This is a genomic window from Litorilinea aerophila (genome assembly GCF_006569185.2).
Taxonomy (GTDB): Bacteria; Chloroflexota; Anaerolineae; order Caldilineales; family Caldilineaceae; genus Litorilinea; species Litorilinea aerophila.
In genome coordinates this window covers 1-106,291 of sequence record NZ_VIGC02000023.1, presented here as the reverse complement: position 1 = coordinate 106,291, position 106,291 = coordinate 1, and the positions used below count along the sequence as shown (strand labels likewise).

The window sequence follows — 106,291 nt, the reverse complement described above, 5'->3', positions numbered from 1 at the left end:
GGCGGCCGCTCTCGTTGACTCCCATGTATCTCCAACGGGATGATCGAGTCACCGGCCTGATCCGGCTGCTGGCCATCGGCCTGCGCGTGCTGACGCTGCTGGAATTCGTCGTCCGCCGCAACCTGGCTGCGACAGGAGCGGCACTGGCCGGGTTGTATGCCGGCAATCCCACACGAGCCACAGCGCGGCCGAGCGCAGAGCGCCTCCTGGAGGCCTTCCAGGAGATCACCCTGACGGTGATTCAGGAGCCTCATCGAATCCATCGTCATCTGACCCCTCTGTCTGAGGTGCAACAGCGCATCCTCGCCTTGTTGGACTTCTCGACAGAGATCTACGCTAGGCTCTGCGCCGATTCCGTCAAACCATCCTAAAAATGAGCGAACCATAGGTAATAAGCCCTAGAATGGGGGAATGGGCCCTACCTGGGAACGAGCCCAATTTGGCAATTTGGCGGGAGTGGGCTATACTTACAGGTGTTGTCGGGGCGTAGCGCAGGCCGGTAGCGCGCATCGTTCGGGTCGATGAGGTCGGAGGTTCAAATCCTCTCGCCCCGACTTCCCCACCCCAGGCCGATGAAAATTCATCGGCCTTTTTGTTTTCTCCATTCTGTTTTCTCTACGTGAATCACCCAGGGCTTCCTTCTGCCAACGCCTCCTCCGGCAGAAGCGGACCGATCTGCCCATTGGGCGCGAAATTTTAAGGTTTTGGGGCTTGACAAAGATCATGTAAACGTTTACAGTATAGGCCAAACAGACATGTAAACGTTTACAGCTAAACGTTTACAGCATCGGCGCTGCAACGTCTGCATCTCTGTTTGCTCCCTTGGCACGCCAGAAATATCATCGTCCACTGTCCGCCTACCCGAGGGCAACCATGTCGACCATCCGTGACGTAGCCGAGCGGGCGGGGGTCTCCATCGCCACCGTCAGCCGGGCCCTGGCCGGCCACCCCCACGTCAACAGCGAAACCCGCCAGCGGGTGCTGGAGGCGGTGAAGGCGCTCAACTATCGCCCCGACCAGGTGGCCCGCTCCCTACGCCGCCGCCGCTCCAACCTGATCGGCTTTGTGGTTTCCACCATCGAAAATGTCTTCTTCACCGAGGCCGCGCACGCCGCGGAACAGGTCGCCCGACAACGGGGTTACAACCTGATCGTCTGCAACACCGATGAGGATCCACAACGGGAGAAAACGTACCTGGAGGTGCTGGACCGACAGTTGGTAGCAGGCATCGTCCTGGCGCCGGCCCCTGGCGACGCCGGACACATCCAGCCCTTCCTGGCCGACGGCATGCCCATGGTGCTCATCAACCGGCGGGTGGACAGCCTGCCCTGCACCTCCATCACCTCGAACGACGAAGAGGCGGCCTTCCAATGTGTGCAACATCTCATTGCCCAGGGGCGCCGGCGTATTGCCGCCATCACCGGCCTGCCTGACGTCTTCACCACCAGGGCCCGCCGCCAGGGCTACCGCCGGGCCCTGGCCGCTGCCGGACTCCCCCTGGACGGTCTGGAAGTGTGTGGGTGGGCCAACCTGGAGGGCGGCTACCAGGCCACCTACCAGCTGATGCAGCGTCCCGATCCGCCCGACGCCCTCTTTGTCTTCAACAACGTGATGACCCAGGGGGCCATCGTGGCCCTCCAGGAGCTGGGCATCACCTGGCCGGATCCGGTGGATGTGGCCGGCTTTGGGGCGTTCAAGGCGGCCCGGCTCTATCGCCCGCCCCTCACCCTGATCGCCCAGCCGGCCCGGGAGATGGGCCGCCTGGCCGCGGAGCTCCTCATCGGCCAGGTGGAGGAGGAGCTGGACCCCACGCCCCAACAGATTGTGCTGCACAACCGACTGATCTCCCGGCAGGAGTGGCTGACGGAACGCCTGGGTACCTGGGATGCCACCGCCGTGCCGGAGCAGAGCCCTCCTCCCCCCTTGCCAGAGGCTTGAAGCCGGTGCCATCCCCCGATTTGCCCGCAACATGCCTGACCAGACCGGTCCGTCCACTCCCTTTGCAGATTTGATTCGAGCCACGGATGCCCCAGATGAGCACAGATTCAGTTCTTCCCGATAGTTGGCCGTATGCGGAGGGAGCATTCTCAGATGCGGTGTAATCCGTTTAAGCCAGACGCCTGTGTGCCATGATGGCCAGAGTTCCTTCAACCAACCCAATCATCCAGGAGAATGGTCCATGAGTGCAAGCGAAATCGACCCGTTTGAAGTAGCGAAGCTGTACAAGTACCTGCGCGTCGTCGACGTGGCCGACGCCATGGATGGCATCGGCTATTTCGACATCGGCCTGATGGATCCGGAGATCCGCCCCCTCTGGCTGGGCATGAAATTCTGGGGGCCGGCCCTGACCATCCGCTGTGTGCCGGCCAACCGGCCCATGTGGAAGCTGGACACCACCGAGGACATCGTCAATGCCCATGGCATCTGGTTCAAAGAGGTGGGCAACATTGGCATCCGGGACCTGATCCGGCCAGGCCACGTCATCGTCACCGACACCGGCGGGGCCAAGGAGGTGGGCTACTGGGGCTCGGCCAACAGCCTGGGCGTCATTGCCCAGGGCGCGGTGGGCATTGTGACCGACGGCTACTGCCGGGACACGGCCGAAGTGGCCCTGCAGCGCACCCCCATCTGCGCCCGTCGCCGGGGCCGCACCATCATCCCCGGCCGCATCCAGGTGGTGGAAGTCCAGGCCACGGTGGGCTGCGGCGGCGCCCAGGTGCGGCCTGGGGACATCGTGGGCTGCGACGATGATGGCGTGATCGTGGTACCCATCGAGGTCGCCCAGGAGGTGGCCACCCACGCCCGGGCTATCCTGCTGGCCGACATGCACGCCCGGCGCAAGCTCTACGACCAGCTGGGCATGGAACATGACGCCACCGTGGACATCGAAACGGTGGAGGCGTACTACAGCCAGTTCCAGTAGTAATGATATTGATTGTCTTGCAAAGTCGTAGTGAGTTGACTGTCTTCCCATTTCCCCCCATGTTGAGTCAACCAGTGACTATCCTGAGGAGGAACTACCATGCAACAGACCCTGAAGGGACACACTTTGTCCCGACGCCAGTTGTTGAAAGGGGCAGCGTTGCTCAGCCTGGGCACCCTGGCAGCCGCCTGCCAGGCCCCTGGCGCTGCGCCGGCCGCTGCTCCTGGTGAATCCGGCGGCGGCAGTGAACCCGCCTCCGAGACAGTAACCATCGACTTCATCACACCGGCCGCGCTGGGCCGTGAACGGGAAATGTACACCCAGTTCATCGAAGACTTCATGGCAGAGCACCCCAACATCAAGGTCAACGTCTCCTTTGAAGCCTGGGCCGACTACATGACCAAGCTGCCCACCATGCTGGCCGGCGGCGTGGTGCCAGACATGATCCACCAGCACATGAGTATCGTGCAGGACTATGCCTATCGGGGCGCCCTGCGGGACCTGGTGCCCTATATGGAACGGGACGGCGTCAACCCCGAGGACTACATCCCCGCCCTCTTCGATGCCTTCAGCCACAACGGCAAGACCTACGGCATTCCCAAAGACAGCGCGGCCTGGGGCGTCTACTACAACAAAGACAAGTTCGACGAGGCCGGCCTGGAGTACCCCTCGCTGCACTGGACCCTGGACGAGTTCCAGAACCTGGCCCTGGAGCTGACCCGGGATCAGAACGGCAACCCGGCCAGCAGCCCCAACTTTGATCCCGACAACATCGTCCAGTGGGGGTTCTCCTGGCTGGATTCGCCGGCGCCCAACAACAGCGAGAATGCCCGGGGTTTTGTCAAGGCCCGGGGCGGCGACTGGTACGATGAGGCCTACAGCCAGACCCTGATCACCGATCCGCCGGTGTTGGAGCACTTCCGCATGTTCCACACCATGCGCTGCGTGCAGAAGAGCAGCCCGATGGCAGCCCAGACCGAGGGCCAGGGCGATCCCTTCCGGGCCGGGCTGACGGCCATGGCGGTCAGTTTCCATATCATGGATTTCTTCTCCCGGGAGGAGGGGGTGACCTTCCAGTACGATGTGACCTACATCCCCGGTGGCCCGGGTGGCCAATACTCGGTCGTCGGCTGCAGTGGCTGGGCCGTCCCCACCCAGGCCAGCCACCCGGAGGAGGGCTGGGAGCTGGTTAAATATCTGACCAGTCTGCCGGTCCAGCGATTTATCGGCCAGCAGAAGCGGTGGGGGGTCTCCCGAAAGGAAGCGGTGGACGCCATCATCCCGGAGGACGGCTACCCCGAACACTTCGCCGCGGTACACACGGATCCCTTCCAAAAGGAGCTGGAGGGCGTGGAAGTCATCTCCTTCAAATTCCCGCCCAACCAGTCTCGCATCAAGGATATCTATATGGAACACTTCGATCCCATCTGGACCTGCGCCAGCGACGACATCGAAGGAGCCGCTGCGGCCGCCAAGCAACAGATCGACGAGCTCTTAGCCGAGTTGGAGTGGTAAAGGGACGGCGCTGGGGGGAGGGGATCGGCCTCCGGCCAATCCCCTCCCCATCGTCGACCCGCTGCGGTTTTGACCTGTCAAGCGGGGGCAACCATGGCGAAAACACAACTTTCCAATTTACGGCGCCAGGAGATGATCGACGGCTACCTGTTCATTGCCCCCTGGCTAATCGGGTTTGTGCTCTGGGTGGCCGGCCCCATGATCGCCTCCATCATCCTGGCCTTCATGGAGTGGGATCTCTTCAGCCCACCCAAGTGGGTAGGAATTCAGAACTTCGAACAGCTATTCACCACCCGCCTGGTGGGCATTTCCCTTTGGAACACTGCCTACTACACCTTCATCAGTGTTCCCTTGTCCCTGATGGTGGCCCTGGGATCGGCCATGCTGCTGACCATGCAGATCCGGTTCCAATCCCTGTTTCGCACCTTTTTCTATCTGCCGTCGGTGATGCCGGCCGTAGCCAGCGCGGTGCTCTGGTTCTGGGTCTTCAACCCCGAAGTGGGGCTGGCCAACCAGTTGCTCCGCATGCTGGGTCTGCCCGAATCCCAGTGGATCTGGGCACCGGAAACGGCCAAACCATCCTTCATTTTGATGAGTCTATGGGGGGTGGGCAACACCATGGTGATCTTTCTGGCCGGCCTGCAGGGGATTCCCCGTTCCCTCTACGACGCGGCCGAGATCGATGGCGCCAACTGGTGGCACAGCTTTCGAGCCGTCACATTACCCATGCTCTCGCCCGTGATCCTGTTCAACCTGGTGCTGGGCATCATCGGCTCGTTCCAGGTTTTCACCAGCGCCTACCTGTTGACCAACGGCGGCCCCCAACATGCGACCCTCTTTGTCGTGCTCTACCTGTATCGGCTGGGTTTTGAACAGTTCCGTATGGGCTTTGCCTCGGCGCTGGCCTGGCTCCTGTTCCTGATCATCCTGGTCTTCACCCTGCTCCAATTACGGCTCTCCGACGCGTGGGTCTACTACGAGGGAGGGGAGACATAGCCATGGCGATCCCCACGAGTAAATCGGGTTCGAACGTCCTGACCGGTCCAGTAGCCCGCCGCCATGTCCGTGCCCGCAGGCCCCTGCGGCGCTACCTGGTACGTACGGTCCAGTATGTGGTCATGGTGGTGCTGAGCGCCATTTTCATGATTCCCCTGATCTGGATGATCTCCAGCTCTCTGAAAACCCAGGGGCAGGTCTTCGCCTATCCGCCGGTCTGGATCCCCGACCCCATCCAATGGTCCAACTATGCGGAGGCCCTGCGCCGGGCACCGCTGCTGCGCTGGCTGATGAACACCGCCACCATCACCGCCTTCGCCATCACGGGCAACGTCCTGACCAGCTCTATGGTGGCCTTTGGCTTTGCCCGGCTGCGTTTCCCGGGCCGGGGGCCCCTCTTTATCCTGCTGCTCAGTACCATGATGCTGCCCGATGTAGTCACCCTGATCCCCCGCTTTATCCTGTTCCGTTGGTTGGGCTGGCTGGACACCTTCCTGCCCTTGATCGTCCCGCCCTTCTTCGGCGGCGGGCCGTTCAACATCTTCCTGGTGCGGCAGTTTTATCTGACCATTCCCCGGGACTTCGACGAAGCGGCCCGCATCGACGGCGCGTCCAACTGGCAGATCTGGTGGCTGATCCTGGCGCCGTTGACCAAACCGGTGCTCATCGCCATCGGCATCTTCTCCTTCGTCCACCACTGGAACGACTTCCTGTTGCCCCTGATCTATCTTTTCAGCGAGCGCAACAAGACCCTGGCGCTGGGCCTGCGTGCGTTCATCAATCCCAGCGATGCCTCCTGGCACATCAGCATGGCCGCCTCCATGTTCCTGGTTGTACCTATCCTGGTGCTCTTCTTCTTCGGCCAGCGCTACTTCATCCGGGGCGTGGTGATGACCGGAATCCAGGGGCGGTGAGTTGTAGTGTGTCGTCTTGTCATCCAACCATCCATTCACAGCGAGGAGAGATACAGCCATGAAGCTCGCCGTGGGCGGCGATCATGCCGGCTTTCCCCTGAAAGGGCCCGTCATTGAAAAGTTAAAAGCCTGGGGACACGAGGTGACCGACCACGGCACCCACAGCCCCGAGCCGGTGGACTTCCCCGACATCGCCCGCAAGGTCTGCCAGCAGATCCGCAGCGGCCAGGCCGAACGAGGCATCCTGGTCTGCGGAACCGGGGTGGGAGCGGCCATCGCCGGCAACAAATACCCCGGCATCCGGGCCGCGGTCTGCCACGACCACTACTCGGCCCACCAGTGTGTGGAGCACGACGACGTCAACCTGCTCTGCCTGGGTGCCCAAATCGTGGGCGACCGGGTGGCCTTTGAAATCCTCGAAGCTTTCCTACAGGCCCGCTTCAGCACGGCGCCCCAATTTCGGCGCCGGGTACAGAAGCTCCATGACCTGGAGCGCTGGGCAGCCCAGGAGATTCTGAAGGAGGATGCCCGGTGAACAAGGCACGGGTGGCCGTGTTGCCGGAGATCAAAACGCCGGCCGAACGCCCTTTTCAAATCCGCGAGGTGGAGATCCCGCCCCTGGCCGATGGCGCCGTCTTGGGACGCATGGTCATGGCCGGGGTCTGCGGCACGGATGTCCACATCCTCCACGGCAAGGTGCCGGTGCGCACACCGGCCGTCCTGGGCCACGAGAACGTGGCCCGGGTGGAGGCCATCGGCGGCGATACCCCCCTCTACGACGTGACCGGCAAGCAGGTGCAGGTGGGCGACCTCATCACCTGGCTTCCCAAGTCCTGCATGCAGTGCTATAACTGCACCATCTTGGGCGATCCAGCGAAGTGCGAGCGACGAATCGGTTACGGCGGCTGGGTCGTCCCTGCGGACCAGCATCCCTACCTCGTTGGTGGCTTCGCCGAGTATGTCTGGATCCTGCCCGGCAGCGACCTGGTGGTACTGCCGCCAGATCTGGCCCCCGAGGCGGTCGTCCTGGGGGACGCGCTGCGCATCATGGTCCATGGCCTGGAACGCATCGGCGGCCTGGAGTATGGGGACACGGTGGTGATCCAGGGCTGTGGCGCGGTGGGGTTGATGGGCTTGATCCTGGCCAGGGACGCGGGCGCAGGCCGGGTGATTGTCATCGGTGCGCCGGCTACACGGCTGGCGTTGGCCCGGGAATACGGCGCCGACGAGACCATCGACATCACCCAGGTGCCGACACCGGAACGCATCCAGCAGGTGCTGGAGCTCACCGACGGCAGGGGGGCAGATGTGGTCTTCGAGTGCGCCGGTGTCCCGGCGGCCGTCGCTGAAGGCCTGGAGATGGTGCGTATCGACGGCCGCTACCTGATCGCCGGCCATTACGGGGACGCGGGCACGGTGCCCCTGAACCCCCACCTCATCAATCGCAAGCAGATCACCATCACTGGCGTCTGGTCGGCGGCCAACAAACACTTCCTCCGAGGACTCACCCTGTTGCGCAAGGTGCCCCTGGAGAAGCTGGTCACCCACCGCTTCCCCCTGGACGCGGTCAACGAGGCCCTCATCGCGGCCGAGCGCCAGGAGACCCTCAAAGCGGTGATCGTGCCGTAGGGCCCGCGGACGCGGTGCCCACGGATGACCCTCATCCCAGTTTCTATCTGCCACCAACAGCCACAGATGTGGCCAAACAAAATCCTTTTGAAGGACACACACAATGCAACCGTTCATCCAGGAGATTCCCCGAGCATCGGCGGCGCTGATTGCCGGCTTCGCCGAGCAAGAGACGGCTACAGTCTACGAGGCCAATGACAAGCAGGGGGCCATGATCCATACCATCCGGCCCCTCTATCCCGGCATCAAGCTCTGCGGCAGCGCCCTCACGGTGCGCTGCCAGGCGGCCGACAACCTCACCCTCCACGCGGCCATCGCCCTGGCCCAACCGGGCGACGTGATCGTGGCGGATGTGGGCGAGGCCCTGGAGGCCGGCCACTGGGGCGAGATCACCACGATAGCGGCCCAACAACGGGGCATCGCCGGCCTGGTCATCAACGGCGGCGTGCGGGACGTGGCCGCTATCCGGCATCGCGGCTTTCCCATCTTTTCGGCCAGTGTATCCATGAAGGCCACGGTCAAGGCCTCGCCCGGCCAGATCAACCATCCCATCATCTGTGGCGGCGTCCTGGTCCACCCCGGCGATATTGTGTTGGGCGATGACGACGGCGTGGTGGTGGTTCCTCGAGAACGGGCCGAAGCCGTCCTGGCGGACGCACGGGAGCGTACGGCCAGAGAGGCCGCCATCATGGAGCGCCTGCAGGCCGGGGAACTGACGGTGGACGTGCTGGGGTTCCGATCGATCTTACAAGACCACGGAATCCATCTGCCGTAGAGAGGACGACATCCCATCATGCAGGAACCGGCAGAGACACGGGTGCCGCTGCCCCTGTTGCAGCAATTTTGTCAGGAGATCTTGCAGGCAGTCGGCCTGCCGGCAGAGTCGGCGGCCATGGTGGCCGACTCGTTGGCCCAGTCCGACGCCAGCGGGCTCTTCAGCCACGGCGCCGTGCGCCTGCTGCCTGTCTATACCCGGCGCCTGCGGGCGGGCACCATGCGAACCCACCCCAACATCCAGGTCATCCGCCGACGGGGCAGCGTGGCCCTGATGGATGGCGATGCCGGCCCCGGGCAGGTGGTGGGCAGCCGGGCCATGCAGCTGGCCATGGGCATGGCCCGGGAGAACGGCGTGGGCGTGGTGGGGGTGCGCAACAGCTCCCACTTCGGCGCCGGCGCCTACTTCACCAGACAGGCCGTGGCCCAGGGGCTGATTGGCGTAGCCCTGAGCAACGCACCGGCCAACATGCCGCCCTGGGGCGGACGCACCCCCTATCTCGGGACCAACCCCCTGTCGGTCGGCATCCCCTGTGGTCAGGAAACGCCGGTGCTCCTGGACATGTCCACCAGCGTGGTGGCCCGGGGGAAGATCGTGATCGCAGCCAGAACAGGCAGCCCGATTCCTGAGGGCTGGGCCATCGACCGGGACGGCCACCCCACCCGGGATCCGGAAGCGGCGCTGGCCGGCGCGGTGCTGCCCATGGGCGGCTATAAGGGCTCGGGGCTGGCCCTGGTCATCGACGCCCTCTGTGGCGTGTTGACCGGCGCAGCCTTCGGCGTCCATATTGTCAACCTCTACGACGACGGCGACCAGGTCCAAAACCTGGGGCACTTCTTCATGGCCCTGGATGTGGAGGCCTTTATGCCCCTGGCCACCTTTCAGCAACGCATGGACCAATTCCTGCAGGAGATCCGGGCCCAGCCCCGCATGCCCGGCGTGGAGCGCATCTATACGCCGGGGGAAATCGAGGCAGAGCAGGCCCGCCGCCACGCCGAGCAAGGCATCCCCCTACCCGACCTGGCAGAATTGGACCGGCTGGCGGAAGAGCTGGGGGTCCAGAAACTATCTGAACGGCTCGTACAGCTGAAGTAAAGATGAAGGAGACATTTCATGAACTACGTGTTGCTCGGCCGCACCGGCGTCAAGGTGTCGGAACTCTGCTTTGGGACCATGTCCTTCGGTGCCACCGCCGACGAGGCAGAGTCGAAGCGGATGTTCCAGCGCTGTCTGGACGCGGGAATCAATTTTTTTGATTGCGCCAACGTCTACGCCGGCGGCCGCTCGGAGGAGATCCTGGGCGATCTGATCCAGGGGATCCGGGATGAACTGGTGATCACCTCCAAAGTCTTCGGCCGGGTGGGCAAGGATGTAAACGCCGGTGGCCTCTCCCGCCGCCACATCACCCGGGCCGTGGAAGATTCCCTGCGCCGCCTCAAGACCGACCGGCTGGACCTCTACTTCGTCCACCAGTTCGACCGCAACACCCCCATCGAGGAGGTGGTCCGGGCCCTGGATGACCTGGTCCAGGCCGGCAAGATCGTCTACCCGGCGGTGAGCAACTGGGCCGCCTGGCAGATCATGAAGGCCCTGGGCATCTCCTACCGGGAAGGGCTGGCCCGCTTTGAGTGCATCCAGCCCATGTACAACCTGGTGAAGCGGCAGGTGGAGGTGGAGATCCTGCCCCTGGCCCAGGAAGAGCAGCTGGGGGTGATCCCCTACAGCCCCCTGGGCGGCGGCCTGCTCACCGGCAAGTACACTACCAAAGAGCGCCCGGCCCAGGGACGCCTGGTGGAAAACGACATGTACATGAAGCGCTACGGCGTGGATTTCTACTACGAAGTGGCGGAGAAGTTCAGCGAGCACGCGCGGGCTCGGGGCGTTCACCCGGCTACCCTGGCCGTGGCCTGGGTCCTCCACCACCCGGCGGTGACCGCGCCCATCATCGGCGCCCGCAACGTGGAGCAGTTGGAAGCCTCCCTGGCCGCAGTGGAGGTGGAGATGACCGACGAATGGTGGCAGGAGATTTCGAACCTCTCCTACACGCCGCCCCCTGCCACCGACCGGTTGGAGGAACAGCGGCGGTAGCGGGGGCCGGGCAAGCCCCCGCTACCGCTCCAGGCTTCATCCCACCCGCCGGATGCGCCGCAGGGTACTCTCGCCGTTCTTCAGGTTCACAGTAAGCCCAATATTCATCCAGGCCAGGCCGGAGCGGGCCCCTTCAAACCCGTCCACCACGTAATCTGCCGTCGGATCCAGCCCACGCAGGTAAATGGGCGGGATGCGGGCCGGCTCCGGCATGTGGGTGCGGAAGGCAAAGAGGACGCCTTCAGCCCGATCTTTGCTCATGTACTGGGTGGCGGTGAAGGGGTGCCCCTGAGCCGGCAACAGGCGGTATTGGTCGCCCAGTTGCACCACCGGCCGGATCTCCTTGTAGAGGGCGATCATCTCTGCGCCCAGGCGAAGCTCCTCGGGGCTCCAGGCCAGCAGGTTGGCGCTGATGCCCAACGTGCCCATCATGCTGACGTGGAACCGAAAGGGCAGGGGCATGAGGGGATCGCCCATGTGGGTCACCTGGGCCTCCATGGTGATGGCGGGCATGAACTGGGAAAAACCCTCCTGAATTCCCAGACGAGCCGTCGCCTCGGTGTTGTCGCTCACCCAAAATTGATCGGCCACCCGCAGGAGGCCAAAGTCCACCCGGCCACCGCCCCCGGAACAGCTCTGCCAGAGCACGTGGGGATGGCGCTGGGCCAGGGTCTCCCACAGCCGATAGACCCCCTGGACGTAGCGCACCCACAGTTCACGGGGGTCGCCGGGCGCGTCGGCCCAGCCGGGCTCGCTCACGTTCCGGTTCATATCCCACTTGATGAAGGCGATGTTGTGGTTCCGCAGCAGAGCGTCCAGCTTCTCCAGCAAATACTCCTGGACGTCCGGTCGGGCCATGTTGAGGATGAGCTGATTGCGCATCTCCGTCCGCTGGCGGGTGGGGAAATGGATGACCCAATCCGGGTGCGCCCGGTAGAGCTCGCTGTCGGGGTTGACCATCTCGGGCTCAATCCAGAGGCCAAAGTCCATACCCAAATCGTTGACCCGCTGGATCAGGGGCTGAAGGCCCCGGGGAAATTTCTGCTGGTCCGGCCACCAGTCGCCCAGGCCGGCATGGTCCCTGTCCCGGCGATGAAACCAGCCATCGTCCATGACGAACAGCTCCACGCCCATCTGGGCAGCCCGCTCGGCCACGGCCACCTGGCTGGCCTCGTCCACGTCGAAGAAAACCGCCTCCCACGAGTTGTAGAGCACCGGATGAAGCCGCTTGCCGTGGGGCAGGTGGTCCCGCACGTAGTCGTGGAGGCGGCGGGAGGCGGCGCCGAAGCCGCCCGTGGTATAGCCGGCCAGGCTGGGCGGCGTGGTGAAGGTCTCGCCGGGGTTCAGGCGCCAGGCAAAGTCCCAGTCGTTGATGCCGATGCCCAGCCGGGTGGCGCCGGTCTCCGTCACCTCCGCGGCCATCTTCCAGTTGCCGCTCCAGGCCAGGACCCCAAACCAGACTTCTCCCTGGCCTTCGTCGGCGGCACCCCGATCCAGGGCGAACCAGGGGTTGGCGCTGTGGCTGGTGGTCAGCCGCCGGCTTTCTTTGACCTTGACCCCGGGCTGGAGCGGCTCCCGGCAGAGTTGCCACTCCTCAAACCACCGCCCCCACAGGTGCGACAGCCGATAGCCGCCACCCCAGGGCAGATGCCACAGGGCGGACCAGACCCGCTCCAGGGTGACGGGCGACTGGCCGCCGTTGGTCACTTCCGCCCAGCGTTCGATGAGATCGTGGGCCGGGTGAACCCGGTAGTAGAGGGCCACTTGAAGGGGATAGTAGACGTCCTGAAGGACGATGCGCAGGGTGTCCAGCCGGTCTGGCACCACCTGGCCGCCCTGGTACGACAGCACCGTGTCCCGGACGCCGTCGCTGAAGGTGGCCTTCAGGCAGGGCTCGGTGTATTTGACGCCGGCGTAGGCCGGGTACTCTTCCGCAGACAGGTGGGCCGGCCCGCTCCAGGAAGCGTAGGGGGCCACGTCCTGGGGCCGGGGATAGTCGCCCAGGTCCCGCAGCCGAACGCCCCAGTAGCTGTGCACCAGCAGGCCGCCCGGCGTGAGGCCGAAGGCATAGGCCGTCTGTTGGGTCTCCAGAATCCACAGGTTGTTGGCTTGATGAACAGGCATAGGCTGCTCCTCAGCAGGTTTGTTCATGGCGGTTCAAGGTGTAGGCGTGGGTAGAAGGGGGCTGCTACGGCCCGTCCTCCCGGATGAGGGTCAACCGGTGTCCGGGAAGGGGCTGCTCCAGCCAGGTGACAGCGCCATCTGGCCAGTGCACTTCCAGGGAAAGGGGATCGCTGCCCCGGGGCACGCCGAAGTGCACGCTGGCCGGGTCGCCGGACAGGTAGCCGCTGACGGCCCGGACGTCCCGCAGCAGGGGACCCTGCCCGGTGTGGAGGATGGCCTGGGCGCCGATGGCGTAGGGATTTCGGGAGCCGGGCCAGCGCAGCTCCACCACCAGTCCCTTGCCCTGGAGGCAGAGGCGGTTTTCGAAGAGCTGGGCGGGGCTGTTGAGGTTGTTGACCACGATATCCAGATCCCCGTCGTCGTCCAGGTCGGCCATGCTCATGCCCCGGCCGCTACGCCGCGAGTCCAGCCCCCAGCCAGGAGCAGGCAGGAAGCGTCCCCGGCCCTGGTTCTGCAAGGCCTGATTGGATTCCACCAGCTCGCCCTGGGGGAGGTAGGGGAAGAGGTCGGCGGCGATCATGCCGTTGACCACGTACAGATCCAGATGGCCGTCGTGGTCCAGGTCGCCGAATTTGGCGGACCAGCTCCAGCCGGTGGCGTCCACTTTGGATGGGTAGGCCCGATTGACGTATCGGTCCCCTGCTCGCACCAGCAGCACATTTTCTGAAACCTGGGGATCCCAGGGGCGCCGCTCCTGGGTTGCGGCCTCCATCAGGGGAAGCCACGGGGCCAGATCCCGGGGGTGGATGCTGTAGGGCTTCATATCTGTAGCGAAATATTCCGGGATCCCATCTCCGTCAATGTCTCCCCGGTCTATCCCCATGGTGCTGTGGGCGGTCTGCCGAAAGGGGGTGGCTTCGAGCCAGGTGGTGCCATCCCGCTGCAGCCAGATGCGGTCGGGCTCATCGAAGTCGTTGCCCACCCAGATGTCCGGCCGGCCGTCGTCGTCGAGGTCCCAGACGGCAATGGCCAGGGCCTGGGCGGCCTCGGCCAGTTGCTGCCCCTGCCATCTCCCATCCGCTTGCAGGTAGACCCAGACGCCTGCGCTGGCGCCAAAGAGGTAGTTGGCGCCGACTTCCTGCTGGCGGCCGGCATCGTAGGAGCCGGTCACCAGATCCAGGTCGCCGTCCCGATCCAGATCGGCCCAGGCCATGGCGTAGGCCGGCCGCTGGACGCCGGGCATGGGCGTGAGCTGGAAGTGGCGGTTGCCCTGGTTGCGAAAAAAGGCCGGTGCGGCCACCCCATGGGTCACCACCAGGTCCAGCCGGGTGTCGCCATCCACGTCCACCGCGGCCACGCCCCGGGCCCGGCGCAGCAGGGGTAGCTCCTGGCGCTCGAACTGGAGGTGGCCCCGGTTCCACAGGATCGCCAGGGGCCCGGCCAGATCTGCCAGCACAATGTCCAGGCGTCCGTCGCCGTCCAGGTCGTTGATGGCCAGGCCGCTGCCGTTGCTGTCGAAGAGGCGGGGGACAGCTTCACCGGCCCGGCTGGTGTGGGCCAGGTCGTGGGCCACGAAGGTGTCCTGGCAAGGCCCGGTCACCGCCAGGGGCGAGTCCTCGGCACGCACGGCGACTACCGGCCCGCCGACGGCGGGCCGGGCATGTCCGGCCTGGGGGGTGCGCAGGAGCGCGAGCAGGCTGCCCCCGGCCAACAGGGCCAGGAAGACCAGGAGGCCGGTCAGGCAGCGGGATAAACGCCGCGATGGGAAGCAAGGCATGGGTGCACCCGAAGTAACGCCACGAATTTCTGCCAGGGGACTTACGCCAGGCTGGACCAGGGTGAAGGGGCGACGGCATCTGCAGATGCCGTCGCCCCTTCGTTCCATCCCGTTCAGGTTCAGCCATTCACGCCGGGCCATTTTCGTGCCGATGGCTTGATGGCGATGGCAGCCGGCGCGTGCCGGGTTCGAGAGGCTACTGCTGGAACAGGGCGTTGATCTGGGCGTTGGCCTCGGGCAGGGCAGAGGCCGCGTCCACCTGGCCCAACAGGATGCTTTCCATCACCGGCGACATGATGGCCGTGATCTCCGAAGCGTGATCGGTGATGGGGAAGAGGAAGGTGCCACCGGGCTCCAGGGCCTGCTCGGTGAAGGCCGAGACATCCAGGCCCTTAGCCTGGAAGGCGGCGATGGCCTTATCCACCCCAGACTGCTGGGCAGGGAAGACCACACCGAACTCGCCCACCGTGTCCGCGCAATCCTTGGAGGCGGCATATTTCACCCACTGCCAGGCCTCGTTCACATGTTGGGTGCCGGTCCAGATGGAGTCGGCCAGGCCGTTGAACATGCTCTTGCGGCCTTCGGGGCCCTGGGGCAGACGGGCGAAGCCGAAGGGGAAGGTGGCGTTGTTGGCAAACTCGCCGATCATCCAGGAGCCATTGGCATGGAGGGCGCCCAGGCCGCTGTTGAAGGCTGCCGAGCCGCCCAGGCTGGTCACCTGTTGCAGGGGCATGATGTAGCCTTTCTGCATCATGTCGGCCAGCCATTGGATGGTGGCGATGAAGCGCGGGTCATCAAAGTTGTACTTGGTGGCGTACAGTTCGTCGATGTGGCGCCAGCCGGTGCTGGCCGCGAGCCAGCTCCACTCGGTCTGGCCGTAGGCTTCGCCCGCGCCGTTGATGATCAGACCATACTGCTTGACTCGGGAGGGGTCGAAGTCGGGGCTGAGCCCGTTGTTGCCATTTTCGTCCACGGTGAGTCGGGCAATCAGCTCACCGAAGGTGCCGCCGGATTCGGGATCCCAGGTGGCGTTGTTCAGCTCCTCCAGGGTCACGCCGGCCGCGTCCAGGGCTTCCTGGTTGTAGACGATGGCGATGGTGTCCCAGTCCTTGGGCAGGCCATAGCGCTTGCCATCCCGGGCCCACAGCTCGGCCAGGTCGCCGATGTAGACGCTCAGGTCCACGCCGTCAGCTTCCACAAAAGGCTGGATATCCACCAACTGCCCCTTGGCCGCGAACTCGGGGTACTTGGCCAGGTGATTGGTGAAGACGTCGGGCGCGGTGCCGGCCACCATGCCGGTCTGGAGGTTATTCCAGTAGTCGCCCCAGCCACTCTGGACCAGTTCGACCTTGATGTTGGGGTTGGCCTCCATGAAGTCATCGGCACACTGCTGGTAGGCGGGCAACTGGTTGGCGTCCCAGAGCCAGTAGGTGATGGTCACTACCTCGTCGCTGGTGGCTGCGCCGCCGGTGTCGGCGGACGGGGCGCTGGCGGTGCCCGGGGGCGAACCGCCACAGGCGCTCAAGATAAGGCTCAGCGCAAAGGTTAGCGCCATCCACAGGGAAATTCGTCGGTTCATGGTCTTTTCCTCCGAAGTCAAAACGAAACAATTGGACAAATCAATAGGCAATCACAAGTGAGTACGAGAAATGTGGATATCAACCCGGTGAATACGTGGCGAAGACGGACCTCCTTGCCTGGCATTCTGAACGTTGGGGGGCCTGACATGATTTATTTGAAGCCGGTAAACTGGATGGAATCCAGAATCCGCCGACCTAACAACACGAAGATGAGGAAGGTGGGAATGATGGCCAGAGTGGTGCCTGCCATCAGGCCCGTCCAGTCTGGCGCGCCCTGGGGCGTCTGGGAGCGGAAAATGCCCAGGGCCACGGTGAGAACCCGGACGCTCTCGTCGCTGCCGACAATCAGGGGCCAGAGGTAGCTGTTCCAGGTGTTGATCAGGGTCACGATGGCCAGGGTGGTCAGGGCCGGCACGGTGATGGGCACCACCACCCGCCAGAAGACCAGCCAGACGCTGGCGCCGTCGATGTAGGCGGCCTCCTCCACCTCCCGATTCACCCCCAGGAAAAACTGGCGCAGGAAGAAGACGGCAAAGGGGGTCATCAGAAAGGTGGGAGCCACGATACCGGCAAAGGTGTTCAGCCAGCCCAGCTGGCGCACCAGGATGAAATTGGGGATGGTGGTCACAATCGCCGGCACCATCAGGGCTGAAATGTAAAGGGTGAAGAGGCCATTTCGGAAGGGAAAGCGCAGGCGGGCAAAGGCATACGCAGCCATGGCACAGAAGGTGGTCTGGCCGACCACCACTAACCCGGAGACGATGATGGAATTGATCAGGGCCCGGGCGAAGTTGATGGCCTGGCCCGAGCCGCCCATGGCAATGGCCGTCTGTGGGTCGACCAGCCCCAGCACCCGCTGGAAATTGATCAGGGTGGTCTGGACAGGTAGCAGGGAGCCGGTATTCTGGAAGACGGCCCGGGGCGCGGTCAGCGCGGTGCGCAACACCCACCAGAAGGGGAAGAGGGTCACGAACAGCAGCAGCGCCATGGCCATCCAGGCCAGGATTTTTCCCCAGGGAAATTGTTGCTTCGGTCGATAGGCGCCGGTTACATTCGGGGCCATTGGTTCTCCGCCTTTCTTTGCCAAGCCTCTCTTTGCCAAACAGCAAGCCAACGGTTACAGATCGGATTCACCCGCCCGCAGGAGGCGCATCTGAATCAAACTGACCACAATCAGGATCAGGAAGAGCACAATTGAGATAGTAGTGGCATAGCCCATGTTGAAGCGGGAGAAGGCCTGCTCGTAGATGTACCAGTTCAGCACCTTGGTGGCGTTCACCGGCCCCCCTTTGGTAGTGATGGCAATGGTGTCGAAGATCTGGAAGGAGCCGATGACCGAGGTGACCAGCACGAAGACCAGGACAGGCCGCAGCAGGGGCACGGTGACCTTCCAAAACATCTGGCTTTCCGAGGCGCCGTCGATGCTGGCCGCTTCGTAGACCGATGGGGGGATGGATTGCAGGCCGGCAAAGATGAGCAGGGCCGTGTAGCCCACATATTGCCAGATGTTGATCATGGCAATGGAAGGCATGGCCCACTGGGGAAGCCCCAGGAAGGCCACGGCTGGCAGCCCCAGGCTCTTCAGGGCCACATTCAAGATGCCCAGGTTTGGATCCAGGATCCAGAGCCAGATGAGGCCCACCACCACCGGCGGCATGAGCCAGGGCAGGATGAGCAGCCCCTTGATGACCACCGAATCGGTCAGGCGATGCATCATGACCGCGATCACCATGGCCAGGACAGTCTGGAGGGGGATGTTCAACAGCACGTAGTAGATGGTCACGGTCAGGGCATTCCAGAATTCCCCGTCCTGCAAGAGGCGGGCATAATTGCCCAGGCCGATAAACTGGGCCGGCCGCAACAGGTCCCAATTGGTGAAGCTGATCCAGAGGCCGCGGACGGCCGGGACGGCAAAAAAGGTGATAAACCCGATCAGGCTGGGCAACACGAAGAGAAAAGCCGTCAGGCTTTCACGGCCCAACCGACGACGGGGACGTGCCACCCTGACACCTTCGATGCCTACACCGGACGCCAAACCCTGAGTCGACATAATTTCCTCCTTTATTCCCCTTCGGTCCGATCCGCATCTGATCTGCCCCCATGAAAGCCGGCTTCTGCCAGCCAACGGGCCACTTCCGCCGCCAGGCGCTGGGGAGACACCGGCTTGATCAGGTAGGCCGAGACGCCCGCCCGGTAGGCCTGGCTGCGCTCATCGATCGCGCTGCAGATGATGACAGGTGGCAGCCCGCCCGGCCGCTGCGCCCGGAGGGTCCCCAACCGCCGCCAGAGCTCGTCTCCAAAGGTCCCCGGCTCCAAAACGGCCACGTGCACCTCCTGGGTGCTCAGAACTTGCAACGCCTCGGGAAGGCGCTCCACTGGGATGACCCGGTAGGAACGGCCGAGCTCCCGCGTGTAGAGGTGGCGGGTGGGCCTGTCGGGTTCGAGCAATAACAGGGAAATCGCTGCTCCTGCCACGACGCTTCCATTTCGTAAAAATCCGACCGGATCCCCGGATACGGGTACGCCCCAGGTGGGGGACGACTGCCTGACAGACCCACTGATGCACCGCCTGGACGCCGTCGGGCGCGCGCCAGGGTCTGGCGAACTCCCCGGGGAGGGCCGTTTCGGTGGAGCTGGCAGGTCCGGCCAAATTGATCGCGAATCCAGTCGAGTACGCGTCGCCAGATTTTCCAGACGGAATTGACGTCAGACGATGCCAGGCTTGGATGGGTGATGTGGGCTGTTGCGTGTACCGCCAGTATAGACGGGGAGTCTGGAATCGGCGTGCACGATTAGAAACACAATACGGACAATTAGAAACAAAGGGTGGGGTTGGGGAGCCGGCCTCCCGGGCTGGACAGGGATTACCCCAGGACGCCGCTGGTCACCGGCCGGGAGGAGCCAGGGCAGTGCTGGCCCGGGAGGCCCGGTAGGCAGCCGGCGAGAGGCCGGTCTCTTTGCGAAAGACCCGGCTGAAGTAGGAGGAATCGTTGAAACCCACGGTGAAGGCGATCTCCGTTACAGTGAGATCGCTATGTTCCAGGAGTTCCCGCGCCCGGGCCACCCGGTATCCGTTGACGTAGTCCCAGAGCGCCATGCCCGTCTGCTGGCGGAAGACCCGGGAGACATAGGTGGGCGTCACCCCTACCGCCGCGGCGATCTCCTCCCGGGTAAAGGCGGTGGCATAGTTGCGGGCGACGAACTCCTGCACTTTGTCCACCAACTGATGGGAGAGACGTGGCTGTCGTTGGCGTGTGCCGGTCACAGGATCGGCTGTCCTCTCCTCTGGATGGGCCGGCCCGGCGTGGCGGGGCAGGGAGAGGTGACAGGTGGTTCCTCGCCCCGGTTCGCTCTCGATCCGGAACTCGCCCTGGTGCAGGGCCGCCAGATATTGCACCACCGCCAGCCCCAGGCCTGCCCCCTCCGGGCTGCCATCCGCCCGAGGCGGCAGTTCGCCTGCCCCATACAGCTCCCGCTGACGCACCAGGGCCAGGGTCTCTGGCGCCATGCCACAGCCAGTATCCTGGACCCACAGATGAACCCGGGTTTCTGAATAGTCGGCGCCGAGCACGATCTGCCCCCGCTCGGTGAAACGGGCGGCGTTGTCCAACAGGTTCATCAACATGGTCCGCAGGCGGATGGGATCGGCCAACAGGGTGGGCAGGGTAGCCGGCACCTGCAACCGCCAGCGCACCGTGCGGCCATCCCCCATCATCCGCCTGGCCGATTCAAAGACCTCTTTCAAGAAGGGCTGCAGAGCCACCTCTTCTGGATAGAGGCGCAGGGTGCCGGTCTCCGCCTGGGCCAACTCCAGCAGATCGTTCACCAGCCGCTGCAGGGCAGCGCCGCTCACTTCAATGTGGCGGAGGTCCCGCAGGAGTTCATCGGGCAATGGGACGCCATACAGGGTGGGATTGGCCAGAGCCGCCTGGCAATAGCCCAGGATCACGTTCAAAGGGGCGCGGAATTGTTGGCTGACCCGGGCCAACAGGCGGGAGCGGAGCAGGCTGGCCTGGACAGCCTCGGCCCGGGCCTGCAGGGCCTGGGCGTAGAGCTGGGCATTGCGCATCCCGATGCCCATCTCATCCGCCAGGGTCTGGAGCGCGTCCAGCTCCGCCTGGTTGCAGAGGCGGCGGACCTGGCTGTGAAGATCCAGCACGCCCAGGACCTGCCCCCCCACCCGAACGGGCAAGATAACCCGGGTCCGGGTGTGGGGCCAGCGGAGATCCGGTGGGTAGCGGGGGCTGGACCCGGTATCCGGAATGTAGATCAGCCGGTTGTTGAGCAGGGCATGGCCCAGGGGGCCAGAGGTGGCCAGCGGCACGGGGTCCGCCGTCTTCCCGGAGCGGGCCAGCAGGGTGAAGGTGCGGTCGGGGTGGGACCAGAGGTAAAAATCGGCCCGGTCAAACCCATAGCGGGAGCGAAATATCTGGGCCATGGCGGCCAGCAGTTCGTCCGGATCCAAAATGGAACCAAGCCGCTGGTTGATTTCCAGGCTGGTCTGCAACTGGAGCAGGCGCTGCTGTTCCTGCTGCCGGTTGACATCCACCAGCCGGCTGGGTAGGTCAGCAATGAAGACCAACTTCTCCACAGCCACCTGGGAGAGGTTGGCGGCCGTGACCAGCTCGAAGGAGTAGGGGAAATGGTGGGGCAATGGCTCCTGGAGCGCGGCCTGCCGGGCGAAGTCTGCCAGCCGATAGCCCAGGTCCTGGGGGCTGGTGGCGATGGTGGCATCCATGGTGCCGGCCTGGATGGCAGCCAGGGCCAGCGGGTCGCCGTTGATGCCGACGATGACCGTCTGGGTATCCAGGAGCCCCAGCTTCCGGCAGGCATCCCGGCCAGCCAGGGCCAGGGAGTCTGAGAGGCCGAAGATGGCCCGGATGGGGCGCTCCAGCCTGGAAGTCCATGCCGCGGCCTCTTCCAGCAACTGGTCCAGGGTCTCGTCATAGCGCCAACCGTCCCCCACATGGTAGCAGCGCAGGCCCGGGTACGCCCGGATCACCCCCAGGAAGCCCTCGATGCGCAGGGTGGCAGTCAGGGCGGGATCCGTGCGGCCGCCGACCATCAAAATCTGGCCCTCCTCGCCGATCCGGCCCACCAGGTACTCGGCGGCCATGACGGCGGCCCGGCCCAGACCATGGACACTCACCAGCAAGGGGTGCCGCAGGGAGGTGTCCTCTGAGCAAATGAGGGGCAGCCCGCTCTCCAGGATGGCCCGCATGAGGGATTCGGGCAGCACGTGGCTGATCAGGGCCTGGATCTCCTGGGCCTTCAATTCTTCCAAAAAATGGAGGCAGGCCTCACTCGTGGCGCCCCGGGCTGGCACCTGGATGGGAATCAACGAAAGGCCGAGGGCGTCGGCCCGCTGGCCCACCGCCTCCCGGACCTGGACCCAAAAGGGGTCGCCTGGTTCGATGGCGAATCCAATGCGCAGGAAAGTGTGGTTCATGGCGTTAACCATAGCCAATCGGCGGCGTGTCGTCAAGGTGGCTTTTACCAGCCCCAAGGATATGGTTCACAATTATCGGAGTCACGGACAGGGCAAGCCTTGTCCCTACATCCTGCACCGGCGATCTTGAACCATCCCCAGATTCAATTTCCGCTTGATCCGCGCCCGTGCATGGTGTACAATAGGAGGCGAACGTTCGCCTAGCCCGGACGTTCACCCCGTTCAAGTTCGCCTGCTCAACACGCATCGTTCCGATACCGTCTGACATACCCAAATTTGTCCATAGCGCCCCGGTCCCTTCACCAGCCGTGCCGACCGGGGCTCGCCAGGGGATCTTCAGTTGCCATGAAACGCGTGACCCTGAAGGACGTCGCCCGGGAGGCCGGCGTCAGCTATCAAACCGTGTCCAAGGTACTCAACGGCAAAGGCTCGGTGACAGAAGCCACCGCGGCCCGCATCTGGGCCGCGGTCAACCGGCTGGGCTATCGCCCCTACGTGACGGCCCGCAACCTGCGCAAACGGGCCAGCTTTCTCATCGGCTACTCCTGGAAGCCCATGCCGCCGGACCAGGTGAACCCCATCCTGGACAAGTTTCTCACCAGCACCGTGGAGGCCGCCGAGGAGGCCGGCTACCACCTGCTCCTCTTCCCCCTGCGCCGGGAAGATCAGGAGGCCGTGGCCCAGTACCGGGAGCTCATTGTGACCGGCCGGGTGGATGGCTTCATCCTTTCCTCCACCAACTACGACGATCCCCGCATCCGCCTGCTGCTGGATTCCCGCTTCCCCTTCGTGGCCTTCGGCCGCACCAATCCAGACTGGGACTTTCCCTATGTGGATGTGGACGGCCGGGCCGGCACCTGCATGGCCACCCGCCACCTGTTGGAGCAGGGCCACCGCCGCATCGCGCTCCTGGCCTGGCCGGACCATTCCCGGGCCGGCACAGCCCGTTTCAACGGCTATCTGCAGGCCATGGCCGAGGCGGGCATCCCCATCTGCGACGAATGGATCCGCCGGGGAGAGGGGCACTTTAACACCGGCTACCAACACACCCGGGAACTGCTGGCCCTGCCCGCCGACCGGCGTCCCACCGCCGTGGTTGCCGTAGATGACCAGCAGGCCATCGGGGCCATGCGCGCGGCCCAGGAAGCCGGGCTGGCCGTGGGCCCGGACTTTGGGGTGACCGGCTTCGATGATACACCCGGCGTCCAATTGCTCAGCCCTCCGCTCACCTCGGTGCGCCAGCCCATCTGGGAAGTGGGCCAGCGCATCGTCCAACTCCTGGTGGCCATCCTTCGGGGGGAAGAACCGGCCGAGCGGCACATTCTGCTCCAGCCAGAACTGATCGTGCGCCAGTCTAGCCTGCGCCATGGAACATGGTCGTAAATCCCGGCAGAAATTCGCCGATGGTTTCCACCAGAGGGAGCGCTCCCAGAGGGCACCCGGAATTTCTGCCGTGGTATTGACGCCAGACTGTAGTAGGTGAATGACCCTTGTATCACACCCCTTCAACAGAAAGGAGCCTGGACCATGTTGAAATTCGGAAAGCGCTCGGGAGTTTGTAACTTCTGGGCCATGATGAGCCTGCTATTGGCCGTGCTGTTGGTAGCTGCCGCCTGCGTTCCGGCTGGAGGGCCTGCCCCCCAGGGCGGCCAGGCGGGAAGCGCCTCAGAAGCCGGGGCAGCCCAGGGGCCCAGGACCACGGTACGCATCGGCAGCTGGGACAGCGGCGAAGCGCTGGAGCCCTTCAACAATGCCATCGCCGCCTACGAATCCGCCAACCCCAATGTGGACATCCAGCTGGAGGCGGTGCCCCAGGAATATGGCACCAAGCTGCTGGCCCAACTGGCCGCCGGCACCGCGCCCGACATCTTCCAGGTGGGCGACGGGGATGTGGCCAAGTTCGTGGCCCGAGATGTGGTGGAACCCCTGGAACCCTACATCAACGGCAACAACCCCCTGGACATGGACGTCTTCTTCCCCAACGTGGCCCAGTTCGGCATCGTAAACGGCCAGGTCTACTACCTGACCAAGGATTACAGCCCTCTGGTGCTCTACTACAACAAGGACCTGTTCGACGAAGCGGGACTGGACTATCCCACCACGGCGTGGACCTGGGATGATCTGCTGACCGCGGCCCAGGCCCTCACCGTGCGGGACGACAGCGGCCAGGTGACCCGTTGGGGCATTCAGCTCCCGGACACCTGGGGCGACCTTTACTGGCTGCGGGGCATCCTGCCCATCATCTACCAGGGAGGCGGCTCGGTCATCAGCGAGGATGGCACCACCGTCCAGGGGCACATCAACAGTCCGGAAACAGTGGCGGCCCTGGAATGGTATGTGGCCCTGTTCAAGGAGCATGGCGTGGCCCCGGACAACGCCGACCTGGAAGCCCTGGCCGGCGTGGACCTGTTCCAGAACGGCATGGTGGCCATGGTGTGGACGGGTCGCTGGCCCCTCAAAGATTACCTGGCCAACGAGTCCCTGAACTTCGGCGTCTCCGGCCTGCCCACCGGCCCCGCCGGCAAAGCCAATGTCCTCTGCTGGGCCGGCTTCGCCCTGAACAAGGCCAGCGAGAACAAGGAAACCGCCTGGGACTTCCTCAAGTACATCGCCGCGGGTGACGGCGCCAAGGAATTCGCCAACTACGCCTTCACCGCCGTGCGGGCCATCGCCGAAAGCCAACACCTGGACACCGACGAGTACAACGCCCCCATCATCGCCGACCTGGAGAATGTGCGCCCCCTGCCGGAATTCACCAACCCGCGCTTCCAGGAATGTGTGGAGACCCCCTTCAAGGAGCAACTGGAACGGGTCTTCCTGGAGGACATTAGCGTGCAGGAGGCCATGGATGCGGTCGCCGCCTCGGCGGAAGCCTGCCTGGCCGCAGAGTAACGTGTGACAGGATGCAGGGTGAAGCTGTTTTCTGGCTTCACCCTGCATCCTGCGCCCTGTCCAAGTTCAATGGAGGTATAACCCATGGTAACTGCCGCCACAGCCGCGCCAGAGAGGCCGCGCCGTCGCAGCCGTCGGGCGCGGCGGGAGGCCCTCATCTTCTACCTGTGCGTGGCGCCCTGGGTAATTGGCTTTGTGGCCTTCACCCTGGGCCCCATGGTGGCTTCCCTCTACCTCAGCTTCACCCGCTGGGACATGCTCAGCGCGCCAGAGTGGGTGGGCCTGCGAAACTACATCAAGATCTTCACCGATGACCCCAACTTCTATCAGTCCCTCAAGGTGACCACCATCTTCACCCTCTTCAGCATCCCCCTGCGGATGATCACCGCCCTGTTCCTGGCCATCCTGCTCAACGAGGCCACCTGGGGGGTGGATTTCTTCCGCACGGTCTTCTATCTGCCGGCGGTGGTGGCCAGCGTGGCTGCCGCCGTCCTCTGGACCTGGATCTTGAACCCGCGCTTTGGCCCGGTGAACGGTGCCCTGGGGCTACTGGGCATCCAGGGGCCCCGCTGGTTCAGCGACCCCAACTACGCCCTCTGGGGGCTAATCATCATGAGCGTCTGGAACGTGGGCGGCGAGATGCTCATCTTCCTGGCCGGCCTGAAGGGCATTCCTCGCTCCCTCTACGAGGCCGCGGAGATCGACGGCGCCGGGCGCCTGGCCCGCTTCTTCCGCATCACCCTGCCCATGCTCAGCGCCACCACCTTCTTCAACTTTGTGATGTCCGTCATCGGCGCCTTTCAATCCTTCGATGCCGCCTTTGTCATCTCCACAGCCCGGGCCGGCACCCTGGGCGGCCCGGCCAAGTCCACCCTGCTCTACATGCTCAACGTCTACAACGAGGCCTTCAACATCGCCAACATGGGCTATGCCACCGCCCTGGCCTGGATCCTGTTCGCCATCATCTTTGTGCTGACCCTGGCCATCGTGCGCTCGTCCAGCCTCTGGGTCTACTACGAGTCGGAAAGGAGGTAGCCATGGCCACGTCGACCACCACCCTCTCCCGGACCGGGGCCGGCCGCCTGCCCTGGTGGCAGTCTCGTCGTTTTCAGATGTGGATCCACCATGGGGTCGTCTACTTGCTGCTGGCTGTGCTGAGTCTCCTCTTCATCTTTCCCTTCTTTTGGATGGTGACCTCGGCCCTCAAGCCCGAACATCAGATCTTCATCTGGCCGCCCCAGTGGCTGCCGGATCCCATTCGCTGGGAGAACTTTCGGGAGGCCCTGGGCAATCCCCTCCTGCCTTTCGACCGCTTCTTCATCAACACCATGATCCTGGAAGTGGGGATGATCAGCGGACGGCTCCTTTCCTGCGTGCTGGTGGCGTACGGCTTTGCCCGGCTCCAGGCCCCGGGTAAGGACTTTCTCTTCACCGTGTTGCTGGCCTCGTTGATGCTCCCCAGCGCAGTGATCTTGATTCCCCGCTTCATCCTGTTCAGCGAGCTGGGCTGGATCAACACCTACTTGCCCCTGATCGTCCCTGCCTGGTTTGGCGAGGCCTACGCCATCTTCCTCATGCGCCAGTTTTTCATGACCATCCCCCGGGAGCTGGAAGAGGCAGCCCTGATCGACGGCGCCAACACCCTGCAAATCATCGGCCGGATCATCGTGCCCCTGAGCCTGCCGGTGCTGGCGGTGATCACCATTCTGAGTTTCAAGGACATCTGGAACATGTTCATGGATCCCCTGCTCTACCTCAACGAATCCACTAAATACACCATTGCGGTGGGGCTGGCCTACTTCAATGGCCAGTTCAACGTGCAGATGAACCTGCTGATGGCCGCCTCAGTGGTGACGGTGCTGCCGGTGATCCTGGTCTTTTTCGTGGCCCAACGGGCCTTCGTGGAAGGAATTGCCATGACGGGCCTGAAGGGCTGACCCCATGGGCCGTGTCTCCCTTTCCCTTGCCCTGGTTTCGGCAGCCGGGCTGGCCTACGAGATCGCCCTGACCCGGCTCTTTTCCTTTCTCTTTCAGTACCACTATGCCTTCCTGGCCGTCTCCCTGGCCGTGTTGGGCATTGGCTTGGGTGCAGCCGTTGGCTACGGAGTGATGGCCAGGTCCACGCCTGTGTCGCCGACGGGGGTCCTGCTGGGCCTTTCCTTGAGCCTTTTCCTGGTGGCTGGCCTCCTGTTGGCCTGGCCCTGGGCCGGATCGGTATGGCCCCTGGCCCTGGTGGGCCTGGTGCCCTTCACCGGCGCCGGCCTTTTCCTGGCTTTGGTATTCAGCCGCTACTCTGGCCAAAGCGGCCGCCTGTATGGCGCAGACCTGGCCGGCGCGGCCCTGGGGCTGGCCGGGGCCCTGACCCTGCTCCAATGGAGCGGCCCAGAGGGGCTTCTCTTCCTGCTGGGGGCGGTTCTGGCCGTAGCCGCCCTGCTGTTTCCCCGTCCGCCGGGTATGCATCCTGCCCCATGGTCTCTGCCCCTGGCAGCGGCGATATTGGCCGTGGCAGGGGTGGCCGTGGGCTTGGCCCATGTCACCCGGGGTGGGCCAGCCCTGGATCCGGCCCGCCTGGTGGACGCCCCCCGGGACAAGACCCTGGTGACCGTGCTGCAAGATGAGCGCCTGGACGCCCAGGTGGTGTACACCGCCTGGAGCCCCTTCGCCCGGGTCGATGTGGTGGAACAGCGGGATCCGGACATCAAGTTCGTCTTCACCGATGGCGGTGCGGGCAGCGCCATGATCCGTTTTGACGGCCACCTGGAAGCCGTGGCGTTTCTGCAGGAAGAGCCCGCCTTCATCCCCTTTGCCGTGGTCCCCCCGGGCCACACCCTGGTGGTGGGTGCAGGCGCGGGCAAGGACATCCTGATGGCCCTGCTGGCAGGGGCGACCTCCATCACGGCGCTGGAGGTGAACCCGGCCGTGGTCACGGCCACCCGTCACTTCGCTGCGTTCAACGGCCACATCCTGGATCATCCCGATGTTTCGCTGGTGGTGGGGGACGCCCGCACTTTTGTCCAGCGCAGCCGGCAAGCCTTTGACCTGATTTACCTGAATTTGGTCTACACCCAGGCTGCGGACCCGGCCGGCCAGGCCCTGGTGGAAAACTATGTGTTCACCCGGCAGGCCTTTCAGACCTATCTGGAGCGGCTGACGCCAGGCGGTTACCTGGCTGTGGTCTCCCACAACGCGCTGGAAGGCAGCCGCGCGGCCCTCACTGCGCTGGCCGCCCTGGACAGGATGGGCGTGCCCCCTGACCGGGGCCTGGATCACCTGGCCCTGTGGATGGTTCCGGCAGCGGATCCGACCCTGCGCACCAGTGTGCTACTGGTGGGTAAGGAGCCCCTGTCGCCGGCTGCCCTGGCCACCTTGACAGACGAAGCCCGGCAGCGGCAGATGCAGCCCCTCTTTGCACCCGGTATTTATGAAGTGGCCTTCGCCTCCCTTCGCCAGGGCATGGGGCTGGACCAGTTCATCCAGGCGGATGCACCCTATGACCTGGGGTCCACAGTAGACGATCGGCCCTTTTTCTTCAAATTGGAGCCCGGTCTGCCCCCGCCCATCCGCCAGCTTCTGGGGGTCGCCGGGGGATTGGCCTGCACCTTCCTGCTTGCTGGGCTCTGGCTGCTCCAGCGGAGTGGGCGTGGTGTGGCTTCTTTGACCAGTGCCGCGCTGCTCGGTGCCGGCTTCATGCTGGTGGAGATCCCCTTGATCCAGCGCTTTCAGCTGCTGTTGGGTCAGCCGATCCTCTCCCTGGCCGTGGTGTTGGGTACGCTGCTGTTGGCCGGTGGCCTGGGCAGCGGACTCAGCCAGCGTTGGCACGCGGGCCGGCTGCGGGCCGGGATGGTGGCCGCGGCCCTGGGATGTGTGGCCGGCGGGCTGCTGGCCGCAGGGCTGTTGCCCGATCTGGTTCAGGCTGTCTTGCATGGGCCGCTGGCCCTCCGGCTGGGGGTGGTCATCCTCTTCACCGCTCCCCTGGGCCTGGCCATGGGCATCCCCTTTCCCAGCCTGCTGCGACTGGTCGGCCAGGGGGCCAGGAAGGACGCCGCCCACGTGGCCCTGTTGTGGGGGGTCAACGGCGCCTTTTCGGTCGTAGGTTCGGCGGTGGCGGTAGCCCTGGCCATGACGTGGGGATTTGGCAGTGCACTGGCCGCCGGCGCCGGGCTCTATGCAGCCCTGGCCCTGCTAGCCTGGCGGGGCCTGAAATCCCTGACCTGACTCCAGATGCTTTCCCGGGCAAAATCTGGTATCCTGATTTTCGCCATGCGGGGTGTATAGATGACTCTACTGCACAAAGGTCAAATGAGGACGCTGACCCACGCAGATGAACGCTGATTCGGGGTACTCTCCCCCGCGTTTCTTTGCACCTTTGCGTTCAAAAATGCCCTTTTTGCAGGGGAGTCATAGATTGCTTTCATGAATAAGGACATGAGTAAGGAGAAGAGACCGTGGATATGGCAAAGATGCCCCGGACCGGCCGAGAAGTGCACCTTCGTTCCCGGCCCCAGGGGCTGCCTGAGGAGTCCAACTTCGAACTGGTAGAAGTCCCGGTGCCAACGCCCGGCCCTGGGGAAGTGTTGGTGCGGAACATCTACATGTCGGTGGATCCGTACATGCGGGGACGGATGCGGGAAGGCCCCAGCTACGCCGCTCCCTGGCAGGTGGGCGAAGTGATGCAGGGCGGCTGCGTGGGCCAGGTGATCCAGTCCAACAGCCCGGAGCTTCAGGTGGGCGCCTACGTGTTGGGCAACCAGGGATGGCGGGAATATTTCGTCGCGCGCCCGGACCAGCTCACCCCCGTCGAGCCCGGCCTGGCGCCCATCCAGGCTTACCTGGGCGTGATGGGCATGCCGGGGATGACCGCCTACGTGGGCCTGCTGGATATTGGCCGTCCCCGCCCCGGGGAGACGGTCTTTGTGTCTGCAGCGGCGGGCGCCGTGGGTTCCATAGTCTGCCAGATTGCAAAGATCCAGGGCTGCCGGGTGGTGGGCAGCGCCGGCTCGGACGCGAAGGTGGCCTGGCTGCTCAACGAAGCTGGCGTGGACAGCGCCTTCAACTACAAGACCGTGGCGGATCTGTCGTCCGAATTGGCGCGGCGCTGCCCGGATGGGATCGACGTCTACTTCGACAATGTGGGGGGAGATCACCTGGAAGCGGCCCTGGATCACATGAACCAACACGGCCGCATCGTGGCATGTGGCATGATCTCGGTCTACAACGCCACCGAGCCGGTCTGCGCGCCCCGGAACCTCTTCCGGGTGGTGGGCCAGCGGCTGACCATCCAAGGGTTCATCGTCAGCGACCACTGGGACCGGCGGGAAGCGTTCCTGCAGGATATGTCCCGCTGGATTCAGGAGGGGCGTGTCCGCTGGCAGGAGACGGTGGTGGAGGGAATCGAGAACGCCCCCAAGGCCTTCATCGGCCTGTTCCAGGGCGAAAATTTCGGCAAGATGCTGGTCAAGATCGGGCCAGACCCCGCCGTATAGGGGCAAACGGAAGCCGAAGCCATGGCTGGGAGGGCCATGCCCTCCCGCCCGCTTCGGCCGATGTTTGATCCAGGTTATCGTCTGTGGGACAAACCAACGGGGCTGGTATGTGGTGGCGACGGGTGGACTTGAACCACCGACCTAGGGATTATGAAGCCCTCGCTCTAACCGCCTGAGCTACGTCGCCAGATGGAAGCCGCCGGCCAAATTGGCCAGCGGCTTCTCTCCGAGTAGCGGGGGTAGGATTCGAACCTACGACCTCCGGGTTATGAGCCCGACGAGCTACCTCTGCTCTACCCCGCGTCGCTTACGGTCAATACTATAACATACCTCCACCCTCCGGTCAAATTTCAATTCCACCGAATCTATTTCACCTTCGTCGGTCCACATCGGACAGGACGCCAGAAGGCCCGCCCCTACGCCATCAGCCCCCGGGTGTAGAGCAGCCACATGCCCAACCCGTAAAGCACAAAGATCAGCAGGGCGTCCACTTCGATAAAAAGGAGCCGGCGCTCGATGCGGGCCACGTTGCCGAAGAGCCCCAGGGCGGTCAGGGTCACCCCCAAAACCGCGGCCAGGGTCATGGTGGAATCGATATCCGCCAGAAAGGTTCCCTGGGTGTAGAAGAAATCGGTCAGCCCCAGGGCAAAAATGTTGAAGCAGTTGCTGCCGAAGAGGTTGCCGATGGCCAGGTCGAAGGCGCCGATGCGGGCGGCCGCGATGGTAGTCACCAGCTCCGGCAGAGAGGTCACAATGGCCACCAGGGCTGCACCCACGAAACCGGTGCTGATGCCCGTGGCCTCGGCAATGCCCTTGGAGCTGCTCACCAGCCAGGGTGTCACCACCACCAACACGCCTGTGGCCACCAGAAAACCTGCGATGGACCAGGTCAGGCTGGGCAGGCCGGCCTGACCGGCGTCCAGTTCGGCCTCCGCGCTGATACCCGGGTTGTTGCTGTTGAGCAGCCAGACGCCACCCACGTAGACCGCTATCAGGGTGAGGCTATCCAGCCCAATCCAGCCCACGGCCCAGGGTAACTTGGCCAGGATGAAGAAAACCGACAGGCTGCCCAGCAGAACAGCCAACCCACCGCTGATGGCATGGTTGCGCAGTACCACGCGCAGGATACGCCCCCGCCGCACCACCAGATCCAGGACGCCCAACATGAACATGTTAAACATGCAGCTTCCGAAGATGTTGCCCGCGGCCAGGTCGGGCACCGTCTGGTTGATGGCGCTGATGGTCGTCAGCAGTTCCGGCAGGGAGGTGGCCGCAGCCAGGAGCAAAGTGCCGATGAACATGCCCCCCAGGCGGGTGCGGATGGCGATGACATCCCCGTATTGGGCCAGCTTCTGGGCGGCCACCACCACGATGGCCGCGCTGACAAAAAAGGTTACCCAGATCATGCATCGGCCTCCGGCGTGGAGTCAGGATGGACGGTCCCCTTGAAGAGGGAGAGCTCCCACGCCGCCAGGATGCCTGTGTTGGGGGCCTCCAGATCCCCCACGATCTGCTCCACGGCCCGCAGACAGTGACGCACCGTCTCCAGGTCGGGCACCACGGTGAAGAGGGTGTAGTGGCCCTGCTGAATGCGCTCGGCCAGGACGGGAAAGCCGAAGGTGTAGCGGGCGCCCAGCACCTGCACCCGGCGACGATGGAGGCCGCTGCTCTCCACGATGGTCACCCCGCCGACGCCCAGGGCGTGCCAGGCATCCAGGACCGGATCCAGTTGATCCGGGTCATCCAGAACACACATAACCATGTGCACGGCTACCTCCCCGTTGACATTGCTATTACAGTCCGGCGTAAATACCACGGCAGAAATTCCGGGTGTCCTCTGAGCGCGCTATCTCCGGTGGATACGATCGGCGAATTTCTGCCGGAATTTGCTATGCTATCTTTCCATGTAACTGCTCAGCCTTGGGCTTAAATCTGCTGGGCCAGTTCGCTGCGCTGGAACGAGCGGCCGCCAAACCAGATCAACCCCGCGTCGATGGTCCAAAAGGCGATGCCCAGGATGAAAACTGGGATGGGGCTGAAATAGAGGAGGCCGGCGGCCTGTCCCACGATCAGGCCGATGATGGGGATGACGATCACGCCACCCAACTGGTATGCCTCCTGAAAGGTCTCCACCTGCACCGAGATCATGACGGTAAAGCCCAGGCCCATCCCGGCCACGGCCGGCGCCACCCAGAGGGCCAGCACCCACCACATGGCGTTGGGGAAAAAGATCTGCTGCATGGCGGGCCAGGCAGCCCAGTTGACCACCACGCTGTAGAGGGCGAACCCGATCCAGGCGATGGCCACCGCCGGAATCCAGGCGGCCAAGAGCTTGGCCACGAAGAGCTCCCGGTCGGTGGTGGGCGTATAGAGCAAGGCCTCCAGGGTCTTGCGCTCCTTTTCGCCGGCAAAGCTGTCGGCCGCCACCACGCTGGCCACCATCAAGGGTAACACCAGGTACATGGGCGCCAGATAGTAGACCACCAGCAAGACCACCGCCCGCTGGGTTTCATTGTAGGCCAGCAGCGGCACCCGCAAATTGTCAGGCATCTGTTGGATGTAGCGCTCCATGCGCAAGGCCTGCTCATTGCCCGGAATCTGGGCCAGCCAGGGCAGGGAGGCCGCCAGGGCCGGCACCAGCACCATCAGGATCAACGGCACCACGGTCAGGGGGATGATCACCCCTTTGCTCTGGCGGACAATTTTCAGGTCTTTGCGGACAATGGCCCAGATGGCACGCCAGTTCATGGCGACTCCTCCGATGCCCCATGGGCCTCATCGTGGAGGGCGAAGTAGACGTCCTCCAGGGTAGGCTCCTGGTACATGATGCGATAGATGGGCACCTGCTCCCGGGTCAGGCTGGCCACCAGCCCGGGCACCGACTCCCGCTCCACGCCGGCCAGCTGCAACACGTCGCCGTTGTGGTGGATCTCGGCCACGTAGGGCAGCCCCTGCAGGACGGCCAGGGCCGTGGGCAGGGCCTCCGCCTCGGTTTCGATCTCCAGGCGCTGGCCACGCACCACCTGGCGCGCCAGTTCGGTCGGCGTCCCCAGGGCCAGCAGCCGTCCCTGCCGCAGGACTGCCACCCGGTCACAGAGCTTCTGGGCTTCGGCCAGGTTGTGGGTGCAGAGGAAGACGGTGCACCCTTCCGCCCGGCTCAAGTGGAGGACCAACTCGTGGAGCTGGCGGGTGGCCACCGGATCCAGGCCGGCGGCCGGCTCGTCCAGGAAGAGGAGCTCCGGCCGGTGGAGCAGGGCCCGGGCCAGGGCCAGCCGCTGCTTCATACCCTTGCTAAAGCTGCCCACCCGTTCATGCTCCCGGCCGGCCAGGCCAAAGGTGGCCAGCAGCTCTTCCACCCGCGCCCGAACCTGGCGCCGGGGCACGGCATAGAGATCCGCGTAGATGGTCAGGTTGTCCCAGGCGCTCAGGCGTTCGTCCAGGGAGGTGGTCTCGGTGAGGACGCCCGTGTGGCGGCGCAGGGCCGGCCCCTCGGCCACGGGGTCCAGGCCCAACACCTTCACCTGGCCCGCGCTGGGAGGCAGCAGGCCGTTCAACAGGCGCACGGTGGTGGTCTTTCCCGCGCCGTTGTGGCCGAGGAAGCCAAAAATTTCGCCTTGCCGGACGTCCAGAGTCAGGGCATCCACGGCCAGGGTGTGGCCGAAGCGGCGGCTCAACTGTCGGGCGATAATGACGGCGGTCATCCCTGTCTCCAGCAAGTGGGCGATACGGCTCCCTCACTCTGCCATGGAAACGCCCCGACGTCAACATGGAAAATAACCTGGTACGCACCAGACCGCAGGTCCGGTCTCCCGGCCGGACAAGCGTCCCCGCACCCCAGGCGCCCCTGCCACACAGGGATGCGTGACCTGCGCACCACAAGACAACGTCCCGGGGCAGAAAACCCCGGGACGTTGTTACAACTCAATGGCCGGATTCACGCCGGATTCATTCCCCGGCCTGGGATTGACCATTTTTGATGGCGGCCTGGGCAGCGGCCAGCCGGGCGATGGGAACCCGGAAGGGGCTGCAGCTCACGTAGTCCAGGCCGATCAGGTGACAGAACTCGATGCTGTCCGGGTCGCCGCCATGTTCGCCGCAGATGCCCACGTGGAGGTCGGGGCGGGCCTGGCGGCCCATGTTCACGGCCATCTGGATCAGCTTGCCCACGCCCGAGCGATCCAGCTGCTGGAACGGGTTGTGGGGCAGGATGCCCTCCTCCACGTACTGGATCAGGAACTTGGCCTCGGCGTCGTCCCGGCTGATGCCAAAGGTGGTCTGGGTCAGGTCGTTGGTGCCGAAGCTGAAGAACTCGGCCTCGCTGGCCATTTCGTCCGCGGTCAGGGCGGCCCGGGGCACCTCGATCATGGTGCCGAACTTGTAGCTCACCGAGTTGCCCATCTCCCCAAAGACCTCCTTGGCCACCGACTCCACGATCTCCCGCATGCGCTTCAGCTCGTTGACGTGGCCGGCCAGGGGGATCATGATCTCCGGGTGGACATCCACGCCTTCCCGCTTGACCCGGACGGCCGCCTCCAGGATGGCCCGCACCTGCATTTCGGTGATCTCGGGCATGACCACGCCCAGCCGGTCACCCCGCAGGCCCAGCATGGGGTTGGCCTCCCGCAGGGCCTCCACCCGGCTGAGGATGTCCTCCTTCTGGCGTACTTCGGCCAGGGCCTGGTCGATCTCGCTCAGGGTGTGGTAGTGTTGCAGGCGCACCTTCAGGTCGGCCAGATCCTGCACCAGCTGGTCGTAGGAGGGCAGGAACTCGTGCAGGGGCGGATCCAGCAGGCGGATGATCACCGGCTGGCCGTCCATGGCCCGGAAGATGCCCTCGAAATCAGCCCGCTGCATGGGCAGCAGCTTCTCCAGCGCGGCGATGCGCCGGGCCTTGCTGCGGGCCATGATCATCTCCTGGACGATGGGCAGCCGCTCCTCTTCGAAGAACATGTGCTCGGTGCGGCAGAGGCCGATGCCCTCGGCGCCGTAGCGGCGGGCCCGCTCCGCGTCTTTGGGGTAGTCGGCATTGGCCCAGACGCCCAGCTTGCGGATCTCGTCAGCCCAGCCCAGGAGGGTGTTCAGCTCCACCTCCCGCTCGAAGTCCGGCTCCTGGGTCTCCAGCTTGCCCAGGAAGACCTCGCCGGTGCCGCCGTCGATGCTCAGCCAGTCGCCCTCCCGGACCTCCACGGTGGCGGTTTCGGTCTGGACCACGAAGAGGCGCTGCTCCACGTTGATCTGGAGGGATTCGGCGCCGCAGACGGCGGGCTTGCCGAACTGGCGGGCCACCACCGCGGCGTGGCTGGTGGCGCCACCCCGGCTGGTCAGGATCCCCTGGGCCGCGATCATGCCGTGGACATCATCGGGCTTGGTCTCCGGCCGAATCATGATGACCGGCTTGCCTTCCCGGCCCCACTTTTCGGCCGTGTCCGCATCGAAGACGGCCAGGCCCACGGCCGCGCCGGGGCTGGCGTTGACGGCCTTCTCTACCAGCAGGCGCCCCTCTGCAGCCGCCTGCTGCTTCACCTCGGCGCTGAACTGGGGGTGCAGCAGCATGTCCACCTGGTTGGGCTGGACCCGCAGGAGCGCCTCTTCCCGGGTGATCAGCCCCTCGTTGGCCATGTCCACCGCGATCTTGATGGCGGCCCGGGCTGTACGCTTGCCATCCCGGGTCTGGAGCATCCAGAGCTTGCCCCGCTCGATGGTGAACTCCACATCCTGCATGTCCCGGAAGTGGCGTTCCAGCTTTTCCACGATCTCCAGGAACTGCTGGTAGACCTCGGGCATCTCCTGCTGGAGCTGGCTGATGGGCTGGGGGGTACGGATGCCGGCTACCACATCCTCGCCCTGGGCGTTGATCAGGTAGTCGCCGTAAAGCTCCTTGGCGCCGGTGATGGGGTTGCGGGTGAAGGCGACGCCGGTGCCGCTGTTCTCCCCCATGTTGCCGAAGACCACCATCTGGATGTTCACTGCGGTGCCCAGATCGTGGCTGATGCCGGTGGCGTTGCGGTAGTCCACCGCACGCTTGCCGAACCAGCTGTTGAAGACGGCCCGGGTGGCCAGCTCCAACTGCTCGTAGGGGTCCTGGGGGAATTCCCGGCCAGCGAAGGCCACCACCAGCCCCTTGAAGCGCTCGGTGATGCGCTGCCATTCCTCGGCCGTCAGCTCGATGTCCAGGCGGACACCCCGCTCCTTTTTGACTTCCGCGATGACCTCTTCGAAGGGTTCATCGGGCACGCCCAGCACCACCGCGCCGAACATCTGGACCAGGCGGCGGTAGGAGTCGTAGACGAAGCGGGGATCCTGGGTCAGCTCGATCATGCCCTGGGCCGTCTCGTCATTGAGGCCAATGTTCAGCACCGTGTCCATCATGCCCGGCATGGAGAATTTGGCGCCGGACCGACAGGAGACGAAGAGGGGGTTGCTGGGATCGCCGAACCGTTTGCCCGTCACTTCCTCCAGGCGATGCATGGCCTCCACTTCCTGCTCCCACATGCCCGGCGGAAACTTGTGGTCGTGGGCCAGGTAGGCGTTGCAGGCCTCGGTGGTGACGGTGAAGCCCGGCGGCACGGGGATGCCCAGCCGGGTCATCTCGAACAGGTTGGCGCCCTTGCCGCCCAGGAGCGCCTTCACGTCGTCCCAGCTCTTGGGCTGCAGGTACGCCTCGACCTCGTCCAACTCCGAGAACATGTAGACCCATTTTTTGCCGGCCTGGGTGCCAGCCGCTTCTGCACCAGTCTGTCGTTCTGCTACAGCTGTCGCCATCGGACCTCTCCTTGATATGCACCGTCTTGAGAACGGATCACGGCTGCCAGAGGTCTCCCCACAAAGGGAGACACCCAAACAGACCTGCCTGGGAGACAGGCCTGGATCGCGCAACAGGGTTCGTGCCCCAGTCTAAAGAAAAATCTCTCCAGATGCGCCGGGCATCTGGAGAGATTGGGCACTGGTCAGCCGGTGGGTTTCCCTCCTGGCCAGCTGGCCAGGGGTACCGGGCGACATCCAGAAGAGGGGAGACGGGTCAGGCGACGCCTGCCAGACGCCTACCAGACTCGGGGTGCGATGGGGATCCACTGGGCATCCCGGATGAGCTGGTACAGGATGGGTCCGTAGCTGAGCAGGATCAGGGCGATGGCGCCGTTGAGCCACGGCCACCAGGTATCCAGCCAGGCCGGCGCCGGTTTGGGATCCAGGGGCTCGGCCACCGGCATTTCCACGGGCGCGTCCAGCTTGCGGGGCAGGAGCACCGTGGCGAAGATGACCAGGAAGAAGAGGGTGGCGCTGATGGTCAACAGCCCCACGCCCAAGACCGATTCCAGCAGGTAGGGTGTCCAGGCGGCGGAGGCGTAGGGGGCATCGCCCAGCATGGTGCGCCGGGGCACGCCAAACCGCAGCCCCATCAGGTGGTAGGCATTGGCGAAGAAGAGCATACCGAAGAACCAGGTCCAGGCCTGGGCCCGGGCCAGCCAGGGGGTGAAAAGCTTGTGGCCTGTGAGCTTGGGCACCAGCCAGTAGCAAATGCCGAAGAAGGTCAGGGTGGTGGCCGAGCCCACGGTCAGGTGGAAGTGGCCGGGCACCCAGGCGGTGTTGTGGACCACCAGGTTCATGTCGTAGGAGGCGTTGGTGATGCCGCTGATGCCACCGAAGGCGAAGAGGATCATGGCCAGGTTCTGGGCCGCGTAGGAAGGATCGCCCCAGTTCAGCTTCCGGATCCAGCCGAACCAGCCCTTGCCGCCCCGCTTGCGCGCGCCCAGCTCCAGGGAGGCCACCACAGTGAAGGCAGTGATCAGGCTGGGGAAGGCCACGCCCAGGGTCAGGATGGTGTGGAGGAACTTCCAGCCCTGGGGAATGCCCGGGTCGGTGTACTGGTGGTGGAAGCCCACCGGCACCGAGAGCACCAGGAAGAGCCAGAAGACGAAGCGGGCCAGGGGCTCGCTGAACATCTTGCCGTCCGTCTGGGCGGGCAACATGCCGTACCAGGAGAGGTAGGCCGGCAGGAGCCAGAAGTAGACCAGGGGATGGCCGAAGTACCAGAAGAGGGAGCGGGCCAGCAGCGGGTCGGTGCCGTCGGTCCAGCCAAAGGCCGCCGGCAGGAGCAGGAAGAGGATCTCCGCAGCGACGCCCAGGGTGGCCAGCTGCCACATGACCATGGTGATCAGCGCGCCCAGGGCCAGGAAGGGCGTCCGCACGCCGGGGTTCTCCTTGCGCCAGGCGCCGTAGGTGAAATAGAGGCCGTAGCCCACGGTCCACGAGCCCACCACCACCAGGGTCAGGCCCACGTAGAAGGTCCAGTCGGCCAGCATGGGTGGGTAGAAGGTGTAGAGGACCGAGGCCAAGTTGGCCAGCAGGGGATAGGCGGCCATCAGCAGGCCGACCACCATCAGGACCAGGGCCAACACGTTGATCCAGGGGTAGCGCAGGGGCCGCTGAAGGCTACGCACCACCACAAAGGTAAAGAATCCGCAGATGAAAAAGGTGGTCCAGACCAGCGCATTGAGCACACCGTGAATGGTCAGCCCCTGGTAGTAGGTCTTGATCACCGGCTGCAGGTAGGTGTAGAGGTTCAGTCCCGCATGTTCCAGGCCCTGGAGCACGCCCAACAGCAGGCCGATGGTCAGGGCGCCGATGCCGATGCCGATGTTCCAACCCGTCAGCCGATCCACGAGCTTGAGGTCGGCGTCGGTCAGGGGCACGGGCGCCGGTGTTGATTGGGCGGGCGCAGCGGGCATGGCTTGTACAGACATGGTCGATTCTCCTCTTGTGCAACGGGTCAGGGAACGGAAGCCCGGCTACCGGGCCTGGGCTGTGCTCTCTTGGGTTGGCGCTTCCACGATGATCCGGCCAAACATGGTGTGATGAAGCTGGCCACAATATTCGTGGCAGACAAATTCATAGGTGCCCGGCGTATCAAACCGGGTCTTCAAGGTGGAAATCTGACCGGGCAGGACCATCATGTTGACGTTGGTCTCCATGATTTTGAAACCGTGCTGCACGTCCTGGCTGGTCACGTAGAAGGTCACCTCGGAACCGGCCGGAATGTGGATCTCGTTGGGTGCGAACTGCCAGATCTGGGCGCGCAGATAGAGCTCATATTTGCCTGGCGCCAGCTCCCGCAGCCCCGGGTTGGCAAAGGGGCTGCCCGGGTCGTACAGGGTTCTGGGGTCGATGCGCTGGTAGACACCCGGCACCTGGACGCCCATGGCAAAGCCGGAGGCAAGCACCGCCAGCAGGAAGACGGCCAGGATCACCACGGAGATGCGGATCCAGGCCCCTTCGAAACGATCCACGTGAAGCGCCTCGGCAGGCGTCCCCCCGGCCTCCGGTGCCGGGCCGTGGGTGGGTTCATGTTGGCTCTGGCTTTCCATCGGTTGTTCACTCATTGGGTCGTCCCTCGCGAAATCATGGTCAGGTAGACGCTGCCCCACAGGGCAATGATGATCAGGACATAGACCGCCAACAAGGCGATGGTCCCCTTCGGTGTGTCTGGATCTTTCATGACACGCTCTCCTTGTTTCGTTTCTGTGTTATTTCTTTTCTAGTGGTGTCCGTTCACCCATCTTACCGTAGATCCGGCCTCCTGGCCGGACAGGGGTCCCTGCACCTCTGTCACGCAAGGATGCGTGACCTACATACAACTGTTCCACCCCATCCCCCTACCCCTTTCCCTCGCTGGGAGCACAAGCATGATGGAGTTTTTGTGGGTGCTGCGGCGCAGCACACCACAAAAACAGACGATTCCTCCCCCCTCCCCCCCGCAGAGCGGAAGGACCGGTGGGAGAGGCATGTGTCCCGGGTTTAAAATCGCCGCAACAGGTAGCTCATGTCCGCCGCCATCTCCTCGGCTGTGGTGCCGTAGGGGAAGATCATGCGCACATAGCCCTCCGGATCCACCGCGATGACCACGCTGGTGTGGTCCACGGTGTAAGCCGTGCCGGGCTCGCCCCGGCGCTCGAAGTAGATGCCGAATTGGCTGGCCACCTGCTGGATCTGGGCCTCGGGGCCGGTGAGGCCCAGGAAGGATGGGTTGAAATGGGGCAGGTAGCTGGCCAGGTGCTCAGGGGTGTCCCGCGCCGGATCCACGCTGACGAAGAGCACCTGCACCTGCTCCATCTTCCGCTCGCCCAGGATGTCAGCCATGGCAGCCAGGTCGTTCAGCGTGGTGGGGCAGACATCCGGGCAGAAGGTATAGCCGAAGTAGAGCAGGACATACCGGCCCCGGAAGTCGCTCAGGCTGACCGGCTCCCCGGTCATGGCGGTGAGGGTGAAGTCGTCCGCCTGTTGGGGCGACTGGATGAGCACGCCGTGAAGCTCCGGCGGCCGCAGGCGCAGGACCAGCAGCAGGCCCACGGCCACAACCAACATCACGGCCAGGCCCAGCACCAGGGGATGGCGCCAGGGGCGACGAGCAATGCGCTGGGTGGCCTGGCCTTCCTGCGAAGGAACGGTCGTTTCCATGGAACGTAACAAACCTCCTACTACAGTCTGGCATAAATACCACGGCAGAAATTCCGGGTGCCCTCTGGACGCACGACCTCTGGTGGAAACCATCGGCGAATTTCTGCCGGGATTTACTACAGTAGACGCAACACTCATTTGGGATAGCAGAGGAACAGGTGGGCAGCTTCATAGGCGTAGCGCTGGATCCCCCGGCTGTTCTCCACCTCCCGCACAACCAGGCCGATGTCCCGGCGCAGGCGCTCCACATCCGGCGTGGCGGTGCGGTAGCGGGCCCGGATGATGCCCCAGCCGTCCACCAGGACGAAGGTGGGATCGAACTGGAAGGATCCGTCGTCCTGGCGCTGGTAGTAGACGCCAAATCCGCCGCCGATCACCTGCTTGAGGAATGGCTCCTGGCCGGTGACTCCATGCCAGCGGGCGGGATCCATGCCCAGCTGCGCCCCATAGCGCCGCAGCGCGGCCGGATCATCCCGGTCCGGGTCGAAGGAGATGGTCACAAAGGAGAGGGGAAGCGACCCTGTGTCCAGGTCGGCCAGTTCCTGCTGGAGCCGGGCCAGGGCCACGCCGGGATCCGGGCACGGAGCCAGGCAGCCGGTATAGGTGAAGGTGTAGAGGGCCAGGCGGCCCCGCAGATCCTCGCTGGTGAGCCGCTGGCCATTCTGGTCCACAAAGGCGTAGCCCGGCGCCAGGGCAATCCGGGGCAGCACCTGGATGGGTTGGAAGATCACGAAGGCCAGCAGGCCCAAGATGGGCAAGGCGAGCAGGCTGGCCCAAAGCCAGGGGCGCCGGAAGGCGGGTACTGGGCCCATGACTGTGCCGGCTCGCTCGGGTAGGGTGATTCCCTGGGTCATCGGTTTCATCGTCTGTCTTCATTGCAAGGACACCATTGCAAGGACACCACAGAGACGCAGAGCCCGCAGAGTTTTCTCTGAACTCCCCTGGTATGGTCTGGCGTAAATGCCACGGCAGAAATTCCGGGTGTCCCTCTGGGCGCACTCCCTCTGGTGGCAACTATCGGCGAATCTCTGCCGGGATTTCCTGATCTTTCTCTGCGCCAGAGGGATACCGCAAGGACGTAGGACATGCGTTGCTCAGTCTACTCCATCCCTCCGCCAAAAGCAACCCCGCCAGAAGCCTGAGAAGCCAGGGAAAGACGACCGTTGGTACTGCCGGCAATCCGTTGCCACAGAGGCAGGGCATGTTCGAGCACATCCCGCAAGATCAGCCGGGTATGGCTATCCAACCCCTCGCCGTGGCCGAAATCCCTGCCGGGGATGGTCAGCAGCCAGGCAGGAGGCAGCTCATTGCGGAAGAGCCGGGCGTGGGCCAAAAGGCCCGCCGGCGACAAAGTATGCCCCCCGCCCTCCATGGAGGATTCCAGGCACACCGGCTGTAGCCGCCAGGTGGATAGACCCTTCGCTGCATCCACGAAGAGGACCGCGGCCACCGCCGGCGCGGCGATCTCCAGGGCCATCTCTGGCACCAGCTGATGGCCAGTTTCCAGGCGCACGGGTAGGCCCCGGGCCTGCCAACAGCGGGCCAGGGCCTGAGCCAGAAAACACCCTGCCCCGTCATCCCGGCGCAGGGTGTTGCCATATCCCAGGATCAACAGGTACGGCGCAGCACTAACTGCTGGGGGCGTCCGTTGCTCTGTCACGCTCGGGTCAGCTCATCCAGCAACGTACCGTCCGGCCCCATCAGCTGCACCTGAAGGGGCATCTGCCCCAGGGCGTGGGTCGAACAGCTCAGGCAGGGATCGAAGAGCCGGATGCCATGTTCCAGCCGGTTGAGGATGCCCTGCCGCAACGACGGGCCGTCCACATAGTGGCGGGCGATCTGGGCGATGGTCTGATTCATGGCCAGGTTGTTCTGCCCCGTGGCGATGATCAGATTCACCCGCTGGAGCACCCCGTCCTCGTTCACATGGTACTCGTGGAAGAGGGTCCCACGGGGCGCCTCGCTGACGCCCACCCCCACCAGCTGGTTCACGTCGGCCTTGCTGCGCACGTGGCTGTCGGTGATCTCCGGATCGGCCAGGGTCTCCTGGATCTTCTCCAGGGAGAAGAGGATCTCGATCAGGCGGGCATAGTGGTAATGGAAGCTGCCCGTCACCGGCTTGCCCTGGGGCGCGAGCTGGCGGAAGGCCTGCAGGTACTCGTCGGCCCGGGGCGTGCCGGCAAAGTCACAGATATTGAGGCGGGCCAGGGGCCCCACCCGATACATGCCCTCCTGGTAGCGGCCGCCCTTCTCCTGGGCCCTGGGCCTGTAGAAGGGGAACTTCAGGTAGCTCCACGGCTCCACCGCCTCGCCGATGATCTCCCGATAGCGGGCAGGCGGCAGGCCCTCTTCCAGGATCCGGCCGTCGCCGTCCATCACCCGCAGCAGGCCGTCGTAGTGCTCCAGCCCACCCGCAGGCGTCACCAGGCCCAGGAAGAGGCTGGGGAAGTCCCCGTAGACGGTCACCTCCTCGGAGAACTGGGGCAGCAGGCGCTGGTACAGCTCCAGGGCCTGCTCCACAATCGCCAGGGCCTCCGGCAGCATCTCCTGGATCCGGGCCCGGTTTTCCGGGCTCAGGGGCTCCCGCACGCCGCCTGGCACTGTCCAGGCCGGGTGGACGCTGCGTCCCCCCAGGATGCGGATCACCTCCTGGCCGAAATGGCGCAGCCGGATGCCGTTGCGGGCGATGTCCGGGTGGCGGGCGATGAGCCCCATGAGGTTCCGCTGGCCGGGATCGCTTTCCATCCCCAGGAGCAGGTCCGGCCCGCTCAGGTGAAAGAAACTCAGCGCGTGGCTCTGGACGATCTGGGCCCAGTTCATCAGCCGGCGCAACTTTTCCGCCGTGGGCGGGATGCGAACGCCCAGGATGGCATCGCCGGCCTTGGCCGAGGCCATCAGGTGGCTGACAGGGCAGATGCCGCAGATGCGCGCGGTGATGCCCGGCATCTCCCAGAAGGTGCGCCCCTCGCAGAATTTCTCGAAGCCGCGAAATTCGGTGACGTGAAAGCGGGCGTCGGCCACCTGGCCGGCGTCGTCCAGGTGAATGGTAATTTTCGCATGGCCTTCGATCCGGGTCACCGGATCGATGGTGACGGTGCGTGGCATGGTGCCCCCCAATCCTGATTGCTCATGTTAGCCAAAGCGACGCATCTCCGGCGGAAGCTCCACCGGCTGCCCGGCCAGCAGCGCGGTCACCGCCGCCCAGATCCGGTCCGGATCTGGCGGGCAGCCCGGCACGTAGGCATCCACCGGGATCACCTGGTGCAGGGGCAGGACCTTGGGCAGCAGGGCCGGCATGACCCCGTCCGGCTCGCCGCCGGTGGGGGCCCGCCCCGGCCCTTCCCGGTACACCTGGGTGAGGAGGTCGTCCACTGCCAGGCGATTGCGCAGGCTGGTGACGTTGCCGGTCACGGCGCAGTCGCCGAAGCTGACCACGATCCGGCTGTTGGCCCGGATCTCCCGGGCCAGCAACAGGTGGTCCACGTTGGCCACCGCGCCCTCCACCAGGGTCACGTCCACGTCGGCGGGAAACTCCTTGGCGTCGGCGATGGGGCTGTAGACCAGCTCCACCTGCTCGGCCAGCTCGATCAGCTTCTCGTCCAGGTCCAGAAAGCTCATGTGACAGCCGGAGCAGCCGCCCAGCCAGGCCGTGGCCAGGCGTACCTTGCCCCGTTGGGCGGGGCGCTCCTGGGGCGTTTTCTCAGCTTGTTGGCGTTCCATGGCCCTTTCCTCCCTACTGCTCGCCGGCCGGATAGTGCCACTGCTTCTTGTTGCGCCCATCCAGGATCCAGCGCAGGAAGTCATGTTGCTTTTCCATTTCCGCCACGGTGACGCCCCGGGTGGTCAGGGCGCCGGTGGGGCAGACCTGGACACACTTGCCACAGCTGGTGCAGCTCTGGCTGGTTCCCCAGGGCTGGTTCAGGTCGGCGATGATGCGACTGTTCACACCCCGTCCCATCACATCCCAGACGTGGGCGCCCTCGATCTCGTCGCAGACCCGGACACAGCGGGTGCAGAGGATGCAGCGGTTGTGATCCAGCACGAAGCGTTCGTGGCTGGCATCCACCGGCAGATCCGGGTTCAGGTAGGGATAGCGTACGTGGTCCATCCCCAGGTTCACCGCCTGGTCCTGGAGCTCGCAGTGGCCGTTCATGACACAGACCGCGCAGACGTGGTTGCGCTCGGCGAAGAGCAGCTCCAGAATCATGCGGCGGTACTTGAGGAGCCGGTCACTGTGGGTGCGGACCACCATCCCCTCCTGCACGGGCGTGACGCAGGAGGCCAGCAGCCGGTTGCTCCCCTCCACTTCCACCAGGCAGAGGCGGCAGCCCCCCCGCTCACTCAGGCCCTCCAGGTGACAGAGGGTCGGGATCTGAATGCCCAGCTCTTCCAGCAAGCTCAGCAGGGATTGCCCCTCCTGGGCACTGACCAGTTCATCGTTGACCGTGAGTGTGACGACGGACATCAGTTCACCTCCCCGGAGATGGAGCCGTTCCCGGCCAGGGCCTGGGCGTGGAGCCGGTCAGGCCATTCCAGGACGGGCACCTGATCCAGGCTGCAGACGCCGGCAGGGCAACGCCGCTCGCGGATGTGGGCCTCGTACTCGTCCCGGAAGTAGCGCAGGGTACTCAGGACTGGATTGGGGGCCGATTGGCCCAGGCCACAGAGGCTGGTCTCCTGCACCATGACGCAGAGCTCTTCCAGGGTGGCCAGGTCCGCGGGGGTGGCGCTGCCGTCGGTGATGCGGCGGAGCAGTTCGTACATCTCCACCGTCCCCACCCGGCACGGCACACACTTGCCGCAGCTCTCGTCCATGCAGAATTCCATGAAAAATTTGGCCACGTCCACCATGCAGCTGCGGTCATCCATGACGATCAGGCCGCCAGAGCCCATGATGGAACCCAGGGCCCGCAGGCTCTCGTAGTCCACGGGCGTATCCAAGAACTGGGCGGGGATGCAGCCGCCACTGGGGCCGCCGGTCTGGGCCGCTTTGAAAGTGCCCCCGTCGGGGATGCCGCCGCCGATGTCGAAGACGATCTCCCGCAGGGTGATGCCCATGGGCACTTCGATGAGGCCGGTGGTGGCCACCTTGCCGGCCAGGGCGAAGATCTTGGTGCCCTTGCTCTTTTCCGTGCCAATGCCGGCGAACCAGTCCGCGCCGTGGGTGATGATGGGCGCCACGTTGCCCAGGGTTTCCACGTTGTTGATGAGGGTAGGCATGCCCCACAGACCCCGCTGGGCGGGATAGGGTGGCCGGGGCACCGGCTGGCCGCGGCGTCCCATGATGGAAGCCATGAGGGCGGTCTCCTCGCCACAGACGAAGGCGCCCGCGCCGATGCGCACGTCGATGCGGAAGTTGAAGTTGCTGTCCAGGATGCGGCTGCCCAGCAGCCCCCGGCGCTCGGCGGCGCGGATGGCCCGCTCCAGCCGTTTGGCGGCGATGGGGTATTCCCCCCGCACGTAGATGTAGCCCTGTTCCGCGCCCACGGCATAGCCAGCGATGGCCATGCCCTCCAGCACCCGGTGGGGGTCCGACTCCATCAGGGTGCGATCCATGTAAGCGCCGGGATCGCCCTCGTCTCCGTTGGCCACCACAAACTTGCGGGCGCCCGGCGCCTTGCGCACCAGGTCCCACTTGAGGCCGGTGGGATAACCGGCGCCGCCCCGGCCCCGCAGGCCGCTGCGGATGATCTCGGCGCACACCTCTTCGGGCGTCATCTCCCGCAGGGCAAAGGCCAGGGCCGAGTAGCCGCCCCGAGCCACGTAGTCCTCCAGCCGCTCCGGGTCGATGAGCCCACTGTTGGACAGGACCACCTTGTGTTGTTTGGTGAAGAAAGGGATGTCCAGGGGCAGCAGATGCTCCTGGACCGGCTCACCGCCCTGCACATGTTGTTGGACGATGCGGCGGGCGGCATCCGGCGTGACATTTTCGTAGAGGAGGTCCGGCTCTCCCTGGCGCTGGACGGTAACCACCGGCCCGCGGCTGCAGGGCCCCATGCAGCCGGTGGAAACCACCTGGACCTCCGCGTTCAACTCCCGGCGGGCGATCTCATCCTGCAGCGCGTCGGCCACAGCGGTGCCGCCGGAGGACAGACAGGGTGTGCTGGCACAACAGAGCAGCCGGCAGCGGAAACCCTGCTGTCGCTCCTGCTCCCGTTGGGCCATGTTCTCCAGGTCGGCTCGATTCATGGTTTGCACCCTCCCTTCAGTGGGCCATTAGCCGGCCATGGGTTCCGGCTGAGAAGTGTCCAGCAGGGCCTTGAGCCGGCTGAGGGTGGTCTCCGGCGTCTCCCGGCCCAGGACTTCGCCATCCACCACAATCACCGGCGCCAGTCCACAGCTGCCCAGACAACGGGCGGTGGCGACGCTGAGTTTGCCGTCGGGCGTGGTCTGGCCTGGCTCCACCCCAAATTCCGCCTGCAGCGAGGCGACGATCTCGGCCGCCCGCTTGACGTAACAGGCCGTCCCCATGCAGACAATGCAGGTGTGCTCCCCCTGGGGTTTCAGGGAAAAGAAATGGTAAAAGGTGGCCACGCCGTAGACCCAACTCAGGGGCAGCTTGAGCTGGCGGGCCACATAGATCAGGAGATCCTCCTCCAGGAAGCCGAAAGCCTCCTGGGCAGTGTGCAACACCTCGATCAGGGCATCCTGTTGATACTGGAAGCGCTTCAACGTCCGGTCGATCAACTTGAAGCGGGGGTCGCCGCTGGGATGCTCCCCGCCATCGTCCCGGCGGGGTGAACGTTTGGCAGTCGGTCTGGCAGCCATACGCGTCCTTTCCAAAGCTGGAATCCACGGATGCACCGGCCCGGCGCCGGGGAGGCATGCTCCCGGCATGTTTACTGTACCGGAGAATGGGTCACCTGGCGTCAGGCAACTGGGGAGACCTGACCCTGCCCGGCTGGCCGGTCTTGCCCCTGGCCAGTTGACCAGGGGGCGGCCCCGTGCCCGCCCGATTTCTTCAGACCCAGGCGGATGAAGGGACCGCGACGGCTATGCTGGCCAGCATGTAGGGACGAAAAATTTTTCGCCCCGATTGACCCCAGACAGGTGAAAGGGGCACCCATTCCCGCAGGGGCGGGCATCTGGCATTCCGCTCCACTCCATGGCATAATAGAAAACCAGACAACCGAATATCCACAGGCTGATACGGCGCAGCGAGAGAGGGCCTGCTCTGCCAGGACGCCGAAGGTGCAAGCCGACGTGGCAGCCACACCACGCCGGTGACACTCTCAGGCAAAAGGATCGTTGCGCATAAGCCACTCTGGAAAGCCTCCTGTCCCCTGGGCAGGAGCACCGACGGGGCAATTCTCACCTATTCACTCGGGCATTCACTCGGGCAATTCATCAGGTGAGGACAATCTCTCAGGTCGACGACAGAGCAGACGGGCATCCTTTTGGAGTGCCCGTTTTTTGTTCCCCGTTTTGTGACACAGGAGGGAGTAGAATCATGACCCTGTCCAACGTGCTGGATGCCATTTTCGACCCATCCCCCCCAGACCCAACCACCGATCCCCAGGCCCGGCAGGCGCTCTTGCAACCCCAGGACACCTTCCCACGCCGCCACCTGGGCCCCACCCCGGCCGCCGTGGCCGAGATGCTGGCCACCATCGGCGTCTCCTCCCTGGATGAGCTCATCGACCAGGCCGTGCCGGCCAACATCCGCCTGCAGCGCCCCCTGGATCTGCCGCCCCCCCGCACCGAAAGCCAGGTCCTGGCCGACCTGCGGGAGCTGGCCGCGCAAAACCAGATCTTCCGCTCGTTCATCGGCATGGGCTACTACGACTGCATCACCCCGCCGGTGATCCAGCGCAACATCCTGGAAAATCCGGGCTGGTACACCCACTACACCCCGTACCAGCCTGAAATCGCCCAGGGCCGCCTGGAGGCGCTCCTCAACTTCCAGACCATGGTCTGTGACCTCACCGGCCTGGAAATCGCCAACGCCTCCCTGCTGGACGAAGGGACCGCGGCCGCCGAAGCCATGACCATGTGCAAGCGGGCCCAACGTCGCTCCACCGCCAACACCTTCTTCGTCTCCGAAAAATGCCACCCCCAGACCATCGCCGTGGTCCAGACCCGGGCCGAACCCTTCGGCTTCCAGGTGGTGGTGGGCGATCCCGCAAGCTACGACTTCAGCCAGCCCACCTTCGGCGCCTTGCTCCAATATCCGGACACTGAAGGCAACATCGAAGACTACGCGAACTTTGTGGAGCGGGCCCACCAGGCCGGCGCGCTGGTGGTGGTGGCCACCGACCTGCTGGCCCTGACCCTGCTGCGCCCACCCGGCGAGTTCGGCGCCGACATCGCCGTGGGCAGCAGCCAGCGCTTCGGCGTGCCCATGGGCTACGGCGGCCCCCACGCCGCCTTCATGGCCACCACCGACGCCCTCAAGCGCCTCATGCCCGGCCGTCTGGTGGGCGTCTCGGTGGACGCCAACGGCGCCCCCGCCTTCCGCCTGGCCCTCCAGACCCGGGAGCAGCACATCCGCCGGGAAAAGGCCACCAGCAACATCTGCACGGCCCAGGTGCTCCTGGCCATCATGGCCTCCATGTACGCGGTCTACCACGGCCCAGACGGCCTGCGCACCATCGCCCGCCGGGTGCAACTTCTGACCACGGTCCTGGCCCAGGCCCTGCGCCAGGCCGGCTACACCCTCAACGACGGCCCCGTCTTCGACACGCTGAAGATCACCGCCGGCCCCCGCAGCCAGGCAGCGATCCTGGAAGCGGCCCGCCAGCGGCGCATCAACCTGCGGGCCTACCCGGACGGTGCAGTGGGCCTTTCCCTGGACGAGGCCACCACGCCGGAGGAGCTGGAAGCCCTGCTTCAGATCTTCGGCGCCCAGGCCGATGTGGAAGCCCTGGCCGCGGAGGCGGATCTGACCTACCCGGCGCCCCTGGCCCGCACCAGCGACTTCCTCACCCACCCGGTCTTCCACCGCTACCACTCCGAGACGGAGATGCTGCGCTACATCTTCCGGCTCCAGGGGCGGGACATCTCCCTGGCCCATTCCATGATCCCCCTGGGCTCCTGTACCATGAAGCTCAACGCGACCACTGAGATGCTGCCCATCACCTGGCCGGAATTCGCGCACCTGCACCCCTTCGTGCCCCGGGAACAGGCCCAGGGCTACGCCGAGCTCTTCCGCCGGCTGGAAGCCATGCTGGCCGAGATCACCGGTTTTGATGCCGTCTCCCTCCAGCCCAACGCGGGCTCCCAGGGCGAGTACGCCGGCCTGTTGCTCATCCGGGCCTATCACCAGGCCCGGGGCGAAGGCCACCGCCACATCTGCCTCATCCCTGCCTCGGCCCACGGCACCAACCCGGCCAGCGCGGTGATGGCCGGCATGACCGTGGTGGTGGTGCGCTGTGACGAGAACGGCAACGTGGACCTGGACGACCTGCGGGCCAAGGCCGAGGAGCACAGCCAGGAGCTGGCGGCCATCATGGTCACCTACCCCTCCACCCACGGCGTCTTCGAAGAGGGTATCGTGGAGCTCTGCCGCATCGTCCACCAGCACGGCGGCCAGGTCTACATGGACGGCGCCAACATGAACGCCCAGGTGGGCCTCTGCCGCCCCGGGGACATGGGCGCGGATGTCTGTCACCTGAATTTGCACAAGACCTTCTGCATCCCCCATGGCGGAGGCGGCCCGGGGATGGGCCCCATCTGTGTGGCGGCGCACCTGGCGCCCTTCCTGCCCAACAGCCCGGTGGTGCCCGGCGTGGGCGGCGCAGAGAGCGTGGGCGCAGTCTCGGCCGCGCCGTGGGGCAGCCCCAGCATCCTGCCCATCTCCTACGCCTACATCGCCATGATGGGCGCAGCCGGCCTGACCGCCGCCACCAAAATCGCTATCCTCAACGCCAACTACATCGCCGCCCGCCTGGAGCCCCACTACCCGGTCCTCTACAAAGGGGCCCAGGGGCGGGTGGCCCACGAATGCATCATCGACGTACGGCCGCTGAAGGCCGTGGGCGTGGAAGTGGAGGACATCGCCAAGCGCCTGATGGATTTCGGCTTCCATGCGCCGACCATGTCCTTCCCGGTGCCGGGTACGCTGATGATCGAGCCCACCGAGAGTGAGTCGAAGGAGGAGCTGGATCGCTTCTGCGACGCCATGATCGCCATTCGCGAGGAGATCCGGGCCATTGAGCGGGGAGAGATGGACCCGGAGGACAACCCGCTGAAGGGCGCGCCCCACACGGCCCAGATGGTGGCGGCCGATGTCTGGAACCACCGCTACTCCCGGGAGCAGGCCGCCTTCCCCGCGCCCTGGGTGCGGGAGGCCAAATTTTGGCCCCCAGTGGCCCGCATCGACAACGTCTACGGCGACCGGCACCTGGTCTGCACCTGTCCGCCCCTGGAAGCCTACGCCTGACGGGCGGATCCCCCCTTTGGGATCGGTCGGGGCAGGGGGACGTTTCCCTTGCCCCGACGGTCTGTTCCCCCAGGGTCCACGGACCCTAATATCTGCTTTAACTTTTCTCCAGAACTTCTCCACATTTTCTCGATACACTGAAAATAGACGGTGAAAGCGGTCCCGGCTGGCGCCGGGAGCGGACTCTATTATCGTTCTCCGTTCAGCAGTGGACTCATGATTAAGGGGAAATCGTCGTGAGCAGTCAGATGCAACAGGACAGCGCCGGCCCGGTTCCTGTGGTGGAGATCCAGGACATCACCAAGACCTACGTCATGGGCAAGACCCAGGTCCACGCCCTGCGGGGCGTCTCCTTCCGGGTGGAGGCCGGCGAGTATGTGGCCATCATGGGAGCCAGCGGCTCGGGCAAGAGCACCCTCATGAACCTCATCGGCCTGCTGGATCGGCCCACCAGCGGCACCTACCGGATCCGGGGCACGGAGGTGAGCCAGCTCAGCAAGAACCGCCTGGCGGACCTGCGCAACCGGGAGATCGGCTTTGTCTTCCAGCGCTTCAACCTGCTGGCCCGCACGCCGGCCCGGCGCCAGGTGGAGTTGCCCCTCTTCTACGCCGGCGTGCCGCCCCGCCAGGCCCGGGAGATGGCCATGCGCGCCCTGGAACGGGTGGGCCTGGCCGACCGGGCCGACCATCGCCCGGACGAGCTCTCGGGCGGCCAACAGCAGCGGGTGGCCATTGCCCGGGCCCTGGTCAACAACCCCAGCCTGGTCCTGGCCGACGAGCCAACGGGCGCCCTGGATTCCCAAACCGGCGCCGAGGTGATGGCCCTCTTCCGGGAGCTCAACGAGAACGGCATCACCCTCATCGTGGTCACCCACGACATCAACGTGGCCAACCAGGCCCGGCGCATCATCACCCTCCACGACGGTCAGATCGTCTCCGACCGGCCTGGCCCCGGGCTCCGGGAGATGCCCACCACGGCCGTCCCCATCCAAGACGGACTGCAGCCCCTGCCCCTGGAACAGGAGGGCCGCCATGCGGGTGCTTAGGTACTTTGCCGTGGCACTGGAGAGCATCCTGGCCCACAAGCTGCGGGCCCTCCTGACCATGCTGGGCATCATCATCGGCGTGGCCGCAGTGCTGACCACCGTGGGCATCGGCGCCGGCGCCGCGGCCAGCATCACCGAGCGCATCGAGAGCGGCGGCACCAACCTTCTCACCGTCAACGGCACCACCAACCGCAACGCCGGTGGCTCCACCACCCTCACCATGGGCGATGTGGAAGCCCTGTCCAACCGCACCCTGCACCCGGACCTGGCCCTGGTGGTGCCGGAGTACACCGGCAACGCCACCCTGGTGGTGGGCACCGTGGAGAGCCAGAACAATGTGGTGGGCACCACAGCCGATTACGCCGCGGTGCGCAATCTCACGGTGGCCGAGGGAGCGTTTCTCTCGCCGGAGGAGGTGGAGCAACAGCAGCGGGTGGTGGTCCTGGGTGCCAACGTGGCTCAGGACCTCTTCGGCGGCGCGGATCCCGTGGGCCAGGCAGTGCGCATCAACACCGACCTCTTCCAGGTGGTGGGCGTGCTAGAGGCCACCGGCGGCACCGGCTTCGGCAGCAACGACGACCGGGTCTTTGTGCCCATCGGCGTGGCCCAGAAACGGCTCTTCAATGCCCCCCGCCACCGGGGCGAATACACCGTCTCGTCCATCAGCATCCAGGCCGTGAGTGCGGACCGGCTGGATGAGGCCCAGGCGGACATCGAGATGACCCTGCGCCTGCGTCACGGCCTGACTGCCGACGAGGAGAACGACTTCTCCATCTTCAACCAGGCCACCCTCCTGAGCATCGCCAGCGACGTCTCTGGAACCCTGACCCTGCTGCTGGGCAGCATCGGCAGCGTCAGCCTGGTGGTAGGTGGCATCGGCATCATGAACATCATGCTGGTCTCGGTGACCGAGCGGACCCGGGAGATCGGTCTGCGCAAGGCCCTGGGCGCCCACGACAGCGACATCCTGCTCCAGTTCCTCATCGAGGCCCTGGTCCTCACCTCGGTGGGGGGCGTCCTGGGCATCGGCCTGAGCTACGGCGTGGGGTACCTGGTGAGCAACATGTCGGCAGCCACCTTCCGGGTGGTAATCCTGCCCCAGTATCTGGTGCTGGCCCTGGTCGTCAGCTCGGCCTGTGGCTTCGTCTTCGGCCTGTACCCGGCCATGCGGGCGACCCAGCTGGATCCCATCGAGGCCCTGCGCTTCGAGTAGAAACCACGCTCGGTCGTTCACGATTTCGACGCGGAGTCGGCATCCTGGCCTGAAAAAAGGACGCAGATGGGTAGGTCCGGTCTCCTGGCCGGAGATCCGCACCCAACGGGGCGGGAACCCATGTCACGCAGGGATGCGTGACCTACGTATCGTGCCGATTGTTCATCTCCCGAGGGGCTATGAGGGTGCAGGAAGCACTGGCCTGAAAAAAGGACGCAGATGGGTAGGTCCGGTCTCCTGGCCGGACATCCGCACCCAACGGGGCGGGAACCCATGTCACGCAGGGATGCGTGACCTACGGGTCGTGCCGATTGTTCATCTCCCGCGGGGCCATGAGGGTGCAGGAAGCGCTCAGATGCCGACCCAGATGGAACAACACCGCATGGGAGAATATGCCCTCCGCCCATGGGCCACATTTGTCAAGGACTGACTCTATCTTTATCAGGAAAGGGAAACGATGACAGGAAAGCGCATTTGGATTGGCCTGCTCGTGGCAGCTCTGCTCGCTGCAGGCGGCTACTACTTCCTCTTCCATACCCAGGCAGGGGCCAGTCTGCGGGGCCAGGAGGCGACCCCGGCCTCCGGCCAGGTGGCCCAGACTGGCCAGGGACAGTTCGTGCCCACCGGCGCCGACGCCCAGCAGGCGGCCCCGGCCAGCACTGTGCGCATCCAGCCGGCCAACACCGTCCTGGGGCAGGTGAGTGCTTCCGGCAACATCGAGCTGATCGAAACGGTGGACGTGGCCATGGAAGTCAGCGGCCGGGTGAAGCGAATCCTGGTGCAAGTAGGCGACCAGGTCGCGGCCGGCGACGTGCTGCTGACCCTGGACACCACCGAGCTGGAACGGGCCGTCCGGCGGGCGGAACTGGCCGTGGAATCCCAAAAGAATCAACTGGAGGAGCTCCGCTCCGAGGTCACCCCGGCGGATATCGCGGTGGCGGAGGCGGAGCTGGCTTCGGCCCGGGAAAATCTGGCCCAGGTGCTGGCCGGCCCCACCCAGGAGGAGATCAACGCAGCCCGCAACGAACTGGCTGCAGCCCAGGCCCGCTACCAGGAGCTCATCGCCGGGCCCAGCGAGTATGAGCTGACCCAGCTCAGCGCTGACTTAAAGAAGAAGGAGATCGCGCTCCAGGAAGCCCAGCGAGCCTACGATCAGGTGGCCTGGCGCAACGACGCGGCCGCCTCCAGCCAGGCAGCGACCCTCCAACAGGCCACCATCGATTACGAGGCCGCGGCCGCGGCCTACGCCCAGGCCACAGAGCCGGCCACCGCCTCTGAACGGGCGGACGCGCTGGCCGCGGTGCTCAACGCGCAGCACGCGCTGGACCTGCTGCTCCAGCAGCCCACGCCGGCCGACATCGCCAGCGCCGAGGCCGCCGTGGCCCAGGCCGAAGCCAACCTGGAGACCCTGAAGGCCGGCCCCTCGGCCACCGACCTGCGCGCGGCGGAGATTGCACTGGAGCAGGCCCTGATCGACCTGCAGGAGGCCTACGAAGCCCTGGGCAAAGCCCAGGTGACCGCCCCCATGGATGGCACCGTCCTCTCGGTGAACGTGACGCCCGGCCAGCAGGTCTCCCAGGGCGCCGTGGTCATGACCATGGCCGACACCACCCAGCTCCAGCTCACCATCGACGTGGCTGAAGTGGACATCCCCCAGGTGAGCATCGGCCAGCGGGCTGAAATTCAGGTGGATGCCCTCATCGGCCAGCAGTTCATCGGCCAGGTCACCCGCATTGCGCCGGCCAGCGACAGCACCTCCGGCGTGGTTAATTACCCCGTGACCATCCAGCTCCTGGAGGGTCCACTGGACCAGGTGCGCCCCGGCATGACCGCGGTGGCCACCCTGGCCAGCCAGACCGCCAGCGAGGATAACGAATGGCTGGTGCCCAGCAACGCCATTCAAAATCAGAACGGCACCCCGGTGATCCTGGTGGTGCGGAACGGCCAGACCTTGCCGGTGCAGGTGACGCCGGGCCGGGTCCAGGGAGAATGGACCGTGGTCCAGTCCGATGAGCTCCAACTGGGCGACGAAGTGGTGGGTTCAGTCGCTTCCTTCACCAACCAGGAGTCGAACTTCCGCTTCGGCGGACCAGGGGGCCCGATCCCCGGCGGTGGGCGGGCGCTGGGCGGCGGCCGCCAGTAGTTCAATCGGGGTGATTTCTTGTAGATTGCCCATCATATCATCATGCAGGCAAGAGGAATTTTCATGACGAATCAATCTGTTCCAAGCCGATGGAGCCGGACCCGGCAGGGGAGGACCGGGAGGATACGCCTGGTCCTGGCCCTGCCGTGGATCGCCCTGTTGGCCCTGGCCCCGTATGGGGTGCTCTGGGGCCAAAGCCCCACTCCCCAGGAAACTACCAGGGAGTCCGGAACCGTGGGCGCCCGGGTGGCGGTGGCGGGTGCCCAGGGCGTCGTCCTGGCAGACACCCCCGGCCAGCCCCAGGGGATCTCCCTGGAAGCGGGTACGCTGCTCTCCGGCCTGGGCCGCACGGCGGACGGAGAATGGCTCCGGGTCCAGACCTCGGAGGGCATGGTCGGCTGGGTGCCGACCTCTGGCGTGATCGCCTTCGGTGTGACCGGGTGGCCGGTCTTCAACGAAGATGGGACCCTGGCAGCGACGCCGACCCAGGAGGATCGCCCGGCTGCCGGAAACCGACGGGCCCGGCCGGGCAACCCGGCCCAGCCGGAAAACGGGGCCACCGCCGACGCCACTGTCCAACCCCCTGCCCCCGTGGTCACCAGCACCGCGCCGATCGCCACGCCTACCGTGGTAGCGCCGGTCGCCACGCCGGAAGCGGTCCCCGCCGCAACGGATGCTTCCCCGGTGGTCACCGCCACGGTGACCCTCACCGACAGCCGGCTGAACGTGCGGGCCGGCCCAGGCCTCACCTATCCGATCATCGCCAAGGCCCATCCCGGCGAGGTCTACGTGGCCCTGGCCCGGGATGCGGACGGCGACTGGATCCAGCTCGGGGTGCCTAGCGTGGCGGATGGCTTCGGCTGGGTGAGCCGGGAGTTCATGGCCCTGAGCCAGCCGTGGGAACGGCTGCCGGTCTCCGCCCAGGTGAGCACGGCGTCGACTTCGGCCACAATTTCGGCGGCGGCTTCGTCAGGTCAGGCCACCACATTGGCCGCCTCACCAACCGCAACGCCATCAACCGCCAGCACATCGGCCGCCACGGGTGGGCTGAGCGGCAAGCTGGTCTTCCAGAATCGGCTGGGCGAACAGATCTACGTCTACGACTTTGCCAGCGGTGCCCTGTGGCCCCTGACCACCGGCATCGATCCGACCATCAGCCCGGATGGGCAGACGGTGGCCTTCACCCGGGAGGGAGGTGAGGCCGGGCTCTACCTCATCGACATCGACGGCCAGAACGAGCGACGTATCTATGTCAGCGGCTTCGGTCTGCGCTCGCCCAGCTGGAGCCCGGACGGACGCTACATCGTCTTCAGCCGGGGCGTGGAAGGGGACCGTTGCCGCCAGATCAACGAGCGAATCTGCCTGTCCGATGACGAGGCCCTCAGCGACTTCCCCCTGGTGACCCAGCGCAACTGGGTACTCAGCCGGGTGGACGTGAACGGCCAGGAGTACCGGGACATCCCGTCCCTGCTCTCGGCCCGCAATCCAGACTGGAACCAGGCGGGCATTGTCTACGAGTCCGACTCGGGCATCCAGATCACCCAGGATGCGCCCTCCGCAACCAGCCAGCTGGTTGCCTTTGACATCCACATCCAGTACTATCAAGATCCAGACTGGCAGCCCAACGGCGGGCGCATCCTCTTCCAGCGGCGGGAAGCCAGCCACTGGGAGATCTTCTCCGTCAATCCGGACGGAGCCGACCTGGTGGCCCTGACCCGCCCGGCCACCGTGCTGGTGGATGCCCTGCCCAGCAATGTGGCGCCGGCCTGGAGCCCGGACGGGCAACACATCGTTTTCCTGAGCAACCGGGACGAGGGGAACAACGCCGGCGCCTGGCGCCTCTGGGTCATGGAGGCCGACGGCAGCAACCAGCGTCCCTTGCCCATCGACGTGCCCCTGGAATACAGCTTTACCGGCGAGCAGATGGTAGACTGGGGGCCGTGAGAAAATCCGCTGAACGGCCATGAATGCACAACAAATTTTGATTGTGGATGACGACCGGGAAATCGTGCGGGTGTTACGGGGCTACCTGGAACAGGCCGGCTACCAGGTCCACGCGGCCTACGACGGCGCCCAGGCCTGGCACCTCCTCCACAGCCAGCAGCCGGACCTCCTGCTGCTGGACCTGATGTTGCCCCAACAGGATGGCTGGCAGCTCACCCGCCTGATCCGCCGGGACCGGGTGCTGGCCAACATGCCCATCATCATGCTGACGGCCCGGGTGGAGGATGCGGACAAGATCATCGGGCTGGAGTTGGGCGCGGACGACTACATCACCAAGCCCTTCAACCCCCGGGAGGTGCTGGCCCGGGTGCGGGCCCTGCTGCGCCGGAACGCCCGCACCGCAAACACGGCCCCGTCGCCCACCGTCCTGCAGGTGGGCGACCTGCGCATGGACCCGGGCCGCCGGGAAGTGACGGTGGGCGGGCAGCCCGTGGAGCTCACCCGCACCGAGTTCAGCCTGCTCCAGACCCTCATGCAGAATCCAGGCTACGTCTTTACCCGCACGGAGCTCATCGAGAAGGCGCTGGGCTACAACTACGAAAGCATCGAGCGCACCCTGGACACCCACATCAAGAATCTGCGCCGCAAGATCGGCGACGACTCTCGCCACCCCACCTACATCCAGACGGTCTACGGGGTGGGCTACCGGCTGGCCGAGCTGCCATGAAGCGACTCCCCATCCACCGCCTGTGGTTTCAGTTCAGCCTGGCCTTTAGCGGCGTGGTCATCCTGGCCAGCCTGGGCCTGGCCTTTTTGGGCTACCTGCTGCGGCCGGCCCCCGCCATACCGCCCCCCCCGCCAGACACCGAACAGGCCCAGGCCCGGCGGGCACTCTTCTTGCATTACCGCAATCGGGGCCTGCTCATCACCATCGCGGTGGGGAGCACCCTGGGCATCGCCGCCGGGGTGTGGATGAGTCGCCGGCTGACGGCCCCACTGGAAGAACTGGCCGAGGGCACCCAGGCCATCAGCACCGGCCGTTTCTCCTATCGGGTGGCTGAGCGGGGCAGCCAGGAACTGCGTACCCTGGCCCAATCTTTCAACGCCATGGCCGCCGCGCTGGAGAGCGCCGAGCGCCAGCGCCAGAACCTGCTGGCGGACGTGGCCCACGAGCTGCGCACGCCCCTGACCGTGCTCCAGAGCAACCTGCGGGCCATCCTGGACGATGTCTACACCCTGGACAAAAGCGAAGTCGCCCGCCTCTATGACCAGACCCGCCACCTCAGCCGGCTGGTCAACGACCTCCACGAGCTGGCCCAGGCGGAAGCCCGCCAACTGCCCCTGGACCGCCGGCCCGTGGACCTCAACGAGGTGGTCCAGGCCGCGGTGGAGCTGCTGGAGCCGGTGGCCGAGCTGGAAGGGATCCACCTGGACACCCGGCTGCCCGGCCATCCGGTGATGGTGAACGGCGATGGGGCGCGGCTGATGCAGATCTGCCAGAACCTGCTGAGCAACGCCCTGCGCCACACTCCTGCCGGCGGTACCATCACCGTGACGGTGGAGGCCACCGGGGACGAGGCCAGTCTCACCGTGGCGGACACAGGCGACGGCATCGAGCCCGGCCATCTGCCCCACGTCTTCGACCGCTTCTACCGTACCAGCCAGGCCCGGGACCGGGACAGCGGCGGCACCGGGCTGGGTCTGGCCATCGTCCGCGCCCTGGTGGAAGCCCACGGCGGACGGGTCTCTGCCCACAGCCCAGGCCAGGGCCAGGGCAGCACCTTCCGGGCCATCTTTCCCCGCAGTTCCTCGCGCCCGTCAGAATCCTGGTCCAGTCTGGCGTAAATACCACGGCAGGAATTCGGCGACATTCCCTCTGGTGGAAACGCCCGGCGAATTTCTGCCGGGATTTACAACTGTCGCCGCTGGGCCCGGGTAAGCCCCTGAACCACCAGGGCATAGGACTGGTCGATCTGTCCCCACACTTCCGCTTCAGGAAGGGTGCCGTCCAGCACCAGGGTATTCCAGTGGCGCTTGTTCATGTGATAACCCGGCAGCACGGCTGCATACTGCTGGCGAAGGGCCAACGCCTCCAGTGGATCACACTTGAGGTTCAGACGCAGGGGCTCCTCCCGCCAGAAGAGCAGGGCAAAGATCTTGCCCATCACCTTGTAGACCAGGACATCCGGCCCGAAGGGCTGCTCCTCCGTCGCCCCAGCTTTGGCCATCAGATAAGCGCGCAATTGTTCGAACTCCATCAGGGTATCCTCCTCTGCCTGTAGGACGCACGGACGTGCGTCTCTACAGGCTACAGGCCGGGCTGGGCGGCGGGCGCCGGCCGGGAACGCCCCCACCAGAGGGCCAGGGCGATCAGCAGCAGGGAGAAGCCTGTCCCCAACACGCTGACGCCCACCATGGCGCTCCAGGCGAAGAGGAGGCCGGTGCCCAGGCTGCCCAGGCCCGACGCCACAGCCACCAACGTCTCCGCCAGGCCCTGCACCCGCCCCCGCTCCTCCACGGCCAGGGAGTCGGAAAGCAGGGACGAACCGGCGATGAAACAGAAATTCCAGCCCAGCCCCAACAGAAAGAGGGCCATGGCCAGCCAGGCCATGCCAGACGAAAGGGGTGTCGTCACGCCTGAGAGGGCCAGGATGCCGGCGCCGGCCACCACCATGGTCACCGCTCCGAAGCGATCCACCAGCCAGCCTGTCAGCCCGGAAAGCCCAAACATCCCCAACGTGTGGGCCATGATCACCCAGGAAATGGCTTCGGTGCCGTGGTGGTGGTACTTCATGTGCAGGGGCGTGATCACCATGATCAGGGTCATCACCAGCTGGCCCACCACCATGGCCACCAGGGCCAGGCGTACACCGTCCCGACGGAGGATGGTGCGCCAGGGGGCACGGCTGTCCGCCCCATCCCCCGAGGGAGCGGCCCCATCGGCGTCGGCGCCGGGGTACAGGCGCCCCAGGTGCATGGGATCAGGCCGCAACAGCAGGAGAATGAGGAGAAAGGCCAGCCCGGTCAACAGAGCCGCGGCCGCAAAGGGGCCGGTCTGGGGGTCCAGACCCAGGCGGGAGGCCCACTGGACGGAGGGCGGCGCCAGCAGCGGGCCGGCCACCGCGCCCACGGTCCCGGCGAAGACGATGAGGCCGATGGCCTTGGCCCGGCGCTCGGGCGGCTCCACCTCCGCGGCGGCGAAGCGGGCCTGCTCGGTGGCGCCCCGGCTCATGCCGCTGAGGCCGGCTCCCAGGCAAAAGCCCACAAAGGATCCCACGCCGATGGCCCAGAGGCTGACCAGGGCTCCCAGGACGCCCAGCAGGAAGCCCAGGGCCAGGCCCGGCCGTCGTCCCAGCCGATCCATCAGCCAGCCCAGGGGATACGCGGCCAGCGCCCTGCCCAGCAGGAGCACCGTGGAGGGCAGCCCGGCCAGGCTATCGCTGCCTCCCAGTTGCGCAGCAATGATGGGCACCAGCACGATGGGCGCAATCTGGGCGGCCGTGTTCAGGCTCTGGGCCGCAAACAGGGTGCCCGTGAGGCGCAGGCGCAGGCGACGGGGTACCGGGGTCGCATTCATGACGTTGGACTTTCTGGGGATAGGCATCGGTGAAAATGGGAGCCATCTTCCTGTGCGAATCGCAGGATCTGGTCTATGCTAAAGTGTCTCATTCCAGTAAAACTCATCTCAATCACCACACTCGATCATGGCATTCAATCATTCCAGGGAGGCAACCATGGCAACCATTCCCCAATCCCACGTAGACATCCTGCAGAAGCGAGCTTTTGCCCACGTGGCTACGGTGGATGACCAGTGCATGCCCCAGGTCACCCCTGTTTGGGTGGACTACGACGGCCAGTACGTGCTGATCAACAGCGCCAAGGGACGCAAAAAGGACCGCAACCTGCGGGCCCATCCCCAGGTGGCGTTGAGCATCCAGGACCCCGACAACCCCTACCGATACCTCGGCATCCAGGGGCGGGTGGTGGAAATCACCGAGGAGGGCGCCCGGGCCCACATCGACAAGCTTTCCCAAAAATACACGGGGAAGGATTACGGCCCCATTCCGGAGACCGAGATCCGGGTCATCTACAAGATCGAGCCCCAGCGGGTTTGGACCATGGGCTAGCCCAGGAAGCAGGTGGATGCGCAGGGATGCCGGCCTGTTACGCTGGCCCCTGCCCCCCCAGGACAAGAGACAGGGCAACAAGGACCGTCGGGTGAACCCGACGGTCCTTTCTTGGGTCACCCAAGCTGGGCCAGCAACAGGTCCAACAGGCCAAAGAACTTGAGGATGGAGTAGATCACCACCACGATCAGCAGCCGGCGCACCCACACGTTGGCGTTGGGCACCCGCACGGCAAAGCGGGCTGCTGCCCAGGCGCCGATGCTCTGCCCCACGGCCATCAGCAGGCCAATCCCCCAGTCGATGCGCACCGGCGACAGCATGAAGACCACCATGGCCACCACGGTCAGGGCCAGCACGATCATGAGTTTGATGGCGTTGGCGTGGACCAGGCTATAACCCGCGCCCAGCACCATGGCCGTGAGCAGGAAGACCCCCACGCCCGCCTGGATGAACCCACCGTAGATGCCGATGAGGAAAAACAACCCCAGGGTGCCCCACCCTGGCCGCCCCTCCTTCACCTCCGAATGCTGGCGCAGCCATTTGCTGGGGTTGAGGAAGATGGTGATGAGGACGATCACCATCATCACGCCGATGGCCAGCTCCATCTGCTCCTTGTCCAGCAGGGTCGCCACGTAGGCCCCCACCACCGAGCCCAACATGGCCGGGATGGTGAGCCAGAGGCCCCCGCTCAGGTTCATGCGGCCGCTGCGCTGGAAGGTGGCGATGCCCACGATATTCTGGATGAGCACCCCAACCCGGTTGGTGGCATTGGCCACCGGGGCGGACAGCCCCAACAGGTCCAGCATGGGCAGGGTCACCGCGGAGCCGCTTCCGGCCAGGGTGTTGATGATGCCGGCCAGGATGCCGGCCAGAATGGCAAAGATGTAGTTGTACCAGGCGATGTGCATAGGTCAGGACACTTTCAGTCAGGTGGATGGGGATGTTAGAGCTCCGGCACAACCCTGGCCAGCCGCTCCACCGTGCGCTCCAGATCTTCCATGCGGGTGGCGATGCTGAAGCGCACGTGGCCCTCCCCCGCCGGCCCGAAGGCGATGCCAGGGGTGGTGGCGATGAGGGCCTTCTCCAGGAGCAGGTTGGCGATCTCCAGGCTGTTCTTCTGGGTGTGGGTGAACTTGGGGAAGATGTAGAAGGCGCCCTCGATGGGTGGGCATTCGATGCCCGGGATCTCAGCCAGCGCGTCCAACATGAAGCGGCGCCGTGCCGCGTACGCGGCGGTCATCTCCCGGACACAATCCTGGGGGCCGTTGAGCGCGGCCACGCCCGCGGCCATGGTGAAGCTGGCCGCGGAGGTCACACTCTGGGTCTGGAGGGTACGAGCCAGGCGCATGACCGGCTGGGGACCGGCCAGCCAGCCCAGGCGCCAGCCGGTCATGGCATAGGCCTTGCTGAAGCCGTTGACGATCAGGGTGCGCTCGGCCATGCCCGGCTCCGCTGCCAGGCTGTAGTGGACCGCGCCGTCGTAAAGGATGTGCTCGTAGATCTCGTCGCTCAGGACGTAGAGGTCGTGCTCCACGGCCACCTTGACCAGGGCGTCGATTTCGGGGCGGCTCAACACCCGGCCGGTGGGGTTGTTGGGACTGTTGACCATGATCAGCTTGGTGCGGGGGGTGATGTAGCGGCGCAACAGCTCCTCGCTCACGGTGAAGTTCTCCGCGCTGGGCAAGGGCACCCGCACCGGCACCCCGCCGTTCAGCTCCACCATGGGCGCATAGCTCACCCACGACGGATCCAACAGCAGCACCTCGTCGCCGGGGTTGAGGACCGCTGCCAGGCCGGCGAAAATGGCCCACTTGCCGCCAGGCGTCACCAGGATCTGGCTGGGGGTGATGTGGTGGACGTTGTTCTCCCGCTGGAGCTTGGCCACGATGGCCTCCAACAGCTCCGGCGTGCCAAAGGCAGGCGGGTAATGGGTATCCTCGGCCTGGATGGCCCGGAACGCCGCCTCCACAATGTGGGGCGGGGTGGCAAAATCCGGCTCGCCCCCGGCCAGGTTGATCACGTCGTGGCCGGCGGCCTTCAGCTCCCGGCCCTTCTGCATCATCATGGTGGTGGGTGAGGCCGGCACACTCTGCAGTCGCTGGGATAGCTCTTTCATGGTTCGCTCGCTTTGACTGGTTGACCCAAAGGCAAAAAGAGTTCAAAAGACAAGTATACCAGCACTGGGCCGTTTATTCGTAGCGCAGGGCCTCGGCGGGGAAAATACGGGAAGCCTGCCAGGCGGGCAGGATGGCCGCCAGCAGGGAGGCAAAGTAGGCCAGGGCCAGCATGCCGCCGATCTGCAGCCAGGGCATGGGAAAGAGCCGATCCGTGGCCAGGGTGTAGAACTGGCCGAACATCTTGTCGCCCAGCACCACACCGGTGACCGCACCCACGGCCAGACCCGTGAGCGCGATGAAACTGGCCTCCAACACGAAGAGGAGGGCCACCGTGCTCCGCTGGTAGCCGATAGCCCGCAACACCCCCACCTGCTGGCGCCGCTCCACCACTGTCCGGCTGGTGATCACCCCCAGCCCGGCGATGCCCACCACCAGCCCCAGAGCCAGGAAGCCCTGGAACAGGCGCAGGATGCCCCGCACGATGGCCTGGCCCGCGGCGAAGCGTTCCGCCAGGGAGGTGGCGTTGAAACCGCTGTTGAGCATGGCCCGCTCCAGGGCCCGGGCCGCCTCGGCCACATCCACGCCCGGCGTCACCCGGATGTAAAAACGCTCCGGCTGGACGGGTTCGCCGTTGAGGGCATCCAGCACCGCCCGGTTGACCTGGATGCTGCCCTCGGCCAGGGTCTCGCCGGGCGCCAGCACGCCGATCACCTGCAGGGTGCGGGTCACCACCGCCGCCCCGGCGACAGTCCGCACCTGGATGGTCACCGGGGGCAGGCTGCTGCCTTCCGCCACCGTGAAGCCCTGCAACCGGAAGAAGCCCCGCCGCCCCTCGAACTCGGCCTCCTCGCGGGGGGCAAAGGCCCCCTCCACCCGCCAGGGCGCCACCACCGCCACATCATCCCGGGTGGCCAGGGCAGCCCACACAGCGGCGTCGTCCGGGTACTCGGCTGCCCGCGCCAGGAAGGGGTAGACGCCGGCAGCCTGCCGGGCATAGCCCCCGTCGACGCCCGTCAGCCCCACCGGACGCCAGTCCCCCGGCTGGGGCGTCTGCTGACGGGCCTCCACGCTCAGCCGGGCCACAGCCCCCGCCTCTGCCACCAGCTCCCGGGGGAAGTCGGGCCGGGCCGCCATCTCCGCGGCCAGATCGGTCACGGGCTTGAAGAAGCTCAGCAGCCCAGGCGACAACTCGATGTCGAAGCCGGCGGTGCTCCGGACGTCGAGCGTGGAGACGATCTCCGTGGCCCGGATGACCACGCTCATGACGGTGACGGTGGTGATGACCATGGCGAAGAGGAGCATGGCCACGCCGGTGCGGAAGCGATGGTGGAGGGGATAGGCGATGGCCGTCTTGAGCACCGGTGCCAGGGGCCCCAGGCCGCCCAGCCAGCGGACGCCCAGCCCGGCCAGGCTGTCCGCGTTGAACATGACCACCAGGATGGCCCCCGCGATCACCAGGGGGCCACTCAGGATGAAGGAGAGGAGCAGGAAGGCCGGGTTCTGGCGGAAAAGCACCGATTGGGTGTCGCCCAGGGTGGCCCACGGGATGGCCCAACAGGCCAGCAGGCCCAGCCCCATGGCCGAGTAGACCAGCCGTTCCCGCACCCGGGCGCGCAGGCGGGTCCCCTCCAGAAGCCAGCCCACAGCCAGGCAGCCGCCCACCAGGAGCAGGCTCAGTCCCACCAGGACCACCGTCTGCCCCTGCTCCCACCAGCGAAGCAGGACAAACGCGCCCAGAAGCAGTAGCCCCGGCCCGCTCAGGGTACGCCCCAGCAGTGCCAGGCGGGTCGGGCCGTTGGCGCCGGTGTCGGGCAGGCCCCGGATGGCGGCCACGATGTTCAGGCGGCTCACCCGCCACGAGGCGATGGTCACCACGCCAAAGGTGAGCAGGACGCCGCCGCAGTAGGCAATGACCAGGGAAGGAGGCGCCACGGACCAGTAGAGCCGGAAGGAGAGGGCCTGTTGGTCCAGCTGCTGGCCGATCACCTGAAAGAGGCCGCCCAAGAATCCAACCATGGCATAGGAGACCAGCAGCCCCAGCCCCAGGCCCACCAGGGCCGCCGCCAGGTCGTAGGCCAGCCCCTCGCTGACAAACATCTGAACCAGGTGGCCCCGCTGCATGCCCACGGCCCGGGCGATGCCCAGCTCGCTGCGGCGTTCTGCGGCCAGCATGACAAAAATGAGAAAGATGAGCAGCACCCCGGCCAGGATGGAAAAGGCGCCAAACACGGTGAACATGGAACCAAAGGCCAGCCCGGCGATATCCGCCCCCTGAAGGGCAAACTGCTTGCTGAGGGGCGTGAGGACCAGGAAGTCGTCCAGCTCCTGGAACGCGCTGCGCAGCTCCGCCGCGGCGTCCCGGGGCAGGGGCAAATCCAGCAGCCATGCCCGCACAGCGGAATTGGCCAGCGCGGCGCGCAGGGCCGCTTCGCGCCCGGGCGCCTCTGCGGCCAGCGCGGCGGCCAGCGCCTGCACCTGCTCCTGGAAGCCCTGCACGCCGAAGATCCCCTCCAGGAGATCCTGCAAAAAGCGGGGGGCCTCGTCTGCTTCCACCACCGGGTTCTGGGCGGAAGGCGCTTCCCGCCGGATGAGGGCGGCCACCTCGTCCCGTTGCAGGATGGCCTCCACCCGGTGCAACTGGGTCTCGTTCAGGGAAAAGGCCCGCAGTCGCTCGTTGACCGCATCCGTATGCTGGACGCCGGCCAGCTGGTCGCCCTGGTTGGAGACCAGGATGGCATTCACCCGCCCCGGCATGAAGAGGAGCCGCTGGGCCTCGGCCACATCCATCATCACCACCGGCGTCAGCGCGCCCAGCGGGCCGGATTCCTCCACGATGGCCCGCACCCGGTAGGGGACGGGGATGGGACCGATGAAAATTTCCAGCAGATCGCCGGGCCGGGCATCCAGTTGCTGGGCGCCCAGGCGATTCAGATAGACCTCCCCCTGGCGCAGTTGCAGGCCATAGCGGGCCAGCACCTGATCCAGGTCCCGGCCCAGGGTGTTCAGGTTGATCCCGCCCAACAGGTTGGCGGTGGCGGTGGCCGGGTCGGGCAGGTCCAGCCCCAGGGTCTGGAGGGTGGGCAGGGTGATGGGGGCGTCCGGATCGATGCCCAGGCGGGCCAGTTCCTCGTCGCCCAGGCCCAGGCTCTCCAGGCTGAGCACCTGGATGCCCCGCTCCTCCAGCCGGGAGGTGTCGAAGCCCAGGTTGCGCAGGGTGGCCACATCCAGCTGCAACTCTCGCAGGGTGAGGGTGGGTCCCTCTTCGGCAGTGAGCAGGGCGCCCACCGCGGCCACGGTCGTGGCCGCCTGGAGTACCCCCAGATCCTCCATCCCCAGGGTCGCGCCCGTCTGCCGGACCACACCCTGGACGGCGGTAAAGAGGTCGGCCGCCGCCACGAAGATGTTACCCACGCCGGGCTGGAGCTCGGCCATGCGCACCGGGCGGCCATCCACGCTGTGGAGGCCAAAATCCGCGTCGTAGGCGCCATCCACGGCGAAGATGAAGCCCAGGGGTTCACCCTGGCCGGTATTCACGTTGCGGACGATGGTGGGGAAGACGATGGAGGCGGCCACGCCGTCGATGAGGGGCTCCTCCGCGGCCAGCGTCCGCAGGGCGGTGTAACGCTCCATGGGGATGCCGGGGAGGCCGTCCTCCAGGAGGGTGAACACGCTGGCCAGGTCGCCCTGGGCCAGCCGGTCCAGGAGCTGAAGGGTCTGGCTATCCTCTGCGACGGTATCCTCGTCGACCAGGGCAACCAGGTCGGAGAGGAAGGCGGGGGCGATCACCTGGTCAATCTGGCCGTAGGCCTCCACTGCGTGACGCTGGATAGAATTGCTGAGGGTATCGCCGATGCTCAGGGCGCTGACGATGATGACGGTGCTCAGGGTCAGCCCCAGGACGATGAGCAGGGACTGGGCGGGCCGGCGGGGGATATTGCGCAGGCCTAACTTCACCACGATGGGGCGGCGCAGGCCGGCGATCCCTACGCCTGTCAAAACAAGAGCCAGGGCGATGGCAACGCCGTTGGCCACAGTGGTAGTTATATGCACGGAATGATCTGTCCATCTCGCATGGAGACAATGCGGTCACAGCGGGCACTGACCTGGGGATCGTGGGTGACGATGACGAAGGTCTGTCCCCGCTCCTGGTTGAGCCGCTGCATGAGGGCCAGCACGTCCGCCGACGTGGCTGCGTCCAGATTGCCCGTGGGCTCATCCGCCCAGACGATGGCCGGCTCGTTCACCAGGGCCCGGGCCAGAGCTACCCGCTGCCGCTGGCCGCCAGACAGCTCGGCCGGCCGGTGGTCTACCCAGTCTGCCAGCCCCACCTGCTCCAGCACGGCCAGGGCCCGCAGTCGGGCTTCCCGGGGTCGAACCCCGCTGACCAGCAGGGGCAGTTCCACGTTCTCCAGGGCGGTGATCACCGGTAACAGGTTGAAGCTCTGGAAGACAAAGCCCATGCGCCGGGCCCGATAGTCGGTGCGGACCCTGTCGCTCATGCGCCGCAACAGCTCCCCCTCGATGCGCACCTCGCCGCTGTCAAAGCTGTCCAGCCCCGAGAGACAGTTCAGCAAGGTGGTCTTGCCACAGCCGGACGGCCCCATGATGGCCACCATCTCCCCCGCCTGGATGGTCAGATCCACCCCACGCAGGGCATGCACCGTCACCCGGCCCGTGTGGTAGGTCTTGTGCACCTGCCGGGCTTCTACAATGGTGGCCATCATGGATACTCCTGTTCGGGCAGCGACGAACGGCGGAGGTGACGGCGCGCAAAGCCCCGTCGTCCGTTCCCCGCCATCCGCCCCCTGGTCCAGTCCGGTGTAAATACCACAGCAGAGATTCAACGGCACTACCGCTGGTGGAACCTGGCGGCGAATTTCTGCCGGGATTTACTGGTGTTCCGCCGCGGCCCGCGCCGGCCGCTTACGCGACCGTGGCCAGCACGTCAGCAATGGCGCTACAGAGGTAGTCCATGTTGGCTTCCGTCATGCCGGCCACGTTGATTCGCCCCGAGCCCACAATGTAGATGGAGTAGCGCTCCCGCAGCGCTTTGACCTGCTCTGGCGTCAGGCCCGAGAAGGAGAACATGCCCCGCTGCCGGGCGATGAAGCTGAAGTCGGTCTGAACGCCCTTCTCGTTCAGCGTCTCCACGAAGAGGTGGCGCATGGTGTTGATGCGCTCCCGCATGGCGGCTACCTCTGCCTCCCACAGGCGGCGTAGCTCGGCGTCGTTCAACACGGTGGTGACGATGGCCGCGCCGTGGGCCGGCGGGTTGGAGTAGTTGGCCCGGATCACCTGCTTCACGTGGCTGAGGGCCGCCTGGGCCGCGTCCGGCGTGGCCGCCACCAGGGTGAGCGCGCCGACCCGCTCGCTGTAGAGGCCAAAATTCTTGGAATAAGAATTGGCGATGAGCAGCTCCTGCCCGGGCCGGGTCAGGGCCAACACCCCGGCCGCGTCCTCCGTCAGCCCCTGGGCAAACCCCTGGTAGGCGAAGTCCAGCAGCGGGAGGATGCCCCGCTCCGCCACCACCTCGGCCACCTGGGCCCACTGGGCGGACGACAGGTCCACGCCGGTGGGATTGTGGCAGCAGGCGTGAAGCACCAGCACGTCGCCGGCCGGGATGGTGCGGAGGGTCTCCAGCATGGCCTCAAAGGCCACGTCGTTGGTGCGGCTGTCGAAGTACGGGTAGCTGGCCACCTCCAGCCCCGCTGCCCGGAAGATGTTGGGATGATTGGGCCAGGTAGGGGTGCTGAGCCAGACAGTGGTCCCCGGTTGGGTACGGGCGAGGAAATCCGCAGCCACCCGCAGCGCGCCGGTTCCTCCAGGCGCCTGGGCGGTGACAGCACGCCCGCTGGCGATCACCTCGTGTTCGGGGCCAAAGAGCAATGCCCGGGTGGCCGCGGCATAGGCCGGCGAGCCATCAATGCCCAGGTAGGTCTTGCTGGTTTCCTGGGCCAGGATGCGCTCCTCGGCCCGTTTGACCGCCTGCAAGATGGGCGTATGGCCGTTGGCGTCCTTGTAGACGCCCACGCCCAGGTTGATCTTGTTTGGGTTGGGATCGGCCTTGTACGCCTCCGTCAGCCCCAGGATGGCGTCGGGCGGCGCGGGAACAATCTTTTCGAACATGGGATTCCGTATCCTCGCTGTCATTTGGATCCACAGATTTCACAGATGGGCACAGACGATTTTTGCCTGCTGTCTGACATTGTTGCAACAGCGCCAGCAATGACTCCCCTGCAAAAAGGGTATTTTTGAACGCAAAGGCGCAAGGGTGCAAAGGCGCAAAGAAGCGCAGGAGAGAATCACCCGAATCAGCGTTCATCTGCGTGGGTCAGCGTCCTAAACCTTGTTGCAGCAGAGCCAGCAATCGGTTAAACAAACAGATCGACGAAGTCGAACTTCTCCACATCCACCAGGCCCTGATCGGTGAGCTTCAGCTTGGGGATCACCTCCAGCCCCATGAAGCTCATGGCCATGAAGGGGTCGTGCAGGGAGGCCCCGCGCGCGGCCGCGGCCTCCAGCAGGCGGTCGTAGGCGACCCGGACTTCCGCCACCGGGCGGTCGCTCATGAGCCCGGCCACCGGCAGGGGCAGGGAAGCCACCACCGTCTCCCCTTCCACCACCGCCAGCCCGCCCCCCAGGCCAGCCACCGCCCGGGCCGCCGCCATCATGGACCGGTCATCTGCACCGATCACGATCAGGTTGTGGTGGTCGTGGGCCACGGTGCCGGCAATGGCCCCCCGCTGCAGGCCCATGCCCTGGATGAAGCCCAGGCCCATGTTGCCGGACGCGTGATGGCGCTCGATCACCGCGATCTTGAGCAGATCCCGGGATGGGTCGGCCACCGCGTGCCCCTCCTCCACGGTCACAGGCAGGATGCGCTCCTCGGTGACCAGCTGGTTTGCGATGGCTCCAATCACCCGGACCTGTTCGCCCCGGGCCGGGATGCCAAAACGCACGGCGGACCACTCCACGTTCACCGTGGCCCCTACGCTCTCGGGGAGGGTCGGCGTCTCCAGGTTCAGGTCCGGCACCAACTGTCCTGCCTCGGCCACGAGCTGCCCCCCCGCGTAGACCTGACGGGGGCGGAAGTCGTGCAGGTCGTCAAAGATCACCAGGTCCGCCAGGCGCCCGGGCGCGATGGCGCCCCGGTCGTGCAGGCCAAACCATTCGGCCGGGTTCAGGGTGGCCATCCGCAGCACAGTGATGGGATCCAGGCCGAAGGCGATGGCCTCCCGCACCATGTGGTCGATGCTGCCCTGCTGGAGCAGGTCCGCCGGCATGCGGTCGTCGGTGCAGAAGCAGATGCGGCGGCTGTTGGCCGGCGTGACCAGGGGCAAGAGGGCGTGGAGGTTGTGGGCGTTGGTCGCTTCCCGGATGAGGATGTAGAGCCCCCGGGCCAGCTTTTCGGACGCCTCCTCTACGGTGGTACACTCGTGTTCGCTGCCGATGCCGGCCGCGACATAGGCGTTCAGGGCCTGCCCCCGCAGGCCGGGCGCGTGGCCATCCCGCGGCCGGCGGTTGAAGGCGCTGATCTTGGCCAGCACGCCCACATCGCCGTGGACCACGCCGGGGAAGTTCATCACCTCGGCCAGGCCGTAGACGGTGCCCGCGGCCAGCAGCTCGGCCAGGTCGTCGGCGTTCAGGGTCGCGCCGCTGGTCTCCATGTGGGTGGCCGGCACGCAGGAGGGCGCCATGAGGACCACCCGCAGGGGAATGGCGCGGCTGCTGCGGGCCATGTAGCGGATGCCGGCCGCGCCGGCCACGTTGGCGATCTCATGGGGATCCGCCACCACGGTGGTGACGCCCCGGGGCAGGACGGCCGCGGCGAACTGGGCCGGAATGCAGAGGCTGCTCTCGATGTGGACGTGGGCGTCGATCAGCCCGGGCGCCACCAGAGCGCCCTGGAGGTCCACCTCCTGGGTGCCGGTGTACTCCCGGCCGATGCCGGCGATGCGCCCATTGTGCAGGGCCAGATCGCCCGCTTCGATGGTGCCGTTGAAGACGTTGATCAGGCGGCCGTTGCGCAGGACCAGCTCAGCGGGCCGATCCCCCCGGGCCACGGCCAGCAATTCAGGGGAGCTCATGCCAGGATGCCTCCTCGCTCCAAATTTCCGCCCATTATAGCGCCATCAGCGCCATTCACTGAAAGCGCTGGGCAGCTGACGCCGGGTGGCCAGCAGCAGACACCAGAACAGCCAGGCCACCCCGGCCAGGATCAGGTGGGCACCCCGGGGCAGGAGGAACGGACTGGGCAGGGCGCTGAGGCCTGCCACCACGGCCGGGGCCATCCACCACCCAGGCAGAGTGGGCTGGCGCATCAGGTCCACAGCCAGCCAGAGGGTGACCGCACCACCCATGAAGAGCCCCGCGCCCATGAGCCCCAGGGCCAGGGTATCCACCAGCAGCACCAGCTCATAGGCGTTTTGCTGGTTCGCCGCCCAGGGCAGGCCCTGCATCCAAAAGGCCACGCCGGCGATGGTCAGCGCGGCGGCCAGCAGGATCAGGCCGGACTGGAGCATGGTGGCGATGCGATGGGCCGGGATGTAGCCCCAGATCAGGGCCACCAACAGGAGCATCCAGCTGAACAGGGCCAGCAGCCACAGCCACCAACCCAGGCGCCAGATCCAGGCATGCTCCACCAGCCAGACCTGACGGGGCAGGAGCACGCCCATGACGTGGAGGCCGGGGCGCATCATCAGGGCCGAAAAAAGCCCGGCTACCAGCACCGCCAGCGCGCTGAAACCGGCTGCAAAGATGATTTTCATGGAATGCTTCACCTTCGATGATTCCTGACGCCAAATGACCCCACAGCCACGAAACTTCCTCCTGGCTAAGTGTACCCCATCTCTCCCCGGCTTGTCATGTCCGACTCCCTGCCGGGGAAAGGGGCTGAGGGTGAGGGGGTGAACAGCAACCCAGGTTGAACAATTGTGTCAATGGACATACAATGAAGACCGACGGATCCGTTCTTGCCGGCCCAAACCTTTTGCCAAAGGAATGACCATGCAGATCACCATCCACGGCGCGGCCCAGGAAGTCACCGGCTCCCTCCACCTGCTGGAAGTCAACGGCCACCGCATCCTGCTAGAATGTGGCCTTTTCCAGGGGCGCCGCGCGGACACCTACCAGCGCAACCTGAACTTCCCCTTCGACCCGGCCTCCATCGACACCCTCATCCTCAGCCACGCCCACATCGACCACTCGGGGAACATCCCCAACCTGGTCAAACAGGGTTTCCGGGGCAACATCTGGTGCACGGCTGCCACCCGCAACCTGAGCACCTACATGCTCCTGGACAGCGGCCACATCCAGGAACAGGATGTGCTCTACCTGAACAAGCGCCGGGCGCGCCGGGGTGAGCCGCCGGTGGAGCCCATCTACACCCGCCAGGACGCCCAGCGCTGCCTGGATCAGTTCATCGGCGTGGGCCTGCACCGGCCGGTCATCGTGGCGGATGGGGTTGAGCTCACCTTCCACAACGCCGGACACATCCTGGGCGCGGCCCATGTGGCGCTGGATATCCGGGAGCACCAGACGGGCAAGCGCTGGCGGCTGGTCTTCAGCGGGGACATCGGCCGGGCAGAGAGCGCCATCCTCAACCCGCCCGAGCTGCTGAAGGAGGCCGACATCCTCATCATGGAGAGCACCTATGGAGACCGCCTCCACGATAGCTACGAGTCGGCCCGGAAGAAGCTACGCCGGGTGGTGAACGATACCGCCCGGCGCCAGGGCAAAGTCATCATCCCCGCCTTCGCGGTGGGCCGCACCCAGGAGATCGTCTACGCCCTCAACTACCTGGACGCCCAGGGGGAAATCCCAGAGCTGCCGATCTTCGTGGACAGCCCCCTGGCTGTGAACGCCACCGACGTCTTCCGCATGCACCCGGAGGCGTGGAATCCCACCGTCCAAGAATTCCTGGTGGAAGATCAACGCCGCAGCCCCTTCGACTTCCATGGGTTGGAGTATGTGCGGGATGTGCGCCGCAGCAAACAGCTCAACAACCTGGTGGGGCCGGCCATCATCATCAGCGCCAGCGGCATGGCCGAGAGCGGGCGCATCCTCCACCACCTCAAGAACAACATCGAATACCCCCAGAACACGATCCTGCTGGTCAGCTTCATGGCCCAACACACCCTGGGCCGCCGCCTCAAGGATGGCCACAAGCGGGTGCGCATCTTCGGGGAAGAGTACGAAGTGCGGGCGCGGGTGGAATCCATCGACGGCTACAGCGCCCACGCCGACCAGGCCGGCCTGCTGCGTTGGGCCGGCTCGTTTGACCGCCAGCGGCTCCAGGAGATCCTCGTCGTCCACGGCGAGCCCGAAGCCGCCAACACCCTGGCCGAACATCTGCGGGCAGAGCACAGCGCCCAGGTCCATGTCCCCAGCCGTGGGCAGACTTTCCAGTTTTAGCCCGATCCCCAGCCCCATTTATCCAATTTATGACGCCAGCGAGATGCGCCCCCTTTCAGGTGGGCGTATCTTTTTGAACCGCCCCACGTCCTGATCCCGTAGAACACCCAGAAGTCAGCTATGACGACCTTTGCACTTTCTTTGCACTTTCATTTTGAGCCACATGGCGTTGCTACAGCCGAGTCAAAGATGAAAGCCCTCTGACGAAAGGAGTCCCTGATGGGTAAAACCGACCGTGCCGGAAGACGATGGCGGCGCGGCCTCGCTTCCATCGCGCTGGCCCTCGCGCTGTTGATGGTGGCCTGGCCCGGTGCAGCCCTGGCCGGCCGTGACGAAGTCAGACACTACACGGTCCGACCGGGCGATACCCTGTCCGAGATCGCCCTCTGGTTTGATGTTTCCGTGGGCGCGCTCATGCAGGCCAATGGCCTCCGCAACCCCAACCACATCTACACAGGCCAGGTCCTGGTCATCCCCGGTGCGTGGCATGACGACATGGACATGGGCCAGAAGTGTGTCGACTACCACACCGTCCGCCGCAATCAAACCCTCTCGGCCATCGCAGCCTACTACGGAATCGACCCCTACGATCTGGCCAGGGCCAACGGCATCTACAACCTCAACCAGATCTACAGCGGCCAGAAGCTGTGCATCCCTGGTCGGGGCAAAGGGGAGATGAAGCCGCCCATGGGTGGCACAGGCGGTCCGGTGCAGGCCATGCCCATGAAGCCCCCTCCCATGGGTATGCCTATGGAGACCATGCCGCCCATGGATCCCCCCATGAAGAAGCCCATGGACAGGCCAATGGATTCCATGCCGCCCATGGACGCACGTCCAGACCGGCCAGAGATGAAGCGGCCGCCGGAAAAGCCGATGCAGGGGCCCCCACCCAAGGAAACTCCCTGGCATGGGGTCTACTATCGGGGCAAATACTTCGAGGAAGTGGCCTTCGAGCGGGAAGATCCAGAGATTCGCTTCTACTGGGGTACGGGAAGCCCGGGCGAGGGCCTGCCAGAGAACTACTTCAGCGTGAAGTGGGAGCGCATCGCCTTCTTCCCGCCGGGCACCTACCGCTTCTTCGCCACCGCGGATGACGGCGTGCGGGTCTTTGTGGATGGCCAGCTCATCATCGACGGGTGGCACATCCAGCCGGCCACCGAGTACCAGGCGGACATCCAGCTCCAGGGCGGCTACCACAAGGTGCAGGTGGACTATTTCGAGGAGAGCAACGAGGCCACCATCCGGGTCCACTGGGAAGCTCGCCGCTGACCTCGGGGGGAAGCCTCAGGGCTGGATGGCAGAGGTCTTGTGCGCCTGATAAGCCTGACGTAACTTCTGGGCCATGGCGTCCAACCCCAGGGAGCCCACGTAGCTGAGCATCTCCCGCAGAAGCTGCTCCACGGGGGCGCCGGGGGGCCGCAGATCGGCCAGGGTCAACACCACGTCCACATACTCTTCCAGCAGGCTGCGGCGCCCGGCGAAGCGCAACGCCCGCCGCAGCCAGACATCCCGGGCCGCGGGCTGGCCCTCCAAATGGGCCAGCCGGGCCAACCCCATGAGCGCGCGCACGTGGGTGTACGGGTAGAGGTTCACCGGGTCGGCCAGGGCCTTTTCCAGCCACTCCCGGGCGTCCCGGTGCTCTCCCCGCTCCAGGGCCACCAGTCCCAGACCGATGAAGGCGCTGTTCCGGTAATTCTCGAAGCCGGGCCGCTGGGCCAGAAAGTCCACCACCCGCTGGAGGCGCCGCTCCGCCTCGTCCAGACGGCCAGTCCGCAGGGAGAGAAAGGCGCTGGCGATGCGGGGCCACATGCTGGCCAGCTCAGACGCCACGCCGGGCACCATCTGATTGAGGGCCATGCTCTGCTCGTTGAAGGCATAGCTCCGCTCCAGGTCCCCCTGGAGCCGGGCAATGGCCGCCAGTTGATGGTAGGCGGTGCTGGCGATCCACAGCTGGCCGGTCTCTCGGGCCAGGGAGACCACCGCCTCCAGGCAGCGGGTCGCCTCCGGCAACTGCCCCTGGACCAGCAACGTCCAGCCGTAGTCGAAAAGAGGCAGGACGGCGTGGAAAGGCGCCAACAGAGCCAGGATCTCGGCCACCGGGTCGCCGGGGACTGGGGGCGGCGGAGTGTAACGGGCCCAGGTGGCGCCATCGTCGGGCGTGTCTGGGCTGTAGATCAGCCGTCGCCGGGCCAATAGATCGGCAATGGTCTGGGAACGCACCACCGGATGCTCCGATGCGGTGAGCGTCTCCATGAGCTCGCTCAGGAGCTGGTTGCTCTCCCGCTGCTGGCCCAACAGGGCCAACAGGGTGGTGAGGCGGCTGTGGGCGGCCAGGAGCAGATCCCGGTCCCCCCGTTGATTGGCCCAGGCCTGGAGCCGCCGGTAGGTGTCCAGCACCCCCTCGGCATCCAGCAGGCTTTCGTAGGCCAGGCCCCGCCCCTGGAGCGCCCGTTGCACCAGCTCCGGAGCGGCGTCCGGCTGGCCGGCCAGCACGTCCAGGGCCTGGTCGAAATGTTCGATGGCCTGGCGAAAGCCGAAGGTTCGAGCCAGCCGTTCCCCGGCCAGCACACTGTAGTAGGCAAATTCCTGCCGGGCCGTGGGGCCGGCCTGGCTGAAGTGGAAGGCGGTCTCCCGGGGATTCTCCTCGGCCCGCTGCAGGGAGACCAGGGCCTCGGCGATCTGCCGGTGGAGACGCCGGCGCTGGAGTGCATTCAGGTTATCGTAGGCCACCTGGCGCACCACCGCGTGGCTGAAATCCAGACGTGCGTCCGGCTGTTCCAGCAGGAAGCGCCGCTCCAACAGGGTGGCCAGGCCTGCCATGGGATCCTGGGGGGCCGCCGCCTCCAATAGTTCCACGCTGAAATCCCGACCGATGGCTGCAGCCAGTTGCAGCACCTCCCGCGCGGCCGGGGGTAGCCGCTGGATGCGCTCCAGGATCAGCTCCTGGATGCGCTGATTGCGGCGCAGGGAGAGGAGCTGTTCATACTCCTGGCTCCAGTTCTCCACCAACACCCGCCAGGTTCTTTCCTCTGTCGGCTGTCCTGGAAATCGCTCCATCAGATCCCGCAGCGCCTCGGTGACAAAGAGGGCATTGCCCTGGGTGGCCGCGTAGAGCCAGTCGGCCAGGGCGGTGCTCCTCGGTTCCTCCGCGCCGGTCAACATGTACACCATCCGCCGGACCTGTTCCAGGCTGAGCCCCGTGAGGGGAAGAAGCCGGTTGGGGCGGGTGCGGCGCAACGCGTGGAGCAGGGTGATCAGGGCCTCGTTCTCGGCCAGGTCATCGGTCCGGTAGGCCAGCAACACCAGCAAGGGCAGCTGGTCCACCCGCTGGGAGAGGCGGCTGAGGACGGCCAGGGTATCATAGTCGGCCCAGTGCAGGTCATCCAGGAAGAGGACCAGGGGGCGCAGGCGGGCCAGGGAGGCCAGGAAGTTGACGATGCCGTCCACCAGGCGCTGGCGATTTTCATCGGCGCCGATGGTGGTATCGCCGCCGCGGGTGGGCAGTTCCGGCAGTCGGTCCTGCAGGCTGGGGATGAGCTGGGCCAACTGGGCCAGGCTGGCCGGGGGCAGGGCGTGCAGGACTGTGTCCGGCAGGCTGTGCAAGTAACGGCCCAGGGCATCGGCCAGGGGAGCGAAGGGCAACTGTTGCTCCAGGGCCTGGCAGGTGGCGGAGAGGACCGTGGCGCCGGCGTCCACAGCCTGCTGGAGGAGGTGGCAGGCCAGGCGCGTCTTGCCGACTCCCGCTTCCCCTTCCAGGGTGAACAGGCCTCCGGTTCCCGCCAGCGCAGCCTGCAGGCCGCTTTCCAGTTGGGTCCGCTCTTTCTCCCGGCCCACGAAGACGCCGGTGAAGTGTTCATCCATGAGGGGGAAGACGGTGTGCTGGGGCAGGTGCAGCGGGGCCGGACCCTGGTCTTCCCCGGTGGTATCCTCTTTGGCCCGGAGCGCCGCCCCCTGCAGTTGCGCCGGTGCCGGCTGGATCTCGCCGTTGAGGATCTGCTGATGTAGCTGTTGGGTCAGGGGGCTGGGGTCGGCACCCAGCTCTTCGGCCAGGACCGTCCGGCAGCGCTCGAAGGTGAGGAGGGCCCCGGCGCTGTCGCCCGACAGGGCCTGATAGCGCATGAGGGCCTGGTAGGCCGTCTCCCGCACGTCGTCCCGGGCCAGGATGCGACGGCACGCGCTGATGGCGCTGGCAAAGTCGCCGGCAGCGGCGTCCAGCTCGGCCAGCTGGAGCAGGGCGTTGAAGTAGCGCTCCCGCAGCCGCTCCCGCTCATTTTGAAGCCAGTCCGCGTAGGGATCCTCCATCAGGTAGTCGTCGGTGTAGAGGTCCACGGCGGCGGCCAGGTGGCGGCGACGCTCTTGCCCCCTGGCCGTGCGGGCCAGGGCCAGCTCCGCCTCGAAGGCTTCCACATCCAGCCAGAGGGTAGGCTGCAGGCGAAAGGCATAGCCCGGGCTCTGGGTGACCACGTAGCGGGCCGGTGCCCGGTGGGGTCGCTCCGGTTCCAGGACATTGCGCAGGGCGTTGATGGCGCTGCGCAGGGTGGTGGCGGCAGTCCGGGGGGTGCTGGCAGGCCAGAGGAGCTCGATGAGCCGGTCCGATGCCACCGGCCGTGGCCGTTCGGTGATGAGGATCTTCAGGAGCTGGCGGGCCTGGCGGGTGTGCCAGGCGCTTTCATCCACCGGCTGGCCGTTGCGGATCACCCGCAGGGTGCCGAAGGTGTAGATCTGAATGTGGGGAAGCGGTTTGGTCGGCTCTGCGCCAGAAGCATGGTGCGCGTTAAGCATGTAATTGAACGGGTATGAACCAGCAACCTGGACTCAACAGGGGCTTGATGGGGCGCTCCATTTCGGAGGACCAGGACGGCCATGCTGGCTTATTGTACCCAAGGAGTAGCCGATCGCCAAACAGGGTGCTGTGGGCGCCGCTCCCTCAACCGCTGCCGGCCCCGGCCCGGGAGCTCTCCCGGATGATCAACTCGGGCTCCAGGGCCATCTGCACCGGTTCGCCGGGTTCCTGGCCTGCCTGCCGGCGCTCGATGATCTTCTGGAGCTCGCGCACGGCCACAGAGCCCAGGCGGATGAGCTGCTGGCGGACGCTGGTCAAAGGGGGCCAGAAGTAGGGCGCCTGGGGGATGTTATCGTAGCCCACCACGGCCAGATCCTCCGGGACTCGACGCCCCAGCAGGTGGGCCGCCCGCAGCACGCCCAGGGCCATCTGGTCATTGCTGACAAAGACGGCATCCAGATCGGGCACCTGCTCCAACAGGCGGTGGAGCCCTGCTTCGCCGCTGGGGGCATTCCAGTCGCCCTCCACCACCAGGGATGGATCGGGGGAGAGGCCGGCTTCTTCCAGGGTGGCCTGCCAGCCGGCCTGCCGTTCCCGGGCTTCCCACCAGCTCAAGGGCCCGGTGATCAGGCCGATGCGACGGCGACCTTCATCCAGCAGGTGCCGGGTGGCCAGGCACGCGCCCCGGCGGTTGTCCGCCGTGACCACGGCCACCCCCGGGCGGAAGCCCATGGTCAGAAAGATGATGGGCGGAAGCCGGTGGAGGCGTTCTTCGCTCACCCAGGCCCGGTTCTCCCCCACCTCGTGCACCGCCCAGATGATGCCATCCACCCGGCGGGAGGTGAGGATGCCCAGCACATGCTCCACGTTGTCCGCCTCGGGCGTGTGAAGCAGGTCCAGGATCAAAGAGTAGCCCAACTGGTTGGCTTCCCGCTCAATGCCCACCAGGGTGCGGGATGGGCCGTAGTACTCCAGGCCGGAGACCACCACCCCCAGGGTGCCGCTGCGGCGGTTGACCAGCCCCCGGGCCAGCAGGTTGGGCTGGTAGCCCAGCTCTTCGATGGCGCGCAGGATGCGGGCACGGGTAGCAGGGGAGACCGGTCGCTTACCGGTCAGGGCGTTGGAGACGGTGCCGGCGGACACCCGCGCCCGGCGGGCGACTTCGACGATGGTGACGCGCTTCTGGTTGGTCATGGTCAGGATCCTGGCGGTGCCGGCGGTTGGGATGGCCCGGGGTCGACACCGTCCGACCCATCCCAATCGCGCGAGATCTTTAAAACGTTTTATGGCGGCGACCACTGGTCATTGTAACGATTTCCACCGGCCTGTCAATTGCCCGCAATTCCAGGGGTATATTTCACATTTGTCGATGCAGGATGTAGGGACAGGGGCCCAGAGGGCTCCCCGCCCTGTCCGGCGTGGGCGGGCGCAGCAAGCAGCGCCCCTACAGCGGCGTCCGATGGGCGAACCCCGACGATCTTGAACTATACCCCAATTCCAGGGGGAAGCTCGTTTAAAAGCGACTCGTGACCCGATTATGAGCCGATTTCTTCCAGAGATTCCCAGTTGTGGGACGCCGCCGTGGGATATCCTCAAAGTGTAGCTCCACCCTTCCCCCTCAACACACTCACCAGTTGAGTGCTTTCACCGACTCAACACAACCTCTTTCTAGGAGATGAGATGACCTTCAACCATGGTCACCCCAGGCGTTTCCCATATGGACTTCTGGGCGCAATCCCCATCCTGCTCCTCTCAGTGCTCTGGGTGGGATTGGCAGGCCTGCGCCCGGCCAGAGGACAGGCGGCCCTCTTCACAGCCGTCCTGCCCGTCCAGGAAGATGCGGCGGTCTACGCCAATACCCCCGATGCCAACTACGGCGCTGGCAGCCTGGGCGCTGGCCCCAACGTCCGCTCGTATCTTCGATTCGATCTGAGTTCGCTGCCGGCCAACGCCACCATCCAACAGGCGACCCTGCGGGTGAAGGCGGCCGAATCCAGCGACAACTTCGCCAGCGATGTCTCCATCGGCCGCGTCGATGGCGCCTGGTCTGAAATGACCGTGACCTGGAACTCCAGGCCGCCGGTCACCCCCGGAAGCAACAGCAGCACCGTGGTCTACCCTGGCAGCCCCTGGGTGGCGTGGGACGTGACGCCCCTGGTCCAGGCCTGGTTCAGCGGTGCCCAGACCAACTACGGGTTTGTCCTGGGCACCGGCCCGGACCAGCAACTGGTTCGCTTTCAGGCCCGAGAAAGCGGGATCCCTCCCGAACTGGTGGTCGATTTCACCATGCCCGAGGACGATGACCCCGACCGCCCCGTTCCTCAAGAGAACCCCTTCACCGATCTGGGCGACGCGCCCGATAGCAGCAACAACCACGGCCAGAACAACACGGCCTATCCCGGCACCCTGGGCCACTTCCCCACCGTCTATCAGAACACCCCTCCGGGACAACCCGCCGGCCCTCGCCACGTCAACGCCAGCATGGAAGCCATCCTGGGCGACGGCATCACCCGGGAGCGGGAAGCAGATGGCGGGCCGGACGCAGATGGCGTCAACAATATTCTGCGAGAACCGCCCCCCGGCGCCGGCGGCGTGGTCGACGTGGCCAACAACGACCGGGCCGATGACGGGTGGCGTAACCGCAGCGTGCCCATCCTGGACTGCCGCCGCACGACCCTGGTGGTGCGGGTACGCAAAGCGCCGGGCGCTCAGCTAGATCACATGCGCTTGAACGTCTGGTTTGACGGCAACCAGGATGGCGACTGGGAGGATACGGGCATCTGCCAGTTTGAAGATGGCCAGCAGGCCCGGGCCTACGAGTGGATCGTCCAGGACTACCTGGTAGACCTGAGCGCCATCCCGGCCGGTGCCAGCCAGAACATCACCGTGACGACTGTACTGGTCCACAACCCGGCGCCCAATCAGGAGGCCGACGGCCGTCATTGGATGCGCTTCACCCTCAGCGAGCAGGAGGCGCCCCGCAACCCCGACACCGACCTGGCCGACGGCCGCGGGCCCCACCCGGCTTCCGCCTTCGGCACCTACGCCTTTGGCGAAACTGAAGATCTGGTTTACCGCACCCTGCCCGAAGGCCAGCCGGGCACCCTGGAACTGCAGAAGGCCGTGACGGTGTCCTCCACCCCGGTCGCCTACGGCGATACCGTCACCTACACCATCCGTCTGAAACATCGGGGGGGCAGCGGCCCTGTCCAGGCGGAAATCCGGGACAGGCTACCCTATCCCCAGCACCTCTTGCCCCAGATGATCGGCGGCAACAGGCAGATGGTAAAAGTCACCGAGCGTTCTCCCGGCGTCAATCCCCTGAACGCCCGCGTGGAAGTTGGCCGAAACCTGACGACCAACGTGGTGGAGCAACGGATCCGCTGGAAGGGGACCCTGGCCCCGGACGCCGAAGTGGAGCTGAGCTTCCTGGTGCATGTGCATCCCGTATGCCGGAGGGGTGAAGGCACGGTGACCCTGGCCAACACGGCTTCCCTCCACGCCCCCGACGGCACCAGGCAGGATGAAAAGATGGTCCAGTTCGACGCGGCCTGCCCATCCTATAGCCTGGACGACATCGAAGTGGAGCAACAGGTGCTCACCGATGGAAATAGCGCCCCGGATGCCCAAAGCGCGGCCCTGGAGGCGCCGTCGGTCCCGCTCCTCTCCAGCTTGGATCAAGCATGGATGCGCAGCACCTTCACCAACCGATCCGGGAACCAGGTCACCCTGGGCATCTCCCTGAACTTCGAGGAAATCAAGGTAACGGGAGCGTCGACGGCGGCAACGGAACAGGCCCTCTGCCGTTCCCTCACCCTGCAGCCGGGCGAGAGCCGCGCCATCGACAGGGAGCTCAACATCATCGCCATCCTGATCGGGCTCCTGGAAGAGATCCCCGACGACCCGGCCCAGGAGGTCGAGCTGCGCAGCCGCCTGCGCTACACCCTGTTGCCCCCGGGGGAGAGCCTGGACTGTGCCCTGTTGGCGACCCTGGCGCCGGAGCAGGTGGGCGAACAGGTGCTGCCCCTCCGGGTGCGCCCGTGGGACCTGGGCGACGCGCCGGACAGCAGCAACCATGCCGCTGCGGCCATGACGGCTTACCCGGGCGTCCCGGCCAACTTCCCCACGGTCTTCGATGTGGCCACCGGCGCGCCAGAAGGTCCTCGCCACGCCCGGCCCCGACCCTTCCACCTGGGCCAACGGGTGGAGTTCGAGCCCGACGCGGACCTGGCACCCGCGCCCCGGAACATCAATCCGTCCACCAACACCGCTAACCGGGATCGCTACGACGACGGCATCAACCTGGGCAGCGTCAACTTCCAACACTGCCAGAACAGCACCTTCCAGGTGCGGGTCTTCATCCACGGCGCAGCCCAGGCGGCCCTGCTGGACAAGGGCATCGACACCGCCTACATCAACGCCTGGGTGGACGGCAACCGGGATGGCGACTGGGCCGATGTAGCCCAGTGCGATAACACCTCCGCGCCGGAACATATCGTCATCGACGCGCCTGTGGACATTGCCAGCCTGGTCCCCGGCGTCAACACCCTCACCGTTTCCACCAGCGGCCCCGTCCCCTGGCCGCCAGAGCAAGGAGAACAGCCCGCCTGGCTGCGGGTCATGCTCAGCGAGGAGAAATCGGTAAAGCTGACCGGCCAGCCCTACGGCGACGGACGTGGTCCTGCCTCCGGCTACCGGACCGGCGAGACCGAGGACTATCTGCTGCGGCCCCAGGGCCAGGGCGCCGACCCCGCGGTGGACGTACAGGTCCACTGGGAACCACTGCCCCTGGGCATGGATGCGGGCGCCGCAGGCGTGGACATGGCGGGGCGGAGCCGCCGGCTCACCCTGAAGATCGAGTACCACAACAACGGCTCTGAGGCGGCCCTGGACAACATCCTGACCATCACGCGGTCCGCGTCCCTCCAGAACGCGACCATCCTGGATGTGGTCAGCGTGCCCAACCTGGGGATCGACAAGAGCACCCCGAACCTGGACGCCATCGAGATAGGCGACCTGGAGCCAGGCGAAGGCGGAACGGTGCTGGTGTCGTGGAAGGTGGAGGAAGGAGAATCGGTCCAGGCCACCACACTCCAGAATCAGGTACAGATGGAGAGCCGCCAGAGCTTCGACGCAGACCCGTCCAACAATGGGCAGGCGTGGGAGATCCCCAGTCAGCGGCGTCTACCCACCCTGGGCTGGGCCATGCCCTGTGTGCCCTACGCCGGCCCAGGCCCCAGCGCGACCATCACATCGCAGAATGCCGCCACCCTTCGGGGCACCGCGGAGCCGGACAGCAGCCTGGTTCTCCTGCTGGAGCCCCTGGGCGACGAGGAGGAGCTGACGTCGGCCTCGGTCCGTGCCCAGGTGCCGTTGACGGCCCCGGTGCAGGTGGGGCCAACGGGCAGTTGGGTCTACCAGTTCGACAACCTGGCCAATGGCTCCTACCGGGTTGGCGTCCGCTACGGCAGTGGGGCCGGCATGTCCGGCGCCTGGCTACACGGCATGGGCACGGTGTGGGGGAGTCTGGTGGTGGATTCAAGCCTCCCGGTGGATCCCGCCTGTCTGGTCGCCACCGACGGGCAGGGGCGCTCCTTCCAGGAGGCCTCTGGCTTGAACCAGTTGGAGCCCTTTGGGCTGCCCCCCCTGCGCACGGGCCTTCCCTACACCCTGACAGCCCGGGTCACCCCGGGCCGGGAGAACGTACGCATGGCCCTGCTGCTGCCGGCCGTTCAACAGCTATTCTACTTCGAGGATCTGGGCAACGGCACCCTCCGGTGGAGCGGCTGCCTGACCTGCGTCGATTTCACGGCCGGTGCGGCCATCGCCAACAACCTGATCCAGTACTCCCTGGTGGTAGAAGAGGAGGGCCAGGAGAACGCCTACAGCGGGAACGTCATCGAAGCCAGCTCCGGCATAGTACGCGACGCCCTCACCGGCCAGCCCATGCCAGGGGCCACGGTCCAACTCCTGGTCCAGGTGCCCCTGTCCGAGGCTACCGGCTCGGTGTACGACGTCTGGAGCGGTGCCCAGCCCAATCCCCAGCAGACAGATGCCCAGGGTGGCTACCTGTTTGCCCCGCCGGCAGGCACCTACCGCCTCTACGTCACGGCGCCTGGCTATCAGCCATACCGAAGCGGGGACCTGGCGGTGGCCAACGGTGAGGTGATCGCCCAGGCCATTGCCCTGACGCCGGCCGTCCAGGAAGCGCCGGACGTGTGGGTGGCGGTGGGCGACGGCGGCTTCAACCCGGCGGTGCTCACCGTGCCCCCCGGCACCGTGGTGCGCTGGGTCAACGTGGGGAGCAGCGATCACAGCGTCGTCGGCAGCGGACTGGACAGCGGCTGGCTCAGCCCGGGCGAGAGCTACACCATCACAGCGGGCCAGGCGGGCACGTACCCGCTCCAGGACGGGGCCGATCCCTTCACCCAGGCCACCCTGGTGGTGGATGCGGAGGCCCCGGACCCGAGTACCCAATTCATCTTCCTGCCGGTCATCGCCCGGTAGCGGAAGGCCACATCCAGGGCGAGGCGGCGATCCGAACGGATCGCCGCCTCGTCGCTTGACATGCTTCGAGAGCTAATGAAAGGAATCGACCGTGGCAACCAGACGAAGTGTCCTTCTCGCGCGGCGCATGGCCTGTGCTGCCCTGGGGGGAGCCCTGGCCGTTCTGCTGTTGACGGCCCTGCAGACAACCCTGGCCCGGGCCGCCGTAGACGCGAGCGAGTGGTACGTGGACGGCGCCGGTAGCGACACCCACGACTGCCAGAGCCCGGCCACAGCCTGCGCCACAGTGGCCGCCGCGGTAAGCAAGGCCGGCCCCGGGGACGTGATCCACATCGCAGCCGGCGTCTACGACGCCAACCTGGACCTCCAAGAGATCACCCTCAGCGGCGCGGGCATGGACGCCACCATCCTGGACGGGGGGCAACGGGCCCGGGTGATCACCGCCACATTGGCCGTCACCTTGACCGACCTCACCGTGCGCAATGGCCGCACCACCGGCAGCAATCACGGCGGCGGCATCTTCAACTTCGGCGAGATGCTCCTGCAGCAGGTGCGGGTGGTGGACAACACCGCGGCTGGCTCCGGCGGCGGCGTTTACAACGGCAACCGCCTGGAGCTCCAGGAGAGCGAGATCCTCAGCAACACCGCGGACGAGCTGGGCGGCGGTGTGTACAACTTCAGTCATCCCAGCTTCACCCGCTACCTGACGGTGACCCAGAGCACTGTGGCCGGGAATCAGGCCGTGGCCGGTGGCGGCGTCTACAACAACGGGGCCGCGCACATCGCGGACGCCACCTTCCGGGAGAACCACGCCACCAGCCAGGGCGGCGGCGGGCTGGCCACTTCCACCGGCCCCGTGACGGTGATGCGCAGCACCTTCCACGGCAACCGGGCGGACAGCTACTACGGCGGCGGCATCCTCAACAACAGCAGCGTCATCACCCTGACCAACGTGACCATCAGCGACAACGAGGCGCAGACAGGGGGCGCCCTGGCCAACCTTTTCACCGACGCCACCACCCTGCTGGAGAGCAGCACAGTGGCCTACAATCGCTCCTCTGGCTCGGGGCTGGTGGTCTATGGCGGGATAGCGGCCAACACGGGCGCCACCACCATCCACAACAGCATCATCGCCCACAACGAAGGGCGCAACTGTCTGACCGGCGGCACCTGGACTTCTGCGGGCTACAACCTCTCCAGCGACCAGCGTTGCCAGTTGACCGCTGCCGGGGATTTGCAGAGCACGGATCCCCTGCTGGCGCCCCTGGGCGACTACAGTGGAAATACCTGGACCCACGCCCTGCTGCCGGACAGCGCCGCCCTGGACAACGGGGATCCCGCCGACTGCCCGACTACAGATCAGCGGGGTGTGGCCCGCCCAGTGGATGGAGACAACGACGGCACGGCCGTCTGCGACAAGGGGGCCTTTGAGCTGCGTAGCAGCCTGAGCGTGGCCGATGTCAGCGTGGACGAGGGAGACAGCGGCGCGGTCAGTGCGGTCTTCACCGTGACCCTGACGCCCACCTCCACCCAGACGGTCAGTGTGGCCTATGCCACCGCGGATGGCACGGCCACGGCCGGCAGCGACTACACGGCGGTCAGCGGCACGCTGGTCTTCAATCCTGGCGTGGCTGTCCAGACCATCGCCGTGCCCATCCTGGGGGACACGGCCGAGGAGCCGGACGAAACCTTCGTGGTGCGATTAAGCGCTCCCCAGAACGGCGATCTGTTGGACGGGGAAGCCACCGGCACCATCCTGGACGACGATGGCCTCTCCTCGTTGACCGTGCAGGATGTCAGCGTGGAAGAGGGCAACACCGGCTCGGTGAATGCGGATTTTGTGGTCTCCCTCTCCCCGGCCTCGCCCCACAGCGTCAGCGTGGATTACGCCACAGTGGATGGCACGGCCACGGCCGGCAACGACTACCTCGCGACGAGTGGCACGCTGGTCTTTGCCGCCGGCGAGACGGAGAAGACCATTTCCGTCTCCATATTGGGCGACGTGGTGGACGAAGCCGATGAAAGTTTCAGCCTGATCCTGAGCAACCCGACCGACAGCATCCTGGTGGATGGGCAGGCCGACGGCGTCATCCAGGACGACGACACCGCACAGGTACGGATGGGGGGGAGCGTCCAGGTGGTGGAGGGAAACGGCGGAAATACCCAGGCCGTGCTCACCGTCACCCTGACCACGCCCACGGCCTTCCCCGTCACCGTGGACTACGTCACCCAGAGCGCCTGCTGCGGTCCCACCTTCGCCACTCCCGACGAGGACTATCTGGCCGCCACCGGCACCCTGACCTTCACCCCGGGCCAGGTCCAGCAGCAGATCAGCGTGGCCATCCTGGGGGACCTGATCCACGAGGAGGACGAGACCTTCAGCGTGAACCTGCGCAACCCGGACCCGATTGCTGTCGGGACCAGCACTGCGTTTGTCACCATCCTGAATGACGACGCTTTCCGCATCTATCTGCCTCTGGTAACGCGGTGACGTGAGGGGCCAGGTCGTTATGGCAGGATAGATGGAAGATTCCGCGCAGACCCATTTGCCAAAAGGCCGGGCTGGCCGTAAAGTAGGGCCAAACTGCAACCGGAAGAAATGAAACCGGATGACTTACGGAGGCCCTATGACCGCGATGGATCCGATGGACCGCCAGACTGTGGCCCGGGAAGCGCAGCGAACCCTGGAACGCCTGTGGCCCCGGCTCTCCCAGGCCTTTGCCGACCAGGACCCGACCCTGTGGGACGAGTTCGCCGGCCGCCTGCGGACGCACTTCCCCGCCCTCTTCGAGCGGCTGGTCGCCCTGTACGGTCACCACTACGACTTTTTCTACCACCTGGAACAGCTCCTGGTGGAGGCGGGCCAGGCCTGGTTCACCCGGGACCCGGCCCTGCGGGCCCTGGACCGGCAGCGCCAGGCCGATCCCCGCTGGTTTCAGTCGGAAAAGATGCTGGGCGCGGTCTACTACGTGGACCTTTTCGCCGGCGACCTGCAGGGGCTGCGGAAGAAGATCCCCTACCTCCAGGAGCTGGGCGTCACTTACCTCCACCTGATGCCCCTCTTCCAGGCGCCCCAGCCGGAAAACGACGGCGGCTACGCCATCAGCGACTATCGCCAGGTGGATCCCCGCCTGGGGACCATGGCGGACCTGCAGGCCCTGGCGACAGAGCTGCGAGCGGCCAACATCAGCCTCTGTCTGGACTTCGTCTTCAACCACACGTCCGACGAACACCCCTGGGCCCTGCGCGCCCAGGCTGGAGATCCCGAGTTCCAGGCCTTCTACTTCATCTTCCCCGACCGCACCCTGCCCGACCAGTATGAGCGCCACCTGCGGGAGATCTTCCCAGACGAACACCCCGGCGCCTTCACCTATCGGCCCGAGATGAACGCCTGGGTATGGACCACCTTCCACACCTACCAGTGGGATCTGAACTACAGCAATCCCCAGGTCTTCCGGGCCATGGCCGGTGAAATGCTCTTCCTGGCCAATGTGGGCACGGAGATCCTCCGCCTGGACGCCCTGGCCTTCACCTGGAAGGAACTGGGCACCTCCTGTGAGAACCTGCCCAAGGCCCACACCCTGATCCAGGCCTTCAGCATCCTGGCCCGCATCGCCGCGCCTTCCCTCCTCTTCAAGTCCGAAGCCATCGTCCACCCCGACGAGGTGGTGAAGTACATCCGGCCGGACGAATGCCAGCTCTCCTACAACCCCTTGCTCATGGCCCTGCTCTGGAACAGCCTGGCCACCCGGGAGGTGCGCCTGCTCCGCCACGCCATGAGCTACCGCTTCCGCATCCCGGACGAGTGCGCCTGGGTCAACTACGTGCGCTGCCATGACGACATCGGCTGGACCTTTGACGACGGCGACGCGGCTGCCCTGGGCATCAACGGCTACGACCACCGGCGTTTCCTCAACGCCTTTTACACCGGACGCTTCCCCGGCAGCTTCGCCCGGGGGCTCCCCTTCCAGGAGAACCCCCGCACCGGCGACGCGCGCATCTCCGGCACCCTGGCCTCCCTGGCCGGCCTGGAACGGGCGCTCCACCTGGGCGACCCGGCGGAGATCGACCTGGCCATCCGCCGCATCCTGCTGCTCCACGCGGTGATCCTGGCCATCGGCGGCATCCCGCTGATCTACCTGGGCGATGAGATCGGGCTCCTCAACGACTACCGCTTTCGGGAAGACCCGGCCAAAGCCGACGACACCCGATGGGTCCATCGGCCGGCCATGGACTGGGAGAAAGCGGAGCGGCGCCGGGATCCGAACACGGTGGAGGGGCGAATCTACCAGGGGCTCCAGAAGCTGGTTCAGGTGCGTAAGGCCACCCCTGCCCTGGCCGGCCACGCCATGGAGGTGGTGGATATGGGCAACGACCACGTCTTCGCCTTCGTGCGGGCCAACGAGCATGGGCGCCTGCTGGCCATCCACAACTTCACGGAAAATCCCCAGCCACTTCCCAGCAACGGGATCCGTCTCCACGGCCTGGGCTACCACTTCCGGGATCTGGTCACGGGCCTTCCTCTGGAGCTGGCCACGGACGGCGAGCTGACCCTGGAGCCGTACCAGATCCTCTGGCTGGTCCCCCAGGCAGACGGCGAATCGGCTTCATAGCCGCCACTATAGAAGGGAGGGCTGCCCTGTCCCGTCGGGGCGAGCCGACAGCCTGGCCGCGGCCATCACCCTGGACCGAGCCGTCCACCATGCTCCAGGCCCTGGAAGCCTCTCCCCAACCACGTAGGCGGGGACGTCAACGGCGGCCTGCAGGACTGGCGTCGGTTCTGGCCGGGTCCAGAGCTGCGCTGGCGGGCTTGCGCCAGCGCAAAGATCGGCCATCTTCACCCCTGTAGACTGCAGACAGAACAGGTAGATCCAGGCTGTCGATCCCAAGGACCGCCCAGTTGCCAGGGGATCGGGAAGCTGGGAGACATCCATCGACCGCCCGTGGATCTATAATACGATCATTCAGACAGGAGGTGATACCATGGCCGCAACCATTGGACTCTTCTACGGTAGTACCGAGGGAGCCACGGCCGCCGCGGCAGAAATGATCAAAGAGGCCATCGAGGCCACCGGCCTGGCCACGGTGGAGATCCACGATGTGGGCTACACCGACTTGAAAGCCATGGAACAGTACGACTATCTCATCCTGGGCGTCTCCACCTGGGACATCGGCCAGCTCCAGGCCGACTGGGCGAGAAAGTTGCCCGAGATGGATCAGCTGGATCTTACCGGCAAAAAGGTGGCCCTCTTCGGCCTGGGCGATCAATACGGCTACCCAGATAGTTACGTGGACGCCATGGATGCCCTGGGCGAAAAGGTCATCCAGCGGGGCGGCGAGCTGGTGGGCTTCCGGCTGGTGGACGAAAGCTACGAATTCGAGTATTCCCGGGCCGTCATCGACGGCGTCTTCATCGGCCTGGCCCTGGACGAGGACAACCAGAGTGACTTGAGCCGGGAACGGATCCAGGAGTGGGTGCAGACGGTGCTGGAGGAGTTTGGACTGGCCGAGCCTGTGGCCGTGGCGTGACAGGAGACGGGAGGGCGTCCCAATTTTCGACTGCAAGTAGGGGCGCCCCCTCGTTCCAAAAGTTCAAACATTCTCCGGCCGGAGGAGAAGCGGGTAGCTCTGCATGAAACCGTGGCCGGCTTTGGGCCGATGATCGAAATCATCGGCTGGCACGCCCCAAGCGCGTTGACACGCACGCCACGGGGCGGATGGTGCCCGGCTTGAATCCGTTTTCAACGAATTTCCTGCCCCAGCGAGGCATTTCAATGCCTCGGCACCTGGCCAATGGACGTACCACGGTTGATTGTAGTCCTACCGAGAATCGTGGAAAAGGAGGAACCAGCCATGACCCTCAGAAGCGGCACGCAGATACCCAACTGGCCATTCACATCCCCTACAGGCGAGACAGTCGCCATGGAGGATTTCCGCCACCGGTGCAACCTGGTGGTCGCGCTGCTGGGTGCGGCCGACCAGCCGACGGTGGCCCCCATGTTGGACGCGCTGGCCGCCCGGGCCGGGGACCTGGCCTTCGAAGACGCCACCGCGCTGGCCGTGGTGCAGGGCTCCGCCGGCACAGCCGCCGCCCTCGCTGGCCGGGTGCCGGCAGAGGCGGCAGACCGGCTCCTGGTGGTGGCCGACACAGCCGGCCTGCTCCAGGACGAGCCCCCCACCCTCTACGTGGTGGACCGCTACGGCCAGATCTACGCGGTCCAGCCGCTGCCAACCGGCCCTGTGGATGCCGAGACAGCCGCCCACGCGGTGGAAGAGGCCGTGGGATGGCTGCGCTTCGTCAACCTCCAGTGCCCTGAATGCGGCGTGCCGGAGTGGCCGACAGCCTGAGAGCCGCCCCAGGCTTCAGCCCAGGGAACCAGCCGCCAGGCCGATGATGCCCCCCGCCAGCACCAGCCAGGCGGAGTTCAGCTTGAAACGAAAGAGCACCAGCGCCGCGGCCACCGCCAGCAGACCGGTTAGCCAGTCCACCACAGCCGCCTGGGCCAGCTGCCAGGTCACCCCGGCCATGAGCCCCAGCGCGGCCACGTTGATCCCATCCAGAAGCGCGGCGGTCCAGGGCGAACGGCGCATGGCCGGCACAATCTGGTTGAGCAGGGCCACGAAACAGAAGGCCGGCAGGAAGATCCCCACCGTGGCCACCACCGCGCCAGGCACCCCCGCCAGCACATAGCCCACGAAGGTGGCGGTGGTGAAGACCGGACCCGGCGTGAACTGGCCGATGGCCACCGCGTCCAGCAGTTGCTGGTCCGTCAGCCAGCCCAGCCGCAGCACCAGGTCGTTGCGCAGGAAGGCCAGCAACACGTAGCCGCTGCCGTAGAGGAGCGCGCCCACCTTGAGGAAGACCAGAAAGAGCTGATCCAGCCGCACCCCGGGAGCTCCCGAGGCGGCCTGGGCCAGCGCGGCCGGCAGCCCCAGGGGCAAGAGCGCCGGCGACACCCCGCGGCCAGCGGACATCTGCCATCGGGCCATCTGGATGCCGGCCACGGCCAACCCCAGCCCGAACAACACAGCCAGCTCGTTGACCCCCGCCAGGTACAGGCCCAGGGCCAGCGCGCCGGCCACCGCCAACAGGGGTCCCTTGATCGCGGTCTGCCCCAGCCGGATCAGGGCCTGCAGCACAATGGCGATGATCACCGGCTTGATGCCGTACATCAGCGCCAGCCCCTGGGGCGTCTGGCCGTAGCGGGTGTACGCCCAGGCCAGCACCCCCACGATGAGCGCTGCAGGCAGGATGAAGCAGGTGCCCGCCACCAGCAGCCCTCGCCAGCCCGCCCGGCTGTAGCCCACGTGGATGGCCATCTCCGTGGAGTTGGGGCCGGGCACCAGGTTGACCGCGCCGATCATGTCCAGAAAGTGCTGCTCGTCCAGCCAGCGGCGGCGCACCACCACCTCATCGTGCATCATGGCAATGTGGGCCGCCGGGCCGCCAAAGGCAGTGAAGCCCAGCCGGGTGAACAGTCGGGCCAGCTCGCCCAATCGTTGGGATGTGGTTTCCATGAGGGGTGCCCTGCAGGAAAGGTGGGTCGCCCTTGAGCGGTGCGACCCACCGGGTGAATTTGCCTGTCCGGACCAATCCTATCAATTCGCCTGACGAAAGGCAAAATGTCGGAACGGGTGTGGCACACCTGGCAGGTGCACCACACCCGTTCCGGCAACCCTCAACGGGCGATGACAGGCAGGAAGATCTGGTCGGAGAGGAGGGTCAGCCGTGCCGGTGACGACGTGGGGCCATTCGGCCCGGGATTGCGGACGGTGATGCCCACCTCGCCGCCCAGGGCCATCAACGCCGGCGTCACGGTGGCGCTGAGTTGGGTGCCGCCGACGTAGGTGGTGGGCAGGGGCGTCCCGCTCCACAGCACCGTGGCCCCATCCAGGAACTGCTGGCCGTCCACCGTCAGGGTCAGGCCGCTGCCGCCGGCCCGCGCGGTGGACGGGCTGAGGCCGGTGATGGTGGGCGTGGGGCTGCTCACCACGAAGGGCAGGGCATTGGAGACCAGATCCGCACCGTCCGGGTTGCGCACGGTGACGTCCACCGTGCCCGGCGCCGCGAGCTGGACCGCCGGCACGGTGGCGGTGACCACGCTGCTGCTGCCGAACTGGGTGCTCAGATCCATGCCGCCCCAGCGGACCACCGCGCCGTCCTGGAAGTTCTCGCCCTGGACCACCAGGGAGAGCTGGCCGCTGCCGGCCTCCGCGGCGTCCGGCTCCAGCCGGGTGAGCACCGGCAGGGTGCCTAGGGCGGCCAGGGCCCAGGTGTTGGGCTGGTTGTAGCCCGTGTCGTAGGGCCACTCGTAGTCATCCCCCTGGAACTGGACCCAGTAGTGGCCCAGGTTGAGGCTCACCAGGTGGTTCCAGCCGCCCAGCACATCGGCGTCGATGCGCAGCTCCGCGTGCCAGGCCGCGCTGGTGGCGCTGATGTGGGCCGCCAGCCCGCCCGGCCCGGGGCTGTTGAAGCCGCCGGCGCCGTCCCCGCTGTAGGTGTAGTGGCCGCCATCCTCCCCCACGAAGAATCCGTAGTCGTCGACCTGGGCCAGGCTGTCCCGGCTGTTGTTCACATCCACCCGCACACCGGCGAAGGCGATGGGCGAACCGCTGCCCCGGGCCATGTTGCTGAAACAGGCCCAGAGATGGCCGCTGCTGCGCAGGAGGGTGACCTGGGCCTGGGTGCCGTCGCCGTAGGGCGCCAGGGGCAGCTGGATTCCGGCGGCATAGGCCGGGTCGTCGCAGAAGCCGTCCAGGGTGGGCGCGCTCCCCAGGGGAATGCCCAGGGGGCGGATCTGGAAATTGACCTGGGCCGTGCCGGTGGCACCGTCGCTGTCGGTAGCCGTGAGCACGGCCTGGTAGCTGCCCGGCCCCAGGCCGTCCACGACGACCTCCTGGCCCGTGCCCACCGGCTGGCCGTTGAGGGTCCAGCTCAGGGCGCTGTCCGGCAGGCCGCCGTCCTCCACGTCCGTCGCCGCGCCCTGCAGGATGATGGGCTGGCCGGGCTGGAAGCTATCCCCCTCGGTGGGGGCAGCGATGAAGGCCTGGGGCCGGCGGTTGGTGACGGTGAAGCCGGCGGACTGGGCCAGGGTGGTATGGTAGCCGTCGCTGGCGGCCACCCGGATGCGGGCCTGATTGGGCAGGCTGGCAGGGATGGTCAATTCGCTCAGGGTGAGGCTCACCGTGTTGCTCTCCGGCGAGCCGGCCAGGTCGGTCAGCAGGGAGAACCAGGTAGCGCCATCATCGGGGCTGTACTGGACGTTGAAGAGCAGGGCATCGCCCGGGTCCGGGTCGGCGGCCTGCCACTGGAGGGTCAGGGTATCGCTGATGACCTCGCCGCCGGCCGGCTGCTGGACACTCACCGAGGGAAAGGTGAGGCCGGGCTCCCGGCTGTCCAGCACGGTGCCGTCCATGACCAGCTCCACCCGGGCCACCGAGGCATCCGGCGCGGGGAAGGTGAGGATGAACGCCTGGGTCTCGGTGTCATGGTCATCGCTCTCCAGCAGGGTGACCGGCTGGTCGGCCAGGACCGTGCCATCGGGCCCCAGCAGGCGGAGACGGATGTCCTCTGCCTGGCGGTCGGCTGCCTGCAGGCCGGCAGTGGCCTGCTGCCACTTCTCCAGCATCCCTGCGCTCATGGCCATGGTGGGGTAGACCCAGGCGTAGTTCAGGGTGCCGGTGGCCGTGGTGGGGTTGACGCCGCCGGTGACGAAGACCGCGGCCGCGGCGGTGCTCAGGTCTGCCTCGGGCAGGCTGGCGGCCGCGGTGCTTACCGTGTTGAAGATGGCCCGCCAGGTGTAGTCGCTGGTCCAGGGCGGGTCACAGTAGGACATGTAGTCGGCCGCGTCGTCGGGCTCGATGGGGGTGCGGGTCTTGGGGTCGAAGCCGTAGTAGCTGTCGGCGCCGGTGTTGGCGATCTGGTTGGTCGGGTAGGGGTAGCCGGGGTCAGGGCTGGCCGGCCCGCCGCAGTCCACATGGCGACGGCCCTGATTGTGGCCCAGCTCATGCCCCAGGGTGACGCCTGCGTCCGGCCAGTAGGGGCTGTTGGAGCTGGTAGGGGTGTGGGGCGGGAACTTGACCCAGGCCACGTTGTCGTTGCGATAGGCTGACCCCAGAACCGTGCCCCCGCCCTCGTTGGTGTTGGTGGAAGGGTGCACCATGCCCACGTAGTGGGTCTTGGCCCCGGCATTGTCGCAGGCATCGGGATCGTCGCTGAAGAAGTCCCGGATATTGAGGGAGGTGAGCACCTTCCAGGTGTCGTCGGGCAGTTCGTAGGGGCCGAAGCAAGGGTGCGGAAACGGCCCCCACCAGCAGACCTGGGTCTCGGCGATGTCCTCGGTCTGGTAGTAGGACCAGTAGCCGGGCGTGGGCCAGAGCCGCTCGGCCAGGTTCACCATGGGCCAGAAGTTGGGGTCACCGGTGGAGGCGTAGGGCGAGTGGGTGCGCACCGGGACATAGACGGTGCAGACCGGCGCCTTGCCGGTGAAGTTGACCGTGCGGGAGAGCTCGTTGTTGCCCAGGTTGGTGTCGCTGTAGATCTGTTGGGGATCCACCACCAGGCGCAGGGTGATGGTGCCGGCCGAACGCCAGCTGGACGGCAGGCGGAAAAGCCAGCCGTCGTCCAGGTTGGCCCGGTTGTAACCTGTGCCGGTGCTCAGGGGGCGGGCACCGTTCAGGGGCGCCAGGGGCGAGCCGGGCAGGGGGGAACCACCCCGGGTGCCGTGGAGCCGGGCCTCCACGTTGCGGGCCATGGGTCCGTTGAGTTGACGGGCATAGGCGCGCACATAGGTGCTGCGATCGGCTACCAGGGGCGCCTGGTTGGCCAGGTTCTGGATGGCCTGGGTCACTTCCAGGGCATCGGCAGCCAGATCCCGGGTGATGGCCGCGGCGTCCAGGGGCAGGCGGTAGATCCCGGAAGTCCCAGAGCCGAGCCGGGCGAAATAGAGGTAGGTGCTGTCGGCGAAAAGACGATAGTTGATGTCGGCCACGTTGGCCACGATCTCCTCGGCCGTGCCCCCCGAGGCAGGCATCCGTTTAATGCGGCCGTCGGATATTTCGCCGATCTGGGAAAAGCGTTCCGCGAAGAAAAGGTTGCCGCCCTGGACCACCGGCTGGTAAATGGACCAGGAGGCGCTGGGGGCGGTGTAGAGGGTCTGGTTCCTACACTCAATGCCCGGCGAGGGGGTGAGAACCAACTCACACGACCAACGCCGGATTTTATTGGGCGAGCTCTGTTCCACCCAGTAGATGGAGTAACTGCCCACCAGGCTTCCGATGGCGAAGTGGAGGTAGCGGCCGCCGTTGCTGCTGGCCAGCAACTGGCGGTCCGTGCAGGGGAAACTGCTACAGTCGATGGATGAAAGGCCGCTGGCGTCCAGGAAATAGACCAGGCCGTTTCTGACCAACACGTCCCCCGGGTTCAGCAGGTTGGAGACCACCGTCTCCAGCCCTCCGCTGCCGTCCTTGCGGGTGCGCAGGATGTCCCCGCGTAGCTGGCCACTGGAGATGTGGGCGTTGATCCAGTAGAGGTAGTCCCCGTCAATGGCGATGTCGCCTATGACAGGTCCCTGGGGGGTGACCAGCACCACCGTGGGCGGATCCCCGGGTGAGCCGCTGGGGCGAAACTCAAAACGACCCTCATCCTGGTCGTAGTAGTAGAGGCCGGTGTCATCCGCGGCCATGGAGATAAAAGTGTAACAGAAAGTAGGATTGGTGGTCGAGAGGGTACGCTGCAGCCCCCCGTAAACTGGTCGTCGCTTCAGGTAGGCATCTCCTCGAAACTCGCCGCCGTAGCAGCGGTAAGCCCAGTAGAGCTGGCCGCCGCCCAGGGTCCATTCGTTGAGGCTGTCGCTCACCAGGGGGACGGGCGTATCCGTGGGCGAAGCCCGCACAGGGGCGGTGGGGAGCAGCGGCAGGCCTGCCAGCGCCAGGGCCAACAACAGGCGCCAGAGATGCGAAAGGTCGATGCGTTTCATAGTCCCTCCTCTGTGTCATGAACGAAGCGGAGTCATGGGAGCGGTGATGTTCCCAGACTTGTGATTGCGACCATGGCATGCCGGGGGAAAACATGCAGTGCATTTATACACTACCTGCCTGTGAAGTGTTCCATAGACAGGAGCGGCAGGGAAAGCGGGGGGCGGAAAACGGAATGAGCGGAATGATACGCAAAGGGAGCGAAAAGCGGAGCGGGGTCGGAGGCCATCTGCCTCCGACCCCGCTCCGCGCCTGCCATCAGGCACGCTTCTCCGGAATGGGGGAAAAGGGGCTGATGCGGCGGATCTTTTCAATGATCCGGGCCCGCTCCGACTCGCTACGGGCTTCGGCGAGTCGGGCCTTCAGTTTTTTGAGTTTTTCCTTCCGGCGCCGTCGCCGCCGGATCTCTCGAAAACGTTCCGCACGGTTATGGGCCATATTCTTTCACCTCCTGACTGACATGCTCTGACAGACATGAACATCCATCTATTTTGATACACCGACTGGCCGAGAAAGCGCAAATCCAGTTTGGCCTGGGATGGGTGAAGGCTGCCCTTTCCGCCAGCCACGCGCCCGGTTCAGTGTCTGGCTCAGGGACCTCGTGTCACCAAAGGTAAAAAGATCTCCGTGGACGTGGCCTCCATCGTCTCGTAGCTCACCTGGATGCTATCCAGCACAGGTGTGTCCAACCCCAGGGTGGACGAAAAGAAAGCCCGGACCTGGAGTGCCTCTGCGGGCGGGTAGGTGAGGGCCGCCGGCGAACTGCTGTGGAACTCCCAGGGCGTCCAACCGGCCACGTCGTTGATCTGGGCCCGGGTGGCCAGCCTCAACGCCGTCCCCGCGGGCACAGTAGCGGTCCAGGACAGGGTCTGCCAGACGACGGCGGTACCTGGCGTGGCCATCCCCATGTAGCTCCCCTGGGGTGCGTACCGGTTCCCCGGGTAGGCTGTGGCGTAGATCTGGGGACCAGAACCGGTGCGGAAGTCCTGCCAGGCAACCACGGCCCGCCCGGCCTCGTTCACCGCCAGGGACGGCAGGCTATCCACGTCCACGGTGGACTGGCTGTTGATGCGACGGGGCAGGCTCCAGTGTTGGCCCTGGTCGTAGCTGGTGGCCACCAACACGTCCGAGGTGGCCACCTGGGAATCCGGGCTGTGGAGCCAGGCCACCAGAATGCGATCCGGGGCGGCCACGCCCAGGGAGGGCCCCTGGTAGAAGCCAAGGCCTGGGTTGACCAGGCGGTGAACGACCGTGGAATTCCACGTAACACCCTGATCGCCGCTGCGGGCCACCACCACTTGAAAATCGTAGGTGGCCGGACCGGTGGGCACCCGCTCTGCCCACGCCACATAGATGGAGCCGTCCGGCGCGACGGCCACATCCGAGGCAATGGCCCAGTCCATCGCCTCGTCGCTCAACTGCACGGCCGGGCTCCAACTCCCGGCAGCCCAGGTGCTGCCCGCAAGCCAGCGAGAGAAAAAGACGTGGCCGTAGCTCTCGGTGTTGGCCCGATTGTCGGTCCAGATGGCATAGAGGTTGCCGTCCGCGTCTGCCGCCAGCGCAGGGCCATACTGTTCGGTACCGGCAGGACCCTCACTCACAGGGATGGGGCTGCTCCAGGTGCTGTCGGTGTCCGGGTTGAAGCGGGCAATGACGATGTCGCCGGCGTCGCCAGCCTCATCCTCCCAGATGGCGTAGAGGGTTCCATCCACCGTGGCCAGGCGTGGCCAGTGCTGCCGGCCCGGCCCGTCAGTCACCACCCCCACCTGGTCCTCTGGCCAGGTGTCGCCGCCGTCCTGGCTCCAGGCGTAGTAGATATTGCCCTCGTCTGCGCCGGTACCTGGCTCCACCTGATGCCAGACCACCCACAGGGTATCGTCGGCGGCGCGAACAGCCAGGTCCGGGTTGTAGTGGTCCGGACATTCTGGAAAGGGGGATTCGTTGGGATCACAGTTATCGTGGACGAGGATGTCGGCAGACCAGGTGAGACCGTTGTCGGCACTGCTGGCCAGGAAGATATCCGGCGAGTGATCGGCCTGGCGCTCATCTGCCCACACCACCAGCCAGCGGCTATCCGCTTCGTACCAGACGGCCCGGGGCGAGAAGCGAGAGTCGGTCACATTGGCGTCGCTGACTCGCCCGTCCGGCATCCAGAGCTGGTCCAGCCGGGCCGTGCCCGCAGGCTCCAGGGCGACCCGGTCCAGTACCCCCTGGGCGAACTCTGCCTGGTTATCCACCGTCCAGAAGTGCGCCTGGGCTGGGATGGCGGCTTCTGCCGACGGAAGGAGGGTCGCGCCGCCTGGCGCAGGGGCCGCCCGAACCTGGTGGAGGGCCAGAATGAGGCCAACAGACAGCATACCTACGAATAGAACCAGGAGAGCCATGTAACGATTCAACTTCATTGTACACCTCCGCTGGACTGTGCTTTGGCCTATGCTTTGAAGAAAATTGTTGGCGCCGGCGGGAAGTGTCCCAACCGCCCTAACGCGTCTCCTCCTCCATTTTACCCACAGGACGACAAGGGGATTGCCGTCACGGCTGTCTTTTCGGCTCAAAATGGCTCAACCTGCACCGATGGCCTCACTTCGGTGGAAAGCGCCTCCCGGGTGCCTGCACTTCTGTCCTCCAAGGTTAGGCCCCCGTGATGTAGATGGGGTTGGAGAGGGCCCAACGCCATCCCCGCAGGTCCACCGGCGGCGCGTCCACCGGCAGCAGGGCCGGATCCATGTCGCCCACCACTTCGGCGCGCATGTAACGAGCCACAGGCAGGGACGCGTGCACGATGGCCTGCTCCTGGCGGATGGGCTGTTCCAGGGCCGGGCGTCCGTCGGCCACCAAGCGCAGGGTACGCCCCTGCCCGCCCCAAACTTCTACCGTGAAGTGGACGGGAGCCTCCCCACCCTGCCCGGGCAGGGACTGGCCCATGACTGCCACCTGTCCGCCGGCCTCCCCCCGCAGATCCAGCCGGGGGCCGTCCGGGGTGGCGCTGATACAACTGCGCCCGGCCACGATGGCGGACAGGATGCCGGCCACGTCGGGCTCATCCACCTGGACCCAGGTGGTGGGCTGGCCCAGGCGCAGGAAGTTCGTTTCTTTGTCCGCCGGGCAGTGGTAGTCACTGCCGCCCACCGCAGGGAGGCGACGCCCGGCTGCCAGCAGACGGTCCCACAAGGCCAGGCTTTCGGCATTGTGGTGGGGCCAGGGCCCCTGCCAGACCTCCATGGCCTGCACGGGCAGATCGGTGCTGTATTCCCAGGGAGGGCCGCCTGTTTTGGGGTGGTTGATGGAACAGACACCGCCGTGGGCATGGGCCAGCCGGATCACGGCCGCCATCTCCTGGTCGGTGCGGCAGCGAAAGTCGCACCAGCGGCTCGTCCCCCAGACGTTCATGTGCCCCCGGTAGGTGGTCACCTCCTGACCAGGGATCAGGATCAGGCGCTCGTCCGCCAGGGTCGGGAGGAAAGGGTGGTGGCTGACGGTGTTGTGGTCGGTGATGGCCAGGAAGTCCAGCCCCAGATCCCGGGCCCTGGCCACCAGTTGCTCCAGGGTGCCCCGGGCATCGCTGTGGACCGTGTGGCTCTGCAGGTCGCCCCGCAGCCACGTGGGGGCCGGCAGGGGCGGGAGGCGACGGGGCGCCAGTGATGGCGGAGCCGGGGCGGTGGCGTCCAGGGTGGGGTCCAGTTCGGCCTGAACGTGGACGTCCACGTGGGCGCCGGCCTCCCAGATGCGGTAGAGGCCCAGGATGATCTGGTATTCCCCCGGCGGCAGGGGGCCGGGCAGGTAGCCCGGCGTGGCCTCCTCCAGGCCGATGGTGAACTCCTGGCGGGCCGAGCCGCTCCAGCCCCGGAAGCCGGCCCCGCCGGGAAAGTCGTGTCCCCGGGGATCGAACAGGCCGATATCGATGACGTTGCCGCCGTGGACCTGGTCCGAGGAGATGGCCGCGGAGTAGCGATAGGCCACGTGGAGGCGGCGGGCCGGCTGGGGCAGCCGAAAGGGCAGATACACGTAGGGGCCGGCCGCCTGATCGGCCGGCGTCAGGTGGCGGGTCAGCTGGATATGGAAGTTCATGGTGACAGACTCCCAGGGCGATGGGTGGTTTGCAGATGGCGGTCAAAGGGCCGGGGGCCAGGCACAGGCAGTGTACAACAGAGAAGCAAGCAGTGGAAACCCAGAAGGGGAACTGGGCTACTCGCCCCTCGCCCACCAATGCATCGGGGCCGGGCGTCAACGCCCGGCCCCGACTTCTTCAGGAGAGAAGTATTGTCTGCTGGTTTCTTTATTCAGTGGGTGGCAGGAGGACCTTGTCGATGGCGTGGATGACGCCGTTGCTGGCCTCGATGTCGGCAGCGATCACGGTGGCATCGTTGATCATAACCTTGCCGTCGGACACGCTCACCGTGATGGGCGCACCGCTCACCGTCTCCACCTGCTGGCCGTCCAGAGCCATGGCGTCCGCCGCCATCACCTTGCCCGACACCACGTGGTAGAGCAGCACCTGGGTCAGGGCACCCGAGGGGTCTGCCAGCAGCGACTCCACCGTCCCCTCGGGCAGGGCGGCGAAAGCCTCATCCGTGGGAGCAAAGACCGTGAAGGGACCTTCACCTTTCAGGGTATCCACCAGCCCGGCTGCCTGCAGGGCCGTGACCAGGGTGGTGAAGTTCCCCGCCGCCACCGCCGTGTCCACGATATCCGCCATCTCCGGCCCTGTCTTCTCCGGCATGGCCTCCTCCGTCGGGGGGAGGAGGACCTTGTCGATGACGTGGATGACGCCGTTGCTGGCCTCCACGTCGGCTGCAATCACCGTGGCGTCGTTGATCATCACCGTCCCGTCAGAGACGCTCACCGTGATGGGCGCACCGCCCACCGTCTCCACCTGCTGGCCATCCAGACCCACCACGTCCGACGCCATCACCTTGCCCGACACCACGTGGTAGAGCAGCACCTCCGTCAACGCCCCCGACGGGTCCGCCAACAGCGATTCCACCGTCCCCTCGGGTAGCGCTGCAAAGGCCTCATCCGTGGGCGCAAAGACCGTGAACGGCCCCTCGCCCTTCAGCGTCTCCACCAGCCCCGCCGCATCCAGGGCCGCCGCCAGGGTGGTGAAGTTCCCCGCCGCCATCGCCGTGTCCACAATATCCGCCAGCTCCACCGACTCCTCAGCAGCGGGTGTCTCCGCAGGGGCCATAGGCGTGGCTGGTGGCGCGACCGGTGCGCAGGCCACCACCAGAAGGGCGACCAGACTCAGGGCAAGAAGGGTAAATCCTTTCATGGTTCTGACTCCTTTGGGTTTTGCATAGTGGTTTGTAGAACGGTCTCAAAGCAACTGGCCCAGGGAATTTGTGGTTCAATGTGCGAAGGTGGCTTGAACTCCCCAGCATGCTCTAACCATACCAGACAAATACTGTGCAAAAATGTTACAAATATTCCAATCCCTCCGTTTTATCCGGTTGATACCCCCTCCCATAATGTGATACAATAGAAAATATGGACACAACCTGGACAAAGCAATCGAGTGAAACGAGATGAAAGAGGAAACCATGGAGGCAGGGCCCCACGGAAGCGACGGCAAAAACCGGGTGCTGGTGACCGGCGCCACGGGTTACATCGGGAGTCGCCTGATCCCCCGGTTGCTGGAAGCGGGTTACACCGTGCGGGCCATGGGGCGAGAGATGGGACGGCTCCAGGGGCGCCCCTGGAGTCGTCAGGTGGAGCTGGTGGAAGGGGACGTGCTGAAGCCGGAGACGCTGCCCACAGCCCTGGCGGGAGTCCACACCGCCTACTACCTGATCCACAGCCTGGCCGGCGGCGATGACTTTCACCAGCGGGATCTGGAAGCGGCCCGACACTTTGGCGAAACGGCCCGCCGGGCCGGCGTCCAGCGCCTCATCTACCTGGGCGGACTGGGCGACCCAAGGGCCGACCTCTCCCGGCATCTGCGCTCCCGCCAGGAGACGGGGGATGCGTTGCGGGCGTCGGGCCTTCCGGTGACCGAATTCCGCGCCGCCATCATCGTGGGTTCCGGCAGCATCTCCTTTGAAATGATCCGCAACCTGACCGAACGCCTGCCGGTGATGATCGCACCCCGCTGGGTCTACACCCGCATCCAGCCTATCGCCGTGCGGGACGTCCTGGCCTACCTGGTGGCTGCGCTCACCACCCCGGCCAGCACGGGCCAGATGGTGGAAATCGGCGGGGCGGATGTGCTCACCTACGCGGACATGATGCGCCAATATGCGGAAGAGCGGGGCCTGCGCCGCCTCATCATCCCGGTCCCTGTCCTCACCCCCCGCCTCTCCGCCTACTGGGTCCACTGGATGACCCCCATCAGCGCGGCGGTGGCGCGCCCCCTGATCGAGGGGCTGCGCAACGAGGTGGTGGTCCGGGATGACAGGGCCCGGCGCCTGTTCCCCCAGATCCAGCCCATGACCTACCGGGAGGCCATCCGCCGGGCCCTGGCCCGCCTCCAGGCCGGGGACATCGAAAGCCGCTGGAGCGATGCCCTGGCCAGCAGCCGGGCCACACCGCCCCCGGTGCTGCTCACCATGCAGGAGGGGATGATCGTGGAGCGCCGCCAACTGGATGTGGACCTGCCGCCGGCGCTGCTCTTTCGCCGCATCACAGGGCTGGGCGGCGAACGGGGGTGGGCCTATTGGAACTGGGCCTGGCGGCTGCGGGGAGCATTGGATCGACTGGTGGGTGGGGTGGGTCTACGCCGGGGCCGACGAGATCCGCAAGCCGTGCGGGTGGGGGATACGGTGGATTTCTGGCGGGTGGAAGTGTTGGAGCCAGACCGTCGCCTGCGCCTGCGGGCAGAGATGCGCCTCCCCGGCCAGGCGTGGCTCCAGTTCGACCTGGAGCCCCTGGGCCCCGGGAGGACGCGGCTGGTACAGACGGCCTTCTTCGCGCCCAAGGGTCTGCCCGGCCTGCTCTACTGGTACGGCCTCTACCCGGCCCATGCCTTCATCTTTTCGGGCCTGATCCAGAGCCTGGCCCAGCCGGCCACCCCGGCGGAAGAGGTTTCACGCCAGGGATAAACCGGCCTTGGACCGATGATTTCAATCATCGGCTGGCACACCACAAGCGCGTTTCACCTCCAAGCACAAGGGCGGAGGCCTGGCCTCCGCCCTTGCTGGCAAAGATGGTTCGTCGATTGAATGGAAGTGACCGGCCTACTGCTCCAGGCTGATGGGTTCACCCGGATTCACCAACTGAACCGTCACCGGGCGGCCATTCTCGTAGCGCCAGATCTCGATGGGCGTGGCCACATCGCCGTTCTCGTCGAAGTCCTGGGAGCCGGCCGCGCCTTCGTAGTTGATGTCCTCGCCAGCGCTCAGCAGTTCCAGGGCCCGGCGCAGCCCATCCACACCGGCGCCCACCACTTCTCCCTCGGGGCCGGCCACGCTGCGCAGGTGATCCCGCACGGCCACGCCGGACAGCTCTTCCCCGGCCACCTGAGCCTCAAAGGCGGCCAGCGAGGCAATCACCACACCGTCATAGACGTTGGTCATGAAGGGCAGGGGCGGGACTTCGCCGTACTCAGCCTCATAGGCCTGGTTGAAGACGGTCAGGGAATCGGATTCCACCGAACCAGGGGCGGTGCCGTACATGCCTTCAATGGCCTCCGCGCCCACTGCCTCGGGAATATCCTTGTCCGACTTGGTGCCATCCACGAAGAGGAAGGTATCGAAGTAACCGCCTTCGATGGCTTCCCGCAGGTAGATGACGGCCTGCCGCGGGTAGCTGATGGCCACCAGGGCCTGGGCCTCATCGGACGCGGCCTGGCTCAGCTCCGCCTGGTAGCTGGGCGCTTCCTCGGCGATGGGCACAGAGGCGGCCACCGTGCCGCTGAAGCTGTTGCTGAAGGATTCAGCCAGCCCCTGGCCGTAGGCGTTGTCGATGTAGAAGATGGAGACCGTCTCATAGCCCAGGGCGGAGGCCACCTCGGCCAACACCGGCCCCTGGAGGGCGTCCGACGGGACGGTGCGGAAGAAGAAGTCGTTGTCGTTCAGGCTGGTCAACAGGGGCGAGGTGGAGGCGTAGGAGATCTGGGGGATCTGGTTGGGCACCGCCACCGACTCTGCCACAGCCTGGGACTGGCCGCTGCCGGCCGCGCCGATCAGGGCGTGGACCCCTTCGCTGACCAGCTGGTTGGCCACATCCACCGCGGGCTGGGGCGCGGTTTCCGTATCGGCGAAGACCAGCTCAATCTCATAGCCGGCCTCGGCCAGGTGCTTGCGGGCCAGCTCGGCCGCATTCTGGAAGGCCGGGCCAAACTCGGCCAGCGCACCGGTGAGGGGAATCAGGACGCCGATCTTCACCGGCTGGGCGGCAAAGATCTCGGCCGCCGCCTCCTCGGCGGGCGCCTCTTCAGTCGCCGCTTCTTCCGGGGTAGCCTCCTCCGCGGGGGTGGGTTCCTCGGTCGGCGCGGCCTCAGCCGGGGCCTCGGTGGGGGTGGGTTCCGCCGCCGGGGCCGTGGTGGGCGTCGGCGTCGGCTCCGCGCCGCCACCACACGCCGCCAGGATCAGGCTGAGGAGGAGCAACATGGTGACCAATAAGGACGTTCCTTTGCGCATGGATTCTCTCCTTGTGCCATTTCAAATATGCTTCAACGTAAGGTCGACTACGACAACCTGGCGCATGACTCTCTCAGACAACTGCAGTGGTTGGATGGGGTGGCCCTCCCGCGGGACGAGTTTGTCCTGCTGAGATGGGCGCTGTGGACCCGGACCAGGCCGGGCAAAGGTGATGTAAACAGCCAACATCCGCAAGTATAGAAAACGCGCCCACATTTGTCAACATGATCGGAAAATCGAAAAAAAGTGGTATAATCCCTGCCAGTGTGGACCAAACCCAGAAACGAGTAGATCCCGGCAGAAATTCGCCGATGGTTTCCACCAGAGGGAGTGCGCCCAGAGGACACCCGGAATTTCTGCCGTGGTATTTACGCCAGACTGTACGAGGACGAAGCGACCCAATTCATGTCTGCCACATCGCTGATCATCGGCCTGACCGGTAACATTGCCACCGGCAAGAGCACCGTCCTG

General features: G+C 65.8%; 73 protein-coding genes, 3 tRNA genes, 2 pseudogenes and 1 riboswitch. Of the genes and pseudogenes, 35 read left to right on the top strand and 43 right to left on the bottom strand.

What is annotated here, in order from left to right; translation table 11 throughout:
- From FKZ61_RS16760 to FKZ61_RS16705, 13 genes and pseudogenes are all read left to right on the top strand, one after another.
- Positions 1–371, top strand: a pseudogene (locus tag FKZ61_RS16760) (IS1634 family transposase); the annotation flags it as partial.
- A 109-nt stretch (positions 372–480) separates the two neighbouring features.
- A tRNA-Pro gene (locus tag FKZ61_RS16755) sits at positions 481–554 on the top strand.
- A gap of 319 nt (positions 555–873) precedes the next feature.
- On the top strand, positions 874–1,938 hold the full coding sequence (locus FKZ61_RS16750; protein ID WP_141611277.1) for a LacI family DNA-binding transcriptional regulator: 1,065 nt from the start codon (positions 874–876) through the stop codon (positions 1,936–1,938).
- Positions 1,939–2,179: 241 nt separating this feature from the next.
- Positions 2,180–2,923 (top strand): RraA family protein, encoded by a 744-nt coding sequence (locus FKZ61_RS16745; protein WP_141611276.1) that lies wholly within the window; start codon positions 2,180–2,182, stop codon positions 2,921–2,923.
- Positions 2,924–3,022: 99 nt separating this feature from the next.
- Entirely contained in the window at positions 3,023–4,438 is a 1,416-nt protein-coding gene (locus tag FKZ61_RS16740) for an ABC transporter substrate-binding protein (protein WP_141611275.1), read from the top strand.
- Positions 4,439–4,531: 93 nt separating this feature from the next.
- Positions 4,532–5,434: a carbohydrate ABC transporter permease gene (locus FKZ61_RS16735; protein WP_141611274.1), complete on the top strand. Its 903-nt coding sequence runs from the start codon at positions 4,532–4,534 to the stop codon at positions 5,432–5,434.
- A gap of 2 nt (positions 5,435–5,436) precedes the next feature.
- On the top strand, positions 5,437–6,348 hold the full coding sequence (locus tag FKZ61_RS16730; RefSeq protein WP_141611273.1) for a carbohydrate ABC transporter permease: 912 nt from the start codon (positions 5,437–5,439) through the stop codon (positions 6,346–6,348).
- Between the two features lie 58 nt (positions 6,349–6,406).
- Positions 6,407–6,883, top strand: coding sequence for a ribose 5-phosphate isomerase B (gene rpiB / locus FKZ61_RS16725; protein WP_141611272.1), 477 nt, complete (start codon positions 6,407–6,409; stop codon positions 6,881–6,883).
- Entirely contained in the window at positions 6,880–7,977 is a 1,098-nt protein-coding gene (locus FKZ61_RS16720) for a zinc-binding dehydrogenase (protein ID WP_141611271.1), read from the top strand. Before rpiB ends, FKZ61_RS16720 begins: the two co-directional genes overlap by 4 nt.
- Positions 7,978–8,080: 103 nt before the next feature.
- Entirely contained in the window at positions 8,081–8,752 is a 672-nt protein-coding gene (locus FKZ61_RS16715) for a 4-carboxy-4-hydroxy-2-oxoadipate aldolase/oxaloacetate decarboxylase (RefSeq protein WP_141611270.1), read from the top strand.
- A gap of 18 nt (positions 8,753–8,770) precedes the next feature.
- Positions 8,771–9,847: an Ldh family oxidoreductase gene (locus tag FKZ61_RS16710; protein WP_141611269.1), complete on the top strand. Its 1,077-nt coding sequence runs from the start codon at positions 8,771–8,773 to the stop codon at positions 9,845–9,847.
- A 2-nt stretch (positions 9,848–9,849) separates the two neighbouring features.
- Positions 9,850–9,918, top strand: a pseudogene (locus tag FKZ61_RS24490) (hypothetical protein); the annotation flags it as partial.
- Positions 9,902–10,840, top strand: a complete 939-nt coding sequence (locus FKZ61_RS16705) for an aldo/keto reductase (RefSeq protein ID WP_407659942.1) — start codon at positions 9,902–9,904, stop codon at positions 10,838–10,840. The pseudogene FKZ61_RS24490 and the gene FKZ61_RS16705, both read left to right, overlap by 17 nt.
- A gap of 36 nt (positions 10,841–10,876) precedes the next feature.
- Here FKZ61_RS16705 and FKZ61_RS16700 read toward each other — a convergent pair whose 3' ends face one another.
- From FKZ61_RS16700 to FKZ61_RS16670, 7 genes are all read right to left on the bottom strand, one after another.
- Positions 10,877–12,964, bottom strand: coding sequence for an alpha-galactosidase (locus FKZ61_RS16700; RefSeq protein WP_170199859.1), 2,088 nt, complete (start codon positions 12,962–12,964; stop codon positions 10,877–10,879).
- A gap of 64 nt (positions 12,965–13,028) precedes the next feature.
- A complete protein-coding gene (locus tag FKZ61_RS16695) occupies positions 13,029–14,741 on the bottom strand; it encodes a CRTAC1 family protein (protein WP_170199857.1) in 1,713 nt (570 codons plus the stop codon).
- A gap of 196 nt (positions 14,742–14,937) precedes the next feature.
- The gene (locus tag FKZ61_RS16690) at positions 14,938–16,320 is read right to left on the bottom strand and encodes an ABC transporter substrate-binding protein (protein ID WP_141611265.1); all 1,383 of its coding nucleotides are present in this window, start codon (positions 16,318–16,320) and stop codon (positions 14,938–14,940) included.
- A gap of 152 nt (positions 16,321–16,472) precedes the next feature.
- Complete coding sequence (locus tag FKZ61_RS16685) at positions 16,473–17,384, bottom strand: carbohydrate ABC transporter permease (RefSeq protein WP_141611264.1); 912 nt, start codon at positions 17,382–17,384, stop codon at positions 16,473–16,475.
- Positions 17,385–17,438: 54 nt separating this feature from the next.
- Positions 17,439–18,323: a carbohydrate ABC transporter permease gene (locus FKZ61_RS16680; RefSeq protein WP_211358599.1), complete on the bottom strand. Its 885-nt coding sequence runs from the start codon at positions 18,321–18,323 to the stop codon at positions 17,439–17,441.
- Between the two features lie 59 nt (positions 18,324–18,382).
- The gene (locus tag FKZ61_RS16675; RefSeq protein WP_141611262.1) at positions 18,383–18,796 is read right to left on the bottom strand and encodes a response regulator; all 414 of its coding nucleotides are present in this window, start codon (positions 18,794–18,796) and stop codon (positions 18,383–18,385) included.
- A gap of 409 nt (positions 18,797–19,205) precedes the next feature.
- Positions 19,206–21,770, bottom strand: coding sequence for a helix-turn-helix domain-containing protein (locus FKZ61_RS16670; RefSeq protein ID WP_170199855.1), 2,565 nt, complete (start codon positions 21,768–21,770; stop codon positions 19,206–19,208).
- Positions 21,771–22,115: 345 nt separating this feature from the next.
- On the opposite strand from FKZ61_RS16670, the gene FKZ61_RS16665 reads away from it, so the two are divergent.
- The 6 genes from FKZ61_RS16665 (at position 22,116) to FKZ61_RS16640 (ending at position 30,145) form a co-directional block, all read left to right on the top strand.
- On the top strand, positions 22,116–23,153 hold the full coding sequence (locus FKZ61_RS16665) for a LacI family DNA-binding transcriptional regulator (protein WP_141611260.1): 1,038 nt from the start codon (positions 22,116–22,118) through the stop codon (positions 23,151–23,153).
- A 144-nt stretch (positions 23,154–23,297) separates the two neighbouring features.
- Complete coding sequence (locus tag FKZ61_RS16660) at positions 23,298–24,662, top strand: ABC transporter substrate-binding protein (protein WP_141611259.1); 1,365 nt, start codon at positions 23,298–23,300, stop codon at positions 24,660–24,662.
- Positions 24,663–24,746: 84 nt separating this feature from the next.
- On the top strand, positions 24,747–25,697 hold the full coding sequence (locus FKZ61_RS16655; protein WP_141611258.1) for a carbohydrate ABC transporter permease: 951 nt from the start codon (positions 24,747–24,749) through the stop codon (positions 25,695–25,697).
- A gap of 2 nt (positions 25,698–25,699) precedes the next feature.
- Positions 25,700–26,599 (top strand): carbohydrate ABC transporter permease, encoded by a 900-nt coding sequence (locus tag FKZ61_RS16650; RefSeq protein ID WP_141611257.1) that lies wholly within the window; start codon positions 25,700–25,702, stop codon positions 26,597–26,599.
- Between the two features lie 4 nt (positions 26,600–26,603).
- On the top strand, positions 26,604–28,877 hold the full coding sequence (locus tag FKZ61_RS16645; protein ID WP_141611256.1) for a polyamine aminopropyltransferase: 2,274 nt from the start codon (positions 26,604–26,606) through the stop codon (positions 28,875–28,877).
- Between the two features lie 236 nt (positions 28,878–29,113).
- Positions 29,114–30,145, top strand: coding sequence for an NADP-dependent oxidoreductase (locus FKZ61_RS16640; RefSeq protein ID WP_141611286.1), 1,032 nt, complete (start codon positions 29,114–29,116; stop codon positions 30,143–30,145).
- Positions 30,146–30,255: 110 nt separating this feature from the next.
- Here FKZ61_RS16640 and FKZ61_RS16635 read toward each other — a convergent pair.
- The 18 genes from FKZ61_RS16635 to hoxE form a co-directional block, all read right to left on the bottom strand.
- A tRNA-Met gene (locus tag FKZ61_RS16635) sits at positions 30,256–30,332 on the bottom strand.
- 44 nt (positions 30,333–30,376) lie between these two features.
- Positions 30,377–30,448: transfer RNA gene (locus tag FKZ61_RS16630), tRNA-Met, on the bottom strand.
- Positions 30,449–30,561: 113 nt separating this feature from the next.
- Positions 30,562–31,551 carry a sodium:calcium antiporter gene (locus tag FKZ61_RS16625; RefSeq protein WP_141611255.1) on the bottom strand — a complete coding sequence of 330 codons (990 nt, stop codon included), beginning with the start codon at positions 31,549–31,551 and terminating at the stop codon, positions 30,562–30,564.
- Positions 31,548–31,907, bottom strand: a complete 360-nt coding sequence (locus tag FKZ61_RS16620) for a hypothetical protein (RefSeq protein WP_141611254.1) — start codon at positions 31,905–31,907, stop codon at positions 31,548–31,550. Before FKZ61_RS16620 ends, FKZ61_RS16625 begins: the two co-directional genes overlap by 4 nt.
- A gap of 164 nt (positions 31,908–32,071) precedes the next feature.
- The gene (locus FKZ61_RS16615) at positions 32,072–32,893 is read right to left on the bottom strand and encodes an ABC transporter permease subunit (RefSeq protein WP_141611253.1); all 822 of its coding nucleotides are present in this window, start codon (positions 32,891–32,893) and stop codon (positions 32,072–32,074) included.
- Positions 32,890–33,846: an ABC transporter ATP-binding protein gene (locus FKZ61_RS16610; RefSeq protein WP_229964293.1), complete on the bottom strand. Its 957-nt coding sequence runs from the start codon at positions 33,844–33,846 to the stop codon at positions 32,890–32,892. The genes FKZ61_RS16615 and FKZ61_RS16610 overlap by 4 nt, the downstream gene beginning before the upstream one ends.
- 244 nt (positions 33,847–34,090) lie before the next feature.
- On the bottom strand, positions 34,091–36,907 hold the full coding sequence (gene ppdK / locus FKZ61_RS16605; protein WP_141611252.1) for a pyruvate, phosphate dikinase: 2,817 nt from the start codon (positions 36,905–36,907) through the stop codon (positions 34,091–34,093).
- Positions 36,908–37,185: 278 nt separating this feature from the next.
- A complete protein-coding gene (locus FKZ61_RS16600; protein WP_229964292.1) occupies positions 37,186–38,886 on the bottom strand; it encodes a cbb3-type cytochrome c oxidase subunit I in 1,701 nt (566 codons plus the stop codon).
- A 45-nt stretch (positions 38,887–38,931) separates the two neighbouring features.
- Positions 38,932–39,522, bottom strand: coding sequence for a cytochrome c oxidase subunit II (locus FKZ61_RS16595; protein ID WP_211358597.1), 591 nt, complete (start codon positions 39,520–39,522; stop codon positions 38,932–38,934).
- Positions 39,519–39,638, bottom strand: coding sequence for a cytochrome c oxidase subunit 2A (locus tag FKZ61_RS16590; RefSeq protein WP_141611251.1), 120 nt, complete (start codon positions 39,636–39,638; stop codon positions 39,519–39,521). Before FKZ61_RS16590 ends, FKZ61_RS16595 begins: the two co-directional genes overlap by 4 nt.
- A 299-nt stretch (positions 39,639–39,937) precedes the next feature.
- On the bottom strand, positions 39,938–40,597 hold the full coding sequence (locus FKZ61_RS16585; RefSeq protein WP_170199853.1) for an SCO family protein: 660 nt from the start codon (positions 40,595–40,597) through the stop codon (positions 39,938–39,940).
- Between the two features lie 134 nt (positions 40,598–40,731).
- Positions 40,732–41,460: an SCO family protein gene (locus FKZ61_RS16580; RefSeq protein ID WP_141611249.1), complete on the bottom strand. Its 729-nt coding sequence runs from the start codon at positions 41,458–41,460 to the stop codon at positions 40,732–40,734.
- A 236-nt stretch (positions 41,461–41,696) separates the two neighbouring features.
- Positions 41,697–42,257 (bottom strand): hydrogenase, encoded by a 561-nt coding sequence (locus tag FKZ61_RS16575; RefSeq protein WP_141611248.1) that lies wholly within the window; start codon positions 42,255–42,257, stop codon positions 41,697–41,699.
- Positions 42,254–43,702 carry a Ni/Fe hydrogenase subunit alpha gene (locus FKZ61_RS16570; protein WP_141611247.1) on the bottom strand — a complete coding sequence of 483 codons (1,449 nt, stop codon included), beginning with the start codon at positions 43,700–43,702 and terminating at the stop codon, positions 42,254–42,256. The genes FKZ61_RS16575 and FKZ61_RS16570 overlap by 4 nt, the downstream gene beginning before the upstream one ends.
- 27 nt (positions 43,703–43,729) lie before the next feature.
- Positions 43,730–44,317, bottom strand: coding sequence for an NADH-quinone oxidoreductase subunit B family protein (locus FKZ61_RS16565; RefSeq protein ID WP_170199851.1), 588 nt, complete (start codon positions 44,315–44,317; stop codon positions 43,730–43,732).
- Between the two features lie 13 nt (positions 44,318–44,330).
- Positions 44,331–45,062, bottom strand: coding sequence for a bidirectional hydrogenase complex protein HoxU (gene hoxU / locus FKZ61_RS16560; RefSeq protein WP_141611246.1), 732 nt, complete (start codon positions 45,060–45,062; stop codon positions 44,331–44,333).
- Positions 45,062–46,786: a NuoF family protein gene (locus FKZ61_RS16555; protein ID WP_141611245.1), complete on the bottom strand. Its 1,725-nt coding sequence runs from the start codon at positions 46,784–46,786 to the stop codon at positions 45,062–45,064. Before FKZ61_RS16555 ends, hoxU begins: the two co-directional genes overlap by 1 nt.
- Before the next feature lie 27 nt (positions 46,787–46,813).
- Entirely contained in the window at positions 46,814–47,365 is a 552-nt protein-coding gene (gene hoxE / locus FKZ61_RS16550) for a bidirectional hydrogenase complex protein HoxE (RefSeq protein ID WP_141611244.1), read from the bottom strand.
- 380 nt (positions 47,366–47,745) lie between these two features.
- Positions 47,746–47,855, top strand: a riboswitch (glycine riboswitch).
- A 192-nt stretch (positions 47,856–48,047) separates the two neighbouring features.
- On the opposite strand from hoxE, the gene gcvP reads away from it, so the two are divergent.
- The 7 genes from gcvP (at position 48,048) to FKZ61_RS16515 (ending at position 59,169) form a co-directional block, all read left to right on the top strand.
- Complete coding sequence (gcvP, locus tag FKZ61_RS16545) at positions 48,048–50,978, top strand: aminomethyl-transferring glycine dehydrogenase (RefSeq protein WP_141611243.1); 2,931 nt, start codon at positions 48,048–48,050, stop codon at positions 50,976–50,978.
- A 278-nt stretch (positions 50,979–51,256) separates the two neighbouring features.
- Positions 51,257–52,024 (top strand): ABC transporter ATP-binding protein, encoded by a 768-nt coding sequence (locus tag FKZ61_RS16540; RefSeq protein WP_141611281.1) that lies wholly within the window; start codon positions 51,257–51,259, stop codon positions 52,022–52,024.
- Positions 52,011–53,237: an ABC transporter permease gene (locus FKZ61_RS16535; RefSeq protein WP_141611242.1), complete on the top strand. Its 1,227-nt coding sequence runs from the start codon at positions 52,011–52,013 to the stop codon at positions 53,235–53,237. Before FKZ61_RS16540 ends, FKZ61_RS16535 begins: the two co-directional genes overlap by 14 nt.
- A gap of 490 nt (positions 53,238–53,727) precedes the next feature.
- Entirely contained in the window at positions 53,728–55,380 is a 1,653-nt protein-coding gene (locus FKZ61_RS16530) for an efflux RND transporter periplasmic adaptor subunit (RefSeq protein WP_229964290.1), read from the top strand.
- 63 nt (positions 55,381–55,443) lie between these two features.
- Entirely contained in the window at positions 55,444–57,324 is a 1,881-nt protein-coding gene (locus FKZ61_RS16525) for an SH3 domain-containing protein (protein ID WP_170199849.1), read from the top strand.
- Between the two features lie 19 nt (positions 57,325–57,343).
- Positions 57,344–58,051, top strand: coding sequence for a response regulator transcription factor (locus FKZ61_RS16520; RefSeq protein ID WP_141611239.1), 708 nt, complete (start codon positions 57,344–57,346; stop codon positions 58,049–58,051).
- Positions 58,048–59,169, top strand: a complete 1,122-nt coding sequence (locus FKZ61_RS16515; RefSeq protein WP_141611238.1) for a sensor histidine kinase — start codon at positions 58,048–58,050, stop codon at positions 59,167–59,169. Before FKZ61_RS16520 ends, FKZ61_RS16515 begins: the two co-directional genes overlap by 4 nt.
- 65 nt (positions 59,170–59,234) lie before the next feature.
- Here the strand turns inward: FKZ61_RS16515 and FKZ61_RS16510 are convergent, their stop codons facing one another.
- A complete protein-coding gene (locus FKZ61_RS16510) occupies positions 59,235–59,582 on the bottom strand; it encodes an MmcQ/YjbR family DNA-binding protein (protein WP_141611237.1) in 348 nt (115 codons plus the stop codon).
- 50 nt (positions 59,583–59,632) lie between these two features.
- The gene (locus FKZ61_RS16505) at positions 59,633–60,901 is read right to left on the bottom strand and encodes an MFS transporter (RefSeq protein WP_170199847.1); all 1,269 of its coding nucleotides are present in this window, start codon (positions 60,899–60,901) and stop codon (positions 59,633–59,635) included.
- A gap of 157 nt (positions 60,902–61,058) precedes the next feature.
- Between FKZ61_RS16505 and FKZ61_RS16500 the strand changes: the two genes are divergently transcribed.
- The gene (locus tag FKZ61_RS16500; RefSeq protein ID WP_141611235.1) at positions 61,059–61,451 is read left to right on the top strand and encodes a PPOX class F420-dependent oxidoreductase; all 393 of its coding nucleotides are present in this window, start codon (positions 61,059–61,061) and stop codon (positions 61,449–61,451) included.
- Between the two features lie 116 nt (positions 61,452–61,567).
- Here the strand turns inward: FKZ61_RS16500 and FKZ61_RS16495 are convergent, their stop codons facing one another.
- The 7 genes from FKZ61_RS16495 to FKZ61_RS16465 form a co-directional block, all read right to left on the bottom strand.
- On the bottom strand, positions 61,568–62,359 hold the full coding sequence (locus FKZ61_RS16495) for a sulfite exporter TauE/SafE family protein (protein WP_141611234.1): 792 nt from the start codon (positions 62,357–62,359) through the stop codon (positions 61,568–61,570).
- Between the two features lie 35 nt (positions 62,360–62,394).
- Positions 62,395–63,567 (bottom strand): pyridoxal phosphate-dependent aminotransferase, encoded by a 1,173-nt coding sequence (locus tag FKZ61_RS16490; RefSeq protein WP_229964289.1) that lies wholly within the window; start codon positions 63,565–63,567, stop codon positions 62,395–62,397.
- A gap of 73 nt (positions 63,568–63,640) precedes the next feature.
- Positions 63,641–67,618 carry an ABC transporter permease gene (locus FKZ61_RS24330; protein WP_141611233.1) on the bottom strand — a complete coding sequence of 1,326 codons (3,978 nt, stop codon included), beginning with the start codon at positions 67,616–67,618 and terminating at the stop codon, positions 63,641–63,643.
- The gene (locus tag FKZ61_RS16480) at positions 67,609–68,292 is read right to left on the bottom strand and encodes an ABC transporter ATP-binding protein (protein WP_141611232.1); all 684 of its coding nucleotides are present in this window, start codon (positions 68,290–68,292) and stop codon (positions 67,609–67,611) included. The genes FKZ61_RS24330 and FKZ61_RS16480 overlap by 10 nt, the downstream gene beginning before the upstream one ends.
- Before the next feature lie 199 nt (positions 68,293–68,491).
- Entirely contained in the window at positions 68,492–69,694 is a 1,203-nt protein-coding gene (locus tag FKZ61_RS16475; RefSeq protein WP_141611231.1) for an amino acid aminotransferase, read from the bottom strand.
- Positions 69,695–69,939: 245 nt separating this feature from the next.
- Complete coding sequence (ade, locus tag FKZ61_RS16470) at positions 69,940–71,655, bottom strand: adenine deaminase (RefSeq protein WP_141611230.1); 1,716 nt, start codon at positions 71,653–71,655, stop codon at positions 69,940–69,942.
- A 45-nt stretch (positions 71,656–71,700) separates the two neighbouring features.
- On the bottom strand, positions 71,701–72,336 hold the full coding sequence (locus FKZ61_RS16465; protein ID WP_141611229.1) for a hypothetical protein: 636 nt from the start codon (positions 72,334–72,336) through the stop codon (positions 71,701–71,703).
- A 238-nt stretch (positions 72,337–72,574) separates the two neighbouring features.
- Here FKZ61_RS16465 and FKZ61_RS16460 point away from each other — a divergent pair, with 238 nt between their 5' ends.
- Positions 72,575–73,981: an MBL fold metallo-hydrolase RNA specificity domain-containing protein gene (locus tag FKZ61_RS16460; RefSeq protein WP_141611228.1), complete on the top strand. Its 1,407-nt coding sequence runs from the start codon at positions 72,575–72,577 to the stop codon at positions 73,979–73,981.
- A 219-nt stretch (positions 73,982–74,200) separates the two neighbouring features.
- Positions 74,201–75,250, top strand: a complete 1,050-nt coding sequence (locus tag FKZ61_RS16455) for a LysM peptidoglycan-binding domain-containing protein (RefSeq protein WP_141611227.1) — start codon at positions 74,201–74,203, stop codon at positions 75,248–75,250.
- A 15-nt stretch (positions 75,251–75,265) separates the two neighbouring features.
- Here FKZ61_RS16455 and FKZ61_RS16450 read toward each other — a convergent pair whose 3' ends face one another.
- Both FKZ61_RS16450 and FKZ61_RS16445 read right to left on the bottom strand, forming a co-directional pair.
- Positions 75,266–78,763 (bottom strand): ATP-binding protein, encoded by a 3,498-nt coding sequence (locus tag FKZ61_RS16450; protein ID WP_141611226.1) that lies wholly within the window; start codon positions 78,761–78,763, stop codon positions 75,266–75,268.
- Positions 78,764–78,908: 145 nt separating this feature from the next.
- On the bottom strand, positions 78,909–79,958 hold the full coding sequence (locus FKZ61_RS16445) for a LacI family DNA-binding transcriptional regulator (RefSeq protein WP_141611225.1): 1,050 nt from the start codon (positions 79,956–79,958) through the stop codon (positions 78,909–78,911).
- A gap of 486 nt (positions 79,959–80,444) precedes the next feature.
- Here FKZ61_RS16445 and FKZ61_RS24045 point away from each other — a divergent pair, with 486 nt between their 5' ends.
- The 5 genes from FKZ61_RS24045 (at position 80,445) to FKZ61_RS16410 (ending at position 91,619) form a co-directional block, all read left to right on the top strand.
- Positions 80,445–85,271, top strand: coding sequence for a DNRLRE domain-containing protein (locus FKZ61_RS24045; protein WP_141611224.1), 4,827 nt, complete (start codon positions 80,445–80,447; stop codon positions 85,269–85,271).
- 91 nt (positions 85,272–85,362) lie between these two features.
- Positions 85,363–87,762 carry a Calx-beta domain-containing protein gene (locus FKZ61_RS16425; RefSeq protein WP_141611223.1) on the top strand — a complete coding sequence of 800 codons (2,400 nt, stop codon included), beginning with the start codon at positions 85,363–85,365 and terminating at the stop codon, positions 87,760–87,762.
- A 145-nt stretch (positions 87,763–87,907) separates the two neighbouring features.
- Complete coding sequence (locus tag FKZ61_RS16420; RefSeq protein WP_407659941.1) at positions 87,908–89,884, top strand: amylosucrase; 1,977 nt, start codon at positions 87,908–87,910, stop codon at positions 89,882–89,884.
- A gap of 370 nt (positions 89,885–90,254) precedes the next feature.
- Positions 90,255–90,800: a flavodoxin gene (locus tag FKZ61_RS16415; RefSeq protein WP_141611222.1), complete on the top strand. Its 546-nt coding sequence runs from the start codon at positions 90,255–90,257 to the stop codon at positions 90,798–90,800.
- Positions 90,801–91,124: 324 nt separating this feature from the next.
- On the top strand, positions 91,125–91,619 hold the full coding sequence (locus tag FKZ61_RS16410; protein ID WP_141611221.1) for a TlpA family protein disulfide reductase: 495 nt from the start codon (positions 91,125–91,127) through the stop codon (positions 91,617–91,619).
- 15 nt (positions 91,620–91,634) lie between these two features.
- Here the strand turns inward: FKZ61_RS16410 and chrA are convergent, their stop codons facing one another.
- The 6 genes from chrA to FKZ61_RS16380 form a co-directional block, all read right to left on the bottom strand.
- The gene (gene chrA, locus FKZ61_RS16405; RefSeq protein WP_141611220.1) at positions 91,635–92,789 is read right to left on the bottom strand and encodes a chromate efflux transporter; all 1,155 of its coding nucleotides are present in this window, start codon (positions 92,787–92,789) and stop codon (positions 91,635–91,637) included.
- Positions 92,790–92,950: 161 nt separating this feature from the next.
- Positions 92,951–97,249 carry an IPT/TIG domain-containing protein gene (locus tag FKZ61_RS16400; RefSeq protein ID WP_141611219.1) on the bottom strand — a complete coding sequence of 1,433 codons (4,299 nt, stop codon included), beginning with the start codon at positions 97,247–97,249 and terminating at the stop codon, positions 92,951–92,953.
- A gap of 256 nt (positions 97,250–97,505) precedes the next feature.
- The gene (locus FKZ61_RS16395) at positions 97,506–97,685 is read right to left on the bottom strand and encodes a DUF6800 family protein (RefSeq protein ID WP_141611218.1); all 180 of its coding nucleotides are present in this window, start codon (positions 97,683–97,685) and stop codon (positions 97,506–97,508) included.
- A gap of 152 nt (positions 97,686–97,837) precedes the next feature.
- Entirely contained in the window at positions 97,838–99,649 is a 1,812-nt protein-coding gene (locus tag FKZ61_RS16390) for a sialidase family protein (RefSeq protein ID WP_141611217.1), read from the bottom strand.
- A gap of 229 nt (positions 99,650–99,878) precedes the next feature.
- The gene (locus FKZ61_RS16385; protein WP_141611216.1) at positions 99,879–101,315 is read right to left on the bottom strand and encodes a CehA/McbA family metallohydrolase; all 1,437 of its coding nucleotides are present in this window, start codon (positions 101,313–101,315) and stop codon (positions 99,879–99,881) included.
- Positions 101,316–101,523: 208 nt separating this feature from the next.
- Positions 101,524–102,516, bottom strand: a complete 993-nt coding sequence (locus FKZ61_RS16380) for a fasciclin domain-containing protein (RefSeq protein WP_141611215.1) — start codon at positions 102,514–102,516, stop codon at positions 101,524–101,526.
- Between the two features lie 253 nt (positions 102,517–102,769).
- Between FKZ61_RS16380 and FKZ61_RS16375 the strand changes: the two genes are divergently transcribed.
- Positions 102,770–104,281, top strand: coding sequence for an SDR family oxidoreductase (locus tag FKZ61_RS16375; protein ID WP_211358596.1), 1,512 nt, complete (start codon positions 102,770–102,772; stop codon positions 104,279–104,281).
- Positions 104,282–104,416: 135 nt separating this feature from the next.
- Here the strand turns inward: FKZ61_RS16375 and FKZ61_RS16370 are convergent, their stop codons facing one another.
- Positions 104,417–105,820 carry an ABC transporter substrate-binding protein gene (locus tag FKZ61_RS16370; protein WP_141611214.1) on the bottom strand — a complete coding sequence of 468 codons (1,404 nt, stop codon included), beginning with the start codon at positions 105,818–105,820 and terminating at the stop codon, positions 104,417–104,419.
- Positions 105,821–106,291 lie beyond the last annotated feature (471 nt).

Bases quoted from the DNA above. Each gene is read 5' to 3' on its own strand.
- FKZ61_RS16750 (WP_141611277.1), top strand. From the start codon at position 874: ATGTCGACCATCCGTGACGTAGCCGAGCGGGCGGGGGTCTCCATCGCC.
- FKZ61_RS16745 (WP_141611276.1), top strand. From the start codon at position 2,180: ATGAGTGCAAGCGAAATCGACCCGTTTGAAGTAGCGAAGCTGTACAAG.
- FKZ61_RS16740 (WP_141611275.1), top strand. From the start codon at position 3,023: ATGCAACAGACCCTGAAGGGACACACTTTGTCCCGACGCCAGTTGTTG.
- FKZ61_RS16735 (WP_141611274.1), top strand. From the start codon at position 4,532: ATGGCGAAAACACAACTTTCCAATTTACGGCGCCAGGAGATGATCGAC.
- FKZ61_RS16730 (WP_141611273.1), top strand. From the start codon at position 5,437: ATGGCGATCCCCACGAGTAAATCGGGTTCGAACGTCCTGACCGGTCCA.
- rpiB (WP_141611272.1), top strand. From the start codon at position 6,407: ATGAAGCTCGCCGTGGGCGGCGATCATGCCGGCTTTCCCCTGAAAGGG.
- FKZ61_RS16715 (WP_141611270.1), top strand. From the start codon at position 8,081: ATGCAACCGTTCATCCAGGAGATTCCCCGAGCATCGGCGGCGCTGATT.
- FKZ61_RS16710 (WP_141611269.1), top strand. From the start codon at position 8,771: ATGCAGGAACCGGCAGAGACACGGGTGCCGCTGCCCCTGTTGCAGCAA.
- FKZ61_RS16700 (WP_170199859.1), bottom strand. From the start codon at position 12,964: ATGCCTGTTCATCAAGCCAACAACCTGTGGATTCTGGAGACCCAACAG.
- FKZ61_RS16695 (WP_170199857.1), bottom strand. From the start codon at position 14,741: ATGCCTTGCTTCCCATCGCGGCGTTTATCCCGCTGCCTGACCGGCCTC.
- FKZ61_RS16690 (WP_141611265.1), bottom strand. From the start codon at position 16,320: ATGAACCGACGAATTTCCCTGTGGATGGCGCTAACCTTTGCGCTGAGC.
- FKZ61_RS16685 (WP_141611264.1), bottom strand. From the start codon at position 17,384: ATGGCCCCGAATGTAACCGGCGCCTATCGACCGAAGCAACAATTTCCC.
- FKZ61_RS16670 (WP_170199855.1), bottom strand. From the start codon at position 21,770: ATGAACCACACTTTCCTGCGCATTGGATTCGCCATCGAACCAGGCGAC.
- FKZ61_RS16665 (WP_141611260.1), top strand. From the start codon at position 22,116: ATGAAACGCGTGACCCTGAAGGACGTCGCCCGGGAGGCCGGCGTCAGC.
- FKZ61_RS16660 (WP_141611259.1), top strand. From the start codon at position 23,298: ATGTTGAAATTCGGAAAGCGCTCGGGAGTTTGTAACTTCTGGGCCATG.
- FKZ61_RS16655 (WP_141611258.1), top strand. From the start codon at position 24,747: ATGGTAACTGCCGCCACAGCCGCGCCAGAGAGGCCGCGCCGTCGCAGC.
- FKZ61_RS16650 (WP_141611257.1), top strand. From the start codon at position 25,700: ATGGCCACGTCGACCACCACCCTCTCCCGGACCGGGGCCGGCCGCCTG.
- FKZ61_RS16645 (WP_141611256.1), top strand. From the start codon at position 26,604: ATGGGCCGTGTCTCCCTTTCCCTTGCCCTGGTTTCGGCAGCCGGGCTG.
- FKZ61_RS16640 (WP_141611286.1), top strand. From the start codon at position 29,114: ATGGCAAAGATGCCCCGGACCGGCCGAGAAGTGCACCTTCGTTCCCGG.
- FKZ61_RS16625 (WP_141611255.1), bottom strand. From the start codon at position 31,551: ATGATCTGGGTAACCTTTTTTGTCAGCGCGGCCATCGTGGTGGTGGCC.
- FKZ61_RS16620 (WP_141611254.1), bottom strand. From the start codon at position 31,907: ATGGTTATGTGTGTTCTGGATGACCCGGATCAACTGGATCCGGTCCTG.
- FKZ61_RS16615 (WP_141611253.1), bottom strand. From the start codon at position 32,893: ATGAACTGGCGTGCCATCTGGGCCATTGTCCGCAAAGACCTGAAAATT.
- FKZ61_RS16610 (WP_229964293.1), bottom strand. From the start codon at position 33,846: ATGACCGCCGTCATTATCGCCCGACAGTTGAGCCGCCGCTTCGGCCAC.
- ppdK (WP_141611252.1), bottom strand. From the start codon at position 36,907: ATGGCGACAGCTGTAGCAGAACGACAGACTGGTGCAGAAGCGGCTGGC.
- FKZ61_RS16600 (WP_229964292.1), bottom strand. From the start codon at position 38,886: ATGTCTGTACAAGCCATGCCCGCTGCGCCCGCCCAATCAACACCGGCG.
- FKZ61_RS16595 (WP_211358597.1), bottom strand. From the start codon at position 39,522: ATGAGTGAACAACCGATGGAAAGCCAGAGCCAACATGAACCCACCCAC.
- FKZ61_RS16590 (WP_141611251.1), bottom strand. From the start codon at position 39,638: ATGAAAGATCCAGACACACCGAAGGGGACCATCGCCTTGTTGGCGGTC.
- FKZ61_RS16585 (WP_170199853.1), bottom strand. From the start codon at position 40,597: ATGGAAACGACCGTTCCTTCGCAGGAAGGCCAGGCCACCCAGCGCATT.
- FKZ61_RS16580 (WP_141611249.1), bottom strand. From the start codon at position 41,460: ATGAAACCGATGACCCAGGGAATCACCCTACCCGAGCGAGCCGGCACA.
- FKZ61_RS16570 (WP_141611247.1), bottom strand. From the start codon at position 43,702: ATGCCACGCACCGTCACCATCGATCCGGTGACCCGGATCGAAGGCCAT.
- FKZ61_RS16565 (WP_170199851.1), bottom strand. From the start codon at position 44,317: ATGGAACGCCAACAAGCTGAGAAAACGCCCCAGGAGCGCCCCGCCCAA.
- hoxU (WP_141611246.1), bottom strand. From the start codon at position 45,062: ATGTCCGTCGTCACACTCACGGTCAACGATGAACTGGTCAGTGCCCAG.
- FKZ61_RS16555 (WP_141611245.1), bottom strand. From the start codon at position 46,786: ATGAATCGAGCCGACCTGGAGAACATGGCCCAACGGGAGCAGGAGCGA.
- hoxE (WP_141611244.1), bottom strand. From the start codon at position 47,365: ATGGCTGCCAGACCGACTGCCAAACGTTCACCCCGCCGGGACGATGGC.
- gcvP (WP_141611243.1), top strand. From the start codon at position 48,048: ATGACCCTGTCCAACGTGCTGGATGCCATTTTCGACCCATCCCCCCCA.
- FKZ61_RS16535 (WP_141611242.1), top strand. From the start codon at position 52,011: ATGCGGGTGCTTAGGTACTTTGCCGTGGCACTGGAGAGCATCCTGGCC.
- FKZ61_RS16525 (WP_170199849.1), top strand. From the start codon at position 55,444: ATGACGAATCAATCTGTTCCAAGCCGATGGAGCCGGACCCGGCAGGGG.
- FKZ61_RS16520 (WP_141611239.1), top strand. From the start codon at position 57,344: ATGAATGCACAACAAATTTTGATTGTGGATGACGACCGGGAAATCGTG.
- FKZ61_RS16515 (WP_141611238.1), top strand. From the start codon at position 58,048: ATGAAGCGACTCCCCATCCACCGCCTGTGGTTTCAGTTCAGCCTGGCC.
- FKZ61_RS16510 (WP_141611237.1), bottom strand. From the start codon at position 59,582: ATGGAGTTCGAACAATTGCGCGCTTATCTGATGGCCAAAGCTGGGGCG.
- FKZ61_RS16505 (WP_170199847.1), bottom strand. From the start codon at position 60,901: ATGAATGCGACCCCGGTACCCCGTCGCCTGCGCCTGCGCCTCACGGGC.
- FKZ61_RS16500 (WP_141611235.1), top strand. From the start codon at position 61,059: ATGGCAACCATTCCCCAATCCCACGTAGACATCCTGCAGAAGCGAGCT.
- FKZ61_RS16495 (WP_141611234.1), bottom strand. From the start codon at position 62,359: ATGCACATCGCCTGGTACAACTACATCTTTGCCATTCTGGCCGGCATC.
- FKZ61_RS16490 (WP_229964289.1), bottom strand. From the start codon at position 63,567: ATGAAAGAGCTATCCCAGCGACTGCAGAGTGTGCCGGCCTCACCCACC.
- FKZ61_RS16480 (WP_141611232.1), bottom strand. From the start codon at position 68,292: ATGATGGCCACCATTGTAGAAGCCCGGCAGGTGCACAAGACCTACCAC.
- FKZ61_RS16475 (WP_141611231.1), bottom strand. From the start codon at position 69,694: ATGTTCGAAAAGATTGTTCCCGCGCCGCCCGACGCCATCCTGGGGCTG.
- ade (WP_141611230.1), bottom strand. From the start codon at position 71,655: ATGAGCTCCCCTGAATTGCTGGCCGTGGCCCGGGGGGATCGGCCCGCT.
- FKZ61_RS16465 (WP_141611229.1), bottom strand. From the start codon at position 72,336: ATGAAAATCATCTTTGCAGCCGGTTTCAGCGCGCTGGCGGTGCTGGTA.
- FKZ61_RS16460 (WP_141611228.1), top strand. From the start codon at position 72,575: ATGCAGATCACCATCCACGGCGCGGCCCAGGAAGTCACCGGCTCCCTC.
- FKZ61_RS16455 (WP_141611227.1), top strand. From the start codon at position 74,201: ATGGGTAAAACCGACCGTGCCGGAAGACGATGGCGGCGCGGCCTCGCT.
- FKZ61_RS16450 (WP_141611226.1), bottom strand. From the start codon at position 78,763: ATGCTTAACGCGCACCATGCTTCTGGCGCAGAGCCGACCAAACCGCTT.
- FKZ61_RS16445 (WP_141611225.1), bottom strand. From the start codon at position 79,958: ATGACCAACCAGAAGCGCGTCACCATCGTCGAAGTCGCCCGCCGGGCG.
- FKZ61_RS24045 (WP_141611224.1), top strand. From the start codon at position 80,445: ATGACCTTCAACCATGGTCACCCCAGGCGTTTCCCATATGGACTTCTG.
- FKZ61_RS16420 (WP_407659941.1), top strand. From the start codon at position 87,908: ATGGATCCGATGGACCGCCAGACTGTGGCCCGGGAAGCGCAGCGAACC.
- FKZ61_RS16415 (WP_141611222.1), top strand. From the start codon at position 90,255: ATGGCCGCAACCATTGGACTCTTCTACGGTAGTACCGAGGGAGCCACG.
- FKZ61_RS16410 (WP_141611221.1), top strand. From the start codon at position 91,125: ATGACCCTCAGAAGCGGCACGCAGATACCCAACTGGCCATTCACATCC.
- chrA (WP_141611220.1), bottom strand. From the start codon at position 92,789: ATGGAAACCACATCCCAACGATTGGGCGAGCTGGCCCGACTGTTCACC.
- FKZ61_RS16400 (WP_141611219.1), bottom strand. From the start codon at position 97,249: ATGAAACGCATCGACCTTTCGCATCTCTGGCGCCTGTTGTTGGCCCTG.
- FKZ61_RS16395 (WP_141611218.1), bottom strand. From the start codon at position 97,685: ATGGCCCATAACCGTGCGGAACGTTTTCGAGAGATCCGGCGGCGACGG.
- FKZ61_RS16390 (WP_141611217.1), bottom strand. From the start codon at position 99,649: ATGAAGTTGAATCGTTACATGGCTCTCCTGGTTCTATTCGTAGGTATG.
- FKZ61_RS16385 (WP_141611216.1), bottom strand. From the start codon at position 101,315: ATGAACTTCCATATCCAGCTGACCCGCCACCTGACGCCGGCCGATCAG.
- FKZ61_RS16380 (WP_141611215.1), bottom strand. From the start codon at position 102,516: ATGAAAGGATTTACCCTTCTTGCCCTGAGTCTGGTCGCCCTTCTGGTG.
- FKZ61_RS16375 (WP_211358596.1), top strand. From the start codon at position 102,770: ATGAAAGAGGAAACCATGGAGGCAGGGCCCCACGGAAGCGACGGCAAA.
- FKZ61_RS16370 (WP_141611214.1), bottom strand. From the start codon at position 105,820: ATGCGCAAAGGAACGTCCTTATTGGTCACCATGTTGCTCCTCCTCAGC.